The organism is Neobacillus bataviensis LMG 21833, from assembly GCF_000307875.1.
Taxonomy (GTDB): Bacteria; Bacillota; Bacilli; order Bacillales; family Cytobacillaceae; genus Neobacillus; species Neobacillus bataviensis.
In genome coordinates this window covers 1-115,343 of the sequence record NZ_AJLS01000056.1, presented here as the reverse complement: position 1 = coordinate 115,343, position 115,343 = coordinate 1, and the positions used below count along the sequence as shown (strand labels likewise).

Here is a 115,343-nt window from a genome sequence, read left to right as displayed (position 1 = left end):
AAACAAAATTTCGGTTAAAGTGTAAAAATGGAGGGATGACTATATGAGAAGAAATTTGAAAATACTAATTATGTTATTGTCGATTATTATGGTATTAGCTGCATGTGGGACAAGCTCGAAGAATGAAGATACACAATCGAAATCGAAAACTGCGGCGCCAAAGACAGAGCAGAAGAAGGAAGGAGAACAACAAGTGACAAATGCTGTTTATCCTCAGCTATCAACAGAGGTTTCAGAAAATGAAAAACTGGTGGAAATGGAAACATCGATGGGGACGATAAAAATTAAATTATTCCCAGAATATGCGCCTAAAGCCGTTGAAAACTTTGTGAAGCATAGTGAAGAAGGATATTATGACGGTTTAATTTTTCATCGTGTCATTAAAGACTTCATGATTCAAGGTGGGGATCCGAACGGCAACGGAACCGGTGGAGAGAGTATTTGGGGGAAGCCATTTGAGGATGAATTCTCGAAAAATCTGTATAATCTTCGCGGCGCCTTGTCAATGGCCAATTCAGGTGTAAATACGAACGGCAGTCAGTTTTTTATCGTTCAAAGCACATCACTCGACCCTTCCATGAAGTCGGAAATGGAAAAGGCCGGATACCCGAAGGAAATTATCGATGCCTATGATCAAAACGGGGGTACACCTTGGCTTGATCATCGCCATACTGTTTTTGGCCAGGTAGTTGAGGGGATGGATATTGTCGATAAAATTGCTGCCACTCCCGCGGATGAGAAGGATAAACCGGAAACAGATGTAATCATTAAAAAAATCAATGTTTTAAAGTAACAGTATCTATTCGTGCAGATTCATTGGTGTGAAATGTTTTTTGTTGCTATAATCAATAGAGCAGTTCCTTTAGAAGAAAGGGAGAAGAAAAATGTTTCAACCATCAGTGCTAGCTTTATTTTTATACTTTCCAGAGGATAAATCAGAATATATACCAGCTGTTATTAGCCTAACAATCTTTATGATTGCCGCCTTTTTTACAATGCGTTTCATCATGAAAGTTTCTAGACGGGAAGCTGAAAAGACAAAAGCGTTAGAGGAACAAATAAAAAATAACCAATCCACACAAAGGGACAGTTAACAAATGCTGTTCCTTTTTTTTTCGTATATAGGACTCATAAATTTTGAATAGGTCATGACCTGTTTGCCCATACTAATGGCAAATTGTCTAAAGTTGGGGGATTACATATGAAGAAGTTCTGGCTGATGATTCCACTCCTCATGCTTACAGGATGCATGGAAAAGGAAGTCAAAAAGGTAGATGTAGAAATGTTTAATGCTGTTGGTGATTCGCTCGGAACTGTGACTTTAGCTGAGCAGTCCAGCGGCGTTAAAATGACAGTAAATTTAAAAGGGCTCCCGGCTGGGGAGCATGCCATCCATATTCATGACACAGGAAAATGTGAAGCACCTGACTTTAAATCTGCGGGAAGCCATTTCAATCCTGAAAAAAAGGAACATGGCCTGCTTCATCCAAAAGGGGCGCATGCCGGTGACCTGCCGAATTTAATTGTCGGGGATGATGAATCGGCAAAAGCAGACCTAATGGCTCCAAACGTCACCTTAACGGACGGGAAAAAATCACTGTTTACAAAAGAAGGTACTTCAATCGTAGTACATGAAGGGAAGGATGATGGGATGAGCCAGCCTGCCGGAGATTCGGGAAAGCGGATTGCCTGCGGGGAAATTTCTAAAAATAAAAAAGCAGGGCAAAAAAAGGCCCAGGATGAAAAGAAATAGAACTTACCTATCTCATTTATGGGATAGTTTTTTTGTTGAAAAAATAATTTTTTCTTATAGGTATTAATCTAAGCTTATCCAAAAAGTGGTACATACACTACAGGGAGAATGTAAGGAGGCGAATAAAATGGAAAAAAGACAATTCGGCGGTTTTCCTGGACAGCAAATGGGCTTCCCGCAGCCAGGTTTCGGGCAACAAATGGGAGGGTACCCATACCATGGTTATCCACAGACGATGGGCGGCTATCAGCATGGTCATCCACAAATGATGGGGGGCTTCCAGCATGGATATCCACAAATGGGCGGAAGTCAACAGGGTTTTCCACAAATGGGTAGCTATGGGCAGCAAGGATTCCCGCAAATGATGGGCGGTCAGCAGACGGCTTTCCCTCAAGGGATGGGCAGTCAGCAACAAACAGGTTTCCCGCAAGGAATGGGCGGATTTAATCCAGCAACATTTGGACAGCGGAAGAAAGAGAAAAAATAAATTCCATCTTTAATAAATGAAGCCTGTTCTGTAAAAAGGACAGGTTTTTATCATTCAGGCTTGATTAATTTACCATATTTTTAGACAATATGGTCATACATAAATTTAACGGGGTGTTTTTGCAATGAAAAATAAAATTTATTATCAAGATGCCTACATACAAACTTTTACTGCCCATGTTTTAAAGCAAGAAAAAGACGAGAATGGAAATTGGTATGCCGTTTTAGACCAAACCGCCTTTTATCCAACGGGTGGGGGACAGCCGCATGATACGGGCACAATTTCAGTTGAAAAAGTAGTGAATGTCGAAGAAATTGATGGAGAGGTTCGCCATTACTTGGAGAGCCCATTACAGGATAGTGCAGGTGAGGTGTCAGGCACTATTGATTGGGAACGGCGATTTGATCATATGCAGCAGCACGCAGGGCAGCATATATTATCGGCCGCTTTTGAGCAATTATTTGATTACAATACGGTTGGTTTTCATTTAGGGGTAGACAACCTGACGATTGATCTTGAAACTGAAAATCTGACAGATGCGGAAGTGAAGAAAGCAGAGGCGCTTGCGAATAGGATTATTTTAGAGAACAGGCCGATTGAAACCAAATGGGTAACGGAAGAAGAGCTGTCCCACTATCCCCTAAGGAAAGAAACGAAGGTAAAAAAAGATATCCGGCTCGTGATTATTCCGGAATTTGATTATAACGGCTGCGGCGGGACGCATCCAAAGGCAACCGGTGAGGTCAGGGGAATAAAAATATTAGATTGGGAAAAACAAAGGAAGAAAGTCCGGATTCAATTTGCTTGCGGCAATCGAGTGCTTCAACTGCTTGGAGACAAGCAAAGGCTTTTGCTTGGATTAACGAAGCTCCTTAATGCCCCGGAAGCGGAAATGGAGCAGGCTGTGGCACGGCTGCTGGAAAATGGAAAACTTACTGAGAAGGCACTTGAGCAAGCACAAGAAAGTTTACTTCAATATGAAGCGAATGACTTGTTGGCTAAAAATAATCATATTGTCGCTGAGGTGTTTCAAAACCGAACAATTCAGGAGCTTCAGAAGCTGGCTAGGTTCGTGATTGCTGAAGATGATGGAGCACTAGTCTTGTTTGTGTCAGCGAATGACTCCCGTATGCAGCTAGTCTGTGCCCGCGGTACCACGAGAACAGAAAATATGAAAGCATTGGTGGGGGAGATCTTGCCCTTACTAAACGGCAAAGGCGGGGGAAATGATTCCTTTGCCCAAGGCGGCGGGAATGCTCTAATACCTGCGGAGGAAATTCTTCAACAGCTGTTAACCGTTATTAGATAGGTTCTTGAGGGAAAAAGTAGGATAAAATTATTTATTAAATGTAAAAATAATAGGAGACAGAAAAATGAGAAAAGAGCTTCAAACGAATTTACAATTTGTGGATGTGCTAAATGAGTGGGATCCCTTTCACTTGAAAAATGGGGACTATGATACGGAAATAGCAGACACGATTCAAGCCGTCCATGAACTGAACGATCCATCTAAACTGGCCAAGAGAATTCAAGCCATATACGAATTTTCTTTTGAAAAAATAATCCCAATGAATAGCTGCCTAAAAGTAGCGGAGGAATTATTAATGATTAAAGAAAATGAATCTTGCTCGCTATAAAAAAAGAGGACAAACCAATTTGGTTGTCCTCTTCAAAAAGGGGGAATACTAGAAAGCTTTACGTCTAAAGGATACCCAGAATTTCCATTTTCTAAACAGAAAAAAATAAATAAATAAAAAAAGCGGTACATTTTACCGCTTTTGCATTCTTAGGTTATATTACAGATTCGTAGGGGCAGAATTTGTATGAACTTGGTGTTGTAATAATTCAGAAGCCGGGATATCCAGAACAGTAGATAACTTCATGATTGTCTGAGTACTCGGCATTTGTTCCCCAGATTCATATTTCTCAATGGTCTGTGTTCCAACTCTAACCTTCTGAGCCAATTCTTCTTGGGTCATATGGAGCATCTCGCGTGCAGTTTTAATGGTGTTACCAATTGAGCTCATACAGTTCACCTCTTCCTGAAAAGATAATTTCTCACTATTAGTATATCATGGTAAATTTTTTATTTCTTATGCCACTTTTGAACATTTTGTTAAGATTTTTATGGAAAAGCTTGGAGCATCACCTATTTCATATAAAATGCTTCTTTGATTAAAACTAGGTAGTATGATATAATCTTTTAATGCGCATATAAGGGATAAAATTTTTTATAAATTAGGAGTGTTTTTATGACAGAAAAAGTTGAAATAGGTAGTATATTAGCAGGTAAGGTAACAGGAATTCAGCCTTATGGAGCGTTTGTTGCACTCAACGAACAAACCCAAGGTCTTGTTCATATTTCGGAAATTACGCACGGATATGTAAAAGATATTAATGATCACCTTAAAGTTGGCGATGAAGTTAACGTTAAGGTCTTGTCAATCGATGAAGGAGCTGGCAAAATCGGCCTTTCAATCCGCGCTACTGAAGAAGCACCTGTTCAACAGGCTGCTAAACCAAAGAAGCCGCGCAAACGCCAAGCGGCTGCAATTATTCCTGAAGTTGACGGCGGGCAAGGTTTTAACACATTAAAAGATAAGTTACAAGAGTGGATTGATCAATCCCAACGCGAAGATTTAATAAAAAAATAAGTCTTGAGAAGCCTGAGCCCAGCTATTAAATTAGTTGGCTCAGGCTTTTTTTATCAAATCTGTTCATTCTTTTTCCCTGCTCGGCTACAATAGTATTGTCTATACATAAATGTAAGGAATGAAATGGAGGAATGATTCATGTCGGCCAATAGGAATACAAACGAATTGATTGAAAAGACCGAGAAATACGGTGCCAATAATTATCATCCGCTGCCAATTGTCATCTCACGTGCGGAGGGTGTTTGGGTAGAAGATCCTGAAGGCAATAAATACATGGATATGCTTAGTGCTTACTCTGCTGTTAACCAAGGACACTGCCATCCAAAAATTATTCAAGCATTAAAGGATCAAGCGGATAAGGTTACATTAACTTCACGTGCTTTCCATAACGACCAGCTTGGTCCTTGGTATGAAAAGGTTTGCCAGTTAGCGAAGAAAGAAATGGTCTTACCGATGAACACAGGGGCAGAGGCTGTTGAAACGGCTGTTAAGGCAGCACGCCGCTGGAGCTATGATGTAAAAGGGGTTGCGGAAGACCAGGCAGAAATCATCGCCTGTATAGGGAATTTCCACGGAAGAACGATGACAGCTGTTTCATTGTCATCCGATGCCGAATATAAACGGGGATTTGGCCCGATGCTGCCAGGTATTAAGCTTATTCCATATGGTGATTTAGAGGCACTTAAGTCTGCGATTACCCCAAACACAGCAGCCTTTTTAATCGAGCCCATCCAAGGTGAGGCAGGAATTGTCATTCCACCAGCAGGCTTTATGAAGGCTGCATTTGATTTATGTAAGGAAAACAATGTGCTCTTTATTGCCGATGAAATTCAGGCAGGTTTGGCGCGTACAGGAAAAATGTTTGCCTGTGAATGGGAAGGCATTGAGCCGGATATGTATATCCTCGGTAAAGCACTTGGGGGTGGCGTATTCCCAATCTCGTGCGTGGTTGCTGACAAGGATATTTTAGGTGTCTTCAACCCAGGTTCCCACGGGTCAACATTTGGTGGAAATCCGATGGCCTGCGCTGTTTCAATTGCGGCCCTTGATGTACTTGTAGATGAAAAGCTTTCGGAAAAATCCTTAGAGCTTGGGGAGTATTTTATCAACAAATTAAAGGAAATTAAGAATCCTAAAATCAAGGACGTTCGCGGACGAGGATTGTTTATTGGTGTGGAATTAACGGAACCAGCCCGCGGGTATTGTGAACAATTAAAAGATCATGGGCTATTATGTAAAGAAACACATGACACAGTCATTCGATTCGCACCGCCGCTTGTTATCAGTAAAGAAGAATTAGATTGGGCAATTGAGCGGATTAGCAAAGTTTTGGGGTAAATGGAAAAATTACTAGGGGTGCCAAAATGGGGACAACTGATGGAGACGGAAAGAAAAGAGAAATAGTGAGCCTTCTTACATCAACACAAATTGTGATTCACGATGCATGTAAAAAACTAGGGTATAACGAAGATATGGTTCATTTATTAGAGGAACCTTTGAAATCACTTAGTGTCAGGATTCCTGTACGCATGGATGATGGGTCGACAAAAGTTTTCTCAGGATTCCGCGCCCAGCATAATGACGCCCTTGGGCCAACAATGGGCGGTGTCCGCTTTCATCCAAGGGTAAATGAAGAGGAAGTCAAGGCACTATCGATGTGGATGAGTATGAAATGCGGAATTGCTGATCTGCCTTTTGGGGGAGGAAAAGGCGGTGTTGTTTGTAACCCGCGAGCCATGTCATTTGGTGAACTAGAACGCTTAAGCCGTGGGTACGTTCGTGCGATTAGTCAAGTCGTCGGGGCAACGAAAGATATCCCAGCCCCGGATATGTACACGAATGCGCAAATTATGGCCTGGATGTTAGATGAATACAGTCGTCTTCGGCAAAACGACTCCCCGGGCTTTATCACGGGAAAGCCACTTGTGCTGGGAGGGTCTGAGGGCCGCGAAAGAGCAGGCGCAAAGGGAGTTACGATTTGTATCGAGGAAGCGGTAAAAAGACGCGGCATTCGGGTTAAAGGGGCTCGTGTGGTTATTCAAGGATTCGGGAACGCAGGCAGCTATATCGCAAAGTTTTTACATGATGCAGGTGCAATCGTTATCGGAATTTCTGATGTATACGGTGCCCTTTATGATCCAGATGGTTTAAATATTAATTATCTATTGGATCGGCGGGACAGCTTTGGTACGGTTACCAGTTTATTTGAAGGGGCAATTACAAACGAGGAATTGCTTACGCTGGATTGTGACATTTTGGTGCCTGCTGCCATCTCCAATCAAATCACAGCGGAAAACGCCCACAATATTAGGGCGAGTATTGTCGTTGAAGCAGCCAATGGGCCTACCACACTTGAGGCGACAACGATTCTTACCGAGCGTGAAATTTTACTAGTGCCTGATGTATTGGCAGGTGCTGGAGGGGTCACTGTGTCTTATTTTGAATGGGTTCAAAATAAACAAGGGTATTATTGGACAGAAGAAGAAATTGCGGAGAAATTACGAGAGAGGCTAGTCAAATCCTTCAATGAAATTTATGAACTAGCACAAACTCGGAACGTAAATATGCGATTGGCTGCTTATATGGTGGGTGTAAGAAAAATAGCAGAAGCCTCCTTGTTTAGGGGGTGGGTCTAAATGGATTCCTTGCTTCATCTTGATGTAAGGGTTTCTTTTTTTTGCAAAAATAATGATTTTAAATAATAATGGGAAATGAAAAGGAAGGTGTTCGATGTGAAGAATTTTACTTTTTGGAATCCAACAAAATTAATCTTTGGGAAAGCCCAGCTTGAACAATTAAAAACAGAAATTCCTCAATACGGCAAAAAAGTGCTGCTCGTCTATGGGGGCGGCAGTATTAGAAGAAGCGGTCTTTATGATAAGGTTACATCCCTTTTACAAGAAGTAGGTGCCGAAGTATTTGAACTTTCCGGGGTCGAACCGAATCCCCGCATTTCAACTGCCCGAAAAGGGGTGGAAATCTGCAAAAGAGAAGGAATTGAGTTCCTTTTAGCAGTCGGCGGCGGCAGTGTCATCGACTGTACCAAGTTAATTGCAGCAGGGTCTAAATATGATGGCGATGCTTGGGACTTAGTGGTTAAAAAGGCTGTTGCGATGGAAGCACTTCCCTTTGGTACGGTATTGACGCTAGCGGCAACTGGGTCAGAAATGAATTCCGGCTCGGTAATCACGAATTGGGAAACCAATGAAAAACATGGCTGGGGAAGTCCTGTGACATTCCCGAAATTTTCTATCTTAGATCCTGTTAATACGTTTACGGTACCAAGAAATCAAACGATTTATGGAATCGTCGATATGATGTCACATATACTGGAACATTATTTTCATCTGGAAGAAAATACAGACTTTCAGGATCGGATGTGCGAATCGTTGCTCACTACGGTGATGGATACAGCACCCAAATTGCTGGCGGATCTAGAAAACTACCAGCACCGGGCAACAATTCTTTATAGCGGCACCATGGCATTGAACGGAATATTAAATATGGGTTATCGCGGCGATTGGGCAACCCATAATCTTGAGCATGCGGTTTCAGCCGTCTATGACATCCCGCATGGCGGCGGGCTGGCGATTCTTTTCCCGCACTGGATGGAGCATAACCTACATGTGAAACCTGAGCGCTTTAAACAGCTTGCTGTCCGGGTATTCGGCGTAGATGCTGCTGGTAAGACTGCTGAGGAAGCAGGTCTTGAAGGAATTCGTAAGCTGCGTGAGTTTTGGGATCGCATTGAAGCACCATCACGTTTAGCTGATTATGAAATTGATGATACGAAGCTCGATTTAATGGCCGACCGTGCAATGGCAAACGGTGAGTTTGGCAACTTTACCAAGTTAAATCGTGACGACGTATTAGCTATTTATGAGGCATCATTATAGGTGTGAGAAAAATGTCGAAAATGGGCACGCTTACAATGTGTGCCCTTTCTTGATTATCTTCTTGGCATTCGCTAAAGTTGTAATGTAAATAAAATTGATGGAGGATCATTTCATGACACATGTACGTTTTGATTACTCAAAAGCACTTACTTTTTTTGGAGAACATGAACTTACATACCTACGGGATGCTGTAAAAGTAGCTCACCATTCTCTAAATGAGGGTACTGGGGCGGGCAGCGACTTTTTAGGTTGGATTGAACTGCCGACTAATTATGACAAAGAGGAATTTTCGCGGATTCAAAAATCCGCTGAGAAAATTAAAAGCGATTCTGATGTCCTACTTGTCATTGGAATTGGCGGTTCATACCTTGGGGCAAAGGCGGCAATTGAAATGCTGTCACACAGTTTCCACAACGCTCTTCCAAAAGAAAAACGCAGCACGCCGCAAATCCTTTTTGTCGGTAACAATATTAGCTCTAGTTACATGCACGATGTAATCGATCTCCTTGATGGCAAGGATTTCTCTGTTAACGTCATCTCTAAATCCGGAACAACCACCGAGCCGGCGATTGCCTTCCGTATTTTCCGCAAGCTGCTTGAGGAAAAATACGGCGTTGAGGAAGCACGTAAACGGATTTATGCAACAACAGACAAGGCAAGAGGTGCCCTAAAAACGTTGGCAACGGAAGAAGGCTATGAATCATTCGTGATTCCGGATGATGTCGGTGGCCGTTATTCCGTTTTAACTGCAGTAGGCTTATTGCCAATCGCTGTAAGCGGCGCTGACATTGAGAAGATGATGGAAGGTGCAGCAGCAGCCCAAGGGGACTACAGCCATTCAGAGCTTGAGGAGAATCCTGCTTACCAGTATGCAGCTGTAAGAAATGCGCTATACAATAAAGGGAAAACGATTGAAATGCTCATCAATTATGAGCCGGGTCTGCAATATTTTTCCGAATGGTGGAAGCAGTTGTTTGGCGAAAGTGAAGGAAAAGACCAAAAAGGAATTTATCCATCTTCGGCAAACTTTTCGACAGATCTCCACTCTCTTGGACAATATGTGCAAGAAGGTCGCCGCGATTTGTTTGAAACCATCATAAAGGTGGAAAAACCGCGTCATGAGCTGAAAATTGAAGCGTTTGAAAATGACCTAGATGGCTTGAACTACTTAGCAGGACAAACCATTGATTTTGTTAATAACAAAGCATTCGAAGGAACGATGCTCGCTCATACTGACGGCGGTGTGCCAAACTTAATCGTTTCCATTCCTGCCATGGATGAATACACATTCGGTTACCTTGTTTACTTCTTTGAAAAAGCCTGTGCGATGAGCGGCTACCTTCTTGGAGTGAATCCTTTTGACCAGCCAGGGGTAGAGGCTTATAAAGTCAATATGTTTGCCTTATTAGGTAAGCCTGGATATGAAGAAAAGAAAGCTGAGCTTGAAAAAAGATTATAATTGATAAGAGTGCGGACGCATTTTGCGGTGTCCGCACTCTTTTCTATTTAAACGTTAATAGCTCATCACTTTCTTCGATTTCAAACTTATGAGCGGGATTTAGAATGGTTTCTTCGCCTCTTTTGATCCCGATTAACAGAAAGCCGTCGGACAATAGTTTCTGGCAAACTTCATTAAAGGTTTTACCGACATCATTTGGATTAACTGCACTAGCAGACAATCTACTTTCCTGTAATTGATGAACAACCTTCGATAACAGCCCATCTCCATTGGAATGAAGGCTATTAATCATAAACACACTCGTCAATTTATTGGATTGAATTACTTCATCTGCACCGGCCCTCATGGCATTGACAACCTGCTCAGCTGTTAGAATTTCAACGATGCATTTCACTTGAGCACATAACCCTTTAATCGTGAGCAAGGTGAGGATACTGTTCATATCCGCTTGCAGCTCATCATTTCCGCGGTCAGCGGTAATCAATACTTTTTCAGCCTTTTCAATATCACTTTTGATAATCGTTTCATCGACATGACCTTTTCCTTGGATGAAATGAACAAACTTTGATTTCAACGGATTTGCTTCAAGGGTTTCATCAATTAAGACAATCATTTGCGGATATTTAACATTGGTAAGCTTATGAATGAGCTCCTTTGATCTCTCGTTCCAGCCAATGATGATGATTTGTCCATTGCCTTTAAATGGGATTCTTCCTTCGAAAAAGGCATCCTGCTTGGTAACTGCCGCAGCAGCAAGGGTTCCAAAATAGGAGGAGACAATTCCAACTCCCAGCAATATTAAAATTAATGCAGTCAACCTGCCCAAAAAAGAATGTGGTACATAGTCACCATATCCCACAGTGGAGGCCGTAATAATCGCCCACCAAATACCATCAAACATAGTTGGAAAGGTTTCTGGCTCTAAAAAGTGAATAGAGATTCCGAATGACAAGAACACTAGCAATGCAATTAAGAGGATTCGAATGAGAAGCGGTAATCGCAAAAAACTTATATAAACCCTGTTCGGCACGACCCACACCTCTTTTCTAGATACTACCTATTATTGACAAAAGTGCAAGTTCTCATTATTTTTGAATCATTATTTCGAATGGGTAAATGTTCACAAAAGGTTCTAATTTTAATGCTTGCCTTTTTTATGAAAAACTTATAAATTATGTTTATTACTATTGATATAGGTGCAACATGGAAGGTAGGTCGGAAGATGGATACTGGTATGAATTCACTATTGTCGAATATTGAAAAGACGAGATTGGAAATGATCCTTTTGGCACATCAATATGGGTATTCAAATCCAAGTGTTGTTCAATGCAGTCAAAGACTCGATCTTCTATTGAATGTTTATCATAATAAAAATATCAAGCATTAATCATATGAAAAACCTTCCGGTCTCCGGGAGGTTTTTTTTAACTAAAGGAATAATTTCCATTCCAAAAGCAAACCGTAAAACAAACATGCCCTTTATAAGATAAAAATTTTGAGGTGTAGAAGAGTGGTTATTGATACGAAAAAAGAGCGAAGGCTGATCTTCTTCGCTTTACTTGTTCTCGCGATCTATCTTTCTCCACTATTTATTTTGCAGGAAAATGCCCATATCCGGGTACATGATAATTTAGATTCAAACCTGGCGTGGTATAAGGTGTTAGCGAAGAGTGGAGAACTATTTGGCAGCGCCAATGCGGTCATTCCCCAAATTATCAATGGACAACTATCGAGAAACGCCTTTGGGACAGAATACAGCATAATTGTCTGGCTATATGCACTTTTCCCAACGATGATTGCCTACGCTTTAAGCCAAGCATTGACAAGGGTGGCAGCCTTCTTTGGTATGTATTTACTGTTGAAGGATCATTTTCTTAAGGGCGAAAAATGGCTCATCCTGCAAATAGGGAGTGCCCTTGCTTTTGCCTTAACACCGTTTTGGCCGTCAGGAATGTTAAGCACGTTAGGAATGCCGCTGGCGCTTTGGGCACTTCTCAACATCCGTATTGGAAAAGGAAGTTGGAAGGATTATCTAGTCCTAACACTGATCCCGTTTTATGCGAGCATCGTTTTAGGATTCTTCTTTTTTTTAAGTGCAATCGGGGTTTTATGGCTTTGGGATGTTTTGCGCGGAAAGGGCTGGAACTTTCGCTTTTTGTTCGCAATCAGTTATATGACTATTATTTTTATGCTTGTGGAGTACCGGCTCGTTTATTCTTTTTTATTTTCAAAAGAACCGAATAGCCGTGATGAATATTTTCATGCGCATCTTCCTTTTTGGAGGGCAGTCCGGCTTTTTGTGAAAAATTACCTGCTTGGACACACCCATGTATTGACCGTACATACCTTATTTATTTTGCCGGCCACCTTTATCGCGATCTTCATTGTTTTCTCGAAAAAACTTTGGCGGCAGGAAAAACTATTTATTTTTTTATTCGCACTCAATATTCTCTTGTCGTTATGGTATGCGTTTTGGTTTTATGAGGGCTGGCTGCCCTTAACAGAAAGATTCCACTTTATGGATACCTTTAATTTTGCCCGTTACCATTTTTTGAGGCCGCTTGTAATTTATTCAGCCTTTGCCCTTGCCTTAAAAATTATTTCACTGCAAGGGATCGATTGGGCAAAATTGGCGAAATGGCTGATTGTTTTGCAAATCCTATTTTTGGCGTTATGCAATGATGAAATCATTTATAAGGATAAGCCAACCGTCAAGGAATTTTTCGCAGAGGATTTATTTCATGAAATAAAGGAGCATATCGCCCTTCCACAAGAGGATTACCGGATTGCGAGTATTGGATTGCATCCTGCTGTCGCGCAGTACAATGGCTTTTACACGATTGATACCTATAATAATTTTTATCCATTAAGCTATAAACATCAATTTAGGAAAATAATTGAAAGGGAATTGGCAAAAAATAAAACCATTCGAAACTACTTCGATAAATGGGGCGGGCGCTGTTACATTTTCACGGCCCAGCTTGGAAAACGATATATGCTGAAGAAAGATTCCAAACGCCATTTAAAAAATTTAGAACTGAATACGGAAGTTTTTAAGGAAATGGGCGGACGTTATATCTTTTCGGCCATACCAATCGACAATGCTGAGCAAAATCAATTGATGCTTGATAAGGTATTCATATCGAAAACGGCAGCATGGAAAATTTACTTATATAAGACATTGTAGACACCGGGGGTAGTAAACAGATGATTGATCCAGTCCTTACGATTGTTGTACCATGCTATAACGAGGAAGACGTCTTGCAGGAAACCTTCAATCAACTTCAGGGATTGTTAATAGAGCTGATGGATGAGGGGCTAGTTTCTAGGCAGAGCAAAATCCTGTTTGTTGATGATGGAAGTAAGGATCGTACATGGGAGTTAATATATAAAGAAGGGCTGCGAAACGAGTACGTCCGAGGCTTAAAATTATCGCGTAATGTCGGGCACCAAAATGCCTTACTTGCCGGCTTATTTACAGCAAAAGAGCATTCGGATTGTGTGGTTTCGATTGATGCCGATCTGCAGGATGATATACGGGTCATTCGCGAGTTTGTTATGAAATTCCTTGCAGGATATGAAATTGTTTATGGAGTCCGTAAAGGCCGTGATACGGATACGCTGTTTAAACGAAGCACGGCCCAAGGATTTTATAAAATAATGAAAAAGCTGGGGGTTGATCTTGTCTATAATCATGCGGATTTCCGGTTAATGAGCAAAAGGGCAGTAGACGAGTTAGAACGGTTCAATGAGGTAAATCTCTTTTTAAGGGGAATTGTTCCACTGCTAGGCTTCCGTTCCGATGTGGTCTATTACGATCGCTTAGAAAGGCAGGCAGGTGTCACGAAGTATCCTTTGAAAAAAATGATCGGCTTTGCTTTTGATGGGATAACCTCCTTTTCTATTTCACCAATCCGTTTTGTATTGATCACGGGATTTGTTTCCTTTTTCATGAGTCTTGTCTTTGGCGGTTACTTTTTAGCTCTTAAATTTTTTGGTCATACCGCGACGGGGTGGACATCGTTGATTACTTCGATTTGGTTAATCGGTGGCCTGCAATTAATTGCGATTGGATTAATTGGCGAATATATTGGTAAAATTTATAAAGAGACGAAGCAGCGTCCAAAGTACATCGTCGATATCGATTCCTTTAATCTGCCCCATCCAAGGAACCATTTGCTTAATCAAACGTTGATGGATGATGGGTTCAGTCTTGATTTTAGAAAAGTATCGGAAACAAACAAATAATTTTCCAAGAGTTTTCCTTAATGGGGAACTCTTTTTTGTCGTACAACCTCCCTCTTCTGAATAAATATGGGAAGACAGGCTTCTTTTTTAGGGGGGATTTAACATGAATATATTTATAGGCTATATCTTATTAGGATTGTCACTGGCTGCACCGATTGGGCCGATTAATGCTGCGCAAATTGATCGGGGAATCAGACATGGCTTTATGCACTCCTGGCTCATTGGGGTGGGGGCAGTGGTCGCCGACGGGATCTACATGCTTATTGTTTACATAGGGGTTGTCCAGTTTCTTGAAACGGCATTTATGCAAACCTTTCTCTGGTTTTTTGGCTGTTTTGTCCTGATGTATACGGGGATTGAAACCTTCATGAATGCCGGAAAAATCAACCTAGAATATACCAGAGGGAAAGAACCACTGATTAAATCGTTTTTCTCGGGCTTCCTGATGTCTATCTCAAATCCACTGACCATCCTTTTTTGGTTAGGCATTTATGGATCAGTTCTAGCCAAGACTGCTGCGACCTATGATACCGGCCAATTAATCCTTTATAGCAGTGCAATTTTTATCGGGCTTTTGGTGTGGGATATTGCTATGGCAGCTGTGGCAAGCAGTTCTCGTAAGTATTTAACCTCCCATTGGCTTGTTGGGATTTCTCTTCTGTCCGGCATTTCCTTGATTGGCTTTGGTATTTACTTTGGGATGCAGGCATTTAATAATTTATTCAGTTAAATTATTGACATGTAAACTATACTCCTTTTAATATTATGTTAAATAGACGATATTAAATTAAACATAATAATATTTATTTAACAAACAATATTGGGGATAGGAGCGGAATCATGGAACTTATAGCACAAAGAAGTGAGTTAATTGAAGTTGCAAAGGGAAACCGGCCTGCTGATTTATATATTAAAGGCGGAACGGTTATCAATGTTTATTCCGGGGAGTTTTTACAACAAAATATTGCTGTTTATAAAGACTGCATTGCCTATATTGGAACAAGCGAAGCTTCTATTGGTGCTGATACACTGGTCATTAATGCTGAAGGAAAGTATCTATCACCGGGGTTTATCGAAGCCCACGCCCATCCATGGGTGTTCTATAATCCAGTAAGCGTTACAGGGAAAGTAGTCCCATTAGGCACCACCACCACCGTGAATGATAACTTATTTTTTTATCTACATATGGGTGCAGCCGGTTTTAAAGAAATGGTACAAGATTTAAAACCATTACCTGGAAACTTTTTTTGGCTGGCACGGCTTGTATCACAAGCGGATTATCCAGGAGAACGGGATTGGTATAACCATCAGGATATCAGAGAATTGCTTGAACTTGATGAGGTTCTAGGTTCAGCTGAAGTAACGCGCTGGCCATTATTATATAATGGTGATCCCTTCTTGCTTGATACCATGGATTTTGTCAAAAGCTTGGGCAAGGTCTCCGATGGGCATACAGCTGGCTGTTCCTATGAAAAATTAAATGCAGTTGTCGCATCTGGTGTGACGGCATGTCATGAAGCGATAACAGCGAAAGAAGCTTTTGACCGCCTTCGATTAGGCATGTGGACGACGCTGCGAAATAGCTCTCTTCGTCCGGATTTAGCGGAAATCGTTAAACTTATTACAGAAGGAAAGGTAAGTACCAGCAGAATTGTCATGACGACAGACGGTCCACATCCTTCGTTTATTGAAAAAGAGGGATTTGTGGATGGGCTTGTAAGACAGGCTGTGGAACTTGGTGTACCGGTGATGACGGCCATTCAGATGGTCACCATCAATGCTGCGACATATTTAAGACTGGATGATTATATTGGCGGACTTGCTCCCGGCAGAAAGGCAGACATTCTAATGCTGCCTGACCTTGTAGATTTCCGTCCTGACACAGTAATTGCATCCGGGGAAATAGTGGCTCAGAATGGGAAGTTAACCGCTTCGCTTCCTGAAATAGATTGGAATAAATATATTGTTCGACAACCATTTGTCTTTTCTAAATCAGTCTTGGAAAATAGGAATCTATATCGCTATCCCCATCCAGATGAAAGTGACCCAGTCCCGGTTGCTTATTTTAGAAGTAATGTCATTACTCAAAGAAAGGATACGGAACTTCCGTCGGCAAATGGGTATGCGGATCTTTCTAATTATGAAGGACTAGTAAATGCCGTTTTAATTGATCGAAATGGAGAATGGATTTCAAGGAGCATATTGGAGGGATTTGCTGTAAATCTCGACGGCATGGCTTCAACTTACAATACCACAACAGAGTTGCTGGTTGTCGGCAGAAACCCGGACGCGATGGCAAAAGCAGCATCAAGGGTTCATGAAATGGGCGGTGGAATTGCCATTGTCGACAATAACGAGGTAATCCTGGAAATTCCTTTGCCGTTCACTGGAATGATGACAACCACTCCTTCCTTTGCCACAGCAGTGGACTATCATGATCAATTGTTGTCTGCCTTGCAGGAGCGTGGTTTTCCATTTCATGACATCCTCTATACTTTGTTATTTTTAACCTGTGACTTTCTGCCGGGCCTTCGGTTGGTTCCATATGGCTTGTATGAGGTAAAGACGGATGAAATTTTATTACATTCGACACCATTGACTACCGTAAACTATCAAATGAAAAGGTAAATTTTACGAGTGAATCAAAATGGATCATGCATCAAAGCGCATGATCCATCTTTTATTTTCCTGTAATGGAATAGTCCCAAACTCCGTTTATAAATTCCTTATTAATTCTTCCCTGAACTTCTAGATAATCTAAATGGCCGATAATTTCCGACATGACGAGTGAAAATTGCTCATAATAAGTATTATTATAATAGGACTGGGCAATTTTGCTTCCTGTTGAACATCCGGATGTAATTAATTGTATGATCCGGTCTGCCTTTTCCTGGGTTCGCTCGAGCCGCTTTTCTATTAATGTATGTGGCTTTCCAATTGTAGTTCCATGACCGGAGAAGACAAGATTCACAGGTAACGCTAAGCATTTTTTTAAAGAGTCTATATGCTGAAGAAGCGTCGGGATTCTGTTCCCTGCTAAATCTGGTTCCACTAAGGCATTGCTGGAAATATGCTCAATCAATAAATCGCCGGCAAATAACCAATTTTGCTCTTTGTGATAAAAGGCAATCTGGTCAGGTGAATGGCCTGGAACTTCGACAATCGTAAAATTGAACAATGAATCATCGATAATTTTACTGATATCGGCTTGAATCGCTTTGTGTTTGTTTTGCCCTATAGCCTTTTTTAAATAAGCTACATGCTGTTCCCCGTTCGCTCCGCATCCCATTTCTTTGTAAAGCTGCGCGTAAAACTCAACTCTCATTTCAAGAAAAAGTTTATCCCTTTTTAACCTGGGAATAGAATCAGGATGTGCATAGATCGGAATCGAATGTTCAGATGTGATCCGATTGACTAGCCCTACATGATCAATATGGTGATGGGTAAGGAGTATTTCCGTTATGTCCTTAAGGGTAAATCCATTTCTGTTCAACGTATCAATTAACCCATTCCAGCATTCATCGTTATCCCAACCGGCATCAATTAGGGAAAGTGAATGCTCCTGCTTTACTAAATAGAAGTTAACACTTTTTAGGGAAGACCGATCTGGAATGATGATGGGGAAAACCTCACAGCATGATTTTTTCAATTCATTCAATGCATACACCTCATTCTGTTCAAAAATTACGAATTTTCGTTTTATTATATCAACCAATTGTACTCCAAGCAATTATTCCGTAGCATGGCGAATAATATGTTTTCACTACGTTGGTAAGAAAAACATTAATTGTTAGAAAAAGAGAGAATAGATAAGAAAATACAAGTAAATGAGATAAATTGTGGGAGAAATAGCTGAATTTCAGGTTTTGCTAATAGATAAAATATTCTGTATATTATGTAATAAGAACGAAGGGAATAAAATCATAACGATAAATAATGAGGAGGATTTTAAAATGATAACAGTAACAGAAACAAAAATGCTTACAGTTAAAAAAGCAAACGGTATTGCAGAGGTACATATACATGTTAATAAAACCAATGCCTACGACTTAGACTATTACAAAGAATTGAATGCAGCCATCGATGATATTCGTTTTGATAATGATATTAAAGTAGCTGTATTAATGAGTGATATGCCAAAATTCTTCTCAGCCGGGGCAAATATTAATTTCCTAAAAGCTGCTGAGCCACGCTTTAAAACACAATTCTGCTTATTCTGTAACGAGACATTAGATAAAATCGCTCGTTCCCCGCAAATTTGGATTGCTTGTCTGGAAGGGCATACAGTTGGCGGCGGCTTAGAAATGGCTCTAGCGTGCGACCTGCGCTTCATGGGCGACAATGCTGGAAAAATCGGACTTCCGGAAATCACACTAGGTGTGCTAGCTGGTACAGGTGGAACACAGCGCCTTGCACGTCAAGTTGGACATTCTAAAGCGCTTGATTTGAATATCACAGGAGAAACATTAACACCACAAGAAGCATTAGAAATAAAATTAGTTGATCGCGTTTTCCCTCAAGAGGAAACAAGAGCAAAAACTTTAGCATATGCAGAGAAAATTGCTAGCAGCGCGACATATGCGGCATCAAATATTAAACTTTCCATTATGAATGGAAAAGAAATGCCATTGAATGCGGCCATTCGTTATGAAGGAGAACTACAAAACCTTTTATTCCGTTCTCAAGATGCGAAAGAGGGATTAAGTGCATTTATCGAAAAACGTGCAGCAGATTGGTCAGGTCAGTAATATACAATGTGGCGATATCGATTATCGATATCGCCATTTTATTCAAGTATGTATTTTTCTTTAAGGGGGACCGCTGCATGCGTTCAAATGAGCTTGAAGTGTTAGTAAATTGGGGCGACACAGATAAGGCGGGGATTGTCTATTATCCGAACTTTTTTAAATGGTTTGACATTGCTGGGCATCAATTTTTCAGAAGCTGTGATTTATCCCCCGTTCAATTGGAAGAGGAGCGGGGAATCATTGTTCCGTTACTCGATGTCCAATGCACATTTGAAAAAGCTCTGCTTTATGATGATCTCATTACAATTCATACCAAGGTTGAAGAAATTAATCGAAAAACGATTAAATTGGGACATGTCGTATATAGGGATGGAGAACGGGTTGCACACGGTTATGAATGTCGAGGCTGGGTAGAACAATCTGCCGAAGGAATAAAAGCGGTTTTAATCCCGGAGGATGTTAAAGCAATCTTAAGCGATAATATTCAAGCAAAAGCGGATAAAAAACGGCCCAGGTATAATGCATAAATGCTGCCGTTCCTCTATAATATAATTGTCTCCTAAGAAAAGACATATTTAGCAATAATAAATTACTGGATGGTGGCAACTATGAAGCCAAGATCACTAATGTTTACACTTTATGGAGAGTACATTCAATATTATGGGGGAGAAATCTGGGTTGGGAGTTTAATTCAGTTAATGAGTGGATTTGGAATTTCTGAATCCTCTGTTCGTGGTGCTATTTTAAGAATGGTTCAGAAGAATTTATTACAAGTCAGAAAAAAGGGAAATAAAAGCTACTACTCTATTACAGAACAAGGAAAAAGAAGGGTAGAAGATGGGGTAAATAGGGTATACGCCGCTCCTCAAGCAGCATGGGATGGCAAGTGGAGAATATTAAGCTATTCCTTCCCTGAGGAAAAACGGGAGCTTCGAAATGAAATTAGAAAAGAGCTTTCTTGGACTGGCTTTGGAATGATTTCAAACAGCACCTGGATCAGCCCCAACCCACTGGAAAATCAAGTGATGGCAATGATTAAAAATTATAAAATTGAAGAAAACACCATTTTATTTAGCTCCTCAGATGTGGTCTCGCATACTAGCGAAAGTATTATCGCAAAGGGATGGGACATTGGGCAGGTTTCGGAAAATTACAATAGATTTATTGAAAAATACTTACCTGAATTAGAAGAATTACGTGATAAGGCATTAACGAATAGATTAACGGACGAAGAGTGTTTTATTAAACGGACAAACATCGTTCATGAATATAGAAAGTTTCTTTTTCAAGACCCAGGCTTCCCCCGAGATTTACTACCTAAAGATTGGGTAGGATCAAGAGCGAGAGAACTATTTTGGAATATTCATCAATTAATAGCCATACCATCTATACGCTATTTTGAATCCATTAATGAAACGGATCCAGATCAAGAAATAAAACCTATTCGGGATAAAGCAATCAACCCATTTAAAGAAGTTTATGTATAATGCAGGGAGGAATTAATTTGGAAAAGGTTATTTTAAAGGTAGAAAGTCATTTAGCAGTAGTAACCATCAATCGCCCAGATCAATTAAATTGCTTTGACTATGAAACGCTTTTACAGTTAGAAGAGGTGGTAGACGGGCTTAAACATGATAAGGATATTCGGGTCGTTATTATTACTGGAGCGGGAGAAAAGGCATTTAGTGCAGGGGCAGATTTACGGGAAAGACGCACGTTAAGTGAAAAAGAGGTTCATAGAAACGTGAATATGATCCGGTCTGTTTTCACAAAGATTGAAGAGTTACCGCAGCCAACGATTGCTGCTGTCAATGGGTATGCACTTGGTGGCGGTCTTGAACTTGCCTTAGTTTGTGACTTTCGTATTGCCGTGAAAGAAGCAACAATGGGACTAACGGAAGTGAGTTGGGGGATTATCCCTGGTGCGGGCGGCACACAGCGCTTAAGCCGATTAATCGGAACTTCGAAGGCGAAGGAATTGATATTAACGGCTAGAAAGATTGGAGCTTCCACGGCATTTGAGTTGGGACTAATAAATAAAGTTGTGGAAAAGGGTAAGTTGCTAGATTCCTCTAAAGAATTGGCAGCAGAAATAATGAAAAATGCTCCACTTGCCGTGACACAGGCGAAATTCGCCGTAAATTATGGAAGCAATGTAGATGTAAAAACAGGATTAGCAATTGAAGCGAAGGCATATGAGGTCATTATCCCTACAAAGGATCGAATCGAAGCATTAACTGCATTTAAGGAAAAACGCTCGCCGAATTTTAAAGGGGAATAGTCCCAATTAAATATCAAAAACTAAAATAAGAAAACGACGCCTTTCATTGTATAAGGCGTCGTTTTTTCGTTTCAATTCCTATGAAATTATGTTTTTAATATTACCAACGTAAAAACGTAATAAACTTATTGACAGATAATTTAAAATAATCTATATTATCTTATATAGACGATAAAATAAAAAACGTAATAAAGAGAGGCGATCAATATGAGTCAGGCTGAGGTTTTAATGGAAAAGATTCAGAAGGGATATATGCTTGAAAGCAGAGATGATATGAATGATGAGTATCTTCGGGCCTTGAAACAAACATTAACCATTGTTGGAGACACCGAGCTTTTAAGTGTCCCCCCCCTTTTAACCGTGTACAATGAAGCCCCAAATCTAAACTATAAGATTACCGCACTTGCTGTTATTCAAGATGAAATTGGCCACGCACATATTGCCTATCGTCTGTTAGAGGACCTTGGAGAAGATGTCGAAGAACTCCTTTATAAACGGCCTGCTAACCGCTGGAAAAATCCATATGCCTTTGATTTTAAATTAGACAATTGGATTGAGCTGGGTGTATTTAATGGACTTTTTGACAGATCAGGTTACACCCTGCTAGGTGATGCCCACCAAAATACATCATATGGTCCATGGAAAAGAGCCTTAGTGAAGGTAGACAAAGAAGAGCTTTTTCACCTGCGGAATGGTGAAATCATTATGAAAGCAGGAATGAAAAGCCCAGAAACAGCCAAGCAAGTACAAGAAGCGGTTGATTGGATGTTTATAATGGCTTTAGAGTTTTTCGGAGTGTCCGATAACCTTAAAAGCCGTTCGGCTCAATTAGATTATAAGCTCAAAGGCAAGACCAATGATGAGCTAAGACAAAAATGGCTGTCTACAGCGGTCCCGTTTTGTGAATCGATTGGTGTGAAAGTCCCGGCGCATTTTGACGAGGAGCAAGGAAAGTATGTGGTGGATGTTCCTTTTCCATGCAAATTTGATGTAGAAAATAAAAAATGGCTACTCGATGAACCAGATACCTGGCAAGGTGTTATTGAACGTTTTAAAAAGCGGGGGCCAAATAATCAAGAGTTTGTGAGAAGAATTCAAAAGGGATACTTCGAATTAGAAGAACTACGCGCAAAGGAGGTTATGTAAAGATGCAAACAGTCGAGATTGAAAGATATTGGAATGCCTTAACAGAGGTAATGGATCCTGAGTTCCCAATCAGTGTGGTGGATATGGGATTAATCTATGAAATTGAAAAAGTAGAAGACAGCAAGGTAGCCGTTAAGATGACCTACACTTCAACCGGTTGTGGCTGTATGCAATGGATTGAAAGCGATATCAGAGAACGGCTCCTGAAGGAAGAAGACATTTTAGTAGTAGATATTGAAGTGGTTTGGAGTCCGCCTTGGACCATCAATAATATGAGTGATAAAGGGAAAGAAACACTCAGAACCTGGGGGGTTAGCTCATGACAATAAAACAACAAAAAGCAGAATATCTTCTATTTACACGTATCAACCGGGGCGATGATTTGATACAAGTGGGTTCATTTCTTGCTGAGAGCGATGAACTTGCCAAAGTTTATTCACAATACATTTACGATGAAGAAGACTGGGTAGAAATGCAAATTGTCCGAAAAGAGGCATTCATTACAGTACGCCTTCCAGAACCACTATTTGAAAAGGAGGGTGTAAATTAATATGAGTATTCTAAACAATGGTTCTCTTATTGAATTAGCCGTAACAATTGCGGATAACAAATTTATCTTAGGTGACCGTCTTGTAGAAATTGGGATTAGCGGTCCTAATTTAGAAGCTACCCTTTCTTCCATTGCAATGGCACAGGCTGAACTTGGCCATGCCCGGCTCATGTATAAATGGGCGCATGAATTACAAGGTTTAAATGGCAGTAAAGTTGAAATTAAAGAACAAACAGGAAAGGCCTTTCCGTCAGTTGCGGGCACCTCCCACTGGGTAGCTTTGATTGCCGGTGTTTATGCGGTAAATGTTGCCGTTGATCTCGTCATGAATGCGGTCATCGATGCGAAGCATCCGGAGTTACATGCACCGTTCAGTAAAATGTTTAATGAACAAGAAGAACATCTTCTTTACTCAAAAAGTTGGTGTAAACAATTGCTGAATGATTCAGGAGCCGTTCCTAAAACATTTGCACTAGAGTTTGAAAAGGTAACATTAGAGGCCTTACAGTGGTTGAAGCAGGTGGAAACTGACCATCTATTACTCTCTGAAAAGATAATCTTGGAAAATAGCAATCTGGTAAAAGAATACAAAGAAACGATCGCAAAGCTGACGGCTCTTGAGGACGTACAACATGTCTGATGAGAAAAAGACCATTCAATGCTCATTTTGTGCCTCGGAAAATGTAGAAAAGATCTCATCATTCGGTACAGCCCAATTAGTTCGTCAGTATTATTGCAACAGTTGCCGAAGTGTCTTTGAGTATATCCGCTGGCAAGCTGTACAGTCGAAATACTAGTAAGCAATTATTGAAAAAATTTAAAGGGGCTATTGAAATGTTAAAAACAACCACATTAAAGGAAGAATACCAATTATTAATCAATGGTGAATACAGTAATAGCAGCAACAACCAATTTTTCGAAACCCATAATCCTGCAACAGGTGAAGTGTTAGCCAAAGTGGCAAAAGCGACAAAAGAGGATGTTGATCGTACCGTTGCTGCAGCAAGGAAGGCATTCGATTCAGGCAAGTGGCCGAAATTGACTCCGGCAAGACGGGCAAGAGTCCTTAATAAAATTGCGCAAATTATGAGAGAACGCTTTAACGAGCTAGTAGAGGCTGAAGTTTTAAATAGTGGAAAAACAGTAGCCGCTGCACAAGGTCAAATTACACAGGCAATTGAGGACTTTGAATTTTATGCGGGTGCCGTTACTACCTTTGGGGGACGTACGAACCCCGTGCCAAATGGATTTTTCAACTATACAGTGAAAGAACCGGTGGGTGTCTGTGCCCAAATTATTCCGTGGAATTATCCGCTCATGATGGCGGCATGGAAGGTAGCACCTGCACTAGCAGCAGGATGTACCATCATTTTGAAACCGGCAAGCTATACGCCAATTACTGCTTTCATGCTAGCTGATATATGTCATGAAGCGGGTGTGCCGGCCGGAGTGGTCAATGTTTTGACAGGAAGCGGTTCTGAGATTGGCCCATACTTAACGGAGCATCCAGGTATTGATAAAGTAGCCTTTACAGGTGAAACCGAAACAGGGAAAGACATCATGGCACGTGCCTCAGAAACGCTAAAGCGGGTTACCCTTGAGCTTGGCGGAAAATCACCGAGTATTGTTTTCGATGATTGTGATTTGGAAGCGGCAGTTGCAGGATCCATTTATGGAATATTCTACAACTCAGGTCAATCATGTGAAGCACGGTCACGGATCTTTGTTCATGAAAATATTTATGATGAATTTTTGACCAGGTTTATTGAAAAAGCAAGAAAGTTAAAGGTGGGGGATCCATTCAACAAGGAAACCCATATGGGCGCACTAATCTCGAAAAGCCATGAAAAGACAGTTGACGGTTATGTTAAGTTAGCCATTGAAGAAGGCGGAGAAATTTTATTTGGCGGCAGCCGCCCTGAAGGTTCGGAGTTTGAAAACGGCTATTGGTATCAGCCAACAATCATCGGCAATGTAACAAATGACATGAGGATTGCCCAAGAGGAAGTGTTTGGTCCAGTAGTTGTTGTAATGAAATTTAAAGATGAATCTGAGGTATTAAAGCAGGCAAATGATTCTATCTTTGGTTTGGGTTCTGCCATATGGACAAAAGACAATGGAAAAGCTCACAGAATTGCAGCAGGAATTCGAGCTGGCATCGTGATGGTAAATAGCCCAATTTCGGCATTCCCAGGAACGCCTTTTGGAGGCTACAAACAATCTGGATTTGGCAGGGAATTATGTGTAGAAACGCTTGAATTATATACAGAAACGAAGAGTGTTGTCTCCTATATTGGGGCGAAACCATTAAATATTTTCGGAATATAAAAAATATTGTAAAAACCAAGGAGGAATTTTTATGACACAAGTCAAATTAGAAACTAAAACATTAACAGTAAAAAAAGCAAATGGCATTGCCGAGGTGCATATTCATGTCAATAAAACAAATGCCTATGATTTAGACTATTACAAGGAATTAAATGCTGCCATTGATGATATACGTTTTGATAACGATATTAAAGTCGCTGTGTTAATGAGCGATATGCCTAAATTTTTCTCGGCAGGAGCGAATATTAATTTTCTAAAAGCAGCTGAGCCGCGTTTTAAAACGCAATTCTGCTTATTCTGTAATGAAACATTAGATAAGATTGCCCGTTCTCCGCAAATTTGGATTGCCTGTCTTGAAGGACACACCGTTGGCGGCGGACTAGAGATGGCATTAGCTTGTGATCTGCGTTTTATGGGAGACCAAGCGGGTAAGATTGGACTACCTGAAATTACACTTGGGGTGTTAGCCGGTACAGGTGGAACACAACGTTTGGCACGTCAAGTGGGTCATTCAAAAGCTCTTGATTTGAATGTAACAGGGGAAACCTTAACACCTCAAGAAGCCCTAAATATTAAGTTGGTTGACCGTGTTTATCCACAGGAAGAAACACGTGTAAAAACATTGGAATATGCAAGAAAGATTGCTGAAAGTGCAACCTATGCAGCTTCCAACATTAAGCTTTCGATTATGAATGGTAAAGAAATGCCGTTAAATGCTGCCATTCGCTATGAAGGAGAACTACAAAACTTATTATTCCGTTCTGAAGATGCCAAAGAGGGATTATCAGCCTTCATCGAGAAACGCCCAGCAGAATGGTCTGGCAAGTAGTAATAGGTATGGTCTGACCCATCTTGAATGAGTCAGACCCTGCTCTTGTATACACAAAATAACCCTACCTCTAGATTTCGGCAGAAGGTTTTACCCGGATAAACAAGTTCCATTTTTCTATTGGGGGTTAAAGGATGATAGAGTCAGTTCAACAGTTAAAGGGCATTAAAGACTTTTATAATAGTGCCAACCGTTTTATAGAAGCAAATGTTCAAAAAGGTCTCGGCGACAAGGTGGCCATTTATAGTGAGGATGAGCAAATCACCTATCAAGAGATTCTTTTAAAGGTTAATAGGTTTGGAAACGCTCTCAAGGGGATTGGCGTGGAAAGAGAAAATCGGATCTTGCAGGTGGTCTATGATTCACCTGAATTTATTTATTCTTTTTTCGGGGCTGTGAAAATAGGTGCAGTACCAGTACCGGTAAATACTTCGATGAAACCGCAAGACTATGAATATTTTCTAAATCACAGTCGTGCCAAAGTGTTAATCATTCAGGAAGAGGTATGGAACACGATCAAGGAAAACAGAGATCGATTTATTTTTCTGAAAGACGTTATTATCCTTTCAGAGAACGGTTGCGATAATCCGGATACCATTGATTATCACGAGTTTATTCGTCCTGCCTCATCTGAATTGGAGGCAGAGCTAACCATATCGGAAGACCCTGCTTTTTGGCTGTACAGCTCTGGAAGTACAGGGAATCCAAAGGGTGTTGTCCATATGCAAAGAAGTATGGAAGTGGCCCATAAAAACTATGCTGAAAAAATACTCCAAATCAATGAGAACGACCGGACATTTTCTGCTTCCAAGCTTTATTTTGCCTATGGGCTTGGAAATGGAATGTATTTTCCACTTGGTGCAGGGGCTTCAACCGTTTTATTGAAGGATCGTCCAACGCCAGAAAATATCTTTACAGTGATTGAAAAGCAGAAACCAACCATATTTTTTGGTGTGCCTACATTATATGGAGCATTGATTCAATATGTTGAAAAAACAGGAATCATTCCCGACCTCTCCTCCGTAAGAATATGTGTATCAGCAGGTGAGGCGCTTCCAGCCACCTTTATTCAAAAGTGGAAGGAGCTCTTTAATATTGATATTTTAGATGGAATTGGCTCAACCGAAGCATTGCATATCTTTCTTTCGAATAATATTGGTGATATTAAAGCGGGAAGCACTGGAAAGGTGGTCCCAGGCTACAAGGTTAAAATTGTCAATGAGGAATCTGTACCAGTCGCTGTAAACGAAATTGGCGACCTAGTCATTAAAGGGGATAGCGTCAGCATCGGGTACTTCTGTAATTTAGCAGAAAATCAAAGTAAATTCCATGGAGAGTGGATGTACACAGGGGATAAATATTATCAAGATGAAGAAGGTCACTTTTGGTACTGCGGCCGCTCTGACGATATGTTGAAGGTAGGCGGTATTTGGGTTTCGCCGATTGAAATAGAATCAACGCTTATTCGGAATGAATATGTATTTGAAGTGGCTGTTGTCGGAGCGAAAAACGAAAATAATCTTATTTACCCAAAGGCTTATATTGTCTTAAGGGATGGCGTAGAACCAACCGAAGATTTAAAAGCGGAGCTTAAGCTTTATGTTAAACAAAATCTTGCCCCATATAAGTATCCTAGGGAAATTGAGTTTATCACAGAATTACCTAAAACAGCCACTGGGAAGGTACAGCGTTTTAGGTTGAAACAAGCATAAAATGTAAAGAAGTGTCTAAAATGGCTAGGTCTAAACCTGGCTATTTTTTTATTTTCTTTCCAATATTAAAATGTTTTATTTACATACGCATTTTAAACGTAATAAATTGTAAGCCAATTGACTCCTTCTTGTTGCTAACTAAACAGGGTATATAGCACTTGTTGTGGTTTTCTTTGTTATTACGTTTTTTGAATGAATGTTAAAAATAAGTATTGTAATTAAACACTATAAACAATATAATAATGTTGTGAATATTGCAAATTTTATAAAAAGAGGAGGTACATTGTTTAGTTGGAAGCGTTATCAAAAAATAGGGGGTTCATATGAAAAATTTTAAGAGAAATGGGTTTCTTTTAGTTGTTCTAGCCTTATTGCTCTCGGCGTGCAGTTCCGGTGCTATTAACACATCTACCTCAAAAGAGAAAACGAAAGAGAAAGTGAAGGATGATTCTCCGATTAAAATTGGGGCATTACTTCCATCAACCGGTGTATACGCATCTTTGGGTGAAAATCTTCTAAATGGAATGAATTTATATTTTGAAGAACAAAACTGGGAAGTGGCTGGCAAAAAGGTTGAGATTATTCATGAAGACACAGAGGCAGATCCGCAAGTGGCACTTAGAAAACTTAGGAAATTAACGGATCAGGATCAAATTGATATTTTAACAGGTCCTGTTAGTACTGCAGTCGCTTATGCTATCCGTGATGAAGTAGACAGCAAAAAACTTCCATTTCTTGATTCCCATGCAGGAGGCAATGATTTAACTAGAGCCAAGCGGAGCGATTACATATGGAGATCCTCTTTTAGCTCATGGCAAATCGGTCATTCTATGGGTGAATGGGCCTACAAAAATGTAGGGAAGAAAATCTATGTAACAGCTGCTGATTATGCATTTGGTCATGAAGTAGCGGAAGCATTTAAGGAAGCTTACACTAAAGCAGGCGGGGAAATTGCCGGTGAAGTTTATCCGCCGCTAGGGAACAATGACTATTCCTCCTATCTAGGTAAAATGAATAAGGATGGTATTGACGGGATCTACGCCTTCTATGCGGGCAGTGATGCGGTAAGGTTTGTCCAGCAATATGAGCAGTACGGGTTAAAAGGAAAAATTCCTCTAATTGGCTCGGGTTGGCTTACTGCCGAGGACACACGGCCGCAGCAAGGCAATTCGCCAGACGGAATTAAGGCGTCTATTTTCTGGGACTATAGTCTAGATACGAAAGAAAATCAGGCATTTAAAAAGGCCTATGAGAAGAAATACAACAAGCGTCCAAGTATTGAATCAGCCGAGGGATATGATGCGGCAATGATTCTTGCGGAAGCGATTAAAAAATTAAAAGGCGATGTAACGGATCCAGATAAGTTGATTGAAGCGATGTCTTCTATTGAACTTAACAGCCCAAGAGGACCGATTAAGTTTGATAAAGAAACGCATAATGTAATCCAAAATCTTTATATTGTCGAAACGGGTATTGTGAATGGAAAAACAGAGAATAAAGTAATTGATACGATTCCTCAGGTTGTTGATCCAGGAAAATAAAGTTAATTTTACTAGGTTGTTGTCATAAAACCATGTTGAAAGAGGCAAGATTTCCATTGCCTCTTTCTTTTAAAAATAGGCTCTATTCAAAAAGATTGTGGTTTTCTTCGATTCGCTGATAAAACCATCATATTCGCCGATAGAATACCAAAATTCGCCGATAGAACCTTCAAATTCGCTGATAGAACCTTCAAATTCGCAGATAGATGGGTCGAAGGCTCAAAATATCATAAAAAATACATTACTTTGGTGTAATCTTACACCTGATATGGATCTTTAGTGGTTTGCCTTTGATTTATAATAACAATGTTTACGAAAAGTGCTAAAAATAAATTAAATAGTAAGGAGGCTAATCATTTGAGTGCCTTACTTCTACAAATGATGAATGGGCTAAGCTATGGATTTTTACTTTTTATAATCACAAGTGGGATTACCATTGTTTTTGGTATATTGGGTGTTTTAAACCTGGCACATGGATCGCTGTATGTCCTAGGTTCCTTTATTGGCTACTCCCTAATCATGCAAGCTGGATTGCCATTTTGGGTAGCCTTAGCGGCTGTTCCTCTTCTAATTGCAATCATCGGACTTGTACTGGAAATGGTTTTACTGCGGCCAACATACAAGATGGGGCACCTTTCTCAAGTATTGTTAACCTTTGGATTGGCCTATATTTTTCACGATATTTTTTCGATGATGTGGGGTAAAAATATTCTAGTTGTAACCCCTCCGGAAGCTTTTAACATGTCAGTAGAAATTGCTGGAAATGCCATTCCTGCCTACCGCCTTGCCCTTATTGTAATTGGAATTTTAATTGCTATTTTCTTATGGTTTACCCAGGAGAAAACAAAGTGGGGTGCTGTCATTCGTGCAGGTTTGTCTGATAAGGAAATGGTAGGAGGTTTAGGGGTTAACATTCATTTTGTCTTTACTTGTGTATTTTTCTTAGGAAGCTTGATGGCAGGTTTAGGTGGAGTCCTAGGTTCACCCATACTAGGGGTTTATCCGGGAATGGAGTTTCAAATTCTCATCTTATCCCTGGTGGTTCTAGTCGTTGGTGGTCTTGGTTCGGTGACAGGAACCTTTATTGCAAGCTTGCTAGTGGGCTTTGTTGAAACGTTTAGCCGCTATCTTGTACCTGAACTAAGTTTAATTATTACATTTGCACTTATGGCATTGGTACTAGTGGTTCGTCCACAAGGTCTAACCGGCAGGAGGGTGGTGTAATGAAGAAGGGGTCAATAAAAGGAATTCTATTATTTTTATTAATGGTTCTTGTTCCATTTTTTTTATCTCTTTATTACGTAAATATTTTATCGGAAATCTTAATACTTAGTGTGTTTGCCCTAAGCCTAAATATTCTGGTTGGGCAGACAGGGCTGGTTTCATTGGGGCACGCCGCCTTCTTTGGTGCGGGTGCGTATGCAACGGGCATAGCTGCCATACATTTCAGCTCAAACATTTTTATCACCATTGGGATGGGGCTTTTATTTGCTCTCTTACTGGCTCTAATCATTGGCTTACTCTCAACAAAAGCACATGGTTTTTATTTTTTAATGCTTACACTTGCCTGTTCGCAAATCTTTTATTCGATTGTTTACCAGTGGACAAAAGTAACTGGGGGTTCGAACGGACTATCAGGTATCTCTCCCTTAGATATATTGGCTGGTATGCGACTTTCTAACCAAGTGTTTGTCTACTACTTTATCCTTGTTGTTGTCACGATTCTATTACTCTTCTTAAGTCGATTCTTACGGTCCCCACTAGGATCTGTCTTTATTGGTATCAAGGAAAATGAAGAACGGATGAAATCAATTGGTTATAACACGGCGTTATATAAAAATATAAGCTTTTTAATTGCTGGAACAATTGGCGGTCTAGCCGGAAGTTTATATGTGATTTTCAACGGATTCATCTCCCCTACTGATGTGTATTGGACAGCTTCGGGATCTGTGTTAATCATGGTTTTAATCGGCGGTGTCGGCACATTATGGGGTCCGGTCATTGGAGCGGCCTTCATCGTGATATTGGAAACGATTATAAGTTCTTATACGGATAACTGGATGATGATTATTGGCGTAGCATTCATTTTATTTGTCATATTTGCCCCCAATGGAATTGTTGGGATTTACAATAATGCAAAAAGAATGTTATTTAAAGGTCAAAAGATTCCACAAAAGGAACTAAATAGAATACCAATAAAGCAGCAAACTAAAATGGATGGATAGGTGAATAGAGATGAAGAAGGAAAATATTCTATCCCTTAAGGGCCTTTCGAAACATTTTGGCGGAATAAAGGTGATTGAAGATGTTACTTTAGAAGTCACGGTAGGAGAACGGGTAGGGCTTATTGGTCCGAATGGGGCAGGTAAATCGACTTTGTTTCATATGATTGCAGGTGATTTAGAACCATCCGGGGGGACAATTGGCTATTTTAACGAAATGATAAATCGCTTGCCAAATTACAAACGAACAGAAAATGGAATTGTACGTACCTTCCAAAAAAACAACTTAATGTCGGGATTAACGGTAAAGGAAAATTTAATGCTGGTACTTCAGCGCATAAATAAAAAACATACCCAATGGTGGAAAAAAGCCAATCAGAAAAACTATCCATTACTTTTTGAAGAATTGGAAGCGCTTCTTCAAGAGTGGAATTTACAAGAATATAGTCATACAAAGGTTCAAGATTTATCCTATGGTGTTCAACGGCAAATTGAGATTATTTTGGCCATCGCGGGGAAACCTAAATTGCTTCTGTTAGATGAGCCAACTGCCGGAATGTCCCAGGTGGAAACGGATCAAATTATTACATTAATCAATCGATTACCCTTAGAAGTAACCATTATGATGATTGAGCATGACATAGAGGTGTTATTTGGGAACATGGATCGCGTGATTGTTCTAAACGCAGGAACACTGATTGCCGATGGAAGCCCTGAAGCGGTTAGAGAAAATCCAGAAGTCAGAGAAATCTATATGGGCAAGGAGGAATTGGCCAATGCTTAGCTTGAAAGAGGTACATAGTTTCTATGGAGCCAGCCATGTCCTTCACGGAGTCGATCTTGAGGTGAAAAAAGGGAGTGTTGTGACCCTGCTTGGCAGAAATGGAATGGGAAAAACAACGACTATTCATTCCATTATCGGATTTGTCACGAAAAAACAGGGGGAAATTTGGCTGGAAGGTGAAAACATTATCTCACTTAAAAGCCACCAAATTGCCAAAAAGGGTATCGGAATTGTTCCGCAGGGGAGACGGATTTTTACCACCTTAACGGTCCGCGAAAATTTAACTGTGTTTGCCGAACAGGACAAGGGGAATTGGGATTTGGAACGCATTTTTGACCTTTTCCCTCGTTTGAAGGAACGCGAAAAGACGCATGCAGGGAATTTAAGCGGCGGCGAGCAATCAATGCTATCAATTGGCCGTGCTTTAATGCGTAATCCTAAAATTCTCCTCCTTGATGAACCGACAGAAGGCCTTTCTCCTTTAATGGTCGGAGAAGTCATGGACGTTTTATTGAAATTAAAGGAAAAAGGTATGTCGATGCTTTTAGTCGAACAAAACATTGCCACGGCCTTAAGTATTGCTGATGATGTATACATTTTAAATAAAGGCGAAGTGGTCTATCATGATCACCCTAATGAACTGAGGGGAAATATGGATATTGCCTACCATCACCTGGCAATTAGCTAATATTATTATCATTCAAATGGCAGGGTTAAAAAGTGGCTTACTCATGAGGTAATGAATCTTTGAGTAAGCCCTTTTAATTTATTTTAGCTATATGTCACGACCCGTGGCTCCCGGTGATTTATCAGTATTATCCTGGTTGTTATATTCGGGGTCATTAAAGCCTGGTTGTTTGTTTTTGTCGCTTCCTATATATTCGGCCTTATGTTCGTTCTGTATTTTTCTAAACTTTTCAAAATCTAAATTAACCACGTAAATCCCTCTCTTTCAAATCATCTTAATTATTCTTAAGATACACGCCTAACCAATTCTTATTCAGATTCATTGTGATGCAATGAATAGGATTTTGATGGAATTAAATTTAATGTACATAATCAAGCGTGAAACAAATGAAAATATAAGGGTACGATAAAACAATAAATAAAATAAATGGTGAGATAGATAACGCTTTTTCCATGAAAGGGGTTTAGCACATGTTATCGACACAGCAGTTAGCTGAGCTACGGTTACAATTGTTGCAAGAAAAGGCTGAAGCGGAGGAACGGTTAGAACAAAACGATCATTTTGGGTTAGAACGTGGACATGCCCATGAATCGATGGGGGAGTTATCGAGCTATGATAACCATCCGGCAGATGAAGCAACAGAATTATATGAACGTGAAAAGGATATTGCCTTAAATGAGCACTCTGAAACCCAGTTAGGGAATATTGATAGGGCTTTAGAGGCAATGGAAAATGGAACGTATGGGAAATGCGATGTCTGCGGAAAAGACATTCCGTTCGAACGGTTACAGGCCCTTCCTAATACCACCTTTTGTAAAGAGCATAGCCAGGATCAAATTACCTCACATAATCGCCCAGTTGAGGAGGAAGTATTGTCACCTCCATTTGGAAAATTTGATATGGATGAAAAGAAGGAAAACGTTGGTTTTGATGCCGAAGATTCCTGGCAAACCGTGGCGGCATGGGGAACATCTGATACTCCATCGGATTTAGCCTTCCCGCAAGATGATTATCAGGATATGTATGTGGAAGCCGATGAAAATATCGGCTACGTCGAGGACTATGAAAATTTTGTTGGCAATGATATGTATGGAAACGATATTAAGGTTTATCCAAATCCACAGCATGAAAAGTATGAAGATGCCCTTGATGAAGAAGGAATCATGACCACCTTTGGCGATTTGCCCGCCTATGAACACGATCCATATGTTGATCATGATGATAAATGAAAAAAAAGAAAACAGCTTTCGCGTGAGAGCTGTTTTCCTAATTATGACCCTTATTCAAAACCTTTTCGGGGAATGGGTATATCCTTTCCGTTTACATCATCAATGACGGCGCCTATTTGTCCCTCTGCATACGTGTCGCTAACTTGCTCATGTGTGGTTGCAAGACCTGAGGATAAGGTATCCTTTTCTTGATAATAACTTGGATGATAAAAACTTCCGGCTAACTCTTTCTTGGGATTTGCTTTTTTATTGTCCATCCTGTCATCCTCCTTTTTTAAAATAGCACTACACGGGTATTTTTGCTTATTTTAAAATAATTACTCCTACAAAAATTTGAAAGGTGATTTGTTAATGAATCGAAAAAATGAATTTCCAACACGAGAAGAATTAGATCAGGCTTTCCATTATCTTCATGACCAAATTAACAGAATTTCTGTAGTGGAAGAAGTGGAAATGAGGAAAGAGGATAATGACAGACTTGAGGAATGACGTTTGCGTGCAGTCAACATTGCTTAGGCTGCGCAAGACTTTTTCTCTAGACCCATCCAGTTTGTATTTGCTATGATGGCTAAAGGAATTTCAAAGGTGGAATACAATGGAAATGAGAGAATCGCTGGCTAAAAAAGTAGCCTGGATCAGTGTGATAAGTAATATTATCCTAACATTGGGAAAAGTCATTATTGGCTCGTACGGGCATAGTGATGCGGTATTTGCGGACGGAATCCATTCTGCCGCTGATGTTTTCGCTTCTGTCATTGTTTTATTGGTGATAAAAATTGCGAACAAGCCAGCAGACAAAGAACATCCATACGGGCATGGTAAGGCAGAGGTAATCGTCTCCGAAATTATTGGGATCCTGCTCTTACTTGTTGCCATTTATGTTGCCTACGAAGGCTTTAGCGGTTTCTTTCACAAAGTGGAATCACCCAGTTTCTTAGCGATGTGGGTCGCGCTATTTTCGTTTATTACGAAAATTATTTTATACCGAGGTTCACTTAGTGTTGCTAAAGAGAATCAAAGCAAGGCCATTGAAGCGATTGCTTTTGATCATAAAGCAGATATAGTCGCATCGATTGCAGCGGCAATCGGAGTACTTATTTCCATTGTTGGGGAACGATTAGATATCCATTTCTTGCTGTATGGAGACAAGGCAGCCAGTATTTTTGTCGCTTATTTAATTTTTAAAATTGCAAAGGAAATGCTGACAGAGGCATTTGACATCTTACTTGAGCGTAATATTAATACAGAGACACTTCAGGAATACATTGCTATTGTGGGCGAGTTTGAAGAAGTAAAACGGATTGACCGCATCCGGGCGAGAGAACATGGTCATTATGTATTAGTGGACTTGCGCATTTCAATTGATCACTTTAAAACGATTAAGCAAGGTCATGACCTGGCAAAATCGATCAAACAGAAACTGATCAATAAAAATGACAATATCCATGAAGTGCTCATTCATTTAAATCCCTATTTCCCCGAGGATAATAATAATTCATAAAAAAACTCCTTTGACCTTTCTGGTATTTGGTTTATGATAGGATAGGATATAAAAATGTGAAGGAGTTGATATTTTTGAGTTATTCCGTTGACCCGGACCCAAGTAGGCGAGGGGAAGTCAATGTCTTTAAAGGACCCGAATTGAATATCATGAATATCAACTCTGGAAAAGGTTGTTGGCTTCCTCAAACAAAGTGAGTGAGGAGGTTTTCGCATGTTAGAAATTTTTAAAAGTACCGATGCAAGGGTGTTAGAAAAAGTGGATGTGATTTCAAAGGGTTGCTGGGTGAATATGTATGCCCCAACTGCCGAAGAAATTACTAAAGTATCCAATGATGCGCAAGTCGATGTTGATATTATAAAAGATGCCCTGGATGATGAAGAACGCCCAAGGATTGAACGGGATGACGGAAGGGTCTACATTATTGTCGACTTTCCCTATATTGTCCATGATGAAACAGGACTCGCGGTCTATGAAACAATTCCAATTGGGATTATCCTTACAGAAGAAAATATCATAACTGTTTCTTTAAAGGATTCGCCGATCATCGAAGAATTCCGAAAAAATCGTATCAAGGAATTTTTTACATTTAAGAAGACACGCTTTGCCTTGCAAATTCTGTTTGTGATCTCATCTTATTATCTTCGGTATTTAAAACAAATCAATAAGAAAACGAATGAAATTGAACGTGTCGTTCACCAGTCATTGAAAAATAAAGAATTGTATGCATTTCTAGCATTGGAAAAAAGTTTGGTTTACTTTACGACCTCGTTAAAATCAAATAAGGTTGTTTTAGATAAAATTTTGCGCTTTAACTATTTAAAAATGTATGAAGAAGACAAAGATTTATTGGAAGATGTCATTATCGAAAAAACACAGGCAATTGAGATGGCGGAAACCTACCGTTCCATTTTGAACGGAATGATGAATGCCTTTGCCTCAATCATTTCAAATAACCTTAACATTGTGATGAAGTTTTTAACTTCAATTACGATTATTTTATCTTTCCCGACGATGGTGTTCAGCCTATTTGGAATGAACGTTGATTTGCCTTTTGAACATAATCCGCACGGATTTCTTTTTACACTAATCATATGTGGCGTATTATCCACATTAGCAGCATTCATTTTTTGGAAAAAGAAATATTTCTAGATTACCAGCCTTTTAGTGGCTGGTTTTTCTTTTTATTTTTTGAATGAAGTGGACATAGTAATGGATATCCTATTGACAGGTATTGCTATTTTTAAGGAGGATATCATGAAATCATTTGTCGTAGGTTTTCATCAGGAAGATAATGTAGACAGCATGCAAATTCAAAAGCTTAATCAGGAAGAGTTTGATAAGGCAACCGAGGGCGGAACGAGGCATCTCTTCGAACTCGACACCAATATTGGCTTTTTTGTCTTTTTTGATGCGGAGGATGTTGATGGGGATCTCTCATATATGGTCTTGCAATATGAAGAGGATAATGAAGAGCCCGTTGCCTGCTATTCATTCCAGCTAAAGGATTTTTACGAATTCATGGCACTATTCTTAAATGATCTTGAATTCAATGAGGAAACAAATGAAGAGGACGAGGAGTACGGGCCGATACATCATTTGGCACACCTGCTGTTCCATATTGTTGAAGAAGGCAAGGATCTTGAGGTATAAAAGAGGTGATTTCGAACGTTTTTCGCTCAGAATTTTAATGTAAAGGGAAAGGACACCTATTTAAGGCGTCCTTTTTGTAATGAATTGCGATAATTAACTATTTGCACATAGCTTTTTCCTGTGTATTCGCGAATTTTAGTTGTTTACTCGTTAATTTAATGATTTTACTCGCGAATTAAGCAGTTTACTCGCGAATATCAACTGTTTACTCGCGAATTGAGATTTAAGAGGGAACTTTCTTTGGAAAGTAGCGGCGGTCTTTATATTTTCCTATGCAATCCAAATTTGCGGACAGTAATAATCTTCTCGCGATATGGATGGAACTGAGATGGGCAAATTCCCGAAACTGCTGATTTGTTATGGTCGAATTAAATAACAAAAAATAATCATTCAGTGCGGCTATATGTGCATATTTTGAATAAGAATTGCAGGAGGCGCAGTACCAATTTTGTTTTTTTCGAATAAGGGAAGGATTAGAACATGAAGGGCAGTGGACACCTGTTAACAGGTCCGAATTCTGAATACCGTATTTTTGCAATACATAGTCCGTCGGTAAGGTATTCATTTTCACAAGGAGGCGGCAAAGCTTACGAAGGTCTTTTGTAGTAAGCAGCGGTTTCGAATATTGTTTCTCCAAAAGGTCAATTTTGTTTAAGAAGACATCGCCCTTACATACTCGCGGTTTGACTTTGTAAGCATTTTTTCCAGTAATAACATAGGAAGTATACGGATTACTGATAACGACTAAATATTCAATGGGGATCGCAGGAAAATGATGTTCAGCAAGAAGTTTCTTTATGTACTTTTGATGTCTTTCTGCCTGTGCAATAGGATAGGGGTATCCTTTTTCTTTCCCATTATTGATTTGAATAAATTGTTCATTATCTGTATCGAATATTAATTTTCCTGAAAAGTTTTTTACATCGATTGCTACGGCAAATTCTGCTGTTAATAGAAGGGTATCTATTTGGCAGTTATAATTACCATCAGGGAGGTTTAAATCGTGGAGGATCATGTATTTCTGATTCGGAAGGTCGCGATAATAGTAATCCATTGATTTCTCGCCTAAGTAGCCGGCTTGTCTCCGCCCATATTCGTCTAAAATTTGCTGATATTTTTGGTGACTCAATGGAAGTCGCCGAAGTAAAGCCTCCAAAATAAGCAAAATTAACGGTTTTGCCCTTTCTTTAATAAGCAAAATTATCACTCCTTTCATTTTATGAATATATTCTAATGTAGAATCCGAAATTCCTGCTGAATTTTGCCGATCTTTGTTAAAAAATTTGTCTAAATTTTGTCTTCGCGGTTTTATAGTTTCTATCAGTGAAATTCATAAGTTCAATGGTCGAATTGAAAAATGCACCGGTCCACTAAACGGATCCCGGTGCATTCTATTAGTTTTTAGCAGCTTCCTTTTTATTAACTTCAACCCGGGCATTCCCCATAAAAAAGATCGTTACCGCCGCTAGAGCGATTGGAATCAAAGCGAGCAAGAACGCATGGGTAATCGAATCCGACATCGCATGAACAATTTTAGATAAAATAAAATCAGGAATCTTCGCACGCTCACTCGCTTGGAAAATCTCGCGAGGGTCGCCCATTTTAAAATTTCCTCCACCCTGCATACCTGCGAAAGCGGCTTTCAATTTATCCTGAAATACATTGCCCTGGATGGTACCAAAAATCGTTACTCCAAGCGTCATCCCAAAAGAACGAAGAAAAGAGTTAGTCGAGTTAGCTGTTCCCCGATATTGCGGCTCCAGATTATGAATCGATGCAGTAGGCAATAAAGAAAAGGAAAAACCTACCCCAAAGCCCACTAGAATCATATAAAGCGTCAATTGCCAGCGGGCCGTATCAACGCCCATACCTCCAAGGAAGAACATCCCAATTACGTAGGAAACAATCGAAATCAACATCAGGTTCCGATACGAAGTCTTGGTTAAAAAGATTCCGCCAACGGAACTTCCTGCTACAGACCCCAACATCATGGGTGTCAAAATTAAGCCGGCATTTTTGGCCGTACCTCCGTAAACTCCTTGGACGAAAATCGGAATAAACACGGTTAAGATAATAAAGGTACCGCCATAAAGAAAGGCTAGGATTTGCGAAGTCGCAAACAGTCGTTTCTTAAACAGCCAAAGCGGCAAAATCGGTTCGGCTGCCTTTATTTCGGCGATGAAAAAGGCAATGATGAAGACGAAGAAGCTTGCAAACAAAGCAAGAATTTGCGCAGAATCCCAGGCGTATTCTTTCCCGCCTAGTTCAAGGGCAAACATCAAACTGACAACAGAAATAACAAGCGTAATCGCTCCGACCCAGTCAATTTTTTGCTTCGAATGGGTTAATGATTCATGATAAAAACGAACAATTAAAATAAGCGAAATAATTCCAATCGGTACATTCACATAGAAAATCCAATGCCAGCTAATATAGTCTGTAATGTAGGCGCCAAGTAAAGGCCCTAATACACTGGATGCCCCGAATACAGCGCCAAGTAAGCCAGTCATCTTCCCGCGTTTTTCCGGTGGGAAAATATCGAAAACGATGGTAAAGGCAATCGGCATCAGAGCCCCGCCGCCTATCCCTTGAATTGCCCGGAAGATACTTAATTGAATAATGGTTTGGGCAATTCCGCAAAGGGCCGAACCAACAAGGAATACCACTAATCCAAAAATAAAAAAGCGTTTCCGGCCATACATATCAGAGAGTTTACCGAAAATAGGCATTCCGGCCATAACGGCTACCATATAAGCTGATGTGACCCAAATAAATTTGTCAAAGCCGCCTAGGTCGGAAACGATCGTTCCCATTGCTGTTGCCACTATCGTATTATCCATGGCCGACATGAGAATGGCTAGTAAGATACCAGTAACAACAAGCTTAAGATTATTGTCTTTTTTGATCATAAAATTTCTCCTTAGTAGTTTCCTGTAATGATAATACTGGCTAACATTTTCCTCTCTTACGATTTTCAAGATAAAGCAATTTTAAAAGGGAAGGATAGACCTTGTCAATTAATAGTTTTTATGCAAAAAAAAAGAGACTCCACTGAGTCTCTTTAGGTATTGGTAAAGTTCACTTTTACGCTTTTAAAATATCGTGGTCAACGTAGCGTTCGCCGTTGATTTCACTAATCACATTGATGGCTACTTTAGCGCCGTCTCCAGCGGTAATAATCGTATGCATACTAACACCAGCAATGGTGCCAGCACCCCAGATTCCGTCAATATTTGTTTTTCCGGCTGCATCGACATCAAGGATGGTTTTAACTCTTGGTTCTGTACCAGGCTTTGTGGTTAAGCCGATTTTTTCAGCAAGATCAGCCATCATCCCAGTTGCTACAATCACGTGCTTTGCTTCATATTCGCCTTGATCAGTTTCAACCTTAAAGCCATTGTCTGCTTTGCTAACGTTTGCAACAGTAGCCTGAACGATTTCGGCACCAAATTTACTAGCTTGTTTTTTACCAGTTTCAATAAGGTCTGGACCACTGATTTCTGCTACACCATAATGGTTTTCAATCCAAGCTCGTTTCGTCACACTTTTATCATTATCAATGACCAAAGTTTTCTTTCCAGCCTTCGCTGTGAACAAGGCAGCGCTTGCACCAGTAGGTCCGGCACCAATTACTACAACATCAAACATCTTCAAAACCTCCATATGAATAAGTCTTTACTAGTATTATCGTATCGTAACAATTGTAGTATGTAAAATGAACCGCTCATATTGAGAATTTTGGTAATCTAATTATTTTCTTTAAAAAAAGAACCATCATTTCCTCCCCAGGATTGATGGTTCTTGTATTTAACCTTCGTATAGTTAAATTTCTTGAACTTTTGTTTGTTCCTTTACTGAAACGGAAGTACGCTGTTTCTTCGTATGAAGGAAATAATATAGCACTATTCCAACCAAAATATAGAAGGATGAAAAGAAATATAACGTACTATAATCCATTTTTACGGCAATGATTCCGACAATGAAAGAACCTAGTGCAATGCCCGTATCATAGATGGATAAAAAGGTTGCAGTTGCAAGCCCTCTTTTTCTAGGTTCAGCATCCTGAATGGCAATCGTTTGAAAGGTAGGAAAAAGTGTTCCCCAGCCCAAGCCAATCATTCCAGCTGATAATAAAAACGTGACTGCCCCGTTGCTTTGGCTTAAAACAAGCATACCAATGGCAAAAAGGACGATACATGGAAAGGAAATTACATTTGGACCATACTGATCGAGCCATTTTCCTGTGAACGGTCTTGATAGTAATAAAACAATGGCATAGACCACAAAGAACAGACTTGCAACGTTTGCTAAATGAATTTCATTCGCATATATCGACACAAATGAGAGAAGGGCGGAATAAACAATAGCCATGAAGCTGCCAACAAGGGCGATTGGAACGGCAGAAGCCTCGAAAAGATTTCGAAATGAAAAAGAGGAAGAAACGACTTTTTCAGCAGCTTGTTCTGTTTTCTTAATCCTGACACTTAAACCGGTAATTAAAGACCCAATCGCAACAATGACACTAAGGATAAAAAGAATAGAAGATCCCCACTGATGCATGGCAAGTAAACCGACAAATGGCCCTATGACCATTGCCATATTTGTTGACATCACGAAATAGCCCATTCCCTCACCTCGACGTGAGGCTGGAATGATGTCTGCTACAATTGTACCAACAGCTGTTGTCGCCATCCCAAAGCCAATACCGTGTAATAAACGAACAACCAGAAATCCAACGATTGTTTTTGGAAAAAAGTATAATAGAGAAGCACCGGCAAACAAAATAAGTGCAATTAAAAGTACTTTCTTATGTCCTTTACTTTCAAGCCATTGCCCGGCAAGCGGACGTGAAATGATGGCGGAAAGCAAAAAGACTGTTGTCATGAGTCCTGCAACAGAAGAACTGCTATGTAACTCATCCATCGCGTAAGATGGTAATGTCACTAGTAGAATATAAAATGTTAAAAATAAAAAAAAGTTACTTAAAGAAACGCTAATAAAATCTTTTGTCCATAGTTTTGTTTTATTCATGCAATGCACCCCCGTTATAAAATCTGCTGTAACCAGTTGGTTTGCAGTTTAAGAAGTTCTTCTTGTGAAGCCTCCGGAAAGTGCTTCAACAATTCCTGATTCACTGTCATTACGACATTTTCCCATTTCGGGTATTCCCTCAATGCCTCGTCAGTTAACTGAACATGTTTTTCCCGTTTGTCTTTACCCGGAACCTGTCTCACATATCCTTGTTTGACGAGACGTTGAATGGTTCGGGTTACCGGTGGCGCTTCAACAAATAGGTAATCACAGAGTTCTTTTTGGGTGAGTGACCCTCTTTTTTTGAGAACAAAGATGACGGCCCACTGGGCACTGTATAATCCCAATGGTTTTAAGACCTCATTGAGTTTATTAGTAAGATGACGTGAAAGCTGATGAAGAGTATGGAATAATTCGTGGCTTATCATAGTACACTCCAATTTTTTTAAAATAGTTACCTAGGTAACTATAGTGGATTTAGTGAAAAATGTCAAGGAATGTTCACAATAGGGGGGAGTTGGGTTGTTGGCGGAATTCTTCCCAAGTTTGGCGGAATTCCATACCAAGTTGGCGGAATCCCTTCTAACAAAAAAATCCGCGGAATCAATTCCGCGGAAAAATAATCTTTATCTCAACACATTAAAATACCTTGCTTCCGGATGGGCAAATACAATCGCCGACACGGATGCTTCCGGATCCATCATACAGCCATCTGTTAACTGGATACCTATTTCCTCTGGCCCAATGAGTTTGAATAGCTTTTTCTGATCTTCTAAATCTGGACATGCCGGGTAGCCAAACGAAAAACGCTGTCCTTGATAATGAGCGGCAAAACGATCCTGCATCGAAAAATCAAGTGGATCCGGGAATCCCCAGCGATCGCGCATTTGCCGGTGAATCAACTCCGCGAAGCCTTCAGCGGTCTCAAGAGCAAGTGACTGAAGAGCATGACATTCAAGAAAACGACCTTCAGCCTTCAACTGGTCAGCTTTTTCGCGAATTCCTCTTCCAGCGGTTACCGTAAAGAAGCCAACATAATCTTTCACACCACTGTCAACAGGCTTTAAAAAGTCTGCTAAACAAAGATGGGGAGCTGACTCCTGCCGCGGAAAATCAAATGTTTCAATCACAGTGTCTGGATTTTCAGGGTCATAGATATACACTTTGTTCCCGTCCGATTGTGCCGGGAAAAACTGATAGGCAGCCGCAGGTGTAATCCACTGATTCGCTTTAGCCTCTGCCAGTAATTGGTCAACAACCTCTTTAACTTTAACAGCCTTCTCATCCCGCTCAGCGAGTAATTTCGAAATTTTCCCCTTCACACCAAGATGATGCCCAAGCAGCATTTGCATATTGATATATGGTTCAATATGGGAGAGAGAATAGGATCTCAAAATATGCCTTTTTGTATCCAATGGTGTAAAGACCGGTGCCTCTGTGGAAATGGCAGGTCTCACTTTGACCGCTACTGACCCACTCGGCAGGATTGGCAATTCCCTAGGGACTTCTAAAGCAGCAAGCCTTTCCACTTTATCATCGAGCAGCTTTTGATGCTCCTCAGGTGAACCCAACTGGTTGGCAAGTGATAAGCCCGTCATCGCATCCTTTGCATAAAGAACAAGCCCATCATACTCCTTAGCAATTTTCGTATCCGTGAATTTCCGGGAAAGGGCGGCACCGCCAACTAAGATTGGCAAGGAGATACCCGCTTCTTTCATATCTTGAGCCGTTAACACCATTTGCTGGGCGGATTTCACCAGTAAACCTGATAGCCCAACAAAATCCGGTTTTTCCTCACGAATGGCCTGAACCAGTTCCGTAGGTGTTACCTTAATCCCGAGATCATGTACCTGAAAGCCATTATTGCTTAGAATGATATCCACTAAATTTTTCCCGATATCATGGACATCGCCTTTAACCGTTGCCAGAATCACTTTTCCTTTAGAAGCGGAAACATCACCTTTTTCCATATGCGGCTCTAAATGTGATACTGCCGCTTTCATTACTTCAGCACTTTGCAGCACTTCCGCAACAATTAATTGGTTGTCGTTGAACAAACGCCCAACTTCCTTCATCCCATCCATTAACGGTCCGTTTATAATCTCAAGCGGAGCCGGGTAGGATTCAAGAGCCAGGTCTAAATCGGGCAGCAAGCCTTCTTTTGTTCCTTCAACCACGTAATAGGCTAGTCGTTCTTCTAAGGTCATATTGGTGCCGGTTACCTTCGATTCTTTCTTTTTGCCGCGATAAAATTCTGTAAAGGTCGCGAGCGTTGCGTCCGTTGTATCAAAAAGAAGGGCTTCCGCTAATTGGACTTCTTCCTTTGAAATCGACGCAAATCGCTCCAATTTCTCCGTATTGACGATGGCATAGTCAAGCCCTGCTTGTGTACAGTGATAAAGAAACACGGAATTCAAAATCTCCCTGCCAACTGGCGGCAGTCCGAACGATACATTACTAATACCGAGAATTGTTTGTACCCCCGGAAGTTGCTCTTTAATCAACTTGATTCCTTCAACAGTTGCTTTTGCCGATCCAATATATTGTTCATCACCCGTACCCACTGGAAAAACCAATGGATCAAAAATCAAATCCTGTGATTTAAGTTTATATTTATTGACTAATAGGTCATGGGAACGTCTGGCAATCTCCAGTTTTCGCTCAGCAGTTACACCCATGCCTTTTTCATCAATCGTGCCCACGACAACAGCAGCACCATAGCGGTGAATAAATGGCACAACCGCTTCGAACCGTTCCTCACCGTCTTCAAGATTAATCGAATTAATAATCGCTTTTCCTTGAGAATACTTGAGGGCTCTTTCAATGACCTTTTCATCAGTTGAATCAATGACGAGCGGTACTTTAATTTTCTTGACGACTTCTTTGATGAAATTTTCCATATCCACGATCTCTTCACGATCTGGATCCGCTAAGCACAGGTCAATCACGTGCGCTCCGCCCTTAACTTGAGCACGGGCAATTTCCGCAGCTTCTTCAAATTTTCCTTCGGTGATTAACCGTTTGAATTTTCGCGACCCAATCACATTCGTCCGTTCACCAACCATAATTGGCCGTAACGTTGGGTCATCGTAAATGAACGGGTCAATACCGGAAACCATATGAACACCGGATTGCCGAACTTCCCGCGGCTTAAATTCTTTCATCGCCTCAGCCATTGCCTTAATGTGTGCAGGCGTCGTCCCACAGCAGCCGCCGACAATATTCAGCCAGCCATGGGCGGCAAAATCGGATAGTTTTTTCGCAAGTGTTTCAGGTGTTTCATGGTAATGTCCTTCTTCATCAGGCAAGCCAGCATTCGGATAACAGCTAACCGCAGTGGCAGCGAGCCCCGCAAGTGAACGGACATGATCCTGCATAAATTCTGGACCGGTTGCACAGTTCAAACCAACGGCTACAGGATTCATATGCTCGACTGAAATATAGAACGACTCAATTGTTTGCCCTGCGAGCGTTGTTCCCATTGGCTCAATCGTGCCCGAAATAAACAGTGGCAGTGTTTTTCCTGTTTTTTCAAAAGCCTTCTGAATCCCGACATAGCCTGCTTTCACATTTAGCATGTCTTGGCTCGTTTCAAGCAGGAGCAAATCAACACCGCCGTCAATCAAACCAATCGCCTGCTCTTCGTAGGAAGCGGAGAGCACATCAAAGGTTGTTCCACCAGTGACACTTAATGTTTTCGTTGTTGGCCCCATTGATCCTGCCACATAGCGGGGCCAACTATCGGTAGATACCTTCATTACTTCACTGACCGCAATCATCGCGGCAATTTTATTGATCTCATAGGCCTTAAATCCTAACTCATATTCATCAAGCACGATACTTGTTGCACCGAAGGTATTTGTCTCAATAATATCGGCACCAGCATCTAAATATTCCCGGTGAATGTTTGCAATCACAGCGGGAGCGGTTAAATTCAGGTGCTCGTTGCAGCCATCATACTGTTCGCCGCCAAAATCATCAGGAGTAAGCTCCGCCTGCTGCAGCATGGTTCCCATTGCCCCGTCCATAACAAGGATGCGTTTTTTTAGTTGATCAATAAACGATGTTTTCGGCATAGCTGTTCCCCCTTAAGTCAATCGCTCGTTCCTTCGCGTAAATTGCCAGCTCTGCTGTCAATTCATAACGTAAAAATGGTGTGATTAGATAAATCCCGTTAAATAAATCCAGTGCCGCATCAATGAGTGACTTGGTAATTTCAATTCCCTCTCTTGTGGCCTGATGGGGATGATCATTCAAGCCCGCCATCCGCTCCCGTATCGAATCGGAAATTTTTATACCTGGCACTTCATTATGAAGAAACTCGGCATTTTTACTGCTGATCAGCGGCATTAAGCCAATATAAATCGGTGCATCTAAATGTTTCGTATGTTCATAGACTTCCAGCAGTTTTTCCTCTGAAAAAACCGGCTGAGAGATAAAGTAATCGGCACCGAAATGGATCTTCTTCTCAAGCCGCTTCACTGCTTTTTCAACCGAGCGAACATTTGGGTTAAAGGCAGCCGCAATACTGAATGCCGTTTTTTGCCCCAAATCTTTCCCTGAAAAAGAAAGGCCTTCGTTTAATTGCTTAATCATTTGAATCAATTCAAATGAAGATACATCATATACGGAGGAGGCGCCAGGGAAATCGCCGACTCTAGCGGGATCACCGGTAATGGCAAGAACGTCATTCAAGCCAAGTGTATGCAGACCCATTAAATGAGATTGCAAGCCGATGATATTTCGGTCGCGGCAGGCAATATGAATCAGCGGCCGCAAGTTCAGTTCCTGTTTCACCAAGTACCCAAGGGATTCGTTTGAAATCCGTACAGTGGCCAGTGAATTGTCAGCTAATGTGATTGAATCAATTCCTGCGTCCTTTAAAGCTTTAGCCCCTTCGAAAAATTTGCTAGTATCTAGCTTTCGGGGTGGATCTAATTCCACGATTACCGAGGGTCTTTCCTTTACAATTTCTTGAAGGGGAGCGAACTCCCTTTTAACAGCAGAAGATTCGACGACAATCTTCTTTGGTTTCAATTTTACTACCTTTTCTGTAATCGGGACACTATTCTTTAGTTCTTCAGCAAACGCCCGGATGTGTGCAGGTGTAGTACCGCAGCAGCCGCCAAGAAGGCGAACCCCTTCATTTCGAAATGCCCGAGCTGACTGACGAAAATAGCCGGCGTCGCCCTCATAATGGAATTTCCCGTCCGTATAGGTTGGCAAACTGGCGTTTGGATAAGCCGAGAGAAAGGCATGCTTTGGAAGCTCAATTTGTTCAAGGGTGAGCAGCATATGATGCGGCCCGAGCCGGCAATTAAGACCAATGACATCTGCTCCCAGACTTTCTAACCTTGTGAGTGCCTCGTTAACAGGCAGTTGATTTTGCAAAATGCCCGGCTCTTGAAGCGAAACCTGCGCAATAATCGGCAGCTTTGTTTCCTTCCTGGCAATTGTCAGAACGGTTTCAAGTTCTTCTAAGTCGTAAAAGGTTTCCAGTAATAAACCGTCAACCCCTTCAAGCAGAAGACAGTATAATTGCTCGCGGAAGCTGCGTTTTAGCTCATCAATTGAAATGGAGTTAGGCTTAACCCCGCGATTACCGCCCATTGTTCCAAGTACATAGGCATTATTCTGTGCCGCCTTTTTTGCATTCCGAACGGCAGCGCTGTTAATCTCCTTCACAGAGTCTTCCAGTCCATACCGCTGCAGCTTTAAATAGTTGGCTGCATAGGTGTGTGTCTGAATGACGTCTGCTCCAGCGTCAATATATGCTCGATGGATATTTTGAATCTGTTCAGGCTGAGATAGATTTAATTCCTCCGAGCAAGAGTCCACTCCATAAGTATAGAGGAGGGTACCTATGGCTCCGTCTGCAATTAAGATTTGATTGTTTAATTTTTCTAAAAAGCTCATGAAGATTCTCCCTGGTGTAAAACCAATTGTTTTTGTTCAACAAGGCTGAAGGCTTGTGCGAAATCCTTGATCAAATCATCGGGATTTTCGAGCCCTACTGATAGGCGAATCAGGCTATTTGTAATCCCGCGTTTTTCCCGTTCCTCCTGCGGCATGGCCGCATGGGACATTTTCGCCGGATAAGAAAGGATCGATTCAACCGCCCCGAGACTGACAGCAAATACAGGTATTTTCACGTTTGCAAGAAAGGTTCGAAGCGCATCTTCGGTAGCCAATTCAAAAGATAGCACGGCCCCAGGACCTGCCGCTTGCTCTTTTTGCAGCTGGTATTGCGGGTGACTTGCGAGCCCAGGATAATGGACTTTATCAACAAGTGGATGAGAATCTAAGAATTTCGCTAGTTTTATAGCTGATTTTTGTGATTGTTCCAGTCGAACATGCAGCGTCTTGATGCCTCTTAAAACCAGCCAAGCATCTTGCACCCCCAGGATTGCCCCAAAGCCATTTTGCAAAAAGCCTAATCTTTTCGCTAAATCTTCGTCTTTGACAACGGCGAGTCCCGCCACGACATCGCTATGACCGGATAGGAATTTCGTCGCACTGTGCAGCACAACATCTGCTCCTAATTCCAACGGCTTTTGATAAGAAGGAGTCAGGAACGTGTTATCGACAAAGGTCAACGCGCCCGTTTCTTTTGCAATCCTGCTAATCGCCTTAATGTCAGTTACCTTCATCAATGGATTCGACGGAGTTTCCACATAAAAGGCTTTGGTATTGTGCTGAATCGCTTGTTTCACTTCATCTAAATTTGTCATATCGACAAACGTATGGTCAATTCCAAGCCGGGAAAGAACCTCTGTCACCATTCGGAACGTACCTCCGTATACATCTTCAGTAATGACAATGTGATCACCGGCGGAAAGCATAAGAAATGCCGTAGAAATCGCGGCCATACCTGATGAGAAGGCAAATCCTTTTACCCCTCCCTCAAGTTCAGCAATGACATCTTCTAGTGCTTCCCTTGTCGGATTTAAACTGCGGCCGTAATCGTACTTGCCAAACTGATCGAAATCAGATTGGTGGAAGGTGGATGCATGCTGAATCGGCACACTCACCGCTCCAGTTGTTGGATCAATTTTATGTTTATTATGAAGCAGCCTGGTTTCAAAGCTGAATTCTTCCTGTGCCATTATGCAATCACTCCTTCATTGATATGGGCAAAAGCACCCTCAAGGTCAAAAATTATATCCCCTGCATCTTCAATCCCAACGGAAAAACGCAATAAACGATTGTCCACGCCTGATTGAATCCTTATTTCTTCTGGAATATCCGCATGTGTTTGTGTGGCCGGATACGTAATAAAGCTTTCCGTGCCGCCAAGACTTTCCGCAAACGTAATTAGCTTTAAGCCTTGTAAAAATGGATTCACCCATGATTCTTCTTTTAACCGGAACGAAACCATCCCGCCTCTTCCCGGGTAAAGGACCTCTGTCACCGCCTCATGGTTTGAAAGAAATTCCACGATTTCCTGAGCATTTTTCTCATGTTGTTTCATGCGAAGCGACAAGGTCTTCATGCCGCGCATTAACAGCCAGGAGTCAAAGGGACTCAGGACACCGCCAGCCCCGTTATGATGAAATGCCAAAGCTTCACAAAGTTCCTGGCCTTTCGCGACAACCAGCCCGGCAAGAACATCATTATGACCGCCTAGATATTTCGTCGCGCTATGGATGACGATGTCGGCTCCAAGTACGATCGGCTGCTGTAAAAGTGGAGTATAGAATGTATTGTCAACAATCAGCAATATGCCATGTTTCTTAGCAATGGCTGAAACAGCGGCAATATCGGATTCCTGCATGAGGGGATTGGTGGGAGTCTCAAGAAAGATCGCTTTCGTCTGAGGTGAAATCTTCCGTTCAATCTCTTTAGGACAACATGTATTGACATACTGACACGTCAAGCCCCATTTTTTATAGCCCTTTTCCAATAAACGGTAGGTGCCGCCATATAAATCTTCACTCACCAGCCATTCGTCACCGGACTGAAATAAGGAAAGAATCGTAAAAATAGCTGCCATCCCCGAGCTGCAGGCATATCCTTGATCACCACATTCCAAGTCAGCAATCGTTTGTTCAAGGAGCTGTCGTGTTGGATTTCCTGTCCGTGAATAGTCAAAACCGGTTGATTGCCCGATTCCATTGTGTCTGAAGGCTGTTGAAAAATAAACGGGTGGATTCACAGTCCCTGTAGCTGTATCACTGCGATTTCCAATTTGGGCAAGTTTTGTATCAATTTTGTACATGATGCACACTCCTTGTTTAATGAATAGAAAGATCATTTTTTTCTTTGTGTTGCTTTAACGCTGTTGAGTGATAAAGTTATTTAATAATAAAAAAAGTCTTCTTTAAGAAGAAGACTTTTGTAAGCACGACCAAAGTGTCATTCTTCTTATCTTGCAAATTAGCAGCTAATTTGCAGGACTTAGCACCTTTTCAATGAATAAAACCATTGATGGTTGCTGAGGCGTCGCAGGGCCATTCCCTCAACCTCTCTTGATAAGAAATCAATTATTTAGATTATTTATAAAATTTACTACAGTTCGACGGAGGTGTCAACCTTTTTTCCGTAGTAGTTAGGTGCGTGGTTAAATTAGAGTTCTTTTGTGATTCCTAGTAAACACAACTTTTTGGATAATAACATTATATTTTGTTGACATGTTCTATATAAAGAACTAATATTATGGATATAAAGCACTGGTTTTTTCTTAATAGCACAAATTAAACCTTTATTTGGGAGGCTTTTATGAATCGAATTTATGAAATGAATAACTTATCAAAAAGAAAAGCCAAGGACATAGATTTAAAAGAAATCTTCCTTGTAATAAAAAGAAGACTTTGGTTAATTCTCATCTTAACAATTATCACAACAGGAGCGAGTGCTTATTATAGTTATTTAAATAACGCACCCCTATACCAATCTTCTTCAAGAATTATTATCGAGGCAAATCCAGAAAATAGGAATACCTTGCAGGTAATTATTAAAGACTCAATCGTATTAGATAAGGTAGTCAAAGAATTAGGATTATCTCAGTCAGTTGAATCCTTGGCTGGACGAATTACTGTTGCAAGTGTTGATAATTCACAAGTTGTAAGTATTAGTGTTACAGATACAGATCCGAATAGGGCTGCAGATATTGCTAATACAACTGCGAAGATTTATAAACAGGAAATTCCAACGATTATGGATTTTAATGATGTACGTTTATTATCTGATGCTAAGGTAAATCCATTGCCAATAAATCAAAGCCAAAATAAGTTGATCTTAATCGGCTTTATTGCCGGATTAGTCATCGGAATCGGTTTAGTGTTTTTGTTAGATTCGTTGGATGATTCTTTAAGGTCGGAACGTGAAGTGGAAGAAATGCTGGGACTTCCTGTATTAGGAAGAGTTCCGAAAATGCATAAAAGGAATTTGAAAAAGAAAAACATTACGCAGATTGAACTAGAAGTAGGGGGTGAGACGATTGGCTATAAGTAAAGGGAAGGAAAGTGCGATAACAAAAAAAAGACCACTAGTTGCCTACACTCATCCGGAATCTATAATATCTGAGCAATACCGCATGATTCAAGCAAATATTAAATTCTCGATGATAGATAAAAGAAGTAGAACATTCCTAATCACTTCCCCTAGCAAAGGAGAAGGAAAATCAACCACTGCTGCAAACCTTGCGATCTCCTTGGCACAGCAAAAGGAAAAAATTCTGTTAATAGATGCTAATTTACGTAATCCTGAATTACATTCGATCTTTAAAATTCAAAACTCTGTTGGTTTAACAGATATTCTTATTGGTAGAACAAGTTTTTTTGATGCTGTTCATCATACGGAAATAGGCAGGCTCGATGTCCTAACAAGTGGTGCTATCCCAATAAATCCCGGTGAATTACTATCCACACCATTGTTACAAGAGGTATTGATTACTTCTTTAAAATCTTATGATGTAGTATTAATCGACTCCCATTCGGTGCTAGAGTTAACCGATACAAAGCTTTTAGCAAATCAATGCGACGGCGTAGTATTAGTTATTCAGAAAGGGAAAACATCGCTTGATCAAGCGATTGAAGCAAAAAAGGTATTAGAATTTGCAAAAGCTACACTAATTGGCGTCGTTATTAATGAATGTTAGAAGAAAAAATTTTCCACTTATGTTCGTTATATGGAATTAATTGTTTTTTAAAAGAGTAGGATAGTAAATTTTGGTGATGTCTCCTCCCCTTTATCGATGGAGGCACTCGGTCATGCTGTGGGTCTAAGACCTTAGACGCAAGTCGTCGGTAGTGTGGTGTGAGGACGGGTTGGATGCCCATTTTATAAAAATTTTAATGATGTGTCTATTTTTACAAAAGGCATATCCTTAAAATTTTTAAAGAATGTAGAGAAAGGAAGGGAAAGGATGACTTACCGGCAAAGATTATCTTTATTAATAGTAATTGATTCATGCGTTGTTTTGACTGCCATATTCTTTAGCCGCTTTTTAGTAAATGCAACATTTAATGTAATTACTTTTCCAATCGTGATAAGTTCTATTGTCATATTACTTAGTCATTATTTTTTCTCATTATTATTTCACCTGTATAAAAAGTCCTGGGAGTTTGCCAGTGTTGGAGAATTAATAAGTATCTTAAAGGCGGTAACCTTCTCAATTCTAGTTGCAGCTGTTGTTCAGCAGCTACTAACTCAAGAAATTCAATTCCGATTATTAACCGTTACTTGGTTACTTAATATGTCCTTTATTGGTGGTTCCCGTTTTTGCTGGAGGGTATTTCGTGATTCGTTTCTTAACAAATCAGATAACAAGAAAAGAACTCTTATTGTCGGGGCGGGTTCAGCCGGGGTGATGGTTGCAAGACAGCTGAATAAAAATAATGAAGCAGATCTATTACCAGTTGGATTCATTGATGATGATGAAAAAAAACAGAAGCTTGATATTTTGGGAATACCCGTCATTGGGGGAATAAAGGATATTGAGGTTGCGGTTAATGAATTAAAAATTGATAACATTGTCATTTCCATCCCATCCTTAAGTAAAAGGGAATTAAATACCATTTTTCAAGAATGTGCAAAAACCAATGTTAAAACACAAATCCTTCCATTATTAGAAGACCTAATGACAGGAAGAATATCAGTTAATCAATTTCGTGATGTCCAAGTTGAGGATTTACTTGGCCGCGAGCCTGTAGAACTAGATATCGACAGTATTTCAGAAAATATTACGGGTAAAGTGGTTTTAGTTACTGGAGCGGGCGGTTCCATTGGATCGGAAATTTGCCGGCAAATATCAAACTTCAATCCTAAAAGGCTTGTTTTATTAGGGCATGGTGAAAATAGTATCTACTCGATAGAAATGGAATTAAAAGAAACATATAAGAAAACCCTTATTGAATTTGTACCTGTGATTGCGGATTTACAAGATGAAAAAAGGATGATGCTTGTAATGAGTACTTACCAGCCAGATACCGTCTACCATGCGGCAGCACATAAGCATGTCCCTTTAATGGAAGGGAATCCTGAAGAAGCAGTTAAAAATAACCTAATTGGAACAATGAATGCAGCTAAAGCAGCAAGTTGGAATGGGGTAAAAACCTTTGTCATGATCTCAACGGATAAAGCCGTAAATCCAACGAGTGTAATGGGGGCAACAAAAAGACTTGCTGAGATGATTATTCAATATATGGACGGCGAAAGCGATACAAAGTTTGTTGCCGTACGGTTTGGGAATGTTTTAGGCAGCCGGGGTAGTGTGATTCCGTTATTTAAAAGACAGATTGAAAATGGGGGCCCAGTCACAGTAACACACCCGGATATGGTTCGTTATTTTATGACGATTCCAGAAGCATCAAGGTTAGTTCTTCAAGCGGGTTCGCTTGCCAAGGGTGGAGAGATATTCGTCTTGGACATGGGAGAACCAGTGAAAATAGTTGATTTGGCAAAAAATCTAATCAAACTATCGGGAAATTCAATTGATGAAATAGGAATTGAATTTACGGGAATGAGACCAGGCGAAAAGCTTTTCGAAGAATTACTAAAAGAGGATGAAGTTCATGAACAACAAATCTATCCAAAGATTTATGTCGGTAAAAAATCGGAACTTTATTTACAAGAAATAGAAGAAATAATATCAACTTATTCAAATCTCGATAAACACGAAATAAGGGAGAAGCTATTAAATATTGCCAATCATAATGTCCTGCTAAAAACTAGATTGTCAGTTTCAGTGTAACGAAGTTTCATAAAAAAGGATAATGGGTGGAAGACGGTATGTATAAAAGAGTATTATTTTGTGCAACGGTAGATTATCATTTTAAAGCCTTTCATTTACCATATCTAAAATGGTTTAAAGAACAGGGATGGGAGGTTCATGTAGCCGCATCTGGAACCATGAATCTTCCATATGTAGATAAAAAATATAATATCCCTATTCAAAGGTCTCCATTTAACAAAATGAATCTGGGAGCATACAAAGAATTAAAAGATATTATTGATCAAAATCAGTTTAAAATCATCCATTGCCATACACCAATGGGGGGATTGCTAACAAGGTTAGCAGCTAGAAAAGCAAGAGGGAAGGGAACAAAGGTTCTTTATACAGCTCATGGATTTCATTTTTGTAAAGGTGCACCATTGACCAACTGGATGTTATATTATCCAATTGAAAGAGTACTATCCCAGTTTACAGATTGCTTGATTACTATTAATGAAGAGGATTATAGACTTGCATGCAAACATCAATTTAAGGCAAACCAAATTGAACATATTCATGGGGTAGGAGTCAATACAGAACGATTTGCTCCTGAGAAAGATAAATCAATACTAAGGCAAAAGTATCATTATAGCAATGATGCTTTTTTGATGTTTTATGCAGCAGAATTTAATAAGAATAAAAACCAAGAATTACTAATTAGGTCAATAGCCATAGTGAAAAATGAAATACCAAATGCCAAACTTTTATTGGCCGGGGAGGGGCCTCTTTTACAGGAATGTAAAGGCCTTGCTGATAAGTTGGGTGTTAAGAATATGATTGATTTTCTTGGCTATCGAAATGATATTACTCAATTACTTAAAATAAGTGATATAGCTGTTGCATCCAGCTTACGAGAAGGGCTGCCGGTAAATATTATGGAAGCTATGGCATGCGGATTACCTATTATCGCAGTTGAGAACAGGGGGCATAGGGATCTTATTTCTGATAATGAAAATGGATGGCTTGTAGGAAATAATAACATGGAGATTTCTGATAAGATGAAAATCCTTGCTGTAAATAAGGAATTAAGAGATCAATTTGGTTTAAAAAGCAGGGGTATAGTTTTATCAAAATATAGTTTAAATAAAATATTAGAGGAAAAGAGCAAATTATATCAAGAAGTAATAGATAAGATTGGAGAAATTCATCAAGCATTCTATTAAGGATCTTTTATTTGTGAGGAAGGGATATAGAAAATGTTAAATAGTAGTCCGAAGGTTTCTGTAATTATGGGAGTTTACAATTGTGCAGAAACCCTATCCCAGAGTATTGAATCAATTATTTACCAGACCTTCTCTGATTGGGAATTTATTATTTGTGACGATGCTTCTACGGATACAACTTATGAAATAGCCTACCAATATACTAAAATGTATCCTGAAAAAATCAAATTACTTAAAAATGAATCTAATATGAAGCTTGCAGCAACATTGAACCGATGTCTCAATGCCGCTTCAGGCCAATATATTGCACGACAAGATGGTGATGACATCTCCGTAAGTAATAGATTAGAAAGACAGGTTTCATTTCTTGACGCTTACGAAGAATACATGTTGGTCGGTACAGGAATGATTCCCTTCGATGAAAGAGGGGACATGGGTTTTCGAATTGGTAAGCCAATACCGAGCAGGGTGGATTTACCCATGAATAACACCTTCATGCATGCTACAATCATGATGCGAAATAAGGGTTATACAATTTTAAATGGATATCGCGTTACAAAGCGTACAAGGAGAGCCGAAGATTACGATTTGTGGATAAGATTTTTTGCTGCCGGATTTAAAGGCTATAACTTACAGGAAGCCCTATATAAGGTAAAGGAGGATGAATCGGCTTTTAGGCGCAGAGAGTTTAAGTATTATTTTGATTCAGCAATTCTAGTGTTTCAGGGGTGTTATACACTAAAACTTCCAATAAAATATTACCTTTATACATTAAAGCCTATAATCGTAGGAATTACTCCAAGGTACCTGGTGAAGAAATATCATAAATATAGGGCTCAGAAATATATACGAAAATTGGTTTAAAAAAAATGCAGGATATTAGGAGGATAAAGGCTTTATAACTATTGAAAGTTGGATGGCTAATGACTATTCTTTGGATTAATTTGCTGGTTGTTTACACTTTTTCCTTTTTTGCAAGATACTTTTCCACAACAGTTTTGGCAACAGAATTTTCACCCTCATTAAGACCAAACAAAATCTTAGTTTTTGGTGGAATTTTGACATTAGTAATGGTCTCCGGCCTTCGATCAAATATAGGAGATACGTATTTTTATAAACGGATATATGTGTACAATAATTTCACTTGGGAATTTATAACCTCCCAGAAAGATATAGGGTTCGGGATTCTACAACTATTCCTAAAAAAACTCTCAGATGATCCTCAAATATTGTTGTTCACAACCGCATTAATAACCAATGTACTTATTATTCTTGTCCTGTACAAATATACGAGGATATTCGAACTAAGTATTTATGTATTTATTACTAGTGGTTTTTTTATCGTATCAATGAATGGAATTCGGCAATGTCTAGCGGCTGCAATTGCCTTTGCTGCAACAAAGTTTCTATTTGAAGGAAATTGGAAAAGATACATGCTTGTTGTGCTGCTTGCTTCCACCATACATCAATCCGCACTAATTCTTATTCCAATCTTTTTTATTATTAGGAGAAAAGCTTGGACAAAAATGGCATTCCTACTTTTATTTTTGGCAATACTTATTGTGATTGGATTCAATCAATTTACTGAAGTGCTATTTACTGCGCTTAAGAATACTCAATATGGAATATATAAAGATTTTAAGGAAGGCGGCGCAAACGTTATCAGGGTGGCAGTCGAAGGGGCTCCACTGCTAATAGCTTTCCTCGGTAGGGAAAAACTAAGGAAAATCATGCCAAATAGTGATTATATTGTAAATATGGCCCTGATTGGCTTTATCTTAATGATTATTTCTACTCAAAATTGGATCTTTGCTAGGTTTGCCATTTATTTTAGTTTATACCAATTTATTTTAGTTTCCTGGATTGTAAAGTTGTTTAAGGAAAAAGATCAACGATTAATTTATTTTGCGATACTAATACTTTATTTAGCATATCATTACTTTGATAGTGTAATAACCATGAATATTGTTTATAAAAGTGACTATTTTGATCCTATCTTTCAATTAAGGGGGTGGTTAAATGAACGATAAGGAAAATCCAAAGAGAGTTTTGCATATAGTTAGCTCGATGGATCGCGGTGGGGCAGAAACACTTCTAATGAATATTTATCGTAATATGGATAGAGGGAAAGTCCAGTTTGATTTTATTACACACTCAGCCAGGAAGGGAGATTTTAATGATGAAATTATTTTTCTGGGGGGGAAAATCTTTCAAATTTCTAGCCTTGGAGAAATAGGTTCTGTCCTGTATTTGAAGGAACTAAAAAAAATAATGTCAAAAAACAATTATATTGCGATCCATTCACATACTGATTATCAAAGTGGTTTTCCTGCATTAGCCGCAAAAATCTGCGGGATTCAAAAGAGAATATGTCATTCCCACAGCAATGATTGGCCGCAAGGTAAAAGTTATCGGGCAAGGCTTACATTAAAGGTTCTGCAAACATTAATAAAGATGACAGCGACAAATTATTGCAGTTGCAGCATTGAAGCAGCTGAATTTATGTTCGGTAAAAAGGCTGTTGCCCAAGGGAAAGTAGAAATTTTAAAGAATGGAATCGATATTAATCAATTTATTCATTTAAATAGCAGCAGAGATAGTGTGATACAAGAGTTAAACCTTCCGGAAAAAGTAAAAATAATCGGTCATGTCGGGAGGTTTTCGGAATCTAAAAACCACCTATTCATCTTAAATGTATTAAAGAAAGTCATAGAGAAGGATTCTGCTTTTGTAGCGCTTTTAATTGGAGACGGTCCATTAAAAGGACAAATTGAAAAAGAAGCTGAAAGACTTGGAATTTTAAAGAATATAAGATTTTTAGGAGTTAGGGCTGATATACCGAGGCTAATGAAAGCATTCGATGTTTTTCTATTTCCCTCATTATTCGAAGGGTTTGGCATTGTAACCTTGGAGGCTCAATGTGCGGGGACGCCTTGTATAGTATCAGATGAAGTACCAAAAACCACAGATATGGGACTTAATTTAATTACCTATGTAAGTTTGGAAGAGGACCTTACTACATGGTCTAAAGAAATTAATAGGGCAATATTAATGAAACGACCAGATAAAAAAATGATAAATAACCATTTCATAAAGTATGGGTTTAGTATTCAAGAAAATGTTCCTAGATGGCTATCACTTTACTTGAAGGATAATTCGACTGGTATCTCCAACTCATTTAATCTATTAAGGAGTTAATAGTAATGAAAAAACAATTACTATTTATAACACAATACCTTCATACGGGAGGAATCGAGAAAAGCTTATTAACCCTACTATCCGAACTTGATTATGACCATTACGATGTGGATTTGCTTCTGTTTGATTATAGCGGGGTTCTGTTCCAACTAGTGCCGCCTGAAGTGAATATTCTACCGCCATTATTTGAAACTTTTTCGACACCTTTGTTACAAGCAGCACCAGAATTATTAAAAAATGGCAAGTATGGTTTATTAATCGGTAAAGTACTTGCTGCCAGCCTTTCAAAGTTTTCTTCAGGTGTTGGAACTGGTGCTAGATGGAGTGTTTATCGAAATATCCTCAAGAAACAACCAAAACATTATGATGCGGCAATTAGTTATATCGACTTTTTTTGTAATTATTATGTCATAGAAAAAGTAAGTGCAAAGCGAAAAATTGTTTATAATCATATGGATTATGCCTACAGTCAAAAAGCAGGATGGCCCTGTCCCAAGCTGGAAAGAAAAAGCTTTTCAAAATGTGATTCCATCGTAACTGTAGCAGAATCCGCTAAAGAATCACTAGAATCATACTTCCCTGAGTTTTCGAATAAAATGCATGTGATCCATAACAGAGTATCATCCGATACCGTGCTTTCCCTTTCAAATGATACGACGGTATTAAAAGGTCTTGAACAAACCAATGAAATCAAAATAGTTACTGTTGCCAGACTCGTTGATGAAAAGGGAGTCTTTTTTGCATTAGAGGCCTGTAATATCCTAATTGAAGAAGGCTTTGAAATAAGCTGGTATCTAATTGGGAATGGACCCTTATATGAGGCACTAAAGAAAAAGACAAAAGAAATAGGTATCGAAAGGAATTTTATATTACTTGGTGAGCAGGCAAATCCATACCCCTTTATGAGTCTAGGTGACATATATGTTCAACCGTCAAAAACGGAGGCTCATTGTGTTGCTGTAGAGGAAGCAATCGCGTTAAAAAAGCCAATTGTTGTAACAGATATCCCTTCATTTAATCATCAAATTCAAAATGAAAAAACTGGAATCATAGTAAAACCGAATGCAACGGGAATTGCCGAGGGAATCAAGCGATTAATCCGGTCATCTGAATTAAGAGAGTTACTTACAAATAACTTACTAACTACTTCAGACAGACACAAAGAACAGTTAATGAAGCTTTACAGTTTAATAGAAGGATAATCAAAGAATGTAGGGGATGACTAGTAGTGAAACGACTGTTTGATTTCTTCATTTCAATGATGTTATTTTTTTCACTATTACCCATTTTTGTCGTTTTTGCCTTGTTGGTAAAGTTAAAATTGGGTTCGCCAATCATATTCAAACAGCAGCGCCCTGGATTATATGGAAAACCCTTTTACCTTTATAAATTAAGAACAATGACAGATGAAAAAGATCATAAAGGTCAATTGCTGCCAGACAATAAAAGGTTGACCACATATGGGAAATTTCTAAGAAGGTATAGTTTAGATGAATACCCACAGCTAATAAATGTAATTAAGGGAGATATTAGTTTAGTTGGACCAAGACCATTATTAATGGAATATCTACCACTTTATTCAAAAGAACAAGTAAAACGCCACAATGTTAGACCAGGTATAACAGGCTGGGCACAGGTTAACGGCCGGAATGCGATATCATGGGAGGAAAAGTTCACCTTAGATGTCTGGTATGTAAACAATCGTTCATTCTTTCTTGATATAAAAATTCTATTTCTTACGGTATATAAAGTAATAAAAACTGAAGGAATAAACCAACCGGGGAGTGCGACTACAGAATGTTTTACAGGTTCGAATCCCACGGTGAAGGGGGGGCATGGATGAATATCGCGGTAATTGGTCATGGTGGTCACAGTATGGTGATTTCCGATATGATTTTTTCAAATGGGGGTCATCATATTGTAGGGTATTTAGATGATAAATATGAACATATAAGACTAGCAGTGAATATTTTTTGTGGTCCAATTTCGTCTGCAAATAGATTGATTAGCCATTTTAAAGACATAAAATTTGTAATGGCCATCGGCGATAATAAAACAAGGAAAATAATTGTTCGGAAATTAAACCTGCCAGATGAATACTATATTACAATCATTCATAAATCGGCCGTTATTAGTCCCAGTGCAAAGATAGGGTTTGGTACCGTTGTAATGCCTAACGTGGTTATAAGCGCAAATACCAATGTCGGCAATCATTCAATAATAAACACGGGCTCAATAATCGAGCATGATAGTATTATAGGCGACTATTCCCATGTATGTCCAGGAGCTACACTAACGGGTGCTGTTCAACTTGGTGAAGGCGCCTTCATAGGAGCAGGAGCAACTATTATTCCAAATATTCAGATTGATGAATGGACTATTATTGGTGCTGGAGCAACTGTCATTCATGATATTCCAGCGCACTGTACTGCCCTAGGTATTCCTGCAGCGGTTAAAAAAAATGACTCAATAAAGGTGGAGGTGAATTAATTGTTAAATAAAACAAATATGAAAAGAATCTTTTTATCTCCACCACATATGAGTGGCTACGAACAAAAATATATTAACGAAGCATTTGAAACAAACTGGATTGCACCATTAGGGCCGAATGTCGATGCCTTTGAAAAGGAAATAGCTGAATATGTTAGAGCCAATGATGCCGTAGCTGTGAGTTCAGGAACAGCAGCTATTCATTTGGCTCTTTCTTTATTAGATGTTAAAAAGGGTGATCTTGTCTTTTGCTCGAGCCTTACCTTTGTGGCGAGTGCAAATCCGATCATTTATCAGAGGGCTGAACCAGTTTTTATCGATTCAGAACCTGATACATGGAATATGTCACCTCAAGCACTTGAAAGAGCATTTCATGATGCAATTAATGAGGGAAGGCTACCTAAAGCTATCATTGTTGTTAACTTATATGGACAAAGTGCAAAAATGGACGAAATTCTTTCTATTTGCAACCATTATCACGTTCCAATTATCGAAGATGCGGCGGAGTCTCTGGGCTCCACTTATAAGGGTAAACCAAGTGGAACATTTGGTCGCTTTGGGATTTTTTCGTTTAATGGCAATAAAATTATCACTACATCCGGAGGAGGGATGCTCATCTCAAATGATACTGTGGCATTAAAAAGGGCTCGTTTTTTAGCCACACAGGCACGTGATCCAGCACCCCATTATCAACATAGTAGTATTGGATTTAATTATCGGATGAGTAATATATTAGCGGGAATCGGAAGAGCCCAATTGGAGGTTTTAAATGGTAGGGTCGAGGCTAGAAGATTTGTATTTGAACGCTATTATAAGGAATTATCTCATTTCCCTGGATTCTATCTCATGTCGGAATTAGAAAATACCCGATCCAATCGTTGGCTTACAGCTCTTATCATCAATGAAGCTGAAGCAGGGGTTTCTGCTGGTGATGTCCTAAAAGCCTTGGAAATTGAGAATATAGAGGCAAGGCCAGTTTGGAAACCACTTCACTTGCAGCCGATCTTCCAAGGGGCAAGATACTATCAACATAGTGAAAGTGAAAGTATTTCAGAACAATTATTTAAAAACGGAATATGTTTACCATCCGGATCAAATTTGAAGGAAGAAGATCAGTTGAAGGTTATTAATTGTATTAAAGATGTGATAAATAATAGTTCGAAAGAAAGGGATGTTATCCATATTTAAATAATCGGATATAACAAGGTAGGTAAAATTATGATTGGAAGTAGGATCCATGAAATTCGGATGAAAAAAGGACTCACATTATCAGAACTTGCTGTTAGGGCAAATATATCCAAATCCTATTTAAGTAATATTGAACGGAACCTAAATCAAAACCCATCGATTCATATTATTAAGAAGATCGCAGTTGTTTTGGATGTGGATGTAAGGGAATTGTTAAAGACAGAATTATATGAAGAAACTCATCAATACCTTGAAAGTGAATGGGTTGATTTTATTAATGAATTAAAACAATCGGGTGTTAAAAAAGAAAAGATTCATGAGTATAAAACTTTGATTGAATTTATTAAATGGAAAAATGAACAATCAGGAGAAAAAAGTAACTATGGAGCCTCAAAAAATTAGTGTTATTGTTCCGAAAAATTTCAAATGTTTAATAAGAATAATAATTTTTGAATTTTTGTAAGGGTGGAACATAAAGATGGATGAGTATATATTTTTAACCGAATTTATTAGTATAAATAAAAACATCCCGTTATTTACCCTTGCTTACGTATTGTTTAAATGTAGACCATTAATGCCAAGGAATCCTTTACTAAGGATAAATACTATTAAATATATACTCAAACAGAAAGAGAGAAATGTAGTGCCACTTCCAGTCCATGGGGAAATAGCCATAAAAGTTGGCGATTTCAATTATAAAATAATTAGCCTAAGAGAAAAAGCTATCTACACTGTTTGTAATGAGGGTAGTGAAACAGAAATTTATGAGAAACTAGGTTACAGTCATTCCAATAAGATGTACGAGGAAATAATAAGCGTTGACACTGAAAACAAAGTTATAAAGGGGGTATTCTATAATGGATATCACCCAAATATTGCAAAAAAGCATATGAAACTTAATAAGAAGTTTTGCCATTTATTTTATGACTTAATAACAAATTCAGATCTAAAAGAAGTTAGTGCAAAAAAATATGCGAAATCACTTTACTTAGATTGTTTGAAAATTTTGGATAGAAATTCATCTGAAATAACAGTCGAACAATTTAATTATGTAAAGAAGTTTATTTTGAGTAGATATAAAAAAATTGCCAATGAGTTCTTGGAGGATGTTCTACACCTTACGTTAAATCACGGGGACATAAAAAAAGAAAATTTGATTGAGGATGGTAAAAGGCTCATATTAATAGATTGGGAATTTTGCGATTTTCGAATTCCCTCACATGATTTACTTCAATTCATGAAAAGGTATCCAAATCTTGAGCTAAGTTTTTATAGAACATTATTTGAAACTCTAAATAATAATTTGAAATTAAATGAATTGCTTTATAAAGAATTATCTAGGTATTTCCAACTATTAGGCAAAAGTTATTTAGATATATTTTATTTAGAAGATATTAAGATTAGACTGACTCAATTTGAAAATAGAAATTATGCGAAAGATTTCTCAAGATATATAGTGGGTTATATTAAGGGGATTGAAGAAAAGTCGACATGATTCTAAAGGTATGAAATGAGGATGGAGAGTATGAAGAAGGATATGTTATTTGTAATTGACTCCTTAAATTGTGCGGGGGCTGAGAAGAGCTTAATTTCCCTTCTAACCATATTAGATTATTCCAAGTTCAATGTTGATTTGATGCTTTTTGGTCATGAGGGCATCCTGCAAGGGCTAGTCCCAAAAGAAGTGAATATACTAACACCACTAAAGTATACGGAATTCACAAAGATGAACCTAAAAAAAGCTGTTATCTATTCTTTGAAAAAGAAAAAAGTTAATATGTTAACCTCGAGGATTAATTATTCAATTAAAATACGTAAACAAAAGTATAGCCATGCCGAGGAGGCTAGATTGTTTTGGGAAAGTGCTGGAAAAGTAATTGAAAAGCGTACTAAGGTTTACGATATTGCGATAAGTTATGCTCAAGGCATACCAACGTTTTACGTAGCTGAAAAAGTTAAGTCGAAGAAAAAATATGCGTGGGTGAACGTTAGTTATCGGTTAAACGATAAGGAAAAAGGTTTTCAAAAAAAATTCTATGATCAATTCAATAAAATTGTTGCAGTTTCTCCTTCAGCAAAGGAAATATTTTTAGAAACATTCCCATGTTATTCAAATAACGTGGAAGTTATTTATGATATAAATAATTCCCGGTTTATTTTTGAAATGGCTAATTTAGGTGAAGCATATGAGGATGATTTTGATGGATTAAGGATTCTTACGATTGGAAGACTAGCCCATCAAAAAGGATATGATATAGCCTTAGCTGCATGTAAAAAGCTTAAAGAAAAGGGAATTCATTTTAGATGGTATGCGTTGGGGATAGGTCCCTTATATTCAGAGATTAACGAATATATCATTAAAAATGAGTTGTCAGAGCACTTTATTTTATTGGGGATTAAGGTGAATCCATATCCCTTTATTAAAAGCTCCGACATTTATGTTCAAACATCAAAGTTTGAAGGATTTGGGCTCGCAATAGCTGAAGCGAGAATGCTAAATAAACCAATCGTAACAACAAGATTTGATGCTGTATTTAATCAAATGATAGATAGAAAAAATGGTCTAGTTGTGGATATGAACGCAGATGCCGTTTGTGATGGGATTTTAAAATTAATCGGTGATGAGGAGTTGACAAAAAGCATTACCCAGTTCTTGTCGAATGAAAAAAAGGGAAATATAGAGGAGATTGAGAAGTTTTATCACCTAATCGGATAAATGAAAGCGAGTTCTGGTAATGAAGAAAAAAGTATTATTTATGGTCATTAATATGAATATCGGGGGGACAGAAAAGGCATTGTTAAATTTGATTTCAACAATGTCTAAACACAAATATGAAATTAGCATCTTAATGCTTGAAAGGTCAGGAGGTTTCTTAAACTCCATACCAGATTGGGTAAATGTTGAATATCTAGATTGCTATAAGAATATTAGAGATATACTAAATAACCCTCCAAAAACGGTATTATTAGACTTTTTAAAACGTTTAAAATTAATTAAGGCCTTACTATTTTTTATTCTGTATCTTATTGCTGCTGTCACCGGAGAAAGAAGTATTCTCTTTAAATATATTTTGAGGAATTATTCATACAATAATGAGGAATATGATATTGCAGTTGCTTATGCCGGCCCAATGGACCTCATAAGCTTTTTTATTGCCTTTAAAATCAAAGCTAAAAGGAAAATACAATGGATTCACTTTGATATTACTAAGATTGGTTTCAATGCCCACTTTGCCACAAAAGTTTATCGGTACTTCGATAATATCTATGCAGTTTCAAATGAGGGGAAAAATAAATTAATAAATGTCTTACCATTATTTAAAGAAAAAATAGAAACAATCAACAATGTTTTATCCCCAGAAAGTTTAAAAAAAATGGCCGTCAATGGAGATGGTTTCGAAGATCATTTTGATGGGATAAAAATCTTAACCGTTGGCAGGCTAAGCAAAGAAAAGGGTCAGGATTTAATTATTCCTGTATTAGCAAAACTTAAACAGGAGGGATATAACGTTCGCTGGTACTGTATTGGGGAGGGAAACGCGAGAAAGGAATATGAACAGCTTATTCGAGATTATGGGTATGAAAAGGATTTTGTTTTACTAGGTTCAAATCCAAACCCATATCCATTCATGGAACAGTGTGATCTATATGTACAGCCATCAAGGCATGAGGGATATTGTATGACACTTGCTGAGGCAAAACTTTTCAACAAGCCCATTGTGACAACAAATTTTACTGGAGCAAAAGAACAGGTGGTTCATGGGAAGACAGGATATATAGTGGAGTTTAACGGTGACCAAATATTCGAGGCCGTTAAACAACTAATTATCGATGAAAATTTGCGTAAAAGCATTCAAAGAAATCTTCAGAAGGAAATAAAACATACTCGAGAAGAAATTGATAATGTGTTTGTTTCCTAACCGCTTTGTTAATAGGGAGGTGAATATTGATGATTCCAAAAATAAGTATCATAGTTCCTGTCTATAATGTGGAATTATATATTCATAAATGTGTCGATTCAATCTTAGCTCAGACTTTGAAAGAGTTTGAACTTATTCTTGTCGACGATGGATCAACAGATAATTGCGGGAGAATTTGTGATGAGTATGCGAAAAAGGACAGCAGGGTGATAGTAATTCATAAAAAAAACGAAGGACAGGCAAGTGCAAGGAATATGGGTTTGGAAATTATAAAAGGAGAATTTATAGGGTTTGTTGATAGTGATGATTATATAGAGAAGGATATGTTCGAGTTTTTATATAAAAATGCATTAAAATACGAAGCTGAAGTTGTTGAATGTAGCATTAATATTATTAATGGTAAGGACATCCTAGGAATTCAAAATCATGGTGAAATTGAGATTGGAAATAATGAATTTGCATTGAAACAACTATTAGATAATGGATATAGAAATAGTATGTGTAATAAGCTATATAAAAAGGAAATATTCAGCGAACTGCGATTTCCAAATAAATTATATGAAGATGGATTTGTAGCTTACAAAATTTATTACCGTTTAAAGAAATATGTATTTATTGGGGAAGGGAAATATAATTATGTTAAAAGAATTGGAAGTACAATGTATTTACAAGAAAAATTTTCATTAAAAAATTTAGATGGGCTAGAATCCCAAGAGGAAAGATATTACTTTCTAAAAGATAGAATTAGTGACAGCCATTTACTAATTTCATTGGAGTGCCATTTTTTTAATAGTATTTTATATTCCTATCGGATGCTACAAAAAAACAAAGAATTGGATCCAAATAAAAAGTACCGAAATATATTAAAAAGTAAAATAACGGATAATTATCAAGGGTTTTTGTCAAATCCAAAATTAAATAAATACTATCAATTAGTAAAACTATCCAAACTGGATATTAGTATATTCAACATAATGGTAATAGGCTATTTAAAAGTTCTGGATCACCTACTTAGGATTTATGGTTTGTATATTAAAGCAAATAATAAGATAAAAGCAGTCTAAAGTAGTGATGCCATCCGAATTTGGGGATAGGGAAAGGGATATTTTGCAATGAAGCCAAAAATAAGTATCATTGTTCCGGTCTATAAGGTGGAACCATTTATACATAAATGTGTTGATTCCATTTTAGCCCAGACTTTTACAGAATTTGAACTTATTCTTGTCAATGATGGGTCGCCGGATAATTGTGGGACAATATGTGATGAGTATACAAAAAAGGATAGAAGAGTAAAAGTAATTCATAAAGATAACGGTGGGCAGGCAAGCGCAAGAAATAGAGGATTGGAAATAGCGGGCGGAGAATATATAGGGTTTGTTGACAGTGATGACTGGATTGAACCAGATATGTATGAATTGCTTTATAACATGTGTATACAGAATAATTGTGATATAGCAAACTGTACTTATAAAATTCATGCTAAGCATAATGTAATCATCAAAGCATCTTATCCATTGATGATTCATGATAGAAACCAAGCAATGAAGGCAATGCTGGAAGATGAACTATACAATGAGGTAGTATGGTCGAAATTATTTAAACGAAATCTTTTGGAGAATATTAGATTTCCTGAAGGAATCATGTATGAAGATACGGCATTTACCTATAAGGTAATCCATAGAAGTAATAAAGTTTGTTGTTTAGGTGAACCAAAATACCATTATATAATTCGAGAAAACAGCACAATGGATCGGGCGGCAAAGAGTAAAAGTGTTGATGCAGTATTAATTTATGATGAAATGAATAGGTTTATTGCCCAGCACTATAAGGAATTGATCGACTTAATTTCATTGAAGTTTGCTAATAGTGCAATGTTAGTTTTAAATTCCATCGCGATTAGTGGGGTATTCCCTAAACATAAACATGATTATTATAAAGTATCCAAGATTTTAAATAGCCACTTTTATAAAACAATAAAATTACCTTATTACAATAAAAATGTAAAATTACTATTGCTGGCTGCAAAAATTCATCCGTTATTATATAAATTTATTGTAAATAAGCTGTTTAGGAGAAATGGAATATGAAAAGTCTTTTATTAAAACTCTATTATAAAATTCTTGATATTAAAGATTCCTTTACGGTTTTATTCAATAAACTAATTTTCTTCATCATAAAGCCTCCAACAGTAAGGGCAACAGATGAAACATTGGATAAAATTATTAATGATCAGTGTTCTATTAGCAGATATGGGGATGCAGAATTCGATATTATGTCTAAAAGATCCTTTTTTTATCAATCATTTAATAATGATTTAAGGTTGCGCTTATTAGAAATTATTCAATCCCAAAGTAAAGTCCATATCGTATGTATACCTGATATTTTTAATAATCTAAATAGATTCACTGATCAAGCCGGGAAATTCTGGGGGAAGTATTTAAACTTAAATAGAAGTAAAATGTATCGCTATATAAATAGGAAGAAAGAGTATTATGATTCATTAGTGACACGCTTATATATTGACTATAAGGATAAAACTAAGGCAACAGAGCGCTTTTTAAAGTTTAGAAAACTTTGGGAGGGTAGAGAGGTTGTTCTTGTTGAGGGGAATAAAAGTAGATTAGGAATTGGGAATGATTTACTTCATAATGCTAACTCAGTAAAAAGAATATTATGTCCTGCAGTTAATGCTTTTGAAAAATACGATGAGATTTTAGCAGCCGTTACAAAGCATAATCAATCAAAATTAATACTAATAGCTCTTGGGCCAACGGCTACAGTGTTGGCATATGATCTTTCAAGATTGGGATACCAAGCATTAGATATTGGAAATGTTGATATTGAGTATGAATGGTATTTGAAAAAAGCAATAGACAAGTTGCCTGTCAAAAATAAGTATATTTGCGAGGTTCCTAATGGTACTAAAGTTGGGGAAGTTCATGATGATAAGTATGAATGTGAAATCCATACGCAAATAATCTAAAGGATATTAAGAACGAGCGATTAATAAGGCGAATAAATTTAAAGATAAGCAAACTTCCTATCTGCTTTTCTATTATTATCTTCGCAAAGAAAAAGGAAAAGGTGTGAGAAGATTGCAGGATACCTTCAAAAAATCACTTATGTTATTTAATAAAAAAGAACGAAAAATATTATTGCTGTTATTTTTCATGATGATTATTTCGGCATTGTTTGAAACGTTGGGAATCGGATTAATTGTCCCTTTCGTAGGAATTGTAACAAAACCGGAAATAATTCAGGAAAATTCCATTTTAGCGTTTGTATACGAGTCGTTAGCTTTTCAGTCAAACACGTCATTTATTATATTTTCAGTTGTCATGTTACTCTTGATTTTTGTTTTCAAAAATCTATATATTCTCTTTTTCCAATATGCGCAAAATAGGGTAATCCTAAAGCAACAGGTTAAACTCTCTCGAAGATTGTTTAACGAATACCTTACAAAATCATACACCTTCCATTTACAAAGAAATACAGCCGAATTACTTCGAAATATTAATGGTGAAGTACCAAGGGTGTTACAAGGAATTATTATGTCAGCTTTTCAGCTGCTAACAGAACTGCTTGTTATTACTTGTATTTTGGTTCTGTTATTATTTACCGCAACAATAGCGACTATTACTGCTTCTATCTTATTAGGTGGGAGTGTTTTTTTATTTTATAAAATTTTCCGTAAAAAGATTAATAAATTGGGAAAAGAGCAGCAAATTGTAAGCGGTAAGATGATTAAGTGGGTTAATCAGGGGCTTGGGGCGAGCAAGGAGGTTAAGGTATCAGGGAAAGAAGACTTCTTTGTTAATGCGTATGCTGAACAGAGTCATAAAAATGCGAATATTAGTTGCTATAGAATGATGCTGGATCAAACACCAAGGCTTTTTATAGAGACTTTATTAGTATCCATTGTTCTTATTACAATGCTGATTATCATTTTTCAAGGAACTAATACGACCACGATTGTATCGACAATGGCATTATTCGCTATGGCGGCATTTCGACTTATGCCTTCGATAAATCGCGTTATGGCAATGATAACAACGATTCGATTTAGTAAGCCTGCTTTATCAGTTATATATGAGGATTTATTTACAAATAGGGAAGAGTCCCTCATTACTAATAAAACATTGGATATAGCATCAAAATTTTCTACCTGTGAAAAAAGAGCCTTTAATGATTCCATCATGTTAAATGAAGTATCTTTTCGATACCCTAATCAAATAGACTATTCAATTAAGGATATTTCTTTATCTATCCCTATAGGTCAATCTGTAGCATTTATCGGTGAGTCGGGTGCAGGAAAAACAACGCTTGTTGATATTATTCTTGGTTTGTTTCAGCCGGAAAAGGGAGAAATTTTGATAGATGGGGAAAATCTACATGAGCTAAAATCATTATGGCAACAAAAAATTGGCTATATTCCTCAATCGATATATTTATCTGATGATTCTATTCGCGCTAATGTTGCCTTTGGAATAGCAAAGGATCAAATAGATGATAAGGCAGTTTGGAAAGCATTGGAGCAAGCGCAATTAAAGGAATTTATTAATGGCCTTCCTGAAAAATTAGAAGCCACTGTTGGTGAGCGGGGGGTAAGACTTTCCGGAGGGCAGCGACAACGGATTGGGATTGCCAGAGCATTATATCATAACCCGGAAATAATTTTTATGGATGAGGCCACATCAGCATTAGATAATGAGACAGAAAAGGAAATTATGAAGGCGATTGATGATTTAAAAGGAGAAAAGACTTTAATAATTATCGCTCATAGACTAAGTACAATTGAGAATTGTGATATTGTATTCAAGATTAATAACGGAAGACTCGTTGCGGTGAAGAAAAATTTTGCGCAGTCAGTCATATAAGCTTGATATCATAAGGGGGCATAAAGAGTGAAAAGTGCATTGACTAGGTCACTAGGTCAAGTTAAGGATCGCTTTAACCGTTATAGGTATTGGGAATGGTACTATGGAAACTTAATAAGGGGGATGGAAAAGGCAATCGATAAACGTGGGTTTGGTCATATGTCTCCTTATATAAATAAACCAGGCATCGCGTTTTCTTTTGATGATAGCTATAGAGTGGGTCAATGGGTTGAGTATGGGAAGGAAATGTTTGGATATTATGATGTCAAAGTAACATTTAATGTAAACGCGTTCCATCATTTTGAAGGAGAAAGAGAACATACACAGAAAGAAATTGATATGTTATTAGAATTACAATCATGTGGACATGAACTGGCACATCATGGTTTTAAACATCAAAGTGCAGTCAGTTACGCAAATGAAAATGGTTCATCCGCCTGGATCAAAGATGAAATAATATCTCTGTTCGATTGGATGGAAAACCAAGCGCATTCGAAAACAAAAGAGAAGTTTAAAAAACCAGTTACCTTCGCGTTTCCATTTGCTGAGTACAATGAAGAAAACATAAGTGAGCTAGTCCCTGACTACTTTAAGATTGTAAGGGGACAATTAGTTGGAAATAATTTGACACCATTTAGTCATACAGGACTTGCGCCATCTCTTTGTATAGATAGCAAATTTGTACCTAATGTAAAGTATATAAAAAGGATAATGAAGGCTGCAAAACAAACTGGTTGTAATTTAATTTTTATGTGTCATTCCATATTACCAAAAGAGGCTGAATGGGATGATTTTGGATGGGGAGAGGATCCGATTGGTTCAGGTGAGTGGAGAATCACACCTGATACAATTCAGACCATTATTAATGAAGCGAAAAGAATGGATATGGAATTTTATACAACAGCTGAATTAGCCAATGTAGCTACCTTTATCGATCGAAATCTGGGGAGCTGCGTTAGGAATCACATTGCAAATCCATATGGGTCTTGGATTTCTATATCCGAATTGAGTGCAATAAAAGAATTAGATTTAAGCGGTAAAGACATTTCAAATTTAGATGGAATACAGTATTTTACTAAATTGGAGATGCTCAATTTAAATAATAATAATATCTCTGATTTTAGGTTAATAGAAAGACTTCCAAATTTAAAGAAAATAGACATTGGTAATAATCCAATTTCATCAAAAATAGCCCCTCCGTTAGCCGGGTTAAAAGTTCTTTTTTAAATGAGGTGAGGAAAATGACTTTAAAAGAGCGTTTAAAAAGCAATAAATTTACCTATTTGATTATTACAAAAATTAGAAGAGTGCAGTATTTTATTTTGCCTGTTTTACTACCTAACATTATCTCAATCATTATCTTTAATATAAAAAGGTTTTTAAGAATAATGGGTATTTCTAGGAAAGGCCGTTACGAAAAGTTGAAAGAATTAAAAAATAAACATACAGGCGAGAGATGTTTTATTGTAGCTACTGGCCCAAGTTTAACCATTAACGACCTGGAAAAGTTAGATCATGAATTCACCTTTAGCATGAATTCAATATGTTTAGCTTTCCAAGAAACAGATTGGAGGCCAACCTATTATGGTATCCAGGATATAGGTGTATTTAATAAATTTGAAAAATATATCGAGGAATTAGATGTGGAGTGTAAATTCATAAGTGACTTTATTTCAAAACAAAAACCTATCCCAGATGATTCCTTTATTTATCCTCATCATTTGTTAAACCATACTATTCCTCACCCAAAATATCGGACAAAATTTAGTGATGATGCCTTTGCTGTAGTTTACGACGGATATTCCATTACATATTCTCTAATTCAAATAGCCGTATATTTGGGATTTAAGGAAATATATTTACTAGGTGCGGATTGTAACTACGCAAGTAATATGAATCATCATTTTAAAGAATACGGCATCGTTGATCCAACGTTTTTATCGGCTGGCGATAGAATGATTAGCGCCTATCTAGAAGCAAAGAAATATGCAGAGAAAAATAATATAAAAATTTTTAATGCGACTAGGGGAGGAAAGCTTGAAGTATTCGAAAGAGTAAATCTTGATGAAGTATTATCTAAAAATAGTAGATTATTAGAAGTGAAAACAGTTTAGTACATGAGTTGTGCTAATTGAATACTAAATATTAATAATCGATGGGAGATGAAAGAATGAAAGAGAAAGTGGTTGCATTCGTACCGATCAAGTTAAATAGTCAAAGATTACCCCATAAAAATATACTTCCTTTAGGGGAACACTCCTTATCATGGTATATTTTTGAAACCTTATTAAAGGTTAAGAACATTGATGAGGTTTATGTTTTTTGTAGTGATGAAGAAATAAGAAAATATTTGCCCAATGGTGTGAAATTTTTAAAGCGGGATAGTTATTTAGATGGTGACATGGTTAAAGGGAATGAAATATATCAATCATTTATTGAATTAATAGATAGTGACATATACATTCTAGCCCATACAACTTCTCCATTTTTATCTTCAGTTACAATAGACACTGCATTATCAAACGTTTTACATAATAGCTATGACTCAGCACTAAGTGTTCAAAAAAAGCAAACATTTGCATGGTATGATGGGCAACCATTAAATTATGAACTAAATAACGTGCCTAGAACACAAGACATAACACCTGTTTATATTGAAACAAGTGGTTTTTTTATGTTCAAAAGAAATATCTTTCTAGACTTTGGGCGTAGAATTGGATTCAATCCTTACCTTCAAGTGGTAAGTGACATGGAAGCAATCGATATTGATACGAAAGAAGATTATGAATTTGCATTAAAAGTATATCATCATGAAAATCAAAGTCCTGTTTATTAATAATGGCTGGAGGAATAGAGGATGGTTATGGAAATAAAAGTAAGTGAACGGATTGCTATTGGTGGAAACAATCCATTTGTTTTGATTGCAGGCCCCTGTTTAATTGAAAGTAAACAATTAATCGATGAAACCGCTGCGACCATTAAGGAAGTAACAAATAAGTTAAATATACCTTTTATTTTTAAGGCTTCTTTTGATAAAGCAAATCGTTCATCCATTTTTTCCGAAAGAGGACCCGGAATTGAAAAGGGATTGGAAATGTTGGCCCATATTAAAGCGAAATATAATATTCCAGTTACATCCGATATTCATGAACCGTACCAAGCAGAGCTAGCAGGTGAGATTTTAGATATCATTCAAATTCCCGCTTTTTTATGCCGTCAAACAGATTTGCTTGTTGCAGCAGCAAAGACAGGGAAAATTGTGAATGTGAAGAAAGGACAATTCTTAGCTCCTTTAGATATGAAGAATATTGTTGTTAAGTTAAGAGAATCTGGGAACGAAAATATATTGTTAACCGAGAGGGGGTCCGCTTTTGGATACAATAACCTGGTTGTCGATATGCGCTCACTACCAATCATGCGTGGATTAGGGGTTCCTGTGGTTTTTGATGCCACGCATAGTGTTCAAATTCCAGGCGGAAATGGTGAAACAACAGGAGGAAAGCGAGAATATGTACCAATATTAGCACGTGCCGCTGCAGCAGTTGGGATGGACGCTTTATTTACCGAGGTACATCCTAATCCAGATCAGGCAATGTCTGATGGACCCAATATGATTAGACTTGAAAATTTGGAACAAATATTAAAGCAAATTAAGGAGATTGATCAAATAGTAAAAAATAATCATTAAGGAGGTTCATACATGCCATCTTTTGTTCAAACAAGGGACAATTATATCGCTAGTGTTGGAGCAGTATTGGAGATAGAGGCTAGGGCCATTCTTAATTATAAGACATTACTAGGGGATGAAATTATCCAAGCGATTGAACTACTATTAAATTGCTCTAGTCATGTTATCGTAACTGGTATGGGGAAATCAGGGATTATCGGAAAAAAGATATCTGCCACATTGGCTAGTACAGGGACACCAAGCTTTTTTTTACACCCAGCTGAAGGACTTCATGGTGATTTAGGGATGGTGACAGACAAAGACATCATTGTCGCCATTTCAAATAGTGGAGAAACGGAAGAAATATTAAAAATTATCCCGTCTATTAAGCGGATTGGTGCAAAAATGATTGCAATAGTAAGCAATAGCTTTTCTACTTTGGCTGAAAAGGCCGATATAACAATAAGTATTGGTGAAATTGAAGAGGCCTGTCCGTTAGGACTAGCGCCAACTACAAGCACTACACTGACTTTGGCGATAGGTGATGCCATTGCCATTGCCCTGCTAAATGCTAAAAATTTTACCGCTGAAAGATTTGCTCTTTATCATCCAGGAGGCTCTTTAGGAAGAAAATTATTATTAACAGTGGAGGATATTATTCAACAAAGTCAAAAAAATCCTATAGTAAATTATAGATTAGGTTTTAAAGATGTTCTATTTAAAATGACGGAGTCTGGCATAGGGGCAGTAAGCATAGTTGGTGAGGATGGGGTGCTTATAGGGGTTCTAACGGATGGCGATTTAAGGCGGGCTCTTACATATGGCTCTGAAATAATGGATAAAAACATCTTGAGTCTTTACAATAGGTCTCCAATTACTATTACTCCTGATATACTAGCTGTTGAAGCACTCAAGCTTATGGAGGATAAGAAAATAACTGTCCTTCCAGTTATCAATCGGGATAATCGCCCAATAGCAATGATTCATATACAAGATTTAACTAAGATGGGGTTTTAGAAATGTGTGAAGATATTAAGTTAATAATATTAGATGTTGACGGAGTTTTAACAGATGGGAAAATTACGATTGGCTCCAATGATATTGAAATGAAAAGTTTTAATGTAAAAGATGGAATGGGAATCAGCCTGGCAAAATACCATGGGATAGAATTTGCAATCATTACGGGACGAAATTCATATGCTGTATCGAAAAGGGCTCAAGAATTAAATATTGATTATGTTTTTCAAGGTGTTAGTGATAAAAAGGCGGTCTTTGATAATCTGTTAACTAGCTTGGAAATAGATTATAGGAATGTCTGTTCTATTGGAGATGATATCAATGATTTGCCAATTATTCTAAATTCCTCTATAACCTTCGCTCCACAAGATGCGGTTGAATTTGTGAAAAAGAAAGTTGCCCATGTTACCAGCGCAAGAGGTGGAGAGGGAGCAGTAAGAGAAATGATTGATTTTATCTTAGAGAGGCAAACAGATTATAACACACTAGTAAATAATTATTTAGCTCAAAAATATGAATTAATTCAATAGTCATTGAATATGTAATGGGGGTAATTTTCCTTGCTTTGTCTGAATATCAAAGCAGCGAAATATTAATAATTTGGGGGGCATAGTATGATAATCAAAAGTATTTCAGAGACTATTCAGACTGTGAAGAAAAGCTATTTTGAATACAGGTCTTGGAGATATGTTACCAAGAATATGATGGCACATCTTCCTAAAGGTATTAAAAAACATCAGGGGTCAATTCCTTATATCAATAAACCGGGGATTGCCTTTTCTTTTGATGATAGCTTTAGAATAGAACATTGGTATAAATATGGGAGACCTATATTTGGATATTATGATGTCAAGGCCACATTTAATATCAATGGCTTCCATCATTATGAAGATCAAAGACCTCATACGCAGAGTGAAATAGATATGCTTCTGGATTTACAATCTAATGGGCATGAAATAGCTCATCATGGCTTTAATCATAAAAGCGCGTATAAGTACTCTAAAGAAAAAGGATTAAAAAAATGGATTGAGGATGAAATAATCTCCCTATTCAAATGGATGGAGAATCAATCCCATTCAAAAACGAATGAAAAGTTTAAACATCCAGTATCCTTTGCATTACCATACTCCGAATATGAAAATGAAAATATTTCAGAAATAACTCCCAATTACTTTAAGGTAGTAAGGGGACATTTACATAAGAATAATTTTGCGAATTTTAATTGTACGGGATTCGTTCCCTCTATTTGTATAGATAGCGTATATTTATCGAACGCAAAATATATGAATAAGTTGATGAAAATAGCAAAGAAGACAGGAAGAAACATTATCTTTATGTGTCATTCCATTCTGCCAGATGATGTCAAGTGGGATGACTTTGGATGGGAAAAAGATGATTCAGGAGTTGAGTGGTGGAGAACTTCACCCGATACAATTCAAAAAGTAATAAATCATGCCCGAAAAAACGATATGGAGTTCTATACAACAGCTGAAATAGCAGGGGTAGCCACTTTTATTGACCGGAATTTAGAAAAATCAGTAAGAAAACAACTTTCCAATCCATATGAAAAATGGATTTCTATAAAAGAGTTAAGTTGTATAAAAGAATTAGATTTAAGTAATAATAGTATTTCAAATTTAGACGGAATTCAATACTTTTTAAACTTAGAAAAACTTAACTTGAGAAACAATCAGATTACCGACTTTAGGTTGCTAAAAAAACTTCCAAAATTAAAAGAGATAAGTATAGATCAAAATCCACTAACAAGAAGCGAAAAGGTGGCAGTTGGCTCAGTCCATAATTTATTAATTTTGTTAGGAATAAATATTAATTTAGTAATGTTAACATTAAATAATTTTGAAACAACACTCCTTTGATAGGAGGAGTGATATTTTTGAAAAAATGGGTCATTTTATCCGCAGCAGTATTCTCTTTATTAACCGCTGGAGCCTATGTTCAATTTAATACAGTCGATAAACTAGCTACAAAGCCAATACCACAAACCAAAAGTGAAAACCATAGTTCAATTTATAAGCTTGAATTAAGTCGATGGGGAGTATATAACGATGGAACTCATCCGTTGAAAACCACCAAAGGGATCAACTCTGCACTTCAGTGGGCAAAAAAAAATGGTTATAAAGCCTTTATAATACCAGATGGGACATACCTCATTGCCAAAGGTACAAAAAATGAAGATTCCGAAGCAAGTATCGTTATGGTTAGCGACATGGATTTGCTGTTAAGTGAAAAGACAATTTTACAAAAAGAGGCTAATGAATATGAAGACTATTCTATTCTTTACCTAGGAGAAGATGTGAAAAATGTAACAGTGAAAGGAGGTACCTTTCTCGGAGATCGTGACCATCATGATTATTCAAAAAGGGAAGGACCTGAATCAGCAGGAACTCATGAGTGGGGATACGGAATTAAAATTGTAGGGGCGGAAAATGTGGTAATTGACGGGGTGAAAGCCGAAAAGTTCACGGGAGACGGAATCTTTGTGGGCGGAACTACAATTACCGGATCTTCTATTATGGAACCAAATTTAGAGGTGGGTAGTATTGACGACAAGGGAAATCCGGTTGAAGCCAAAGGTAAAATCCGTACCAATAATCGTGAGGTTACTAATTTTGACGATCCTTCATACAAATCTTACAAAAATATATTTTTCTGGCTTCCTGATGGAATCACCGATGGAAGTAAAGTAGATGTGTATTATTATCGAAAAGACGGAAGCTTTATTAAAGAGGATAAACAAATAGAATTCTATAAAGGTGAGTCGTTTATCCCAATTGGTGCAGATTATTTCCGAGCGGTAATCGATGCCCCCTCAACAAAAGGCGTTAAGGTGGATCGGATGACTGTAGCGATTTCAAAAAATATCACAATAAAGAATTCCGAAATAGGATATAACAGAAGACAGGGAATCAGCTTGGTTGGTTCGGAAGATGTTCAAATTATTAATAACCATATTCATCACACAAACGGAACAGCTCCTCAAAGTGGCATCGACATTGAACCGGGATTTTATCTTGGAAAGAACACCCTAATTAGAGGAAATAGATTCACCGACAACCAAATTCAAGTGGTTCTTCCCTATGGAGAGAACGTTCAGATTGAAGATAACAATTTTGAACAAAATATTAAAAATTCCATCGGGGTGTATGCTCATAAAGGATTTATGGGAGATGTTGTCCTCAAGGGTAATACCTTCATTGGATCAAGTCTTACTTTGGAAGCAGATAATGCTATAGTTGATAGCAATCAATTCAAAAACGGCGATGTTAATCTACTGGGAAGGAATATCACCTTTAGCAATTCTACACTTAGTGATACAGGCCTTAACGTGGGTAATGAAGAGGGTCAGAAGATATCAAAGATAAAAATTTTTCATAATAAGGTTCATTCTGAAATCCTCTTTATTGGAGATAAATCAATCCAGTTAAAAGAAGTAGATATTAAGACCAAAACGAAAGGCAAAGGGGCTATTTACGGGCCTGGGAACAGTAAAAGCATCTATGATCGGTTAAAAGTGATTGCAAGCAATAGGGAAGGGACTCTCCTTCCTGCGGGAACTTATAGTTATTGTTCCTTTCAAACTAGGGGACTTGAAATAAATAATGCCGGTAAATACAGTTTGAATAATTGTGTGGTAAAAGCCAAGGAAAATTTACTGGTTGTCGAAAGTTTGTATGGGAAGCCAGATGTGACAATTAATAACTCAGAATTAGAAGTAAAAGAAAACATCGGATATGGGGCAGCTATCTATGTTTTAGGAGCCCAAAATTTTAAGCTATTGAACAGCACAATCTTAGCAAAAAACAACATAAATAATACACCACTAATTAAGATTGGGCCTTATGGGGATCCGGAACCTACGAAGGTTTTTAATGTTACCATTAAAGGGAACTTATTACAAACGAAAACTGATATTTCAGCGCTAGACACTTCGAATGCAGGAATAGCCGCCCCGCCTTATTTGGTTGAAGACAATACAATTTATAAAGCTGTATTGACTTTAACAGAAAAAGACATGAATTTTAATAACAAGCTTATTACACATTGAATTCGAAAAAAAGAAGGCATCCTAAAAAGTAAAATATTTTGGGATGTTCTTTTAATTAAGTCCTATATTTAATCTTTATTAATAAAAAGTAAACCGTTAAAACCCCCAATGAATCAATAATAAGGTCATATAACCGTCCATCTCTGCCGAAAAACAATTGTAAGAATTCTGTTAGAAACGCAAAAAAAAGCGCTATTCCGATAGAATATTTGTGGCTTTTTAGTAGGTTGAATAGGAGAACATCCATAATCGCAAAACCAATAAAGTGTCCTAATTTTACTTCTACATAATCAGGATGTACCAAGGTTAAATCATTAAAGTAAATGAAGGATTTAAAGTCAGGTGTTGCAACCCATTTAAAACCGAAAGAATGTAATTCTAATAGTTGCTCTAAACTTTCAGTCCATGTACTTAACAACAAAAATAAGCCCCATATAATAACCAATATCATTTTCACAAAAAGCATAGATTTCTGAGGCTTTTTATTTAAACTACTTCTTGGCATTTGGTGGTGAGCCATAATTTATCCCCCATCCTACATGTCCTTCTTATTTCGATTATAAAAGACAGGGGATGAAAACTTTGTCAATTAAAGCTGTCGAATAAAAGAAAGAAATCTGTCAATTATTTATATAAAAAAACCTGCAAATTATGTTGTCGATCAATTGTAGCAAGTAAGATGTTATTTATTTCTGTATGATGTGAGGATCTGAGAGTGTGAATGAGCCACTCTTCCTCCTTACCTATTCTTCGCAAAACGGAAAAGTCAATCCTTCCTTCTCTTATGACCGTCTGGGGGAGATCAAATGGTTCTGTTTGAAGCTGATAGAATGAAGGTGTAATAGCTTCAAATTGCGGTTCTAAAAACAAGGAGATTTCACCACTGGATTCCCATATGGCTAAGGCTACTTTTTTAACGTCCTCAACCTTCTCTTTTCGCAATTCTGCCAATAAATCATCGATTGATATTCTGGCTCGCTTCAACCCTTTATATAGGATTTCACCGTCCTTTATAAGCGGAAAAGGCTTTGAATTAATGATTCTTCTTAGTCCTGGCCATTTTAAACTCAAAAAAATGCCCAGCAAATACAGCACAACAATGACAATTGTTGAGATTACTGAGCCTTTTAATCCAATTCTATGGTCTGATAAGGGATGGGCAATGATGTTTCCCAGCATTAAGGCGATCACAAAATCAAGTAATCGTAACTGTGAAATGGCACGAGAACCCATTATTTTCACGGTAAAGATGACAAAGATAAAAATAACTGCTGCTCTTAGAATCCAATCTAATATCGATAAAGATTCCTGACCGTGGAAAAAAAAATGCAAGAAGGACACATCCTTTACGAAGTACGTCCTCCTTAGATTGTCACGGATTCTTTCTTTTTACACCTTTTGTCAGATAGGTTTTTCGAAAATAGGTTGACCTTAAGCCTATTCTGTAATCTTTCTACTCATTTAAAAACTTCACACAAACCGGATACGGCACAGCAATATCCGACTCGATAAGAGTTAGCCTTCCAGTCGCATCATCCCGTGAAAATAACACAAGATTTCCGGACTCCTGATTCGAAGCCACAATAAATTTCTCACTAGGATCTAATGCAAAATCCCGCGGCCAATCCCCTTCAGTGGAAACATGCTCGACAAGGCTAAGTTCCCCTGAAAATGCATCTACACGAAATACAGCGATACTATTATGACCACGGTTTCCAGCATAGACAAAGCGTCCATCTGAAGAAATATGAACCGCACTCCCTTGATTATTTTCCGCGAAATCTTCAGGTAATGTGGAGATATATTGCTTCTCGGTAAAATGGCCATCCTCGGGATAGTAGGTTAAAACAACAACCTCAGAGCTGAATTCGGTCATAATATAGGCATATTTACCATTGGGATGAAAAACCAAATGGCGTGGACCGCTGCCCCCTTTTAATGGTAATAGCTTTGCCTTTGTAAGAGTCCCGTCACTCCCGACGGAGTAGGTAATAAGCGCATCGATACCTAGTTCCACAACGGCAAGAAAGTTCTCGTCAGGAGTAAGACCAGCATAATGGGTATGCGGTTTTTCTTGCCGGGGATCGGGACCTGAGCCTTCATGTTTCATCACTGAGACAGCAGGTGAAATAGATCCGGTTTCATCAAGTAAATAAGATACGACCTCCCCCTTATGATAATTTGCACTAAATAAAACCTTGGATTTACTGTCAACACTTACATGACAAGGTGATGAACCTGCTACTAGTTGAGAATTGATTGATGTTAGTTCTCCCGACTCATGAATGGAAAATGCAGCGACTCCACCATTTTCTCCTTCTTTTTTTACAACATATAGAAAACGATTATCTTTACTGATATTTACATATGTAGGATTATCTAATTCGGCCGCCAGCTTTACATCGAGTATTTTTGCTTCGTCGGTATCAAGTGTAAAAGAATAGACCCCTTTACTTTCCCCTTTTGTATATGTACCAATATAACCAATGTACTTATTGTTCTTGTTTGTCATCTTCTTCGCTCCTTGCATGGATTAAAATAATACCTATACTAATAATATCGTACTATCATTGAAATGCTACTCATATGAATTTTCACATTTAACAAAGGTCTTTTATTTGCATTATTATTGGGGATAAGTAATAGTTAAATTATCTGGGACAAAACCTTCGCCCTGCTATTATATACGTCAACAAAAGGAGTTTGATTATGGCAAAGAACAAAAAAAATAATAAAAGCCAGCCGAAATCTTCATCTAAGTTTACCTTCTGGATGATTGGGATTATTGCTGCTTTCGTATTAGGATTTATTTTCATAGGCAACCATTCAAAAACGGATGATAAATCAAAAACGAAGGAATCCATTGATTACAGTAATCAACCATTCCTTGGTGACAAGTCCGCACCGGTCTCGATTATTGAGTTTGGTGATTATAAATGTCCAAACTGTAAAAACTTCAATGAAAATGTCATCCCAGTTATCGAAAAGGAGCTAGTCGACACAGGAAAGGCGAAACTCTATTTTATGAATTATGCCTTTATTAATGTTGACTCTACACGTACTGCTAAATTTGCCGAATCTGTTTATCATGAACTTGGCAATGAAACGTTCTGGAAATTTCATGATTTAATCTATAAAAAACAGCCTGAAGATACGAAGTATGAAAAAATCGATCTGTTTACCGATAAATTCTTAGCTGACACCTTAAAAGAAGTGGCCAGCGATGCTGAGGTAAACAAGGTTGTTAAACACTTCAATGACGATCAATCAAAGGAATCTTTTAACAAGGATATGGACTTAGCTAAAAAACTAGGCGCTACCGGAACACCAGCCATCTATGTGAATGGGCAATATTTTGATGGACAAACAATGGATGATTTGAAAGATATGGTAGATAAAGCAGCAAAGGGTGAATAGTATGAATAAACCTTTACTTCTCTCCTGGATTGCGGCCATAATCGCTACACTCGGCAGCCTTTATTTTAGTGAAGTGATGCATTTTATTCCATGTACCCTTTGCTGGTATCAACGAATTTTTATGTACCCATTGGCCATCATTTTAGGTATTGCTGTTTACCGAAACGATAAAAGCATTTATCAATATGTACTGCCATTGTCTATTATTGGTGTGCTAATATCCGGGTACCATACTATATTGCAAAAAATACCCTACCTGCAGCAATTTGAAATGTGTACAAGCGGGGTGCCTTGCTCGAAGGATTATATTAATTGGCTTGGGTTTATCACGATTCCAATGCTAGCGCTAGTTGCTTTTATCATTATCACGATTAGCATGCTTGTTTTAGCGCGCAGCAATAAAGAAGAAGAGACTATTCGCGGATAGTCTCTTCTTTTCTGTTTTGGCCTTTCATGATTATGAAAATTTGGCAAAGAATAGAGGTAGGAAATCTATTTAAATGGAGGCAGAAATGAAAGCATCTGATTTAGTGGTAAGTTGTTTAGAAAATGAAGGTGTGGAATTCGTTTTTGGCATTATTGGCAAGGAAGTAATCGATTTAGGGGATTCTTTATCCGCTTCAGAAAAAATAACCTACATACCTGTTCGCCATGAACAGGGGGCGTCATTCATGGCCGATGTTTATGGCCGAATTTCCGGAAGACCAGGAGTTTGTCTGGCAACCCTTGGCCCCGGGGCGACGAATTTAGTAACGGGAATAGCCTGTGCAAATTTGGATCATTCACCAGTTATCGCCATTACGGGTCAAAAAGCGTTAAAGGATCAACATAAAAATTCTCATCAATATATTAATATCAAAGAGGTATATAAACCTGTAACAAAATGGGCAATACAAATAAAGGATGCCAACACGATTCCTGAAATCATTAGAAAATCCTTTCGGCTAGCATTTGAAGAGAAACCGGGAGCTGTCGTAATCGAATTGCCGGAAGATATCGCTGTCGAAAATGTGACCACTGAGCCACTAGCTGTTTCAAGTCTGCCAAAAAGTGTACCTGTGGCAGAATCACTCAAAATTGCAGCACAAGTGCTTAACCAAAGTAAAAGACCATTTATCATTGTTGGAAATGAAGTCATTCGCCAAGATGCTGTTTTGGAAGTTCTATCATTAATTGACCAACTAGGTTCACCGGTCGCAACCAGCTTCATGGCGAAAGGGATTTTATCAAAAGATCACCCGCAAAATTATTATACCTTTGGGTTTATGGAAAAGGATTACGTTCTTCGAGGGTTTGAAGAAGCGGATTTACTGATTGTGATTGGCTTTGATCTGGTCGAAAAGCTTCCATCAGAATGGAATATGAAAAAAGTTCCGGTCATTCATATTTCGGCGACAGCAGCGGATGTGGATGAATATTACCCTGTACAGGCTGAGTTAGTAGGAAATCTTAAGGAAACAATGCCACTTCTTATACCAACCCTAAAGCCTTGGCAGCCCATTGGAGGATTAAAGCGTCGCATCCAAGAGTCCTATTCTATTATTGAGAAAGCTAGCGATGATTCTGCCTTAACGATTGAAAAAATCTTGCACGTGCTTGAAAAAGTCCAGACTGACGAAATGGTCTTAATTTCTGACGTTGGCTCACATAAAGTCGCGATTGCCAGAACCTATCAACCAAAGCATGCGAAACAACTGATTATTTCCAATGGATTTGCCTCCATGGGCATCTCGATCCCTGGTGCGATTGGGGCAAAATTAGCTGCCCCGGAAAAAATAGTTATCTGTATAACGGGCGATGGCGGAGCATTAATGGCATTTGCTGAGCTTGAAACCGCTAAAAGACTAGGTTTATCCTTTGTAATCATCCTATTAAATGACTCGATGCTGAAGCTAGAAGTGGATACAATGAAGAAAAAGTTTGGCGATAGTTACGGAGTCACATTTACCAACCCCGATTTCGTTCAATTAGCAGAAAGTTTTGGAGCTAGGGGAATGAGGGCAACGAATGTGGAGGAGTTTGAAAGAATGGTAACGGAAGCGATGAATGCGAAAAATGAAATTGTGCTTATTGATACTATAATGCAACTTAGGTAAACAGAAGCATAAAAAAGAGCGGTGAACCAAATGGCTCTTACCGCTCTTTTCACCATAAGAATTATGGTGAGATGGTTCGACTCATCATTAGTACATCATAAATGAAGCACCAACGATAATTAAAAGAATAAACAACACTACAATTAACGCAAAGTTGTTGCCGTGTCCGCCATCAGACATAGTTATCACCTCCACCTATTAATAATTACAATGTATGCGTGAAGCATAATGTTTGAAATGGACAAGTGCATATTCGTAAAAAAAAAGTGCTGAATGAACAAAAGGCTGACCCAATGAAGGGTACAGCCTTTTGTTCATAAAACGCCATCAGAAAAGGCCAACAAATTCGCTGTTGGCCTTTTGTTACAAGCGTGCTACGTCATGTAATAATGGAGCCTTAACTATCCACCGAAGGGATTAATAGGAAATAATAATAGATTGGTTGATCATTCCATTTTGTAGAGAAAGGCATTTATGACGGGGTTCATTATAGTTAAAGCTTCATTACCAACTTTTGGACGATGAATAAGAATGTAACAACTGTTAGCCTTATTAGTAGAGAAACGGCACACTACATTTTGGAGGTCATAAAATGAATAAACTAAAAAAACTAGTGATTGCAACGGGAATGATTCTATCAATGTCAGCATTTACTTTAAATGGTATAACTGAAGCTGCTACAACTACTCATAAAGTGCAATCGGGTGAAACCTATTGGAAAATCGCAACCAACTTTGGCGTTCCGGTTAATAGTTTAATGGAAGCAAACAATGCAACAAGCAGTGCCCTTAATATTGGTCAAAATCTAGTAATCCCAAATTCTACTGTTACAGCAGCAGAAAAGGATTTAATGGCGCGTCTTGTTCATGCCGAGGCAGTTGGCGAACCTTATGCCGGGAAAGTAGCTGTAGCAACAGTTATTTTGAACCGAGTTGCAAGTCCCGAATTCCCGAATTCTATCAGTGGGGTTATAAATCAAATAGCAAACGGTCATTATGCATTTACTCCAGTAGAAAATGGTCAGATCAATCAACCTGCAGATGCAGCTTCTAAGCAGGCAGTTAATGAGGCATTAGCATTCAGAGGACAAGGTAATGGTTCATTATTTTTTTATAATCCAAAAACATCTTCCAGCCAGTGGATTACTTCACGTAAAGTAACCGTAACAATCGGTAACCACCGTTTTGCAAGATAATTTTCACTTCATATTATAGCTTTTCAAAAAATGAAATTTTTAAACAAAAAAGCAGTGAATTCCTAAAAATGGAATCTCACTGCTTTTTTTCGTTCATGGAGCTGCACTTGATGCTACCCCTTGTCAACAGCAAGTTTTTTTATTGGGTGAAGTTTATGCAATTCTGACTAGCTTATGCATATTCTCATAAAATTAACTCCTTTAAAGATTAACTAGAAGTACTGATAACGCTGTTTGAAGAAATAAATATAAATTGGTATGAAAATTGCAACTATTTAAAATAATTAAACTCCGCTTTAAAAATGAAAGGAGGAATTCCTGCAAAGATACGATAATTCATTAAATGATTAAAGGAATGTAAGTGCTTTCAATTGGAGCTGATAAACGAATATAGTGGCAAAGGAGAGTTGATTAAATTGGAGAATACTACTCTTAAACGTTCACTTGGACTCTGGGCAATCGTTATGCTTGGATTAGGATATATGACACCAACGATTGTGTTTGATACATTTGGAATCGTGTCTAAAGAAACAAATGGTGTGGTACCGCTTGCGTATCTGGCGGCACTGGTCGTGATGTTGTTTACGGCGATTAGTTATGGAAAAATGGTGCAGGTATTTCCGAGCGCAGGATCAGCCTACACCTATACAAGGGAAACGATGAGCCCCCATCTTGGTTTCATTGTCGGTTGGGCAGCGCTGCTTGATTATATTTTACTTCCGATGGTAAATGCCTTAATTATTCGTATTTATATGGTATCGGTATTTCCGAATGTTCCGGCATGGATTTGGGTCGTAGGTTATGTAGCCGCTGTCACGGCCATAAATGCCTGGAGTATGGGGAAAACGTCCAGTTTAAATTCATTGCTTGTTATCTTTGAAGTAGTTCTTATTGCAGCTTTTATTGTCCTTGCCTTCCTCCAGCTTTCAAAAGGAATGGGACAAGGAACCATTTTCACAACGGAACCGATTTTCCATTCCAACGTCCACCTTGGTGCTATTTTAACAGGGGCAACAGTGGTTTGTTTCTCGTTTATCGGTTTTGATGCCGTCACGATGTATGCGGAAGAAGCGATTGATAGTAAAATAATGCCGAAAGCAATTATGTTGACGGTTTTTATTGGCGGTGCCATCTTCTTCATTTGCAGCTATTTTGCTCAAGCTTTATTTCCGGATATTTCAGGTTTTAAGGTAACGGATGATACGCTGCCGGAAATTGGCTTGTTTGTTGGCGGTACCATCTTTAAACTGATTTTCCTCTCTGGTGCGTTTGCGGCAACGGTGGCTTCTGGACTTGCCTCACATGCAAGTGTATCACGGCTTTTGTACGTAATGGGCCGAAACGGTGTCCTTCCGAAAAAGACTTTCGGTTATGTCCATCCCAAATTTCGGACACCGGTTTTTAACGTCGTTCTTGTTGGGGTAGTGTCTCTGCTTGCTATTGCTCCAAGCCTTGAGTTAATTTCTTCGTTTATTAACTTTGGCGCTCTAATTGCGTTTACATTTGTTAACCTATCTGTCATCGCTCATTTCGTCTTCCACTTAAAAAAGTACAAAACAGGAAAGGACATATTCTCCTATCTTGTCATGCCGATCCTTGGTGCGGGCTTAACAGGAATTTTGTGGTATAACCTCCAAGCCGATGCCCTTATGGGGGGGATCGTTTGGATTGTAATCGGTGTTGTTTATATGATTTTCCAAACAAGATTCTTTACAATTAAAATTGCCGATTTAAATATTGATGACGCGGAGAGAACTTCTTCACTTTAGATAGGGAAAGTTACCAGAGCCAGGCTACTCGCCTGGCTTTTTGTATGGTTTAGTGTGTATTATGCAAATATGAATAGTTCAATCATTTTTTCATAATGCTTACATTCCTTTATTAAAAATCACATCATTAAACCTGCCTCCACCAGCCTTTCACAAGTTGGCATGGAAATTGCTACTATCATTAATAACAATACAAAATAAGGTGTTAAGAATGGCGGTCGAATCGCTAACCGTTTCAGGAGCAATACTAAATTGGAGGTAGTCTCGATGTATTTCGGTGTGGTACTTAGCCCGTGCTATGGCAAGGTCGAAAGGATTTCAGTAAAAAGAGAATCAAGATTTTGTGAATTGGAGTCATTGTTTGTGCTCAAAACTAGAGATGGCAAACAAGAATTCATTCAATCAAGTGTCAGTGGGGAGGTTGAATCACTAGAAGTTCAGGAGGGGGACGATGTTATTCCCGGAATGGTACTTGCTTATGTTAAGGAAGATATGTTTATCACCGGAAGTGGTTAAGATGTGGGGCTCCTCCTCACATCTTCTTTTTATGGATATTATTTTAAAAATTCTGAACTAAGTGGTAGTATTAGATTGACAAGGTTTAAGGGGGAAGTAACGATGTTTTCTGTGGCAAAAGAAAAAGTGAAGCCGATTATTTCAGTGGCAGTTGAAGGAAGTAATGAACGATTTCGCTCGACCTTAAGTAACCTTAAAGAACCCTTTTTATTTTTAAAAAAAGAAAATCACTTATTTGCCTATGTGGTGGTTGGAAAGCTTGAAAAAGAGGCATTATCAGTTGAACTCCTGCTTGAACATGCCAAACCGCTTGAAAGTATCTGTCATTTAAGTGAACATATTTCCTTGCCTGTTTTGTTTCAAATTATCGGTGAACCATTTGCCATTATTAAGGGTGAGGATGGAAATCCTTCGGGTTACATTCGAAGAGAAGATGTACTGGCAGAACTGTTTAAACAGGAAAATAAAAGTGTCGACTTGCTTAAAATCATGTTGACCTCAATTCCGATGGGGATTTTTATTTTAGATAAAGAAAAACGGATCATTAATTGCAATGAGGCCGGATTAAAAATGATTAAATCGAAGGCAGAGAAGGTGTTGAACTTACCTGCCGGAAATATTTTTAGCAGCTCTCACATTAACAAGGTGTTTAAAACCGGAAAGACGCTGCTCAACCATCTTGAAATCACAAATGAAATGGGCGTTCTCGTCGACTATAGTCCGATTTTGAACTACGATAACGAAGTGGACGGGATTATCATCGTTGTTCAGGATATACCGATGGTTGAGGAAATGGCGCTTGAAATTGAATATATTAAGGATTTGAATAAAGATTTAAACGCCATTCTCTCAAGCATTTATGATGAAATTCTCGTGGTGAATGCGAAAGGGGAATTGATCAGATTCAGCGAAAACATCATTCAAGATTTTTGGAATGTGGATTTAAAAGAACTGATTGGAAAAAACATTCTTGAACTGGAAGACCGCGGCCTGTTTACTCCATCTGTCACAAGGCTTGTCATGGAGAAAAAGAAAAAGGTTTCCGTTGTCCAAGAAACACATAACGGCAGAAAAATTCTGGCTGTTGGCAATCCTGTGTTTAATGAAAAAAATGAACTCGATCGGATTATTATTGCCTCTCGCGATATTACCGAAACAACGCGGCTAAAAAGCGAACTGCAGGAAATGCGGAAAATATCAGAACAATATCGAAAAGAATTAGATGATTTTAAAAGTAAAGATCGCTTTTTGAAAAAATTGATTTATTGCAGTCCTAAAATGGAAAAAATCATGAATCAAGTAAAGAAGATTGCTGATTTTTCATCGACAGTCCTGCTACACGGGGAATCAGGGGTCGGAAAAGAAGTAATTGCCCAAGCTATTCACCAATTAGGTAAGCGTTACCAAAAGCCGTTCTTGAAATTGAACTGCGGCGCCATTCCGGAGAATCTGCTTGAAAGTGAACTGTTTGGCTATGCGAAGGGCGCTTTTACAGGTGCTGATAAAAATGGTAAAGACGGTTATTTCAAACAAGCGGATGGCGGTATTCTGTTTCTTGATGAAATCGGAGAAATGCCTGTCCACTTGCAAGTAAAACTGCTGCGCGTCCTTCAGGAACAGGAGTTCATCCCTGTGGGGAGTACACTCTCGATGAAAGTAAATGTACAAATCATCGCGGCCACAAATAAAAATTTAGCGAAAATGGTGGAGGAAGGTAAATTTCGCGAGGATTTATATTATCGTCTAAATGTCATTCCCATTCATATCCCGGCATTAAGAGAGCGGACGGAGGACATTTCCCTCTTGGCCTTCCATTTCCTTCAGCAGCTGAATGAAAAATACGACCGAAATTATCATTTAACACCAGATGCCATTAATGTGCTTGAATTTTATTCATGGCCCGGTAATGTAAGAGAACTGCAAAACATTATTGAAAGATTAGTAGTGACCGCAGATCATCCGGCAATCGATGCCGAGTTTGTAAGTCAATTTTTATCATTAGGCTATGAACATAAAAAAATGAAGCCTGTGATTACCCGCGTGATTCCTCTGCAGGATGCTATCGATCATGTCGAGGAACAGCTAATTATCATGGCGATGAACCAATACAAAACCACGACAAAGGCGGCAAAAGCCCTAGGTATCAGCCAATCATCCGTCAGCAGAAAATATCAAAAAATATTGGCAGAGAAAAATATTAAACTTGAAAACATGTCCACATTGTAATTCACTGCTGTTTCAGACTTATTGAGACAGCTTTTTCCTGTTTATGCACATTGAAATAGAGTTATGCAAAATTGAATAGCTTCGATTGGATATTTTTCAAAGGATGCTATTTTCCTTGCTTTTAAGTGTTGGCACGCTTCTTGCAACAATAGTAGGTGAGGGTGAACAAAGGAGGAATTAAAAATGGTCGAAGTTAAAAACCGTATGGTCAACCTAAAGATGTTTATTGATGGTGAGTGGAAAGATGCTGAAAATCAAGAAACACGCCCGGTGATAAATCCTGCAAATGGTGAAGTGATTTCCTATGCCCCTGAAGGAACAGTCGCAGATGCCCGCGAAGCCATTTTTGCGGCACGTAAAGCGTTTGAAGAAGGAGTTTGGTCCGGTATTTCCGCTCAGGAAAGAGCGTCCTATTTATTAAAAATCGCTGACAAAATTGATGAATATGCTACTGAGTTAACCGAACTTGAAACAATGGATAATGGGAAGCCGTTAAGGGAGGCAGGCTTTGATGTTGCTGACGCAGCCGCATGTTTCCGCTATTATGCAGGATTGATTACGGCGCCTGATGGCCAGACCTATCATGTTGCCGACCCCATGCAAGCCATGGTTGTACGCGAGCCTGTCGGAGTTTGCGGGTTAATTGTTCCTTGGAACTATCCATTGTTAATGAGTGTTTGGAAAATCGCTCCGGCACTTGCAGCGGGAAATACGATTGTATATAAACCATCTGAGGTAACACCCATTACACCGAAAAAGCTGTTTGAAATTTTTGAAGAAGTAGGCTTACCAAAAGGTGTCGCCAATATGGTGATGGGTGCTGGTCCAGTGGTTGGAAATGAAATCGCTTCCCATCCGGAAGTCGATATGGTCTCGTTTACTGGCGGTACGAAAACAGGTAAACATATCATGAAAACGGCTGCCGATACGATGAAAAAAGTGTCGCTCGAATTAGGCGGTAAATCACCGAATATTATTTTTGCAGATGCTGATTTTGAAACCGCTGTCGATTATGCTTTGTTTGGCATTTATGCCGGTGCAGGTCAAGTATGTTCAGCCGGATCGAGAATTCTTGTTGAAGAGAGTATTTATGATCAATTTGTTGAGCGTTTTGTCGAGCGAGCGAAGAAAATTCAGGTTGGACCTGGTCAGGATGATACTACGGAAATGGGCCCGCTTGTAAGCGAACAGCATTTGGAAAAAGTACTTCATTATATTGAACTTGGAAAACAGGAAGGCGCGACAATTGCTTGCGGTGGAAATCGAATCATTCGTGATGGTTTGGATAAGGGTTACTTTGTTGAGCCGACCGTTTTCATTGATGTGAAGCAGGAAATGAGAATCGTGCAGGAGGAAATCTTCGGACCGGTTGTCGTCATTCAGAAGTTTAAGGATGAAGCGGAAGGTCTAAAGCTAGCAAACGGTACTGTTTATGGATTGGCCGCAGCTGTTTTTACAAAAGATGGTGCAAAAGGGCTGCGGGTTATTAAAAAACTTCGTGCCGGGATTACCTGGGTGAATTCCTATCATCCTACTTATAACGAAGCTCCGTGGGGCGGCTATAAACAAAGCGGTATTGGCCGCAGTCTTGGAACATTTGGCCTTGAGGAATTCCAGGAGATTAAACAGATTAACATTAATTTGCAAGTTGAGCCCGTAGGCTGGTTTTCGAATTAAAAGCGGAAGCGCCTTGATCAGGGGCGCTGCAGCTTAATAATTATCAAATTTCAATAGGAGGTAAGAGAAAATGAGTATCGATATAAATAATAGGCAAAATCAAAAAGTGAGTGAATATATTAATAAGGTTCTAGATTTAATAGAAAAAGAGGAAATTAACGAAGCAGAAGCATCATGGATTACGAAGGAAACGGTGGATGGTTTCCGCGAACACGTAAATCCAGGATTCCTGGAATACCGCAAAACCGTTACGGAAGGCGGACAATTTGCAGCAGTCGAATGGTCGGATAATGGTTCCTGTTTTAAGGATGTAAATGGTAAAGAATATATCGACTGCCTTGGCGGTTTCGGTATTTATAATGTCGGACACCGCAATCCAAAGGTCGTTAAGGCGGTAACCGATCAGTTAAAACGTCAGGCTCTTCATAGCCAAGACTTGCTTGACCCACTTCGGGCGATGCTGGCAAAAATACTTGCTGACATTACACCAGGCGATTTAAAGTATGCATTTTTTACAAACAGCGGGACTGAAAGTGTTGAGGCAGCACTTAAGCTAGCAAAAATGTACAGCGAGCGGACAACATTTATTTCGACTACACGTGCTTTTCATGGAAAAAGCTTAGGTTCATTGTCCGGGACGGCAAAAGGCATGTTCCGTAAACCATTCCTGCCATTAATTCCAGGGTTCCGTCATGTGCCATTCGGCGATATCGACATGATGCAAAAAACGTTTGAGGTATGCGCTGCGGTTGGCGAAGATGTGGCTGCTGTTATTTTAGAGCCGATTCAAGGTGAAGGCGGAATCATCCTGCCGCCAGAGGGATATTTAAAACAAGTTCGCGAGCTTTGTGACCAATACGGCTCATTGTTAATTTTTGATGAAGTACAGACAGGCATGGGGCGTACTGGAAAAATGTTCGCTGCTGAGTTGTATGATGTGGTGCCGGATATCATCTGTCTTGCGAAGGCGTTTGGCGGCGGCGTTATGCCTGCGGGAGCCATTGTGGCCAAAGAAGAGGTATTTAAGAGCTGGTTCCCGAATCCATTTATGCATACGACAACCTTCGGCGGGAATCCATTAGCCTGTGCTGCGGCGATTGCGACGATTGGTGTGTTAATAGAAGATCATTTACCGGAAAGAGCCGGGGAAGTGGGCGCCTATTTCCTAGAGGAATTGAAAAAGGCCTCGAAGGGTCATGAAGATAAGGTTCAGGAAATCCGCGGCCAAGGCTTAATGATTGGCATCGAATTCCACCAGGATGAAATTGGCTATGAAGTGTCAAAAGGAATGTTTGACCGTGGTGTCCTTGTGGCAGGTACATTGATTAATTCGAAGACAATCCGAATCGAGCCAGCGCTGACGATTGCTTATGAAGAAGTTGATAAGGTGGTCAGCACTTTTAAAGAAGTATTAGGGCAAGTGAAAGCATAGATATATTTTATAGGATTGCAATGAGCCGTTTTAAAAAAGGGGGGAGCACGGAAGTGAAAAAGAAGTATGTTAAGCTCCAAACAGAGATACCCGGGCCCAAATCGAGGGAAATATTGGAGCGAAGAAATAAATTTGTCCCTAAAGGAATCAGTAATAACTGCCAATCTTTTGTAAAAAAAGCACAAGGAGCATTGGTCGAAGATGTGGACGGTAATCATTATCTTGATTTTGCTGGTGCTATTGGAACATTAAATGTTGGTCACTCCCATCCAAGAGTGGTTAGAGCTCTACAAGAACAAGCAAGCCAATTTATCCACACAGGCTTTAATGTGATGATGTATGAATCATATATTACATTGGCCGAGCGGCTTTGCGAGCTTGCCCCTGGGGATTTCGATAAGCAGGCTGCTTTTTTTAACAGTGGTGCGGAAGCTGTTGAAAATGCCGTGAAAATTGCCAGAAAATACACTGGGCGCCAAGGGATTGTCGCCTTTACAAGGGGCTTCCATGGCAGGACGTTAATGACAATGACGATGACAAGTAAGGTCAAGCCGTATAAATTTGGATTCGGTCCATTCGCTCCGGAGGTTTACAAAGCACCATATCCATATGTATATCGCCGCCCAGATGGAATGAGTGAACAGCAATACAGCGAAATGATCATCGAGCAATTCGAACAATTCCTTCTTGCAGAAGTAGCTCCCGAGACGATTGCCGCGGTCGTGATGGAGCCCGTTCAAGGGGAAGGCGGATTTATCGTGCCTGACACCGCCTTTGTTAAACGAGTTAGGGAAATCTGCACACAATATGGAATTCTATTCGTAGCCGATGAAATCCAAACTGGATTCGCCCGGACAGGGAAGTATTTTGCCATCGATCACTTTGATGTTGTCCCTGATTTACTAACCATTTCAAAATCAATGGGGGCTGGGGTTCCAATCAGCGGCGTCATTGGCCGAGCAGAAATTATGAATGCGGCTGCAGTTGGTGAAATCGGTGGAACCTATTCCGGAAGTCCGCTTGGCTGCCGTGCCGCGTTAACAGTTTTAGATATCATTGAAAGTGAAAACCTGAATGCACGGGCTGAAAAAATCGGAGAGCGAGTACTTGAAAAAATGCAGCTCCTTGCAGAGCGCTTCGAGGGAATTGGAGATGTGCGCGGTCTTGGGGCAATGTGTGCGATGGAAATCGTCAAAGACAGACAGTTGAAAACACCTGATAAAGAAGCAGTTGGAAAAATTGTAAAAGCAGCGGGAGAGCGTGGTCTTATGTTACTTAGTGCCGGGCTATACAGCAATGTCATCCGCCTCCTTATGCCATTAACCATCACAGACGACCAGCTTGAGGAAGGATTACAAATTCTTGAGGAAGCAATGGAAGCAGTTTATCTGCAGGATCCGGCAATATCGGTTGGGGGGAATAAAAATGGATGTCATTAAGCAAAATTATCAAATCTATCCGATGTATCTAAATGGTGATTGGGTGGGCAGTGATTATGAAGTTTTTACTGAAATCGTCAATCCAGCAACAAAGGAAGTGATTGGGGCGGTGCCAACTGGCGGTGCCTATGAAGCAAAGCAGGCGGTCGATGCCGCCCATAAAGCCTTCAAACTCTGGTCGAAAAAGACAGCAGAAGAGCGTTATCATCTTCTGATGAAATGGTTCTATTTAATAGAAGAAAACAAGCATGAAATTGCTAGAATTATGACAATTGAGCAAGGAAAGCCATTAAAAGAGGCACTTGGAGAGGTTCAGTATGCGAATGGTTTTATCTCCTGGTATGCCGAAGAAGGTAAACGGGTATACGGAGAAACCATTCCAGCCTCCCATCCAAATAAAAGAATACTAGTTAGGAAGGAACCGGTTGGTGTCATTGCGGCGATTACCCCGTGGAATTTTCCAGCAGCGATGATTACGAGAAAAGTAGCACCGGCACTTGCTGCCGGTTGTACGGCCGTCGTAAAACCAGCGAACCAAACACCGTTGACTGCTTTAAAAATGGTTGAACTTGCCCATGAGGCGGGGATTCCTGCTGGGGCCATTAACGTGATTACGGGGCGTTCGTCTGAAATCGGCGAGGTATGGTTGAAGGATCCACGGGTGACAAAGATTACCTTTACCGGTTCAACAGAGGTCGGAAAAACGTTAATGCGCGGTGCCGCTGAAAATGTAAAAAAAGTATCATTAGAGCTTGGCGGAAATGCTCCGTTTATTGTCATGGATGATGCAAACTTAGCGAAGGCAGCTGCGGGGCTTGTTCAGTCGAAGTTCCGCAATGCCGGTCAGACTTGCATTTGTACGAATCGTGTCTATGTGCAGGAAAATGTAGCCGATGAATTCATCAAGCTTTTTCAAGCGGAATTAGAAAAGCTAAAGGTTGGAAACGGGCTTGAAGAAGGAACAGATATTGGGCCGTTAATCGATAAAGCTGCATATAAAAAAGTGGACGGACTTGTCAAGGATGCCTTGAAAAAGGGTGGAAAGGTAACATACAGCGGGCTTAAACCTGCTGATGAAAATGGCTATTTCTATGCGCCGACCATTTTGACCGATATTAACGATGAGATGGAATGCATGAGGGATGAGATATTTGGGCCGCTTGCACCGGTCTCAACCTTCAAAACGGAGGAGGAAGCCATCGAACGGGCAAACAATTCCTGTTACGGCTTGGCGGCCTATGTCTATACGGATAATTTAAGCCGCTCCTTCAGAATCACGGAGCAGCTTGAATACGGAATTATTGGCTTAAATGATGCCCTGCCATCAGTCGTTCAGGCCCCATTCGGTGGTTATAAAGAGAGCGGTCTCGGCCGTGAAGGCGGACATTATGGAATTGAAGAATTTTTAGAAGTGAAGTATATATCGATTGGGTTGGATATTTAAAAAGGCACTTAACCGAACAAAATGTGAACTTGGCGGAATACAGCCAAAAGTTGGCGGAATTAATTTGAAAACTGGCGGGATTTTAGCTGACCTTGGCGGAAAAAAGCCAGATTTCCTTGGAATCGCCTAAAATGCCTATAACAAAATTAGTATATGAAAACTAAATCTATCATATCTTTGAAAAAGTAGCTGCTTAATTCGCTTCATCCTCCATCCAGAGGAGAAACCACGAAAAAAAGCCAGTGAAACAATCAATGCCTTATTTGTCATTGATTGTTTTTGCTGGCTTTTTTCAAATCATAACAAAGGATTATCCATATTTTCGTAGAATCCATATGTGAAAGGAGGTAGCTCAAATGACTGGTCCGCTCCATGGAATTAAAGTAATTGATTTATCACGCGTATTAGCCGGACCCTATTGCACGATGATTTTAGGCGATATGGGAGCAGAGGTAATTAAAATTGAAAGTGTCGATTCGGGGGATGAAACAAGAGGCTGGGGCCCGCCCTTTGTGGAGGGAGAGAGCGCCTATTACTTATGCACCAACCGAAATAAACAAGGAATTACTCTAAATCTGAAATCACAACAAGGTAAGGGAATTTTGGGAAAACTTATACTGGATGCCGATGTAGTTGTACAAAATTTTAAGCCAGGAACCCTCGAAAAGTTGGGCTTTGGCTATCAGGAAATGAAAAAGATCAATGCAGGAATAATTTTAGCATCAATCAGTGGCTTTGGGTCTACGGAAGGCCCCTACTCCCATCTGCCGGGCTATGATTATATAATTCAAGCCATGTCGGGCTTAATGAGCATTACCGGTGAAAAAGATGCTCAGCCTGCAAAAGTCGGTGTCGCAATCGCGGACGTACTCACTGGACTATTTACTTGTATTGGTATTTTAGGAGCAATCCAACATCGCAACAGTACGGGAGAAGGACAGGAAGTGGATATCTCCTTATTTGACTCCCAATTGGCTGCCTTAGTGAATGTTGCCAGCAATTATTTATGCTCTGGGAATATCCCTGAACGGCTTGGCAATGCCCATCCGAATATTGTGCCTTATCAGGTGTTTGCCGCAAATGATGGTGATTTTATCATCGCTGTCGGAAATGACCAGCAGTATCGAAAGCTAGCAATCCAACTAGAAGAACCTTCCCTTTTACAATATGAAAAAAACTCAGACAGGCTGCAATTTAAAGCGGAAATTGAAAAAATAATCACAGCCAAAATAAAAATGAAATCAAGAGCAGAATGGAAACAAATTCTTGATGAAGCTGGGATCCCCAATGGTCCAATCCACAATGTAAAAGAGGCGTTGGATTCGGAGCAGTCGAGAGCCAGGGAAATGGTTGTCAATGTAAAGCATCCCGTGATCCCGAATTTGAAGCTTGTCGGTTCACCATTAAAATTTTCAAACTCTCCCATCATTATCGATAAACACCCGCCCATGCACGGAGAACACACAGAAGAGGTATTAATGAAGCTTGGCTACTCAAAGCAGGAAATTGCCCAAATGAAACAACAAAAAAATATTTGAGGGGGAACAAGAAATGAATTTTTCACAAACAGAAGAACAAAAGAGTGTAAGAAAGGTAGTCCGTGCCTTCGTTGACCGAGAAATTATGCCCTATATTAAGGAGTGGGATGAGAAAGGTCACTTTGCAACAAATATTCTAGAACGTTTAGCGGAACTACAGCTCATGGGAGTATGCATCCCGGAAGAGTATGGCGGCGTTGGCATGGATTATAACACACTTGCGATTGTCTGTGAGGAGCTCGAGCGCGGGGATACTGCCTTCCGTACCGCTGTTTCGGTTCATACCGGATTAAACAGTATGACGCTATTGCAGTGGGGAACAGAAGAGCAGAAGCAAAAATATCTCGTTCCGCAAGCTAAAGGCGAAAAGGTAGCCGCTTTTGGACTCACGGAACCAAATGCTGGCTCGGATGTAGCGGCAATGGAAACTACTGCGGTAAAGGATGGGGACTACTATATTTTAAATGGATCAAAAACTTGGATTTCTCTCTGTGATGTGGCCGATCATTTCTTGATTTTTGCCAAAACAGACCCGAAAGCAGGTCATCATGGCATTTCCTGCTTTATTGTTGAACGAACACTTGAAGGATTCTCCTCTAAAGCGATTAAAGGAAAGCTCGGCATCCGTGCCGGAAACACAGGAGAGGTCTTTTTGGACAATGTAAGAGTGCCGGCAGGGTACTTGCTGGGATATGAAGGAGAGGGCTTTAAAATTGCGATGTCTGCCCTGGACAATGGCCGTTTCACGGTAGCAGCAGGTGCGTGCGGCACGATTATGGCCTCGCTTGAAGCAAGTGTTAAATACTGCGAGGAACGGAAAACATTTGGCAAGGAAATCGGCAGGCATCAGCTCGTTCAGCAAATGATCGCGAAGATGTCAGCAAACCTTGAGATTTCTCGTTTGCTCGTTTTTAAAGCCGGCTGGTTAAAAAATAACGGCAAACGCAATACCCAAGAAACATCTTTGGCAAAATGGATCTCCTGTGATGCTGCCTATGAGGCAGCCAACGATGCTGTTCAAATTCACGGTGCCTACGGCTTCTCCAATGAATTCCCTGTCGAGCGATATTTACGGAATGCTAAGGCACCTGTCATTTATGAGGGCACAAGAGAAATTCATACGATTATGCAGGGGGAATATGCGCTTGGCTACCGCGAGGATAAACCGTTGCGAAAAATGCTGCCAGCATGGCCGTTTGAAGAAAGCTTAATAAAAGGATAGGTGTGCGCACATGTTAGGATTGAAAACCTATTTCCTCGCAGGCCACTCCCGCTTGCCGCAGGGGATGGCTGCCCAAAGTGTGTATGATTCACTGACGATTACAGTTGAGGTGGATAAAAAATACGGGGTCATCATCGAATCCTCCTGTACGCTGGCCACAGACCACGGAAAAGCCTACGTCCAGCAAATTTTAAAAGGACACAGCCTGCAGGACGGTATTGACGATATTATCGATGCACTAAGGGAAGGCTACCGCGGAAAGGCGGTAAATGCGCTAATTGCCGCCGTTAAGGATTTATACGGACAATATGAAAACTAAGACAACTAAAAAGCCTTGCAGTTGGCAATATCCAACGTGCAGGCTTTTTTTATGAATGTCAAACAAAATATATACTTCAAATCATGAGTGTTGCTGTGTTACGATAAAGTATAAAAGAAGACAGGGAAAGAAGGGTTGGAGAGTTGATTAAAACAATTTTGTTTGACGTTGATGGGGTTTTATTGAGTGAAGAACATTACTTTGATGCATCTGCTTTAACGATTTGGGAGATGTTGAATAGTTGCAATTACTTAGCATTGGCACCTGAAAAATTTAAAACAGACTATAGTGAGGCTGAAATTCAAACAATAAGAGAAGAGGTTTTTCGGAACGATCAGATTCTCAAATTTATGAAATCCCGTGGCCTTAACGCGAACTGGGACATGATCTATTTATCATTCAGCCATCAACTCATCCACCTATTATCACAAATTAAAGAAAATGAATATGAAAAAATTACCAATTGGTGTCAGGCACCAATGGATCGTGAGACGTTGCTGGAGATTGGCAGGGTGTTAAGTAAGTATCATGTGACAATAGATTTTGGTTTGTTTTTGGAGGATTTTGCGAAGTCGCAGGCTATGAAGCAGGATTTACTTAGTTACTTAAATGTACTGGCGAAGGAAAAGCTTGGGGTGGATACAACGATTTTCAATAAAGGGGAGCTTTGGTCGATTTGTGAGCATGTTTCACAGGAATGGTATGTGGGCGATGAACATGTCCTTGCTTCTACCGGAAGACCATCGGTGCAAACCGGCAAACAAGGCTTTCTGTCAAATGAAACAACCTTAGCACCTCAGGATGAAATTGCAAACCTATTTCAATATCTAATCAATTCGGGATTTACGATTGGAATCGGAACTGGCCGGCCGGCACTTGAAACAATCCAGCCTTTTAAGCATTTGGAATGGTTAAAGCACTTTGATGAGAATCGAATTGTGACAGCCGATGACGTGTTGGAAGCGGAAAAGGAGCTTCCAGAATGGAAATCTTTATCGAAGCCGCATCCGTATACATACGTAATGGGTATTAAAGGTAGAGACACGTCTATACAGGAATGCTTAGAAACGGCGCTGCCAATAGAAAACTGTGAAGAAGTACTTGTGGTTGGGGACTCGTTAGCAGACCTGCTCGCTGCGAGACAATTAGGCTGTGAGTTTGCTGCGGTCTTAACAGGGCTATCCGGAAAAGCCGCACGAAGTGAATTCGAACAGTATGAGGCAGATTATATTCTTGATTCCGTTTTAGATCTAAAAGGTATTTTATAAAATAAAGGTTCTGTTATTATTCATTATTGATTTACGTGTAGGTATGAGAATTCATAGGCGGAGAATTTCCGGCTAATGCATATAGAGGAAGCTTAAGAAGCAGATATAAGCGGAGATATTCCGATTAACTGCTCTAAAAAAGACAAAATCCAAAGATTTGAATAATATAAACGGAAATACTACCTTTATTTTTAGGGAAAAATGGGTATTTCCCAATTTAGACGGAATTTTCCCGTTTATTTTTCAAACACAGCGAAATTAACATTCAAAATAAAAAAAGAGGGCAGCAAGCCCTCTTCATTGAATAAAACAAACCTATAAGCTTTCCACCTTCTCCGGCTCCACACGCCCCGGCTCAAATGAATCCACATTCGTCAATTCCAGTAATTGTGCTTCATCTAAACCTTCAATTAAGGTTAAATCACGAATGATCTCCGCGCCCAAGGCTTTATCAAGGGTTAACACCATGATGGCTTCCCCGCCAATCTCAGTACGCCCAACCTGCATCGTACCAATATTGATCCCGTAATCCCCCAAGAGCGAGCCCACTTTGCCAATCATCCCCGGTAAGTCGCGGTGTTTAATATATAAAAGGAATTTTTCCGGTTTTACGTCGATTCGGTATTGGTTGATTTTTAAAATCCTTGCACCGTAACCGTTTAGGACGGTTGCACCAATTCGCGCTGTTTCCAGGCCATTGGAAACTAAAAGTTCCATATAATTTGCAAAACCTTTATTGGTAGCATTTTTAACCACATTGTAGGAAACACCCTGCTCCTTCAAAAGGTGAAGTGCATTTATGAGATTAACAGAATCACTTAAATGATAGGATAAGATCCCTTTTAAGAGAGTACGAGTCAATAATTCAGTATCCTCATCAATTAAATCACCATAATAATTGATTTCGATTTTATCAGGAGCCTGCTTATTTAATAATTGAATCACAAGCTGCCCCATCTGATCGCCAAGCAGTAAATATGGCTGCAGCTTTGCCTGTGTTTCACCAGACATTTGCGGCATGTTAACGGCATTTTGAATCGATTGCGTTTCAAATATTTCGATAATTTCTGCGCTTACCTCTTGGGCAACCTTTTCCTGTGCTTCTACAGTGGAAGCGCCAAGATGAGGTGTGACAATGATATTAGGATTTTGCAGCAATTCTACATCGGCAACCGGCTCTTTTTCAAATACATCAAGGGCAGCACCTGCTACATGCCCGGCCTTAATCGCTCTGACTAAAGCTTTCTCGTCAATTACACCCCCGCGGGCGCAGTTAACAATGCGGACACCTTTTTTTGTTTTACTTAAGTAGTCGTCATTGATCAAACCTCTCGTATCATTGGTTAGAGGGGTATGAACGGTAATAAAATCAGATTCCTGGGCAATTAAATCGAGACTTGCCTTCGTCATCCCCAGTTTCTTCGCCCGCTCTTCTGTTAGATAAGGGTCAAATCCCAGTATGTTCATCCCAAAGCTTTTCGCCCGTTTCGCCACTTCTGTTCCGATTTTACCCATACCGATAACACCAAGCGTTTTCTTGTACAATTCGACTCCTTTAAAAGAATTACGATCCCACTCACCGCCAGCGGTCTTTTGATGTGCTTGAGGAATTTTTCGCGCTAATGACAACATCATCGCTAATGTATGTTCTGTTGCGGCAATCGTATTAGCCCCCGGAGCGTTAATAACGATGATCCCTTTTCGGGTAGCGGCATTGACATCAATATTATCGACACCGACACCTGCCCGGGCAATGACCCGAAGCCGGTCTGCAGCCAAGAGTAATTCCTCGGTTACCTTTGTTTGGCTTCTCACAATTAATGCATCGTAATTGCCAATAATTTTTTTCAACTCTTCAGTCGGCAATGTAGGCTGCCGATCCACGACAAAATGGGGATGTTCAATAAGACTCACCAAACCAGTGCTGCTAATACCATCTGTTACAAGAACTTTATACATGTTCATTCAACCTCCTCAGCTATTTAAAAAGCGATTCAATTCATTTCTACTTACCTACTTCTATGCTAGTAAAACGTGGGGTAATACCAAATGAATCTATCAGAATATTTCTCCTTTCTTCGAAAAATAGAAAACGTCCCTCATAACAGACAGAAAAATACCTGTTATGAGGGACGTGAATAAACGTGGTGCCACCCTCTTTTGCTGCTTGAAAAATAAAAGCAGCCTCTAAAATGTAACGGCTTATCACCGGGCATGCCTACTAAAAGGTTCAGCTGCCAGTTCAGAAGGGCTAGGTTAAATTAGAATTAGCACCGGTTCGCAGCAACCACCGGCTCTCTGAGGCTTTTTCTTATTTCCGTCTTCATCATTACTATTTAATAGTGTATAATTAATTGAAATTTCAAAATCAGATGAATATAGGCACTATTCTACAACCTTTTCTTCAAACTTGTAAAGGGATAAAGCGGAAAATATTTTTCTTTTTATTTTGAAAAATTCCAGTTAAAAAAAGCAAGCCAATTGTGGCGCGGTGGTAAGCGGTTTCAGTGTAAAACACCAAAATAAATCTATTGTAAAAAAATAAAGAGAATCATATAATGTCTACAATAGAAAAACATTTGTGCGCCACAAATGGACACTTATAGGAGGGGATCTTTATGAAAGCAATCTCGATAGGATTATTAGGATTAGGCACAGTCGGTTCGGGTGTGGTAAAAATTATTGAAAATCACCAAGATAAATTAATCCATCAAGTGGGGTGTCCGGTTGTCGTTAAAAAGATCCTTGTCCAGGACTTACATAAGAGCAGACCGGTTGAAGTAGATGTAAAGACTTTAACATCCAACCCTGATGATATTCTTTTTGACAAGGACATTGATGTCGTCATAGAGGTAATGGGCGGGGTACATGATACAAAGGATTTTTTGATTACCGCGCTTCGCCAAGGCAAGCATGTGGTAACAGCCAATAAAGACTTGATGGCCCTCCATGGTTCCGAGCTTTTAACAGTTGCCACAGAACATGGCTGCGACCTTTTTTACGAAGCCAGTGTGGCTGGCGGTATTCCAGTCTTAAGAGGTCTTGTTGATGGCCTTGCGTCAGATCGAATTACACAAATGATGGGAATTGTGAATGGCACAACCAATTATATTTTAACAAAAATGAGCGATGAAGGACGTTCATATGAAGAAGTCCTTAAAGAAGCACAGGCACTCGGCTTTGCTGAGGCAGATCCAACCGCTGATGTAGAAGGCCTTGATGCAGCTCGAAAAATGACGATTCTCGCAACTCTTGGTTTTTCGATGCATATTGATCTGGAAGATGTCAAGGTCAGCGGAATTTCCAACATCACCGAAGAAGACTTAAGCTACGGCAAACAATTAGGTTATACAATGAAATTAATAGGCTATGCTGGGCGTGAGGGCGAAAAGGTAGAAGTCAGCGTTGCACCTACCTTCCTATCAAACAATCATCCGCTTGCCTCTGTACAAAATGAATATAATGCCGTTTATGTCTACGGGGAAGCCGTCGGCGAAACGATGTTTTATGGCCCTGGTGCAGGAAGCATGCCGACTGCTACAGCCGTCGTTTCAGACCTTGTTGGTGTCATCAAAAATTTAAGACTGGGCGTTAATGGCCGCAGTGCCGTCACACCGCAATATCCTAAGCGGTTAAAGGATAATGAGGAAAAGTTCTCTAAGTACTTCTTACGGATTCATGTTCAGGATGAAGTAGGCGTGTTCGCGGATATTACTGCTATTTTTGCCAAATATGGTGTAAGCTTTGAAAAAATACTGCAGTTGCCAATCCAGAAAAATGAAACATCAGAAATTGTTTTAGTTACACATAAAGCTTCAGAAACTAATTACGATAAAATTTTACTAGAATTATACGATTTAAGCGCAGTAAAAGAAGTTAAAAGTGCATATAGAGTGGTGAGGAAATCATGATGAGAAGATGGCCAGGATTATTAGAAGCATATAAAGAATATTTACCAATTAACGAACAAACACCCAAGCTTACGCTTAACGAAGGAAATACGCCGTTAATCAAGCTTGAAAGATTATCCCAGGAATGGGGCGTTGAGCTTTATGTGAAAGTAGAAGGGGCCAACCCAACTGGATCTTTCAAAGACAGAGGTATGGTTATGGCAGTTGCCAAAGCAATAGAGGAAGGCAGTAAAACAATCATCTGCGCTTCAACAGGTAATACATCGGCAGCAGCAGCTGCATATGCGGCACGTGCCGGGATTAATTGTATTGTTGTCATCCCTGAAGGGAAAATTGCACTAGGCAAACTGGCACAAGCGATGATGTATGGAGCTGAAATTATCTCAATTGAGGGGAATTTTGACGAAGCATTAAAAATGGTGCGAAATATTAGCAAGGTAGAACCGATTGCGCTCGTAAATTCAGTCAATCCATACCGGCTAGAAGGACAAAAGACTGCCGCATTTGAAGTGTGTGACCAGCTTGGTTCTGCACCTGAAATTTTAGCGATTCCAGTTGGAAATGCCGGTAATATCAGTGCTTACTGGAAAGGGTTTAAAGAATATAACGAGAAGAAAGAGACAGGACTGCCAAGAATGTTTGGCTTTGAAGCAGCAGGTGCTGCCGCTCTTGTCCATAATCGTGTATTTGAAAATCCGGAAACCATTGCAACTGCCATTCGGATTGGAAACCCAGCAAGCTGGGATCTAGCCGTTAATGCTGTAGAAGAATCACATGGCCAATTTGATGAAGTAAGTGACGAAGAAATCATTACCGCTTATAAAAAATTAGCTGCCGCTGAAGGGGTGTTTGCTGAGCCTGCTTCCTGCGCATCGATTGCCGGTGTTTATAAGAGTATCCAAAATGGAAAAATTGCAAAAGGGACAAAAATTGTTGCTGTCCTGACAGGCAATGGTTTGAAGGATCCAGATACAGCAATAAATAGCAGTCTTGTCACACCTGTTCAATTACCAAACGATGAAAAAGCGGTTGCTGAACATATCCGAGGAGTTGTCCGTGGATGACGCTAAATGAACGCTTTTTGATTAAAGTACCTGCGAGTACAGCTAATCTTGGGCCAGGATTTGATTCAATCGGCCTAGCTTTAAATTTATATTTAACTTTAGAAATAGAGAAACATGATCAGTGGGAATGCTATTCTTTATGTGAGGAATTGAAGGATCTCCCAACCGATGAAAGCCATTTTATCTGCCAAGTCGCCATTAAGACCGCGGCAAATTATGGAATGGAGTTATCTCCTTGCAAAATTAAAGTAGAGAGTGAAATTCCATTAGCACGCGGGCTTGGCTCAAGTGCGGCGGCCATTGTTGCCGGAATTGAGCTTGCGGATGTAGTTGGCGGCTTACGTTTAACCAAGGACGAGAAGCTTCTTCTGGCGACAAAATGGGAAGGACATCCGGATAATGTTGGTGCTTCTCTTTATGGAGGACTTGTCATCGGAAGTTACGATCAAAATGAAGTAGATATGCTTTCCTTTACAGACGTCCCCGTAGAAATAGTGACGGTCATCCCCAACGAAATTTTATTAACGAAGGAATCGCGCGATGTTTTACCTTCCAACTATTCACGGCAGGAGGCTGTCCAAGCTTCTTCAACGGCCAACCTTTTGATTGCTGCTCTAGTAAGTAAAAATTGGCATCTAGCCGGAAAAATGATGAGACAAGACCTTTTTCATCAGCCCTATCGAAAGCCGCTGATTCATTTTTATCAGGAGATTGAGACATGTGCAAAGTCTAATGGGGCATTCGGAGTGGCATTGAGCGGTGCAGGGCCAACTGTTATTTGCTTTAGTGAAAAGGGAAAAGGGCAGGAACTGGCGTATGCCTTATGTAGGGAATTTCCAGGCATGACTGTGAAAAGACTGGCAATCGATTATATTGGCAGTTGTGTAAAGGAAGTAGAGAAATTTGTAAAATAAACAGGGCAGCTACGGCTGCCCTGTTATTTTTTAAATAAAAAGCTTCTCGAATTCCTCTTTACTTAACGGTTTGCTAAACAAATACCCTTGCATTTGGACACAATTCTTCGATAGTAGGAAATCCTTTTGATATTCTTCTTCTACACCTTCCGCTATGACATCGAGATGGAGACTGCGAGCAAGATTAATAATCGCTTCTGGAATCTCGGCATTTTCATGATTTTCATTAATATTCTGGATGAATGACTTATCGATTTTCAAGGTGTTAATCGGTAAATCCTTTAAATAGCTTAAGGAAGAGTATCCTGTCCCGAAATCGTCAATAGAAACGGCAATACCGATGTCTTTTAGTGATTCAAGTGCTTGGACGATTTCGCTTGAATTAGATAAGAGAATACTTTCGGTAATTTCTATTTCTAAATTCTTCGGTAGTAACTGACTTTCAGCTAGGATTTCTTTAACCTTTTGTAACATTAAAACTGGTTCTTGAAATTGACGGGCTGAAAAATTAACGGATATCGACAAAGGCTGGGGACGGGCAGCATTCCATTTGCTAACCTGGCTACAGGCCAATTTCATCACTAGTTCCCATAATGGCTGAATTAACCCCGTATCCTCCGCAATCGGAATGAACACATCTGGAGGAACAAACCCAAATTCTGCATCTGTCCATCTTACCAGTGCCTCTGCACCGAAAATAGTTCCGGATTTCAAATTGATTTTTGGCTGATAGAATACTTCAATTTTTTCATTTTCAATCGCTTTTCTTAAATGTGCTTCTAGACGCGGTCTTTCAATGCTTGATTGACTTAATTTCTCGGAATAAATGGTTACTTTATTACCCCCGGTCTTTTTAGCAGCATACATCGCCAAGTCAGAATAAATGATAAGTGTGTCCATGTTTTTAGTATGATCTGGATAGATGCTAATGCCGCAACTTGCACTGAGATAGATTTCTTTGCCATTTAAAGAGTAGGGCTTTTTTAAATGATTAACAATTGTTTCTGCTGCAGCTTTTGTTTTATCGAGATTATAATTCTTGAGTAAAATAATAAATTCGTCCCCGCCTTGCCTTGTGATGATTGTATTGTCATCAGCCGGAAGACAATCCTTAATCCTGCCGGAGACAATTTTTAGGATTTCATCCCCCTTGTTATGCCCAAACGAATCGTTCACCTGTTTAAAGCGATCCAAATCAATGAAGATAACGGACACGGTTTCCCCCGTTTTATTAGCACGATCAATAATTTGTCTTAATTTTTCTTGAAAATAGCGTCTGTTTAACAGGCCTGTTAAGGGATCGTGGTAGGCCTGGTATTCGATGAGCTCCTTACTTTGATTTAAATCCTCCACATAACTACGCAAATGATTTGACATGGCATTTACGTTTTCAGTTAGCAACCCTAATTCATCTTTTCGTTTTAACTTTAATTTTTTTCCAAAGTTCCCTTGGGCAATCTCATTCACATGCTCAACGATGTAGCCGATTGGCTGAGTAATAGATCTTGAAAAAAGAAAACTGACAATTAACACGATAAGCATAATTGCGATGGATAACAGAATATGTACTTTTAACTCGTGAACAAGTTCAGCTTGAATCAGTCCATAATTATAAACAAGGCCAATTACGAATGGCTGATCATTTTTTGAAAAAATTGGAACGAATGTTTTCATGATCATTTTCCCATTCATGGTGTCCTTATATGATTGGTTTTTTTTCGTTGTGATTGCCTTTTTAACTAGATTCGCGTCAGTTGTGTAGTTTTGATAGTTATACTTCCCGTACCAAATGGGCTGTGCAGAAATTCGAATATATTTATTTCCGTTTAAATGGACAACTTCTTCCTTCTTGCCAAAGTTCTTCGGATTAAATACAGTTAGTTCCAAAATCCCATCTACTTTTGTAAAGTCCTGGATGACTTTCCATGGCCCAAAGCGTTTTTCATAATCTGTTATCTTGTCGCGAAAATAAGGATTGATCATGTAATTGGTTGACCCATCATAGTAATAGCCCCATTTATCAATATGTTTGGGATTAGAGGAGGCTACTTCAATTGGGCCGGACCAATAATGTGGTAGGGTGATCCCTTTCCCGACGGAAACGGGTTTTAAGGAAAAAAGCTGTTGATAGGCATCATACCAATAGCCCCAGCCTTTAGTGGACATGCCGATTTCTTGGGGGTCGGAGGATCTTACGCCGACAATGTCATCATTTGTTTTTGCTAATAAGGTAATATGGGAAACACCGGTTTCCTTTGCCAAAGCAACCAGCTGCTCGTTGGTAATATCTTGATAGCTGGCTGGAAGGGCATCTTTGATAGCTAATGAAGCTGTTCGTAAGTCTCTCCCAAGAATGTCTTCAACATATAAGCTGCTGCTTTTCGTATTTTTGACTTGAAAAGAAACTTCCTTAACAATCATTTTAATGACGACTTCGTTATATTCAAGCAGTTGATTTTTCGAACGAATATAGTGGAAGGCATTATTGGTTAATAAAATGAGAAAAACTAAGAGACTAAAAATCAATGGAATCTTTTTTTTAATCGACAATGACGCAACACCCCAATTTGCATTCTTTTCTATCTATCCTTTTCAAGTAAATATATTTTATTACATAGAAAAAGTCCAATTTATTATTTGTAATATGGTAAAATAGTGTAAATATTATGAAAATAGAAAAGGGGAATTTGGTTTGAAATTGCCAATTATTCAAACTAAACTGCGGATTCCTGCGGTAAAGGATGATTTGATCAGAAGGGCAAAGCTCACGCGAAAAATGAAGCAAATACCTGAATATCCGCTGACCCTTATTCATTCGGGGGCTGGTTTTGGAAAAAGTACTGCGCTGGCATTATTTATGACGGATGAACGAATTCCTGGCTGCTGGTATTCCCTTTCCCCCATGGATGATGACATCCTTCCATTTCTCACCTATATCGTTCATTCTATTCGCCGGGTCCTACCTGGCTTCGGAACAGAATTAGCTTCCTATATAGATACAATGGATCGTTATATCCGTGAAGAAGAACTTAGTATTCTAAGTTCCCTCTTCATCAATAATGTCCTGACAGCCGGCTCGCACATTACGCTCATCTTAGATGACTTTCATCAAATAGACCATTCCTATACGATCAACAGTTGGATGGAAAAATTACTTGAACATATTCCATCCAATTTACATCTGGTCATTTCCAGCCGCAGCCGCCCAGGATGGAAACATTTGACGAAAATGAAAGCCTGCGGGCAGTTATTAGAAATAACAAGAGAAGACTTAGTCCTTACCATAGAAGAAATGGAACTGTTATTAACCGACCTTTATGATATAGAAATAGAGTTCCATCATTTACAGACGATTTATCAGATGACAGAGGGCTGGGTTATCGCCATATGTATGATTGCCCAGCAGATTCCATTAAAAAATGATATTTCGAATCTTTTTGAGCATTCTGTCTACTCTCTGCAAGATTTCTTTCAGTATCTTGTGATGGAAGTTTTTTCGAAACAGCCGCCCATCATTCAGCAGTTCCTTGAGCAAACTTCGATATTTGAGGAAATTGAGGTAGAAATGTGTGAGGAGGTTATTGGGCTTAATGGTGCCCCGGGAATGCTTGAACAATTAAAGGAACGAAATTTATTTATTCAAAAGGTTGGAATAAATCATTATCGGTACCATGCCTTATTTAAAGAGTTTCTCGAAAATTTATTTCAAAAAAATAACCCGCGAAATTATACAGCGCTACATGAAAGATGCGCTCGTTATTATGAAAAAAGACAATTATGGGAGGAAGCTCTTTATCATTATAAAAAGATTCATCAGCATAAAGCGATTGCCTCTATTTTACAGGAAAACGGCTTAGAGATGCTTGAAAGCGGCAAACTGGAAAGCTTATATGATCAATTAGCGATTCTTCCTGAAGCGGAGCTGGAATCGTATTATCTTCTTTGGTATTTGAAAGCAGAAATTCATCGCTATCGTTCCCACTATCATGAGGCAGAAGAGTGTTATGAAAAGGCTTTTATTGGTGCGGAGAAAAAGTGGGATAATCTTGGAATGAGTATGGCACTAGAAGGAAAAGCGAAGATTTATTTAGATACCATTCAACCCCACCTTGCAGAGCAGCTTTTATATGAGGCGATTGTCTATAGGGAAAAATGTACGGATTCGGATGACGAAAAAGGGAAACTCTATCAAATGTTATCTGAGAATCTCTTAAACCTAGGGAAGGCATCGGAGGCTGGGAAATGGATTCATAAGACGAAGGCAGCTAATCATCTTGATGGGAATTTTGAAGCAAGATTATATCTGCGTACGGGTCGATTTGAGGAGGCGAAAAAGGTCCTTTATAAGGAAAAGTTGAATGATACCATTGTAACTTCTCTGCCGCAGGCCCATCGTGAAACGGATTTACTGCTTTCTCTAATTGAAGCGTTTACAGGGGAGGGTGTAAAAGCGAAGGCGCTTGCCCAGCAGGGAATTCAACAAGGAATAACCTTTAAAGCCCCGTTCGTTGAGGCATGCGGCTGGATTCGCATGGGTCATGCCGTGCAAATTTTAAATAAATATGAATCCCATTTAGCGGAAAACTGTTACCAAACGGCGTTGGACATCATGGATCAGCTCGGTGTCAATAGAGGAAAGGCCGAGCCGCTAATGGGACTTTGCCTTTTATATGGAACGAGAGGAGAACTTGAACGAGCCTTGGCTGTCGGAAAAAAGGCGCTGGAGGAAACAGAAAAGGTACACGACGTTTGGCTGTCTGCTTTAATTACACTTTGTATGGGAATTACCTGTATTTATAACGAACGGCTGGCAAAAGCGCTAGTATATTTGGAAAAAACAGAATCTCTCTTTTGGAAATGTGAGGATTCCTTTGGACAAATGCTTAGCAAGTTTTGGTTGTCTTATCTTTCCTTTCTAGAGAAAAAGCAAGATTTATATAAACAAACAATGGATAAATGTTTAACCCTCGTGCAAATTCATGACTATGAATTCTTTTTTCAACACAGATCTGTATTCGGACCAAGAGATTTACAAGTATTTGTGCCGTTGTTACTTGAGTGTTTGCGTGAGGATATTCAGATGCCTTATGTGAGAAAGGTCTTACAGGATCTGGGGGTAAATACTTTAGACTCCCATCCGGGATACTCAATCCGTGTGCAAACACTTGGGCAATTCAGGCTTTGGCTTGGTGAGAAAGAGGCGGGGGAAAAGGAGTGGCTGCGAGAAAAAGCGAAAGAATTGTTCCAGTTATTGATTACGGTAAATGAGCCGATAGCCAAAGATGAAATCATGCAAATTCTTTGGCCCAATCAAGACAAAAAGAGTGCTGACCGTGATTTCAAAGTGGCATTAAACAGTCTTCAGCATGTATTAGAACCAATGAGAAAAGCAAGAGCAGCGCCATTTTTCATCGTTCGCGACGGAATGTTTTACGGGTTAAATCCAAATGCCGTAATTGAAGTGGATACCTCTCATTTTCAGGCCTTGATTCAGGACGGGTTAAATGAAACAGATGACGCAAAGGTAATTTATTTCCTTGAGAGAGGATTGCCCCTTTATCAGGGGGACTATTTGCCTGACCGCCGCTATGATGATTGGTGCATTAGCAAAAGAGAGAGTATGCTTGTCTATTTTCTGCGCGGTGCTGAAAAAATGGCACAGCTAATGGTGCGCCGCGAAAATTATGACGCGGGAATCTATTGGTGTGAAAAAATCCTCGAACGCGACCGCACTTGGGAAGAGGCTTATCGCTTGTTGATGTATTGTTACTATCGAAAAAACAACCGTCCCCAAGCGATGAAATGGTATAAAAGATGCACGGAAGTTTTGGAGGAAGAACTGGGTGTTACCCCGCTCGAGCCGACAAGGCATATGTACAACATGATCATTGAATCGGAAAGTATTTTAAATCCAATTGAGCAGCCTTAACTTATAGGGCTGTTTTTTTATGTACTTTTCTTTTTGTAACTCCCCTGTAACTTCCTTTGCCTATCCTTAAATCAAAGCTTTGCAAGTTTTGAAGTAAATAGTTTAAGGGGGAAAAGGTGTGAAGGGGTATCGTGGAAAATGGGCATTAGTAGGATTACTTATGTTTTTGATGATTTTTGCAAGTGCGTGCAGCTCTGATAAATCAACATCAGAGTCGAAGGACGATGGCGGGAAGAAAACGGAAACTAAAGAACCAATTAAAATCGGTGTACTTGCCTCTAAAACAGGTGCACTCGAGTCATACGGAAAACAAACATTAAGAGGGTTTGAGCTCGGGCTTGATTATGCAACCGAGGGGAAAATGGAGGTGGCCGGCAGAAAGATTGAATTTATTGTCGAAGATACAGAAACAAAACCGGAAGTAGCCGTCCAAAAAGCCACGAAGTTATTAGAAGAAGATAAGGTTGATTTCCTTGTTGGATCATCCAGCTCGGCAGATACATTAGCGGTGTTACCGCTGGCAGAGGAATATAAAAAGATTATGGTCGTTGAACCCGCCGCCGCAGATAGTATTACAGGTTCAGAGTTCAATAAGTATATGTTCCATTCCGCTCGTAATTCCTCACAGGATGCGGTTGCAGGCGCAGCGGCGATTGCCAAAAAGGGCGTAAAGATTGCAACACTAGCGCCTGATTACTCCTTTGGGCGCGACGGTGTAGCTGCCTTTAAAGAAGCTGCGGAAAAATTGGGTGCCGATATTGTCAAGGAAGAATATGCAGATCCAGCTGCAACAGATTTTACATCCAACATTCAAAAAATCATCGATGCGAAACCGGATTATCTCTTTGTAGTTTGGGCAGGTGCCAACTCCCCGTGGAAACAAATTGCTGATATGAAGGTGCAGGATAAGGGAATCAAGATTTCTACAGGGGCTCCGGATATTGCCGCATTATCGACAATGGAGCCGTTGATTGGTATGGAAGGCTTCACTGTTTATTATCATGACCTCCCAAAAAATAAAATCAACGACTGGTTAGTAGCCGAACACAAGAAACGCTTTAACGGAGATGTTCCTGATTTGTTTACACCTGGCGGGATGAGTGCAGCCATTTCCATTGTGGAAGCATTGAAGAAAACAAGTGGTGAGGCGGATGCTGATCAATTAATCAAAACGATGGAAGGCATGAGCTTTGAGACACCGAAAGGAAAAATGACTTACCGGCCGGAAGATCACCAAGCTCTACAAACCTTGTATGCGATTAAACTTGAAAAGAAAGATGGTGTCACGTACCCAGTACCAGTTTTGATTAGGGAACTTACTCCTGATGAAACAGCACCGCCAATCCGTAATAAATAGAAAAGCGCAAGCGCCCTGGTCAGCGGCGTATGGCCTGGAGCGCTCCAACTGAGATAAAGGAAACACGGTG

Annotated in this window: 105 protein-coding genes, 1 pseudogene, 1 riboswitch and 1 other annotated feature; of the genes and pseudogenes, 86 read left to right on the top strand and 20 right to left on the bottom strand. The window is 39.2% G+C overall.

Going from position 1 to position 115,343, the window contains the following annotated elements; translation table 11 throughout:
* Positions 1-43: 43 nt before the first annotated feature.
* The 6 genes from BABA_RS10165 to BABA_RS10140 all read left to right on the top strand — a co-directional run bounded on the left by BABA_RS10165 (position 44) and on the right by BABA_RS10140 (position 3,877).
* Positions 44-793, top strand: coding sequence for a peptidylprolyl isomerase (locus tag BABA_RS10165; RefSeq protein ID WP_007085091.1), 750 nt, complete (start codon positions 44-46; stop codon positions 791-793).
* A 91-nt stretch (positions 794-884) separates the two neighbouring features.
* Positions 885-1,094 (top strand): hypothetical protein, encoded by a 210-nt coding sequence (locus BABA_RS10160; protein WP_007085090.1) that lies wholly within the window; start codon positions 885-887, stop codon positions 1,092-1,094.
* 107 nt (positions 1,095-1,201) lie between these two features.
* Positions 1,202-1,753, top strand: a complete 552-nt coding sequence (locus tag BABA_RS10155; protein WP_007085089.1) for a superoxide dismutase family protein — start codon at positions 1,202-1,204, stop codon at positions 1,751-1,753.
* Positions 1,754-1,880: 127 nt separating this feature from the next.
* The gene (locus BABA_RS10150) at positions 1,881-2,240 is read left to right on the top strand and encodes a hypothetical protein (RefSeq protein WP_007085088.1); all 360 of its coding nucleotides are present in this window, start codon (positions 1,881-1,883) and stop codon (positions 2,238-2,240) included.
* A 124-nt stretch (positions 2,241-2,364) separates the two neighbouring features.
* Positions 2,365-3,549: an alanyl-tRNA editing protein gene (locus tag BABA_RS10145; protein ID WP_007085087.1), complete on the top strand. Its 1,185-nt coding sequence runs from the start codon at positions 2,365-2,367 to the stop codon at positions 3,547-3,549.
* Between the two features lie 64 nt (positions 3,550-3,613).
* On the top strand, positions 3,614-3,877 hold the full coding sequence (locus BABA_RS10140; RefSeq protein ID WP_007085086.1) for a DUF1871 family protein: 264 nt from the start codon (positions 3,614-3,616) through the stop codon (positions 3,875-3,877).
* Positions 3,878-4,036: 159 nt separating this feature from the next.
* Here the strand turns inward: BABA_RS10140 and BABA_RS10135 are convergent.
* Positions 4,037-4,288: pseudogene (locus tag BABA_RS10135) on the bottom strand (helix-turn-helix domain-containing protein); the annotation flags it as partial.
* 204 nt (positions 4,289-4,492) lie between these two features.
* On the opposite strand from BABA_RS10135, the gene yugI reads away from it, so the two are divergent.
* The 5 genes from yugI to BABA_RS10110 all read left to right on the top strand — a co-directional run bounded on the left by yugI (position 4,493) and on the right by BABA_RS10110 (position 10,249).
* Positions 4,493-4,894 (top strand): S1 domain-containing post-transcriptional regulator GSP13, encoded by a 402-nt coding sequence (yugI, locus tag BABA_RS10130; protein ID WP_007085084.1) that lies wholly within the window; start codon positions 4,493-4,495, stop codon positions 4,892-4,894.
* 138 nt (positions 4,895-5,032) lie between these two features.
* Positions 5,033-6,232: an ornithine--oxo-acid transaminase gene (locus BABA_RS10125; protein ID WP_007085083.1), complete on the top strand. Its 1,200-nt coding sequence runs from the start codon at positions 5,033-5,035 to the stop codon at positions 6,230-6,232.
* 26 nt (positions 6,233-6,258) lie between these two features.
* The gene (locus tag BABA_RS10120; RefSeq protein WP_007085082.1) at positions 6,259-7,530 is read left to right on the top strand and encodes a Glu/Leu/Phe/Val family dehydrogenase; all 1,272 of its coding nucleotides are present in this window, start codon (positions 6,259-6,261) and stop codon (positions 7,528-7,530) included.
* A 96-nt stretch (positions 7,531-7,626) separates the two neighbouring features.
* Entirely contained in the window at positions 7,627-8,790 is a 1,164-nt protein-coding gene (locus tag BABA_RS10115; RefSeq protein ID WP_007085081.1) for an iron-containing alcohol dehydrogenase, read from the top strand.
* A gap of 112 nt (positions 8,791-8,902) precedes the next feature.
* Positions 8,903-10,249: a glucose-6-phosphate isomerase gene (locus tag BABA_RS10110; protein WP_007085080.1), complete on the top strand. Its 1,347-nt coding sequence runs from the start codon at positions 8,903-8,905 to the stop codon at positions 10,247-10,249.
* Between the two features lie 43 nt (positions 10,250-10,292).
* Here BABA_RS10110 and BABA_RS10105 read toward each other — a convergent pair whose 3' ends face one another.
* The gene (locus BABA_RS10105; RefSeq protein ID WP_007085079.1) at positions 10,293-11,279 is read right to left on the bottom strand and encodes a potassium channel family protein; all 987 of its coding nucleotides are present in this window, start codon (positions 11,277-11,279) and stop codon (positions 10,293-10,295) included.
* A 204-nt stretch (positions 11,280-11,483) separates the two neighbouring features.
* On the opposite strand from BABA_RS10105, the gene BABA_RS26480 reads away from it, so the two are divergent.
* The 5 genes from BABA_RS26480 to BABA_RS10085 all read left to right on the top strand — a co-directional run bounded on the left by BABA_RS26480 (position 11,484) and on the right by BABA_RS10085 (position 17,125).
* Positions 11,484-11,636 carry an aspartyl-phosphate phosphatase Spo0E family protein gene (locus tag BABA_RS26480; protein WP_157273159.1) on the top strand — a complete coding sequence of 51 codons (153 nt, stop codon included), beginning with the start codon at positions 11,484-11,486 and terminating at the stop codon, positions 11,634-11,636.
* A gap of 123 nt (positions 11,637-11,759) precedes the next feature.
* Entirely contained in the window at positions 11,760-13,436 is a 1,677-nt protein-coding gene (locus BABA_RS10100) for a DUF6044 family protein (RefSeq protein ID WP_007085077.1), read from the top strand.
* 20 nt (positions 13,437-13,456) lie between these two features.
* Positions 13,457-14,497 carry a glycosyltransferase family 2 protein gene (locus BABA_RS10095; protein ID WP_007085076.1) on the top strand — a complete coding sequence of 347 codons (1,041 nt, stop codon included), beginning with the start codon at positions 13,457-13,459 and terminating at the stop codon, positions 14,495-14,497.
* A 103-nt stretch (positions 14,498-14,600) separates the two neighbouring features.
* Entirely contained in the window at positions 14,601-15,227 is a 627-nt protein-coding gene (locus tag BABA_RS10090; protein ID WP_007085075.1) for a LysE family transporter, read from the top strand.
* 110 nt (positions 15,228-15,337) lie between these two features.
* Positions 15,338-17,125, top strand: coding sequence for an adenine deaminase C-terminal domain-containing protein (locus BABA_RS10085; RefSeq protein WP_007085074.1), 1,788 nt, complete (start codon positions 15,338-15,340; stop codon positions 17,123-17,125).
* A 52-nt stretch (positions 17,126-17,177) separates the two neighbouring features.
* Here the strand turns inward: BABA_RS10085 and BABA_RS10080 are convergent, their stop codons facing one another.
* Entirely contained in the window at positions 17,178-18,164 is a 987-nt protein-coding gene (locus BABA_RS10080) for an MBL fold metallo-hydrolase (protein ID WP_040345895.1), read from the bottom strand.
* Positions 18,165-18,450: 286 nt separating this feature from the next.
* Here BABA_RS10080 and BABA_RS10075 point away from each other — a divergent pair, with 286 nt between their 5' ends.
* The 17 genes from BABA_RS10075 to BABA_RS10000 all read left to right on the top strand — a co-directional run bounded on the left by BABA_RS10075 (position 18,451) and on the right by BABA_RS10000 (position 33,326).
* Positions 18,451-19,245 carry an enoyl-CoA hydratase/isomerase family protein gene (locus BABA_RS10075; protein ID WP_007085072.1) on the top strand — a complete coding sequence of 265 codons (795 nt, stop codon included), beginning with the start codon at positions 18,451-18,453 and terminating at the stop codon, positions 19,243-19,245.
* Between the two features lie 77 nt (positions 19,246-19,322).
* On the top strand, positions 19,323-19,772 hold the full coding sequence (locus tag BABA_RS10070; protein ID WP_007085071.1) for an acyl-CoA thioesterase: 450 nt from the start codon (positions 19,323-19,325) through the stop codon (positions 19,770-19,772).
* A gap of 81 nt (positions 19,773-19,853) precedes the next feature.
* Positions 19,854-20,732, top strand: a complete 879-nt coding sequence (gene paaX / locus BABA_RS10065) for a phenylacetic acid degradation operon negative regulatory protein PaaX (protein ID WP_007085070.1) — start codon at positions 19,854-19,856, stop codon at positions 20,730-20,732.
* Positions 20,732-21,526, top strand: a complete 795-nt coding sequence (locus tag BABA_RS10060) for an enoyl-CoA hydratase-related protein (protein ID WP_007085069.1) — start codon at positions 20,732-20,734, stop codon at positions 21,524-21,526. Before paaX ends, BABA_RS10060 begins: the two co-directional genes overlap by 1 nt.
* A 207-nt stretch (positions 21,527-21,733) precedes the next feature.
* A complete protein-coding gene (locus BABA_RS10055) occupies positions 21,734-22,672 on the top strand; it encodes a Phenylacetic acid catabolic protein (RefSeq protein WP_007085068.1) in 939 nt (312 codons plus the stop codon).
* A 2-nt stretch (positions 22,673-22,674) separates the two neighbouring features.
* Positions 22,675-22,995 (top strand): metal-sulfur cluster assembly factor, encoded by a 321-nt coding sequence (locus BABA_RS10050; protein WP_007085067.1) that lies wholly within the window; start codon positions 22,675-22,677, stop codon positions 22,993-22,995.
* Positions 22,992-23,222: a hypothetical protein gene (locus BABA_RS10045; protein WP_007085066.1), complete on the top strand. Its 231-nt coding sequence runs from the start codon at positions 22,992-22,994 to the stop codon at positions 23,220-23,222. The genes BABA_RS10050 and BABA_RS10045 overlap by 4 nt, the downstream gene beginning before the upstream one ends.
* A gap of 1 nt (position 23,223) precedes the next feature.
* Entirely contained in the window at positions 23,224-23,862 is a 639-nt protein-coding gene (locus tag BABA_RS10040) for a Phenylacetic acid catabolic protein (protein WP_007085065.1), read from the top strand.
* Positions 23,855-24,019 carry a PaaD-like zinc ribbon domain-containing protein gene (locus BABA_RS28490; RefSeq protein WP_007085064.1) on the top strand — a complete coding sequence of 55 codons (165 nt, stop codon included), beginning with the start codon at positions 23,855-23,857 and terminating at the stop codon, positions 24,017-24,019. The genes BABA_RS10040 and BABA_RS28490 overlap by 8 nt, the downstream gene beginning before the upstream one ends.
* 37 nt (positions 24,020-24,056) lie before the next feature.
* Positions 24,057-25,550: an aldehyde dehydrogenase family protein gene (locus BABA_RS10035; RefSeq protein ID WP_007085063.1), complete on the top strand. Its 1,494-nt coding sequence runs from the start codon at positions 24,057-24,059 to the stop codon at positions 25,548-25,550.
* Between the two features lie 31 nt (positions 25,551-25,581).
* Positions 25,582-26,379: an enoyl-CoA hydratase/isomerase family protein gene (locus BABA_RS10030; protein ID WP_007085062.1), complete on the top strand. Its 798-nt coding sequence runs from the start codon at positions 25,582-25,584 to the stop codon at positions 26,377-26,379.
* A 134-nt stretch (positions 26,380-26,513) separates the two neighbouring features.
* Complete coding sequence (locus tag BABA_RS10025; protein ID WP_007085061.1) at positions 26,514-28,091, top strand: benzoate-CoA ligase family protein; 1,578 nt, start codon at positions 26,514-26,516, stop codon at positions 28,089-28,091.
* Positions 28,092-28,414: 323 nt separating this feature from the next.
* A complete protein-coding gene (locus BABA_RS10020) occupies positions 28,415-29,632 on the top strand; it encodes an ABC transporter substrate-binding protein (protein ID WP_007085060.1) in 1,218 nt (405 codons plus the stop codon).
* A 357-nt stretch (positions 29,633-29,989) separates the two neighbouring features.
* Complete coding sequence (locus tag BABA_RS10015; protein WP_007085059.1) at positions 29,990-30,856, top strand: branched-chain amino acid ABC transporter permease; 867 nt, start codon at positions 29,990-29,992, stop codon at positions 30,854-30,856.
* Positions 30,856-31,857, top strand: coding sequence for a branched-chain amino acid ABC transporter permease (locus BABA_RS10010; RefSeq protein ID WP_007085058.1), 1,002 nt, complete (start codon positions 30,856-30,858; stop codon positions 31,855-31,857). Before BABA_RS10015 ends, BABA_RS10010 begins: the two co-directional genes overlap by 1 nt.
* Positions 31,858-31,867: 10 nt before the next feature.
* The gene (locus BABA_RS10005) at positions 31,868-32,638 is read left to right on the top strand and encodes an ABC transporter ATP-binding protein (protein WP_007085057.1); all 771 of its coding nucleotides are present in this window, start codon (positions 31,868-31,870) and stop codon (positions 32,636-32,638) included.
* Positions 32,631-33,326: an ABC transporter ATP-binding protein gene (locus BABA_RS10000; protein ID WP_007085056.1), complete on the top strand. Its 696-nt coding sequence runs from the start codon at positions 32,631-32,633 to the stop codon at positions 33,324-33,326. The genes BABA_RS10005 and BABA_RS10000 overlap by 8 nt, the downstream gene beginning before the upstream one ends.
* Positions 33,327-33,413: 87 nt before the next feature.
* Here the strand turns inward: BABA_RS10000 and BABA_RS27285 are convergent, their stop codons facing one another.
* Complete coding sequence (locus BABA_RS27285; RefSeq protein ID WP_157273152.1) at positions 33,414-33,575, bottom strand: hypothetical protein; 162 nt, start codon at positions 33,573-33,575, stop codon at positions 33,414-33,416.
* Positions 33,576-33,796: 221 nt separating this feature from the next.
* On the opposite strand from BABA_RS27285, the gene BABA_RS09995 reads away from it, so the two are divergent.
* Positions 33,797-34,555 carry a TraR/DksA C4-type zinc finger protein gene (locus BABA_RS09995; RefSeq protein WP_007085055.1) on the top strand — a complete coding sequence of 253 codons (759 nt, stop codon included), beginning with the start codon at positions 33,797-33,799 and terminating at the stop codon, positions 34,553-34,555.
* A 50-nt stretch (positions 34,556-34,605) separates the two neighbouring features.
* On the opposite strand, the gene BABA_RS09990 is transcribed toward BABA_RS09995, so the two are convergent.
* On the bottom strand, positions 34,606-34,812 hold the full coding sequence (locus tag BABA_RS09990; protein WP_007085054.1) for a YozQ family protein: 207 nt from the start codon (positions 34,810-34,812) through the stop codon (positions 34,606-34,608).
* Between the two features lie 94 nt (positions 34,813-34,906).
* On the opposite strand from BABA_RS09990, the gene BABA_RS27280 reads away from it, so the two are divergent.
* The 4 genes from BABA_RS27280 to BABA_RS09975 all read left to right on the top strand — a co-directional run bounded on the left by BABA_RS27280 (position 34,907) and on the right by BABA_RS09975 (position 37,709).
* Positions 34,907-35,044, top strand: coding sequence for a hypothetical protein (locus BABA_RS27280; protein WP_157273151.1), 138 nt, complete (start codon positions 34,907-34,909; stop codon positions 35,042-35,044).
* Positions 35,045-35,150: 106 nt separating this feature from the next.
* Positions 35,151-36,056 (top strand): cation diffusion facilitator family transporter, encoded by a 906-nt coding sequence (locus tag BABA_RS09985; protein ID WP_007085053.1) that lies wholly within the window; start codon positions 35,151-35,153, stop codon positions 36,054-36,056.
* 213 nt (positions 36,057-36,269) lie between these two features.
* Entirely contained in the window at positions 36,270-37,208 is a 939-nt protein-coding gene (locus BABA_RS09980) for a magnesium transporter CorA family protein (protein WP_007085052.1), read from the top strand.
* 105 nt (positions 37,209-37,313) lie between these two features.
* Positions 37,314-37,709, top strand: a complete 396-nt coding sequence (locus tag BABA_RS09975) for a hypothetical protein (protein WP_007085051.1) — start codon at positions 37,314-37,316, stop codon at positions 37,707-37,709.
* 223 nt (positions 37,710-37,932) lie between these two features.
* On the opposite strand, the gene BABA_RS09970 is transcribed toward BABA_RS09975, so the two are convergent.
* The 9 genes from BABA_RS09970 to BABA_RS09930 form a co-directional block, all read right to left on the bottom strand.
* Positions 37,933-38,907, bottom strand: a complete 975-nt coding sequence (locus BABA_RS09970) for a nuclease-related domain-containing protein (RefSeq protein WP_007085050.1) — start codon at positions 38,905-38,907, stop codon at positions 37,933-37,935.
* Positions 38,908-39,103: 196 nt separating this feature from the next.
* Positions 39,104-40,618: an MDR family MFS transporter gene (locus tag BABA_RS09965; RefSeq protein ID WP_007085049.1), complete on the bottom strand. Its 1,515-nt coding sequence runs from the start codon at positions 40,616-40,618 to the stop codon at positions 39,104-39,106.
* 175 nt (positions 40,619-40,793) lie between these two features.
* Positions 40,794-41,357, bottom strand: coding sequence for an NAD(P)/FAD-dependent oxidoreductase (locus tag BABA_RS09960; RefSeq protein WP_007085048.1), 564 nt, complete (start codon positions 41,355-41,357; stop codon positions 40,794-40,796).
* Positions 41,358-41,531: 174 nt separating this feature from the next.
* The gene (locus BABA_RS09955) at positions 41,532-42,740 is read right to left on the bottom strand and encodes an MFS transporter (RefSeq protein WP_007085047.1); all 1,209 of its coding nucleotides are present in this window, start codon (positions 42,738-42,740) and stop codon (positions 41,532-41,534) included.
* Positions 42,741-42,754: 14 nt separating this feature from the next.
* Positions 42,755-43,168: a MarR family winged helix-turn-helix transcriptional regulator gene (locus BABA_RS09950; RefSeq protein WP_007085046.1), complete on the bottom strand. Its 414-nt coding sequence runs from the start codon at positions 43,166-43,168 to the stop codon at positions 42,755-42,757.
* A gap of 198 nt (positions 43,169-43,366) precedes the next feature.
* Complete coding sequence (metH, locus tag BABA_RS09945) at positions 43,367-46,816, bottom strand: methionine synthase (protein ID WP_007085045.1); 3,450 nt, start codon at positions 46,814-46,816, stop codon at positions 43,367-43,369.
* Positions 46,794-48,656: a bifunctional homocysteine S-methyltransferase/methylenetetrahydrofolate reductase gene (locus tag BABA_RS09940; protein ID WP_007085044.1), complete on the bottom strand. Its 1,863-nt coding sequence runs from the start codon at positions 48,654-48,656 to the stop codon at positions 46,794-46,796. Before BABA_RS09940 ends, metH begins: the two co-directional genes overlap by 23 nt.
* On the bottom strand, positions 48,653-49,846 hold the full coding sequence (gene metC / locus BABA_RS09935) for a cystathionine beta-lyase (protein ID WP_007085043.1): 1,194 nt from the start codon (positions 49,844-49,846) through the stop codon (positions 48,653-48,655). The genes BABA_RS09940 and metC overlap by 4 nt, the downstream gene beginning before the upstream one ends.
* Positions 49,846-50,958, bottom strand: coding sequence for a methionine biosynthesis PLP-dependent protein (locus tag BABA_RS09930; RefSeq protein WP_007085042.1), 1,113 nt, complete (start codon positions 50,956-50,958; stop codon positions 49,846-49,848). Before BABA_RS09930 ends, metC begins: the two co-directional genes overlap by 1 nt.
* A gap of 143 nt (positions 50,959-51,101) precedes the next feature.
* Positions 51,102-51,218: riboswitch (SAM riboswitch) on the bottom strand.
* A 240-nt stretch (positions 51,219-51,458) separates the two neighbouring features.
* Between BABA_RS09930 and BABA_RS09925 the strand changes: the two genes are divergently transcribed.
* From BABA_RS09925 to BABA_RS09795, 27 genes are all read left to right on the top strand, one after another.
* Positions 51,459-52,193: a YveK family protein gene (locus BABA_RS09925; protein WP_007085041.1), complete on the top strand. Its 735-nt coding sequence runs from the start codon at positions 51,459-51,461 to the stop codon at positions 52,191-52,193.
* Complete coding sequence (locus BABA_RS09920; RefSeq protein WP_007085040.1) at positions 52,180-52,839, top strand: CpsD/CapB family tyrosine-protein kinase; 660 nt, start codon at positions 52,180-52,182, stop codon at positions 52,837-52,839. Before BABA_RS09925 ends, BABA_RS09920 begins: the two co-directional genes overlap by 14 nt.
* Positions 52,840-53,106: 267 nt before the next feature.
* On the top strand, positions 53,107-54,933 hold the full coding sequence (locus BABA_RS09915) for a polysaccharide biosynthesis protein (protein ID WP_007085039.1): 1,827 nt from the start codon (positions 53,107-53,109) through the stop codon (positions 54,931-54,933).
* Between the two features lie 38 nt (positions 54,934-54,971).
* The gene (locus tag BABA_RS09910; RefSeq protein ID WP_007085038.1) at positions 54,972-56,117 is read left to right on the top strand and encodes a glycosyltransferase family 4 protein; all 1,146 of its coding nucleotides are present in this window, start codon (positions 54,972-54,974) and stop codon (positions 56,115-56,117) included.
* 33 nt (positions 56,118-56,150) lie between these two features.
* Complete coding sequence (locus tag BABA_RS09905; RefSeq protein WP_007085037.1) at positions 56,151-56,981, top strand: glycosyltransferase EpsE; 831 nt, start codon at positions 56,151-56,153, stop codon at positions 56,979-56,981.
* A 59-nt stretch (positions 56,982-57,040) separates the two neighbouring features.
* Positions 57,041-58,147, top strand: coding sequence for an EpsG family protein (locus tag BABA_RS09900; RefSeq protein WP_040345884.1), 1,107 nt, complete (start codon positions 57,041-57,043; stop codon positions 58,145-58,147).
* Positions 58,137-59,315, top strand: coding sequence for a glycosyltransferase family 1 protein (locus tag BABA_RS09895; RefSeq protein ID WP_007085035.1), 1,179 nt, complete (start codon positions 58,137-58,139; stop codon positions 59,313-59,315). Before BABA_RS09900 ends, BABA_RS09895 begins: the two co-directional genes overlap by 11 nt.
* A gap of 5 nt (positions 59,316-59,320) precedes the next feature.
* Positions 59,321-60,517 (top strand): glycosyltransferase, encoded by a 1,197-nt coding sequence (locus BABA_RS09890; protein WP_007085034.1) that lies wholly within the window; start codon positions 59,321-59,323, stop codon positions 60,515-60,517.
* Between the two features lie 26 nt (positions 60,518-60,543).
* A complete protein-coding gene (locus BABA_RS09885) occupies positions 60,544-61,158 on the top strand; it encodes a sugar transferase (protein WP_007085033.1) in 615 nt (204 codons plus the stop codon).
* On the top strand, positions 61,155-61,805 hold the full coding sequence (locus BABA_RS09880) for an acetyltransferase (RefSeq protein WP_007085032.1): 651 nt from the start codon (positions 61,155-61,157) through the stop codon (positions 61,803-61,805). Before BABA_RS09885 ends, BABA_RS09880 begins: the two co-directional genes overlap by 4 nt.
* A gap of 18 nt (positions 61,806-61,823) precedes the next feature.
* On the top strand, positions 61,824-62,993 hold the full coding sequence (locus tag BABA_RS09875) for an aminotransferase class I/II-fold pyridoxal phosphate-dependent enzyme (RefSeq protein WP_040345877.1): 1,170 nt from the start codon (positions 61,824-61,826) through the stop codon (positions 62,991-62,993).
* A gap of 30 nt (positions 62,994-63,023) precedes the next feature.
* The gene (locus BABA_RS09870; protein ID WP_007085030.1) at positions 63,024-63,395 is read left to right on the top strand and encodes a helix-turn-helix domain-containing protein; all 372 of its coding nucleotides are present in this window, start codon (positions 63,024-63,026) and stop codon (positions 63,393-63,395) included.
* A 76-nt stretch (positions 63,396-63,471) separates the two neighbouring features.
* Positions 63,472-64,488, top strand: coding sequence for a phosphotransferase (locus BABA_RS09865; protein WP_007085029.1), 1,017 nt, complete (start codon positions 63,472-63,474; stop codon positions 64,486-64,488).
* 30 nt (positions 64,489-64,518) lie between these two features.
* Positions 64,519-65,709, top strand: coding sequence for a glycosyltransferase (locus BABA_RS09860; RefSeq protein WP_007085028.1), 1,191 nt, complete (start codon positions 64,519-64,521; stop codon positions 65,707-65,709).
* Between the two features lie 19 nt (positions 65,710-65,728).
* A complete protein-coding gene (locus BABA_RS09855) occupies positions 65,729-66,913 on the top strand; it encodes a glycosyltransferase (protein ID WP_007085027.1) in 1,185 nt (394 codons plus the stop codon).
* 29 nt (positions 66,914-66,942) lie between these two features.
* Positions 66,943-67,977, top strand: a complete 1,035-nt coding sequence (locus tag BABA_RS09850; protein WP_007085026.1) for a glycosyltransferase family 2 protein — start codon at positions 66,943-66,945, stop codon at positions 67,975-67,977.
* Between the two features lie 48 nt (positions 67,978-68,025).
* Positions 68,026-69,000: a glycosyltransferase gene (locus BABA_RS09845; protein WP_007085025.1), complete on the top strand. Its 975-nt coding sequence runs from the start codon at positions 68,026-68,028 to the stop codon at positions 68,998-69,000.
* The gene (locus tag BABA_RS09840) at positions 68,997-69,896 is read left to right on the top strand and encodes an SP_1767 family glycosyltransferase (protein WP_007085024.1); all 900 of its coding nucleotides are present in this window, start codon (positions 68,997-68,999) and stop codon (positions 69,894-69,896) included. Before BABA_RS09845 ends, BABA_RS09840 begins: the two co-directional genes overlap by 4 nt.
* Before the next feature lie 187 nt (positions 69,897-70,083).
* Positions 70,084-71,790 carry an ABC transporter ATP-binding protein gene (locus BABA_RS09835; protein WP_235749636.1) on the top strand — a complete coding sequence of 569 codons (1,707 nt, stop codon included), beginning with the start codon at positions 70,084-70,086 and terminating at the stop codon, positions 71,788-71,790.
* Between the two features lie 27 nt (positions 71,791-71,817).
* On the top strand, positions 71,818-73,017 hold the full coding sequence (locus tag BABA_RS09830; protein ID WP_007085022.1) for a leucine-rich repeat domain-containing protein: 1,200 nt from the start codon (positions 71,818-71,820) through the stop codon (positions 73,015-73,017).
* Between the two features lie 14 nt (positions 73,018-73,031).
* Positions 73,032-73,904: a 6-hydroxymethylpterin diphosphokinase MptE-like protein gene (locus BABA_RS09825; RefSeq protein WP_007085021.1), complete on the top strand. Its 873-nt coding sequence runs from the start codon at positions 73,032-73,034 to the stop codon at positions 73,902-73,904.
* A 56-nt stretch (positions 73,905-73,960) separates the two neighbouring features.
* Positions 73,961-74,626 (top strand): acylneuraminate cytidylyltransferase family protein, encoded by a 666-nt coding sequence (locus tag BABA_RS09820; RefSeq protein WP_007085020.1) that lies wholly within the window; start codon positions 73,961-73,963, stop codon positions 74,624-74,626.
* Between the two features lie 21 nt (positions 74,627-74,647).
* Entirely contained in the window at positions 74,648-75,478 is an 831-nt protein-coding gene (gene kdsA, locus BABA_RS09815) for a 3-deoxy-8-phosphooctulonate synthase (protein WP_007085019.1), read from the top strand.
* Positions 75,479-75,490: 12 nt separating this feature from the next.
* The gene (locus BABA_RS09810; protein ID WP_007085018.1) at positions 75,491-76,474 is read left to right on the top strand and encodes a KpsF/GutQ family sugar-phosphate isomerase; all 984 of its coding nucleotides are present in this window, start codon (positions 75,491-75,493) and stop codon (positions 76,472-76,474) included.
* A 2-nt stretch (positions 76,475-76,476) separates the two neighbouring features.
* Positions 76,477-77,004 (top strand): KdsC family phosphatase, encoded by a 528-nt coding sequence (locus BABA_RS09805; protein WP_007085017.1) that lies wholly within the window; start codon positions 76,477-76,479, stop codon positions 77,002-77,004.
* An 84-nt stretch (positions 77,005-77,088) separates the two neighbouring features.
* A complete protein-coding gene (locus BABA_RS09800) occupies positions 77,089-78,351 on the top strand; it encodes a polysaccharide deacetylase family protein (protein ID WP_007085016.1) in 1,263 nt (420 codons plus the stop codon).
* Between the two features lie 17 nt (positions 78,352-78,368).
* Positions 78,369-80,540: a right-handed parallel beta-helix repeat-containing protein gene (locus tag BABA_RS09795; RefSeq protein ID WP_007085015.1), complete on the top strand. Its 2,172-nt coding sequence runs from the start codon at positions 78,369-78,371 to the stop codon at positions 80,538-80,540.
* Positions 80,541-80,595: 55 nt separating this feature from the next.
* On the opposite strand, the gene BABA_RS09790 is transcribed toward BABA_RS09795, so the two are convergent.
* The 3 genes from BABA_RS09790 to BABA_RS09780 form a co-directional block, all read right to left on the bottom strand.
* Positions 80,596-81,060: a VanZ family protein gene (locus BABA_RS09790; protein ID WP_007085014.1), complete on the bottom strand. Its 465-nt coding sequence runs from the start codon at positions 81,058-81,060 to the stop codon at positions 80,596-80,598.
* Between the two features lie 104 nt (positions 81,061-81,164).
* Positions 81,165-81,872: a DUF421 domain-containing protein gene (locus BABA_RS09785; protein WP_007085013.1), complete on the bottom strand. Its 708-nt coding sequence runs from the start codon at positions 81,870-81,872 to the stop codon at positions 81,165-81,167.
* 121 nt (positions 81,873-81,993) lie between these two features.
* Complete coding sequence (locus tag BABA_RS09780) at positions 81,994-83,052, bottom strand: lactonase family protein (RefSeq protein WP_007085012.1); 1,059 nt, start codon at positions 83,050-83,052, stop codon at positions 81,994-81,996.
* A 197-nt stretch (positions 83,053-83,249) separates the two neighbouring features.
* On the opposite strand from BABA_RS09780, the gene BABA_RS09775 reads away from it, so the two are divergent.
* The 3 genes from BABA_RS09775 to BABA_RS09765 all read left to right on the top strand — a co-directional run bounded on the left by BABA_RS09775 (position 83,250) and on the right by BABA_RS09765 (position 86,053).
* On the top strand, positions 83,250-83,957 hold the full coding sequence (locus tag BABA_RS09775) for a DsbA family protein (protein ID WP_007085011.1): 708 nt from the start codon (positions 83,250-83,252) through the stop codon (positions 83,955-83,957).
* Position 83,958: 1 nt separating this feature from the next.
* Positions 83,959-84,384 (top strand): disulfide oxidoreductase, encoded by a 426-nt coding sequence (locus BABA_RS09770; protein ID WP_007085010.1) that lies wholly within the window; start codon positions 83,959-83,961, stop codon positions 84,382-84,384.
* Between the two features lie 85 nt (positions 84,385-84,469).
* Positions 84,470-86,053, top strand: a complete 1,584-nt coding sequence (locus BABA_RS09765; RefSeq protein ID WP_040345869.1) for an acetolactate synthase large subunit — start codon at positions 84,470-84,472, stop codon at positions 86,051-86,053.
* A gap of 87 nt (positions 86,054-86,140) precedes the next feature.
* Here BABA_RS09765 and BABA_RS26475 read toward each other — a convergent pair whose 3' ends face one another.
* The gene (locus tag BABA_RS26475; RefSeq protein WP_007085008.1) at positions 86,141-86,233 is read right to left on the bottom strand and encodes a YjcZ family sporulation protein; all 93 of its coding nucleotides are present in this window, start codon (positions 86,231-86,233) and stop codon (positions 86,141-86,143) included.
* A 412-nt stretch (positions 86,234-86,645) separates the two neighbouring features.
* Between BABA_RS26475 and BABA_RS09760 the strand changes: the two genes are divergently transcribed.
* The 13 genes from BABA_RS09760 (at position 86,646) to BABA_RS09705 (ending at position 102,098) form a co-directional block, all read left to right on the top strand.
* Positions 86,646-87,248 carry a cell wall hydrolase gene (locus tag BABA_RS09760; protein ID WP_007085007.1) on the top strand — a complete coding sequence of 201 codons (603 nt, stop codon included), beginning with the start codon at positions 86,646-86,648 and terminating at the stop codon, positions 87,246-87,248.
* A gap of 416 nt (positions 87,249-87,664) precedes the next feature.
* Positions 87,665-89,017, top strand: coding sequence for an APC family permease (locus BABA_RS09755; RefSeq protein WP_007085006.1), 1,353 nt, complete (start codon positions 87,665-87,667; stop codon positions 89,015-89,017).
* 267 nt (positions 89,018-89,284) lie between these two features.
* Positions 89,285-89,533 (top strand): biotin/lipoyl attachment domain-containing protein, encoded by a 249-nt coding sequence (locus tag BABA_RS09750; RefSeq protein ID WP_007085005.1) that lies wholly within the window; start codon positions 89,285-89,287, stop codon positions 89,531-89,533.
* Positions 89,534-89,635: 102 nt separating this feature from the next.
* A complete protein-coding gene (locus tag BABA_RS09745; RefSeq protein WP_007085004.1) occupies positions 89,636-91,759 on the top strand; it encodes a sigma 54-interacting transcriptional regulator in 2,124 nt (707 codons plus the stop codon).
* A 204-nt stretch (positions 91,760-91,963) separates the two neighbouring features.
* Entirely contained in the window at positions 91,964-93,436 is a 1,473-nt protein-coding gene (locus tag BABA_RS09740; protein WP_040345868.1) for an aldehyde dehydrogenase family protein, read from the top strand.
* A 70-nt stretch (positions 93,437-93,506) separates the two neighbouring features.
* On the top strand, positions 93,507-94,868 hold the full coding sequence (locus BABA_RS09735) for a putrescine aminotransferase (RefSeq protein ID WP_007085002.1): 1,362 nt from the start codon (positions 93,507-93,509) through the stop codon (positions 94,866-94,868).
* A gap of 53 nt (positions 94,869-94,921) precedes the next feature.
* Positions 94,922-96,307: a 4-aminobutyrate--2-oxoglutarate transaminase gene (gabT, locus tag BABA_RS09730; RefSeq protein WP_007085001.1), complete on the top strand. Its 1,386-nt coding sequence runs from the start codon at positions 94,922-94,924 to the stop codon at positions 96,305-96,307.
* A gap of 22 nt (positions 96,308-96,329) precedes the next feature.
* Positions 96,330-97,751: an NAD-dependent succinate-semialdehyde dehydrogenase gene (locus BABA_RS09725; RefSeq protein WP_157273155.1), complete on the top strand. Its 1,422-nt coding sequence runs from the start codon at positions 96,330-96,332 to the stop codon at positions 97,749-97,751.
* Positions 97,735-97,881 carry a hypothetical protein gene (locus BABA_RS27275; RefSeq protein WP_157273150.1) on the top strand — a complete coding sequence of 49 codons (147 nt, stop codon included), beginning with the start codon at positions 97,735-97,737 and terminating at the stop codon, positions 97,879-97,881. Before BABA_RS09725 ends, BABA_RS27275 begins: the two co-directional genes overlap by 17 nt.
* Positions 97,882-98,107: 226 nt before the next feature.
* Positions 98,108-99,289 (top strand): CaiB/BaiF CoA transferase family protein, encoded by a 1,182-nt coding sequence (locus BABA_RS09720; protein WP_007084999.1) that lies wholly within the window; start codon positions 98,108-98,110, stop codon positions 99,287-99,289.
* A gap of 13 nt (positions 99,290-99,302) precedes the next feature.
* Positions 99,303-100,511, top strand: coding sequence for an acyl-CoA dehydrogenase family protein (locus BABA_RS09715; RefSeq protein ID WP_007084998.1), 1,209 nt, complete (start codon positions 99,303-99,305; stop codon positions 100,509-100,511).
* 19 nt (positions 100,512-100,530) lie between these two features.
* Positions 100,531-100,830, top strand: a complete 300-nt coding sequence (locus tag BABA_RS09710) for a DUF3870 domain-containing protein (protein WP_040345867.1) — start codon at positions 100,531-100,533, stop codon at positions 100,828-100,830.
* A 143-nt stretch (positions 100,831-100,973) separates the two neighbouring features.
* Positions 100,974-102,098, top strand: a complete 1,125-nt coding sequence (locus BABA_RS09705) for an HAD family hydrolase (protein ID WP_007084996.1) — start codon at positions 100,974-100,976, stop codon at positions 102,096-102,098.
* A 315-nt stretch (positions 102,099-102,413) separates the two neighbouring features.
* On the opposite strand, the gene serA is transcribed toward BABA_RS09705, so the two are convergent.
* A complete protein-coding gene (serA, locus tag BABA_RS09700) occupies positions 102,414-104,057 on the bottom strand; it encodes a phosphoglycerate dehydrogenase (protein ID WP_007084995.1) in 1,644 nt (547 codons plus the stop codon).
* Between the two features lie 166 nt (positions 104,058-104,223).
* Positions 104,224-104,437 (bottom strand) — a binding site (T-box leader).
* 279 nt (positions 104,438-104,716) lie between these two features.
* On the opposite strand from serA, the gene BABA_RS09695 reads away from it, so the two are divergent.
* Genes BABA_RS09695 through thrB form a run of 3 tightly spaced genes read left to right on the top strand, consistent with a single transcriptional unit; the run spans position 104,717 to position 107,987 of the window.
* Positions 104,717-106,009: a homoserine dehydrogenase gene (locus tag BABA_RS09695; protein WP_007084993.1), complete on the top strand. Its 1,293-nt coding sequence runs from the start codon at positions 104,717-104,719 to the stop codon at positions 106,007-106,009.
* Entirely contained in the window at positions 106,009-107,073 is a 1,065-nt protein-coding gene (gene thrC, locus BABA_RS09690; RefSeq protein WP_007084992.1) for a threonine synthase, read from the top strand. Before BABA_RS09695 ends, thrC begins: the two co-directional genes overlap by 1 nt.
* Positions 107,070-107,987 (top strand): homoserine kinase, encoded by a 918-nt coding sequence (gene thrB, locus BABA_RS09685; RefSeq protein WP_007084991.1) that lies wholly within the window; start codon positions 107,070-107,072, stop codon positions 107,985-107,987. The genes thrC and thrB overlap by 4 nt, the downstream gene beginning before the upstream one ends.
* A 30-nt stretch (positions 107,988-108,017) precedes the next feature.
* Here thrB and BABA_RS09680 read toward each other — a convergent pair whose 3' ends face one another.
* Entirely contained in the window at positions 108,018-110,537 is a 2,520-nt protein-coding gene (locus tag BABA_RS09680; RefSeq protein ID WP_007084990.1) for an EAL domain-containing protein, read from the bottom strand.
* A gap of 142 nt (positions 110,538-110,679) precedes the next feature.
* Between BABA_RS09680 and BABA_RS09675 the strand changes: the two genes are divergently transcribed.
* Together BABA_RS09675 and BABA_RS09670 are read left to right on the top strand one after the other, a co-directional pair.
* Complete coding sequence (locus BABA_RS09675; protein WP_007084989.1) at positions 110,680-113,916, top strand: winged helix-turn-helix domain-containing protein; 3,237 nt, start codon at positions 110,680-110,682, stop codon at positions 113,914-113,916.
* 160 nt (positions 113,917-114,076) lie between these two features.
* Complete coding sequence (locus BABA_RS09670) at positions 114,077-115,273, top strand: substrate-binding domain-containing protein (protein WP_051186034.1); 1,197 nt, start codon at positions 114,077-114,079, stop codon at positions 115,271-115,273.
* Positions 115,274-115,343 lie beyond the last annotated feature (70 nt).

Coding starts and splice junctions, on each gene's coding strand:
- BABA_RS10165 (WP_007085091.1), top strand. CDS start 44: ATGAGAAGAAATTTGAAAATACTAATTATGTTATTGTCGATTATTATG.
- BABA_RS10160 (WP_007085090.1), top strand. CDS start 885: ATGTTTCAACCATCAGTGCTAGCTTTATTTTTATACTTTCCAGAGGAT.
- BABA_RS10155 (WP_007085089.1), top strand. CDS start 1,202: ATGAAGAAGTTCTGGCTGATGATTCCACTCCTCATGCTTACAGGATGC.
- BABA_RS10150 (WP_007085088.1), top strand. CDS start 1,881: ATGGAAAAAAGACAATTCGGCGGTTTTCCTGGACAGCAAATGGGCTTC.
- BABA_RS10145 (WP_007085087.1), top strand. CDS start 2,365: ATGAAAAATAAAATTTATTATCAAGATGCCTACATACAAACTTTTACT.
- BABA_RS10140 (WP_007085086.1), top strand. CDS start 3,614: ATGAGAAAAGAGCTTCAAACGAATTTACAATTTGTGGATGTGCTAAAT.
- yugI (WP_007085084.1), top strand. CDS start 4,493: ATGACAGAAAAAGTTGAAATAGGTAGTATATTAGCAGGTAAGGTAACA.
- BABA_RS10125 (WP_007085083.1), top strand. CDS start 5,033: ATGTCGGCCAATAGGAATACAAACGAATTGATTGAAAAGACCGAGAAA.
- BABA_RS10120 (WP_007085082.1), top strand. CDS start 6,259: ATGGGGACAACTGATGGAGACGGAAAGAAAAGAGAAATAGTGAGCCTT.
- BABA_RS10110 (WP_007085080.1), top strand. CDS start 8,903: ATGACACATGTACGTTTTGATTACTCAAAAGCACTTACTTTTTTTGGA.
- BABA_RS26480 (WP_157273159.1), top strand. CDS start 11,484: ATGAATTCACTATTGTCGAATATTGAAAAGACGAGATTGGAAATGATC.
- BABA_RS10095 (WP_007085076.1), top strand. CDS start 13,457: ATGATTGATCCAGTCCTTACGATTGTTGTACCATGCTATAACGAGGAA.
- BABA_RS10090 (WP_007085075.1), top strand. CDS start 14,601: ATGAATATATTTATAGGCTATATCTTATTAGGATTGTCACTGGCTGCA.
- BABA_RS10085 (WP_007085074.1), top strand. CDS start 15,338: ATGGAACTTATAGCACAAAGAAGTGAGTTAATTGAAGTTGCAAAGGGA.
- BABA_RS10075 (WP_007085072.1), top strand. CDS start 18,451: ATGATAACAGTAACAGAAACAAAAATGCTTACAGTTAAAAAAGCAAAC.
- BABA_RS10070 (WP_007085071.1), top strand. CDS start 19,323: ATGCGTTCAAATGAGCTTGAAGTGTTAGTAAATTGGGGCGACACAGAT.
- paaX (WP_007085070.1), top strand. CDS start 19,854: ATGAAGCCAAGATCACTAATGTTTACACTTTATGGAGAGTACATTCAA.
- BABA_RS10060 (WP_007085069.1), top strand. CDS start 20,732: ATGCAGGGAGGAATTAATTTGGAAAAGGTTATTTTAAAGGTAGAAAGT.
- BABA_RS10055 (WP_007085068.1), top strand. CDS start 21,734: ATGAGTCAGGCTGAGGTTTTAATGGAAAAGATTCAGAAGGGATATATG.
- BABA_RS10050 (WP_007085067.1), top strand. CDS start 22,675: ATGCAAACAGTCGAGATTGAAAGATATTGGAATGCCTTAACAGAGGTA.
- BABA_RS10045 (WP_007085066.1), top strand. CDS start 22,992: ATGACAATAAAACAACAAAAAGCAGAATATCTTCTATTTACACGTATC.
- BABA_RS10040 (WP_007085065.1), top strand. CDS start 23,224: ATGAGTATTCTAAACAATGGTTCTCTTATTGAATTAGCCGTAACAATT.
- BABA_RS28490 (WP_007085064.1), top strand. CDS start 23,855: ATGTCTGATGAGAAAAAGACCATTCAATGCTCATTTTGTGCCTCGGAA.
- BABA_RS10035 (WP_007085063.1), top strand. CDS start 24,057: ATGTTAAAAACAACCACATTAAAGGAAGAATACCAATTATTAATCAAT.
- BABA_RS10030 (WP_007085062.1), top strand. CDS start 25,582: ATGACACAAGTCAAATTAGAAACTAAAACATTAACAGTAAAAAAAGCA.
- BABA_RS10025 (WP_007085061.1), top strand. CDS start 26,514: ATGATAGAGTCAGTTCAACAGTTAAAGGGCATTAAAGACTTTTATAAT.
- BABA_RS10020 (WP_007085060.1), top strand. CDS start 28,415: ATGAAAAATTTTAAGAGAAATGGGTTTCTTTTAGTTGTTCTAGCCTTA.
- BABA_RS10010 (WP_007085058.1), top strand. CDS start 30,856: ATGAAGAAGGGGTCAATAAAAGGAATTCTATTATTTTTATTAATGGTT.
- BABA_RS10005 (WP_007085057.1), top strand. CDS start 31,868: ATGAAGAAGGAAAATATTCTATCCCTTAAGGGCCTTTCGAAACATTTT.
- BABA_RS10000 (WP_007085056.1), top strand. CDS start 32,631: ATGCTTAGCTTGAAAGAGGTACATAGTTTCTATGGAGCCAGCCATGTC.
- BABA_RS09995 (WP_007085055.1), top strand. CDS start 33,797: ATGTTATCGACACAGCAGTTAGCTGAGCTACGGTTACAATTGTTGCAA.
- BABA_RS09990 (WP_007085054.1), bottom strand. CDS start 34,812: ATGGACAATAAAAAAGCAAATCCCAAGAAAGAGTTAGCCGGAAGTTTT.
- BABA_RS27280 (WP_157273151.1), top strand. CDS start 34,907: ATGAATCGAAAAAATGAATTTCCAACACGAGAAGAATTAGATCAGGCT.
- BABA_RS09985 (WP_007085053.1), top strand. CDS start 35,151: ATGGAAATGAGAGAATCGCTGGCTAAAAAAGTAGCCTGGATCAGTGTG.
- BABA_RS09980 (WP_007085052.1), top strand. CDS start 36,270: ATGTTAGAAATTTTTAAAAGTACCGATGCAAGGGTGTTAGAAAAAGTG.
- BABA_RS09975 (WP_007085051.1), top strand. CDS start 37,314: ATGAAATCATTTGTCGTAGGTTTTCATCAGGAAGATAATGTAGACAGC.
- BABA_RS09965 (WP_007085049.1), bottom strand. CDS start 40,618: ATGATCAAAAAAGACAATAATCTTAAGCTTGTTGTTACTGGTATCTTA.
- BABA_RS09960 (WP_007085048.1), bottom strand. CDS start 41,357: ATGTTTGATGTTGTAGTAATTGGTGCCGGACCTACTGGTGCAAGCGCT.
- BABA_RS09955 (WP_007085047.1), bottom strand. CDS start 42,740: ATGAATAAAACAAAACTATGGACAAAAGATTTTATTAGCGTTTCTTTA.
- BABA_RS09950 (WP_007085046.1), bottom strand. CDS start 43,168: ATGATAAGCCACGAATTATTCCATACTCTTCATCAGCTTTCACGTCAT.
- metH (WP_007085045.1), bottom strand. CDS start 46,816: ATGCCGAAAACATCGTTTATTGATCAACTAAAAAAACGCATCCTTGTT.
- BABA_RS09940 (WP_007085044.1), bottom strand. CDS start 48,656: ATGAGCTTTTTAGAAAAATTAAACAATCAAATCTTAATTGCAGACGGA.
- metC (WP_007085043.1), bottom strand. CDS start 49,846: ATGGCACAGGAAGAATTCAGCTTTGAAACCAGGCTGCTTCATAATAAA.
- BABA_RS09930 (WP_007085042.1), bottom strand. CDS start 50,958: ATGTACAAAATTGATACAAAACTTGCCCAAATTGGAAATCGCAGTGAT.
- BABA_RS09925 (WP_007085041.1), top strand. CDS start 51,459: ATGAATCGAATTTATGAAATGAATAACTTATCAAAAAGAAAAGCCAAG.
- BABA_RS09915 (WP_007085039.1), top strand. CDS start 53,107: ATGACTTACCGGCAAAGATTATCTTTATTAATAGTAATTGATTCATGC.
- BABA_RS09910 (WP_007085038.1), top strand. CDS start 54,972: ATGTATAAAAGAGTATTATTTTGTGCAACGGTAGATTATCATTTTAAA.
- BABA_RS09905 (WP_007085037.1), top strand. CDS start 56,151: ATGTTAAATAGTAGTCCGAAGGTTTCTGTAATTATGGGAGTTTACAAT.
- BABA_RS09900 (WP_040345884.1), top strand. CDS start 57,041: ATGACTATTCTTTGGATTAATTTGCTGGTTGTTTACACTTTTTCCTTT.
- BABA_RS09895 (WP_007085035.1), top strand. CDS start 58,137: ATGAACGATAAGGAAAATCCAAAGAGAGTTTTGCATATAGTTAGCTCG.
- BABA_RS09890 (WP_007085034.1), top strand. CDS start 59,321: ATGAAAAAACAATTACTATTTATAACACAATACCTTCATACGGGAGGA.
- BABA_RS09880 (WP_007085032.1), top strand. CDS start 61,155: ATGAATATCGCGGTAATTGGTCATGGTGGTCACAGTATGGTGATTTCC.
- BABA_RS09875 (WP_040345877.1), top strand. CDS start 61,824: ATGAAAAGAATCTTTTTATCTCCACCACATATGAGTGGCTACGAACAA.
- BABA_RS09870 (WP_007085030.1), top strand. CDS start 63,024: ATGATTGGAAGTAGGATCCATGAAATTCGGATGAAAAAAGGACTCACA.
- BABA_RS09865 (WP_007085029.1), top strand. CDS start 63,472: ATGGATGAGTATATATTTTTAACCGAATTTATTAGTATAAATAAAAAC.
- BABA_RS09860 (WP_007085028.1), top strand. CDS start 64,519: ATGAAGAAGGATATGTTATTTGTAATTGACTCCTTAAATTGTGCGGGG.
- BABA_RS09855 (WP_007085027.1), top strand. CDS start 65,729: ATGAAGAAAAAAGTATTATTTATGGTCATTAATATGAATATCGGGGGG.
- BABA_RS09850 (WP_007085026.1), top strand. CDS start 66,943: ATGATTCCAAAAATAAGTATCATAGTTCCTGTCTATAATGTGGAATTA.
- BABA_RS09845 (WP_007085025.1), top strand. CDS start 68,026: ATGAAGCCAAAAATAAGTATCATTGTTCCGGTCTATAAGGTGGAACCA.
- BABA_RS09840 (WP_007085024.1), top strand. CDS start 68,997: ATGAAAAGTCTTTTATTAAAACTCTATTATAAAATTCTTGATATTAAA.
- BABA_RS09835 (WP_235749636.1), top strand. CDS start 70,084: ATGATGATTATTTCGGCATTGTTTGAAACGTTGGGAATCGGATTAATT.
- BABA_RS09825 (WP_007085021.1), top strand. CDS start 73,032: ATGACTTTAAAAGAGCGTTTAAAAAGCAATAAATTTACCTATTTGATT.
- BABA_RS09820 (WP_007085020.1), top strand. CDS start 73,961: ATGAAAGAGAAAGTGGTTGCATTCGTACCGATCAAGTTAAATAGTCAA.
- kdsA (WP_007085019.1), top strand. CDS start 74,648: ATGGTTATGGAAATAAAAGTAAGTGAACGGATTGCTATTGGTGGAAAC.
- BABA_RS09810 (WP_007085018.1), top strand. CDS start 75,491: ATGCCATCTTTTGTTCAAACAAGGGACAATTATATCGCTAGTGTTGGA.
- BABA_RS09805 (WP_007085017.1), top strand. CDS start 76,477: ATGTGTGAAGATATTAAGTTAATAATATTAGATGTTGACGGAGTTTTA.
- BABA_RS09800 (WP_007085016.1), top strand. CDS start 77,089: ATGATAATCAAAAGTATTTCAGAGACTATTCAGACTGTGAAGAAAAGC.
- BABA_RS09790 (WP_007085014.1), bottom strand. CDS start 81,060: ATGGCTCACCACCAAATGCCAAGAAGTAGTTTAAATAAAAAGCCTCAG.
- BABA_RS09780 (WP_007085012.1), bottom strand. CDS start 83,052: ATGACAAACAAGAACAATAAGTACATTGGTTATATTGGTACATATACA.
- BABA_RS09775 (WP_007085011.1), top strand. CDS start 83,250: ATGGCAAAGAACAAAAAAAATAATAAAAGCCAGCCGAAATCTTCATCT.
- BABA_RS09770 (WP_007085010.1), top strand. CDS start 83,959: ATGAATAAACCTTTACTTCTCTCCTGGATTGCGGCCATAATCGCTACA.
- BABA_RS09765 (WP_040345869.1), top strand. CDS start 84,470: ATGAAAGCATCTGATTTAGTGGTAAGTTGTTTAGAAAATGAAGGTGTG.
- BABA_RS26475 (WP_007085008.1), bottom strand. CDS start 86,233: ATGTCTGATGGCGGACACGGCAACAACTTTGCGTTAATTGTAGTGTTG.
- BABA_RS09760 (WP_007085007.1), top strand. CDS start 86,646: ATGAATAAACTAAAAAAACTAGTGATTGCAACGGGAATGATTCTATCA.
- BABA_RS09750 (WP_007085005.1), top strand. CDS start 89,285: ATGTATTTCGGTGTGGTACTTAGCCCGTGCTATGGCAAGGTCGAAAGG.
- BABA_RS09745 (WP_007085004.1), top strand. CDS start 89,636: ATGTTTTCTGTGGCAAAAGAAAAAGTGAAGCCGATTATTTCAGTGGCA.
- BABA_RS09740 (WP_040345868.1), top strand. CDS start 91,964: ATGGTCAACCTAAAGATGTTTATTGATGGTGAGTGGAAAGATGCTGAA.
- BABA_RS09735 (WP_007085002.1), top strand. CDS start 93,507: ATGAGTATCGATATAAATAATAGGCAAAATCAAAAAGTGAGTGAATAT.
- BABA_RS09725 (WP_157273155.1), top strand. CDS start 96,330: ATGTATCTAAATGGTGATTGGGTGGGCAGTGATTATGAAGTTTTTACT.
- BABA_RS09720 (WP_007084999.1), top strand. CDS start 98,108: ATGACTGGTCCGCTCCATGGAATTAAAGTAATTGATTTATCACGCGTA.
- BABA_RS09715 (WP_007084998.1), top strand. CDS start 99,303: ATGAATTTTTCACAAACAGAAGAACAAAAGAGTGTAAGAAAGGTAGTC.
- serA (WP_007084995.1), bottom strand. CDS start 104,057: ATGTATAAAGTTCTTGTAACAGATGGTATTAGCAGCACTGGTTTGGTG.
- BABA_RS09695 (WP_007084993.1), top strand. CDS start 104,717: ATGAAAGCAATCTCGATAGGATTATTAGGATTAGGCACAGTCGGTTCG.
- thrC (WP_007084992.1), top strand. CDS start 106,009: ATGAGAAGATGGCCAGGATTATTAGAAGCATATAAAGAATATTTACCA.
- thrB (WP_007084991.1), top strand. CDS start 107,070: ATGACGCTAAATGAACGCTTTTTGATTAAAGTACCTGCGAGTACAGCT.
- BABA_RS09670 (WP_051186034.1), top strand. CDS start 114,077: ATGTTTTTGATGATTTTTGCAAGTGCGTGCAGCTCTGATAAATCAACA.